General features: G+C 71.3%; 102 protein-coding genes and 1 pseudogene (2 of these 103 only partly in view). 33 read left to right on the plus strand and 70 right to left on the minus strand.

Features of this window, described 5'->3' with window-relative positions; translation table 11 throughout:
• The 5 genes from BX283_RS12755 to BX283_RS12775 all read right to left on the minus strand — a co-directional run.
• A protein-coding gene (locus tag BX283_RS12755; RefSeq protein WP_101387734.1) for an MFS transporter crosses the window boundary here: on the minus strand, positions 1-317 show its 5' end (the start). The gene continues 904 nt to the left of window position 1, outside the view; 317 of the gene's 1,221 nt are visible here — the first part of the coding sequence; it begins with the start codon at positions 315-317; its stop codon lies off the left edge, out of view.
• A gap of 72 nt (positions 318-389) precedes the next feature.
• A complete protein-coding gene (locus BX283_RS12760; RefSeq protein WP_101387735.1) occupies positions 390-1,844 on the minus strand; it encodes a penicillin-binding protein 2 in 1,455 nt (484 codons plus the stop codon).
• A 94-nt stretch (positions 1,845-1,938) separates the two neighbouring features.
• On the minus strand, positions 1,939-2,592 hold the full coding sequence (locus BX283_RS12765; RefSeq protein WP_101387736.1) for a response regulator transcription factor: 654 nt from the start codon (positions 2,590-2,592) through the stop codon (positions 1,939-1,941).
• Positions 2,589-3,821, minus strand: a complete 1,233-nt coding sequence (locus BX283_RS12770) for a sensor histidine kinase (protein ID WP_101387737.1) — start codon at positions 3,819-3,821, stop codon at positions 2,589-2,591. The genes BX283_RS12765 and BX283_RS12770 overlap by 4 nt, the downstream gene beginning before the upstream one ends.
• Positions 3,822-3,919: 98 nt before the next feature.
• A complete protein-coding gene (locus BX283_RS12775; protein WP_101387738.1) occupies positions 3,920-4,690 on the minus strand; it encodes an IclR family transcriptional regulator in 771 nt (256 codons plus the stop codon).
• 193 nt (positions 4,691-4,883) lie between these two features.
• On the opposite strand from BX283_RS12775, the gene BX283_RS12780 reads away from it, so the two are divergent.
• Positions 4,884-6,437, plus strand: a complete 1,554-nt coding sequence (locus BX283_RS12780; protein ID WP_101387739.1) for an aldehyde dehydrogenase (NADP(+)) — start codon at positions 4,884-4,886, stop codon at positions 6,435-6,437.
• A 313-nt stretch (positions 6,438-6,750) separates the two neighbouring features.
• Here the strand turns inward: BX283_RS12780 and BX283_RS12785 are convergent, their stop codons facing one another.
• A complete protein-coding gene (locus BX283_RS12785; protein ID WP_101387740.1) occupies positions 6,751-7,890 on the minus strand; it encodes a hypothetical protein in 1,140 nt (379 codons plus the stop codon).
• On the minus strand, positions 7,887-8,837 hold the full coding sequence (locus tag BX283_RS12790) for a 5-dehydro-4-deoxyglucarate dehydratase (RefSeq protein WP_257582680.1): 951 nt from the start codon (positions 8,835-8,837) through the stop codon (positions 7,887-7,889). Before BX283_RS12790 ends, BX283_RS12785 begins: the two co-directional genes overlap by 4 nt.
• 306 nt (positions 8,838-9,143) lie before the next feature.
• On the opposite strand from BX283_RS12790, the gene BX283_RS12795 reads away from it, so the two are divergent.
• The 4 genes from BX283_RS12795 to BX283_RS12810 all read left to right on the plus strand — a co-directional run bounded on the left by BX283_RS12795 (position 9,144) and on the right by BX283_RS12810 (position 15,388).
• Positions 9,144-9,968, plus strand: coding sequence for an NAD(P)-dependent oxidoreductase (locus BX283_RS12795; RefSeq protein WP_101387742.1), 825 nt, complete (start codon positions 9,144-9,146; stop codon positions 9,966-9,968).
• A gap of 90 nt (positions 9,969-10,058) precedes the next feature.
• Positions 10,059-11,249 carry a TerD family protein gene (locus tag BX283_RS12800; protein ID WP_101387743.1) on the plus strand — a complete coding sequence of 397 codons (1,191 nt, stop codon included), beginning with the start codon at positions 10,059-10,061 and terminating at the stop codon, positions 11,247-11,249.
• 206 nt (positions 11,250-11,455) lie between these two features.
• Positions 11,456-12,673: a beta-ketoacyl synthase gene (locus tag BX283_RS12805; protein ID WP_101387744.1), complete on the plus strand. Its 1,218-nt coding sequence runs from the start codon at positions 11,456-11,458 to the stop codon at positions 12,671-12,673.
• 447 nt (positions 12,674-13,120) lie between these two features.
• Positions 13,121-15,388 (plus strand): PQQ-binding-like beta-propeller repeat protein, encoded by a 2,268-nt coding sequence (locus BX283_RS12810; RefSeq protein ID WP_101387745.1) that lies wholly within the window; start codon positions 13,121-13,123, stop codon positions 15,386-15,388.
• A 105-nt stretch (positions 15,389-15,493) separates the two neighbouring features.
• On the opposite strand, the gene BX283_RS12815 is transcribed toward BX283_RS12810, so the two are convergent.
• Both BX283_RS12815 and BX283_RS12820 read right to left on the minus strand, forming a co-directional pair.
• Entirely contained in the window at positions 15,494-16,933 is a 1,440-nt protein-coding gene (locus BX283_RS12815; RefSeq protein ID WP_101387746.1) for an alkaline phosphatase PhoX, read from the minus strand.
• 410 nt (positions 16,934-17,343) lie between these two features.
• Positions 17,344-18,783: a hypothetical protein gene (locus BX283_RS12820; protein WP_101387747.1), complete on the minus strand. Its 1,440-nt coding sequence runs from the start codon at positions 18,781-18,783 to the stop codon at positions 17,344-17,346.
• A 340-nt stretch (positions 18,784-19,123) separates the two neighbouring features.
• Between BX283_RS12820 and BX283_RS12825 the strand changes: the two genes are divergently transcribed.
• Entirely contained in the window at positions 19,124-20,953 is a 1,830-nt protein-coding gene (locus BX283_RS12825) for an endonuclease/exonuclease/phosphatase family protein (RefSeq protein WP_101387748.1), read from the plus strand.
• A gap of 1 nt (position 20,954) precedes the next feature.
• Here the strand turns inward: BX283_RS12825 and BX283_RS12830 are convergent, their stop codons facing one another.
• From BX283_RS12830 to BX283_RS40585, 3 genes are all read right to left on the minus strand, one after another.
• Entirely contained in the window at positions 20,955-21,677 is a 723-nt protein-coding gene (locus tag BX283_RS12830) for an antibiotic biosynthesis monooxygenase (RefSeq protein WP_101392308.1), read from the minus strand.
• A 118-nt stretch (positions 21,678-21,795) separates the two neighbouring features.
• The gene (locus tag BX283_RS12835) at positions 21,796-22,458 is read right to left on the minus strand and encodes a hypothetical protein (protein WP_101387749.1); all 663 of its coding nucleotides are present in this window, start codon (positions 22,456-22,458) and stop codon (positions 21,796-21,798) included.
• Positions 22,455-22,628 (minus strand): hypothetical protein, encoded by a 174-nt coding sequence (locus tag BX283_RS40585; protein ID WP_180356954.1) that lies wholly within the window; start codon positions 22,626-22,628, stop codon positions 22,455-22,457. Before BX283_RS40585 ends, BX283_RS12835 begins: the two co-directional genes overlap by 4 nt.
• Positions 22,629-22,762: 134 nt before the next feature.
• Here BX283_RS40585 and dapA point away from each other — a divergent pair, with 134 nt between their 5' ends.
• Complete coding sequence (gene dapA, locus BX283_RS12840; RefSeq protein ID WP_101387750.1) at positions 22,763-23,638, plus strand: 4-hydroxy-tetrahydrodipicolinate synthase; 876 nt, start codon at positions 22,763-22,765, stop codon at positions 23,636-23,638.
• Between the two features lie 83 nt (positions 23,639-23,721).
• On the opposite strand, the gene dapD is transcribed toward dapA, so the two are convergent.
• The gene (gene dapD, locus BX283_RS12845) at positions 23,722-24,717 is read right to left on the minus strand and encodes a 2,3,4,5-tetrahydropyridine-2,6-dicarboxylate N-succinyltransferase (RefSeq protein ID WP_101387751.1); all 996 of its coding nucleotides are present in this window, start codon (positions 24,715-24,717) and stop codon (positions 23,722-23,724) included.
• A gap of 10 nt (positions 24,718-24,727) precedes the next feature.
• On the minus strand, positions 24,728-25,960 hold the full coding sequence (locus BX283_RS12850; RefSeq protein WP_101387752.1) for an MFS transporter: 1,233 nt from the start codon (positions 25,958-25,960) through the stop codon (positions 24,728-24,730).
• A 100-nt stretch (positions 25,961-26,060) separates the two neighbouring features.
• Here BX283_RS12850 and BX283_RS12855 point away from each other — a divergent pair, with 100 nt between their 5' ends.
• Positions 26,061-26,945, plus strand: coding sequence for a winged helix-turn-helix transcriptional regulator (locus BX283_RS12855; protein ID WP_101387753.1), 885 nt, complete (start codon positions 26,061-26,063; stop codon positions 26,943-26,945).
• A gap of 19 nt (positions 26,946-26,964) precedes the next feature.
• Here BX283_RS12855 and BX283_RS12860 read toward each other — a convergent pair whose 3' ends face one another.
• The 6 genes from BX283_RS12860 to BX283_RS40050 form a co-directional block, all read right to left on the minus strand.
• Positions 26,965-27,288, minus strand: coding sequence for a multidrug efflux SMR transporter (locus tag BX283_RS12860; protein WP_101387754.1), 324 nt, complete (start codon positions 27,286-27,288; stop codon positions 26,965-26,967).
• A 53-nt stretch (positions 27,289-27,341) separates the two neighbouring features.
• Positions 27,342-27,881 (minus strand): TetR/AcrR family transcriptional regulator, encoded by a 540-nt coding sequence (locus tag BX283_RS12865; RefSeq protein ID WP_101387755.1) that lies wholly within the window; start codon positions 27,879-27,881, stop codon positions 27,342-27,344.
• Positions 27,882-27,940: 59 nt separating this feature from the next.
• Complete coding sequence (locus tag BX283_RS12870; RefSeq protein WP_257582683.1) at positions 27,941-29,263, minus strand: hypothetical protein; 1,323 nt, start codon at positions 29,261-29,263, stop codon at positions 27,941-27,943.
• A 483-nt stretch (positions 29,264-29,746) separates the two neighbouring features.
• A complete protein-coding gene (locus tag BX283_RS40045) occupies positions 29,747-30,319 on the minus strand; it encodes a hypothetical protein (protein ID WP_143676421.1) in 573 nt (190 codons plus the stop codon).
• A gap of 151 nt (positions 30,320-30,470) precedes the next feature.
• Positions 30,471-31,391, minus strand: coding sequence for an HNH endonuclease (locus BX283_RS39800; protein ID WP_143676422.1), 921 nt, complete (start codon positions 31,389-31,391; stop codon positions 30,471-30,473).
• A 183-nt stretch (positions 31,392-31,574) separates the two neighbouring features.
• Complete coding sequence (locus tag BX283_RS40050) at positions 31,575-32,294, minus strand: hypothetical protein (protein ID WP_143676423.1); 720 nt, start codon at positions 32,292-32,294, stop codon at positions 31,575-31,577.
• 222 nt (positions 32,295-32,516) lie between these two features.
• On the opposite strand from BX283_RS40050, the gene BX283_RS12880 reads away from it, so the two are divergent.
• Both BX283_RS12880 and BX283_RS12885 read left to right on the plus strand, forming a co-directional pair.
• Positions 32,517-33,758, plus strand: a complete 1,242-nt coding sequence (locus BX283_RS12880) for a helix-turn-helix transcriptional regulator (protein ID WP_101387758.1) — start codon at positions 32,517-32,519, stop codon at positions 33,756-33,758.
• Positions 33,759-33,989: 231 nt separating this feature from the next.
• Complete coding sequence (locus tag BX283_RS12885) at positions 33,990-34,286, plus strand: hypothetical protein (RefSeq protein WP_257582685.1); 297 nt, start codon at positions 33,990-33,992, stop codon at positions 34,284-34,286.
• A 435-nt stretch (positions 34,287-34,721) separates the two neighbouring features.
• On the opposite strand, the gene BX283_RS12895 is transcribed toward BX283_RS12885, so the two are convergent.
• A complete protein-coding gene (locus BX283_RS12895; protein ID WP_101392309.1) occupies positions 34,722-35,051 on the minus strand; it encodes a VOC family protein in 330 nt (109 codons plus the stop codon).
• A gap of 54 nt (positions 35,052-35,105) precedes the next feature.
• Between BX283_RS12895 and BX283_RS12900 the strand changes: the two genes are divergently transcribed.
• On the plus strand, positions 35,106-37,430 hold the full coding sequence (locus tag BX283_RS12900; protein ID WP_143676424.1) for a tetratricopeptide repeat protein: 2,325 nt from the start codon (positions 35,106-35,108) through the stop codon (positions 37,428-37,430).
• A gap of 131 nt (positions 37,431-37,561) precedes the next feature.
• On the plus strand, positions 37,562-37,720 hold the full coding sequence (locus BX283_RS40590) for a hypothetical protein (RefSeq protein WP_180357143.1): 159 nt from the start codon (positions 37,562-37,564) through the stop codon (positions 37,718-37,720).
• Between the two features lie 50 nt (positions 37,721-37,770).
• On the opposite strand, the gene BX283_RS12905 is transcribed toward BX283_RS40590, so the two are convergent.
• From BX283_RS12905 to BX283_RS12940, 8 genes are all read right to left on the minus strand, one after another.
• The gene (locus tag BX283_RS12905; protein ID WP_101387762.1) at positions 37,771-38,109 is read right to left on the minus strand and encodes a metal-sulfur cluster assembly factor; all 339 of its coding nucleotides are present in this window, start codon (positions 38,107-38,109) and stop codon (positions 37,771-37,773) included.
• Positions 38,106-38,570 (minus strand): Fe-S cluster assembly sulfur transfer protein SufU, encoded by a 465-nt coding sequence (gene sufU, locus BX283_RS12910; protein ID WP_101387763.1) that lies wholly within the window; start codon positions 38,568-38,570, stop codon positions 38,106-38,108. Before sufU ends, BX283_RS12905 begins: the two co-directional genes overlap by 4 nt.
• 100 nt (positions 38,571-38,670) lie before the next feature.
• Complete coding sequence (locus tag BX283_RS12915) at positions 38,671-39,942, minus strand: cysteine desulfurase (RefSeq protein WP_101387764.1); 1,272 nt, start codon at positions 39,940-39,942, stop codon at positions 38,671-38,673.
• On the minus strand, positions 39,939-40,703 hold the full coding sequence (sufC, locus tag BX283_RS12920; protein ID WP_101387765.1) for a Fe-S cluster assembly ATPase SufC: 765 nt from the start codon (positions 40,701-40,703) through the stop codon (positions 39,939-39,941). The genes BX283_RS12915 and sufC overlap by 4 nt, the downstream gene beginning before the upstream one ends.
• A 6-nt stretch (positions 40,704-40,709) precedes the next feature.
• Positions 40,710-41,030, minus strand: coding sequence for a non-heme iron oxygenase ferredoxin subunit (locus BX283_RS12925; RefSeq protein WP_101387766.1), 321 nt, complete (start codon positions 41,028-41,030; stop codon positions 40,710-40,712).
• A complete protein-coding gene (sufD, locus tag BX283_RS12930; RefSeq protein ID WP_101387767.1) occupies positions 41,030-42,211 on the minus strand; it encodes a Fe-S cluster assembly protein SufD in 1,182 nt (393 codons plus the stop codon). The genes BX283_RS12925 and sufD overlap by 1 nt, the downstream gene beginning before the upstream one ends.
• A 66-nt stretch (positions 42,212-42,277) precedes the next feature.
• Positions 42,278-43,699, minus strand: coding sequence for a Fe-S cluster assembly protein SufB (gene sufB, locus BX283_RS12935; protein ID WP_101387768.1), 1,422 nt, complete (start codon positions 43,697-43,699; stop codon positions 42,278-42,280).
• Complete coding sequence (locus BX283_RS12940) at positions 43,696-44,445, minus strand: metalloregulator ArsR/SmtB family transcription factor (protein ID WP_101387769.1); 750 nt, start codon at positions 44,443-44,445, stop codon at positions 43,696-43,698. The genes sufB and BX283_RS12940 overlap by 4 nt, the downstream gene beginning before the upstream one ends.
• A 350-nt stretch (positions 44,446-44,795) precedes the next feature.
• Here BX283_RS12940 and BX283_RS12945 point away from each other — a divergent pair, with 350 nt between their 5' ends.
• The 3 genes from BX283_RS12945 (at position 44,796) to BX283_RS12955 (ending at position 47,570) form a co-directional block, all read left to right on the plus strand.
• Complete coding sequence (locus BX283_RS12945) at positions 44,796-45,722, plus strand: ABC transporter ATP-binding protein (protein WP_101387770.1); 927 nt, start codon at positions 44,796-44,798, stop codon at positions 45,720-45,722.
• Complete coding sequence (locus BX283_RS12950) at positions 45,719-46,492, plus strand: ABC transporter permease (protein ID WP_101387771.1); 774 nt, start codon at positions 45,719-45,721, stop codon at positions 46,490-46,492. Before BX283_RS12945 ends, BX283_RS12950 begins: the two co-directional genes overlap by 4 nt.
• Positions 46,493-46,574: 82 nt before the next feature.
• On the plus strand, positions 46,575-47,570 hold the full coding sequence (locus tag BX283_RS12955) for a heme A synthase (protein ID WP_101387772.1): 996 nt from the start codon (positions 46,575-46,577) through the stop codon (positions 47,568-47,570).
• Here the strand turns inward: BX283_RS12955 and BX283_RS12960 are convergent.
• From BX283_RS12960 to BX283_RS12970, 3 genes are all read right to left on the minus strand, one after another.
• On the minus strand, positions 47,544-48,647 hold the full coding sequence (locus tag BX283_RS12960; protein ID WP_101387773.1) for an amidohydrolase: 1,104 nt from the start codon (positions 48,645-48,647) through the stop codon (positions 47,544-47,546). The genes BX283_RS12955 and BX283_RS12960 overlap by 27 nt on opposite strands.
• Before the next feature lie 71 nt (positions 48,648-48,718).
• Positions 48,719-49,060, minus strand: a complete 342-nt coding sequence (locus tag BX283_RS12965; RefSeq protein ID WP_101387774.1) for a hypothetical protein — start codon at positions 49,058-49,060, stop codon at positions 48,719-48,721.
• Positions 49,061-49,150: 90 nt separating this feature from the next.
• Positions 49,151-50,104 carry a heme o synthase gene (locus BX283_RS12970; protein ID WP_101387775.1) on the minus strand — a complete coding sequence of 318 codons (954 nt, stop codon included), beginning with the start codon at positions 50,102-50,104 and terminating at the stop codon, positions 49,151-49,153.
• A gap of 330 nt (positions 50,105-50,434) precedes the next feature.
• Between BX283_RS12970 and tkt the strand changes: the two genes are divergently transcribed.
• The 5 genes from tkt to pgl are packed head-to-tail and all read left to right on the plus strand — an operon-like array spanning position 50,435 to position 57,021.
• The gene (tkt, locus tag BX283_RS12975) at positions 50,435-52,522 is read left to right on the plus strand and encodes a transketolase (RefSeq protein ID WP_101387776.1); all 2,088 of its coding nucleotides are present in this window, start codon (positions 50,435-50,437) and stop codon (positions 52,520-52,522) included.
• A 35-nt stretch (positions 52,523-52,557) separates the two neighbouring features.
• Positions 52,558-53,676 (plus strand): transaldolase, encoded by a 1,119-nt coding sequence (gene tal, locus BX283_RS12980; RefSeq protein WP_101387777.1) that lies wholly within the window; start codon positions 52,558-52,560, stop codon positions 53,674-53,676.
• Positions 53,677-53,681: 5 nt separating this feature from the next.
• Positions 53,682-55,205, plus strand: coding sequence for a glucose-6-phosphate dehydrogenase (gene zwf, locus BX283_RS12985; protein ID WP_101387778.1), 1,524 nt, complete (start codon positions 53,682-53,684; stop codon positions 55,203-55,205).
• On the plus strand, positions 55,202-56,242 hold the full coding sequence (opcA, locus tag BX283_RS12990) for a glucose-6-phosphate dehydrogenase assembly protein OpcA (protein ID WP_101387779.1): 1,041 nt from the start codon (positions 55,202-55,204) through the stop codon (positions 56,240-56,242). The genes zwf and opcA overlap by 4 nt, the downstream gene beginning before the upstream one ends.
• Positions 56,239-57,021 carry a 6-phosphogluconolactonase gene (gene pgl / locus BX283_RS12995; RefSeq protein ID WP_101387780.1) on the plus strand — a complete coding sequence of 261 codons (783 nt, stop codon included), beginning with the start codon at positions 56,239-56,241 and terminating at the stop codon, positions 57,019-57,021. The genes opcA and pgl overlap by 4 nt, the downstream gene beginning before the upstream one ends.
• Before the next feature lie 84 nt (positions 57,022-57,105).
• Here the strand turns inward: pgl and BX283_RS13000 are convergent, their stop codons facing one another.
• From BX283_RS13000 to BX283_RS13075, 16 genes and pseudogenes are all read right to left on the minus strand, one after another.
• A complete protein-coding gene (locus BX283_RS13000; RefSeq protein ID WP_101387781.1) occupies positions 57,106-57,951 on the minus strand; it encodes a poly-gamma-glutamate hydrolase family protein in 846 nt (281 codons plus the stop codon).
• A 60-nt stretch (positions 57,952-58,011) separates the two neighbouring features.
• Positions 58,012-59,571: a PH domain-containing protein gene (locus BX283_RS13005; protein WP_101387782.1), complete on the minus strand. Its 1,560-nt coding sequence runs from the start codon at positions 59,569-59,571 to the stop codon at positions 58,012-58,014.
• Entirely contained in the window at positions 59,568-60,065 is a 498-nt protein-coding gene (locus tag BX283_RS13010) for a PH domain-containing protein (RefSeq protein ID WP_101387783.1), read from the minus strand. Before BX283_RS13010 ends, BX283_RS13005 begins: the two co-directional genes overlap by 4 nt.
• A gap of 4 nt (positions 60,066-60,069) precedes the next feature.
• A complete protein-coding gene (pgi, locus tag BX283_RS13015; RefSeq protein ID WP_101387784.1) occupies positions 60,070-61,722 on the minus strand; it encodes a glucose-6-phosphate isomerase in 1,653 nt (550 codons plus the stop codon).
• Between the two features lie 209 nt (positions 61,723-61,931).
• On the minus strand, positions 61,932-62,267 hold the full coding sequence (locus tag BX283_RS13020; protein WP_003976875.1) for an RNA polymerase-binding protein RbpA: 336 nt from the start codon (positions 62,265-62,267) through the stop codon (positions 61,932-61,934).
• A 110-nt stretch (positions 62,268-62,377) separates the two neighbouring features.
• Positions 62,378-62,614, minus strand: coding sequence for a preprotein translocase subunit SecG (gene secG / locus BX283_RS13025; RefSeq protein ID WP_101387785.1), 237 nt, complete (start codon positions 62,612-62,614; stop codon positions 62,378-62,380).
• 109 nt (positions 62,615-62,723) lie between these two features.
• Positions 62,724-63,499, minus strand: a pseudogene (tpiA, locus tag BX283_RS13030) (triose-phosphate isomerase).
• Positions 63,500-63,504: 5 nt separating this feature from the next.
• The gene (pgk, locus tag BX283_RS13035) at positions 63,505-64,716 is read right to left on the minus strand and encodes a phosphoglycerate kinase (RefSeq protein ID WP_101387786.1); all 1,212 of its coding nucleotides are present in this window, start codon (positions 64,714-64,716) and stop codon (positions 63,505-63,507) included.
• Between the two features lie 117 nt (positions 64,717-64,833).
• Positions 64,834-65,841: a type I glyceraldehyde-3-phosphate dehydrogenase gene (gap, locus tag BX283_RS13040; RefSeq protein ID WP_101387787.1), complete on the minus strand. Its 1,008-nt coding sequence runs from the start codon at positions 65,839-65,841 to the stop codon at positions 64,834-64,836.
• 269 nt (positions 65,842-66,110) lie between these two features.
• Positions 66,111-69,059: a M14 family metallopeptidase gene (locus BX283_RS13045; protein ID WP_101387788.1), complete on the minus strand. Its 2,949-nt coding sequence runs from the start codon at positions 69,057-69,059 to the stop codon at positions 66,111-66,113.
• 202 nt (positions 69,060-69,261) lie between these two features.
• A complete protein-coding gene (whiA, locus tag BX283_RS13050; protein ID WP_101387789.1) occupies positions 69,262-70,251 on the minus strand; it encodes a DNA-binding protein WhiA in 990 nt (329 codons plus the stop codon).
• A complete protein-coding gene (gene yvcK / locus BX283_RS13055; protein ID WP_101387790.1) occupies positions 70,242-71,264 on the minus strand; it encodes a uridine diphosphate-N-acetylglucosamine-binding protein YvcK in 1,023 nt (340 codons plus the stop codon). The genes whiA and yvcK overlap by 10 nt, the downstream gene beginning before the upstream one ends.
• The gene (rapZ, locus tag BX283_RS13060) at positions 71,261-72,202 is read right to left on the minus strand and encodes an RNase adapter RapZ (protein ID WP_101387791.1); all 942 of its coding nucleotides are present in this window, start codon (positions 72,200-72,202) and stop codon (positions 71,261-71,263) included. The genes yvcK and rapZ overlap by 4 nt, the downstream gene beginning before the upstream one ends.
• On the minus strand, positions 72,199-74,247 hold the full coding sequence (gene uvrC, locus BX283_RS13065; protein WP_101392310.1) for an excinuclease ABC subunit UvrC: 2,049 nt from the start codon (positions 74,245-74,247) through the stop codon (positions 72,199-72,201). Before uvrC ends, rapZ begins: the two co-directional genes overlap by 4 nt.
• 178 nt (positions 74,248-74,425) lie before the next feature.
• On the minus strand, positions 74,426-75,238 hold the full coding sequence (locus BX283_RS13070; RefSeq protein ID WP_101392312.1) for a hypothetical protein: 813 nt from the start codon (positions 75,236-75,238) through the stop codon (positions 74,426-74,428).
• Between the two features lie 5 nt (positions 75,239-75,243).
• Positions 75,244-75,897, minus strand: a complete 654-nt coding sequence (locus BX283_RS13075; RefSeq protein WP_101392311.1) for a papain-like cysteine protease family protein — start codon at positions 75,895-75,897, stop codon at positions 75,244-75,246.
• 315 nt (positions 75,898-76,212) lie between these two features.
• On the opposite strand from BX283_RS13075, the gene BX283_RS13080 reads away from it, so the two are divergent.
• Positions 76,213-77,136, plus strand: coding sequence for a hypothetical protein (locus BX283_RS13080; protein WP_101387792.1), 924 nt, complete (start codon positions 76,213-76,215; stop codon positions 77,134-77,136).
• A 38-nt stretch (positions 77,137-77,174) separates the two neighbouring features.
• Here the strand turns inward: BX283_RS13080 and BX283_RS13085 are convergent, their stop codons facing one another.
• Positions 77,175-77,603 (minus strand): Rieske (2Fe-2S) protein, encoded by a 429-nt coding sequence (locus BX283_RS13085; RefSeq protein WP_101387793.1) that lies wholly within the window; start codon positions 77,601-77,603, stop codon positions 77,175-77,177.
• A 131-nt stretch (positions 77,604-77,734) separates the two neighbouring features.
• On the opposite strand from BX283_RS13085, the gene BX283_RS13090 reads away from it, so the two are divergent.
• A complete protein-coding gene (locus BX283_RS13090) occupies positions 77,735-78,643 on the plus strand; it encodes a carbohydrate kinase (RefSeq protein WP_101387794.1) in 909 nt (302 codons plus the stop codon).
• Between the two features lie 373 nt (positions 78,644-79,016).
• Here BX283_RS13090 and uvrA read toward each other — a convergent pair whose 3' ends face one another.
• Entirely contained in the window at positions 79,017-81,995 is a 2,979-nt protein-coding gene (gene uvrA, locus BX283_RS13095; RefSeq protein WP_101392313.1) for an excinuclease ABC subunit UvrA, read from the minus strand.
• 196 nt (positions 81,996-82,191) lie between these two features.
• Between uvrA and BX283_RS13100 the strand changes: the two genes are divergently transcribed.
• The 3 genes from BX283_RS13100 (at position 82,192) to BX283_RS13110 (ending at position 84,974) form a co-directional block, all read left to right on the plus strand.
• Positions 82,192-82,878, plus strand: a complete 687-nt coding sequence (locus BX283_RS13100) for a maleylpyruvate isomerase family mycothiol-dependent enzyme (RefSeq protein ID WP_101387795.1) — start codon at positions 82,192-82,194, stop codon at positions 82,876-82,878.
• Between the two features lie 21 nt (positions 82,879-82,899).
• The gene (locus BX283_RS13105; RefSeq protein ID WP_101387796.1) at positions 82,900-83,556 is read left to right on the plus strand and encodes an MBL fold metallo-hydrolase; all 657 of its coding nucleotides are present in this window, start codon (positions 82,900-82,902) and stop codon (positions 83,554-83,556) included.
• A 134-nt stretch (positions 83,557-83,690) separates the two neighbouring features.
• Positions 83,691-84,974 (plus strand): MFS transporter, encoded by a 1,284-nt coding sequence (locus tag BX283_RS13110; protein ID WP_101387797.1) that lies wholly within the window; start codon positions 83,691-83,693, stop codon positions 84,972-84,974.
• A 43-nt stretch (positions 84,975-85,017) separates the two neighbouring features.
• Here BX283_RS13110 and BX283_RS13115 read toward each other — a convergent pair whose 3' ends face one another.
• The 6 genes from BX283_RS13115 to BX283_RS13140 form a co-directional block, all read right to left on the minus strand.
• Positions 85,018-85,323: a hypothetical protein gene (locus BX283_RS13115; RefSeq protein WP_101387798.1), complete on the minus strand. Its 306-nt coding sequence runs from the start codon at positions 85,321-85,323 to the stop codon at positions 85,018-85,020.
• Between the two features lie 140 nt (positions 85,324-85,463).
• Positions 85,464-86,444, minus strand: a complete 981-nt coding sequence (locus BX283_RS13120; protein WP_101387799.1) for a TerC family protein — start codon at positions 86,442-86,444, stop codon at positions 85,464-85,466.
• 239 nt (positions 86,445-86,683) lie between these two features.
• Positions 86,684-88,603: a TerD family protein gene (locus tag BX283_RS13125; RefSeq protein WP_101387800.1), complete on the minus strand. Its 1,920-nt coding sequence runs from the start codon at positions 88,601-88,603 to the stop codon at positions 86,684-86,686.
• 143 nt (positions 88,604-88,746) lie between these two features.
• Entirely contained in the window at positions 88,747-89,325 is a 579-nt protein-coding gene (locus BX283_RS13130; RefSeq protein ID WP_101387801.1) for a TerD family protein, read from the minus strand.
• A 118-nt stretch (positions 89,326-89,443) separates the two neighbouring features.
• Positions 89,444-91,576 carry an excinuclease ABC subunit UvrB gene (gene uvrB / locus BX283_RS13135; RefSeq protein WP_101387802.1) on the minus strand — a complete coding sequence of 711 codons (2,133 nt, stop codon included), beginning with the start codon at positions 91,574-91,576 and terminating at the stop codon, positions 89,444-89,446.
• Between the two features lie 72 nt (positions 91,577-91,648).
• Positions 91,649-92,509 carry an MHYT domain-containing protein gene (locus BX283_RS13140; protein WP_101387803.1) on the minus strand — a complete coding sequence of 287 codons (861 nt, stop codon included), beginning with the start codon at positions 92,507-92,509 and terminating at the stop codon, positions 91,649-91,651.
• A gap of 276 nt (positions 92,510-92,785) precedes the next feature.
• Here BX283_RS13140 and BX283_RS13145 point away from each other — a divergent pair, with 276 nt between their 5' ends.
• Positions 92,786-93,367, plus strand: a complete 582-nt coding sequence (locus BX283_RS13145) for a methylated-DNA--[protein]-cysteine S-methyltransferase (protein ID WP_101392314.1) — start codon at positions 92,786-92,788, stop codon at positions 93,365-93,367.
• 65 nt (positions 93,368-93,432) lie between these two features.
• Here BX283_RS13145 and BX283_RS13150 read toward each other — a convergent pair whose 3' ends face one another.
• On the minus strand, positions 93,433-93,822 hold the full coding sequence (locus BX283_RS13150) for a cupin domain-containing protein (protein WP_101387804.1): 390 nt from the start codon (positions 93,820-93,822) through the stop codon (positions 93,433-93,435).
• A 196-nt stretch (positions 93,823-94,018) separates the two neighbouring features.
• Here BX283_RS13150 and BX283_RS13155 point away from each other — a divergent pair, with 196 nt between their 5' ends.
• Positions 94,019-94,924, plus strand: coding sequence for a pseudouridine-5'-phosphate glycosidase (locus BX283_RS13155; protein WP_101387805.1), 906 nt, complete (start codon positions 94,019-94,021; stop codon positions 94,922-94,924).
• A 92-nt stretch (positions 94,925-95,016) separates the two neighbouring features.
• A complete protein-coding gene (locus BX283_RS13160) occupies positions 95,017-95,910 on the plus strand; it encodes a carbohydrate kinase family protein (RefSeq protein WP_257584287.1) in 894 nt (297 codons plus the stop codon).
• A 7-nt stretch (positions 95,911-95,917) separates the two neighbouring features.
• Here BX283_RS13160 and BX283_RS13165 read toward each other — a convergent pair whose 3' ends face one another.
• Both BX283_RS13165 and BX283_RS13170 read right to left on the minus strand, forming a co-directional pair.
• On the minus strand, positions 95,918-96,559 hold the full coding sequence (locus BX283_RS13165; protein ID WP_101387807.1) for a uridine kinase: 642 nt from the start codon (positions 96,557-96,559) through the stop codon (positions 95,918-95,920).
• 160 nt (positions 96,560-96,719) lie between these two features.
• On the minus strand, positions 96,720-97,373 hold the full coding sequence (locus BX283_RS13170) for a helix-turn-helix domain-containing protein (protein WP_101387808.1): 654 nt from the start codon (positions 97,371-97,373) through the stop codon (positions 96,720-96,722).
• Between the two features lie 115 nt (positions 97,374-97,488).
• Between BX283_RS13170 and BX283_RS13175 the strand changes: the two genes are divergently transcribed.
• Together BX283_RS13175 and BX283_RS13180 are read left to right on the plus strand one after the other, a co-directional pair.
• Positions 97,489-98,700, plus strand: coding sequence for a pyridoxal phosphate-dependent aminotransferase (locus BX283_RS13175; RefSeq protein WP_101387809.1), 1,212 nt, complete (start codon positions 97,489-97,491; stop codon positions 98,698-98,700).
• 100 nt (positions 98,701-98,800) lie between these two features.
• Complete coding sequence (locus tag BX283_RS13180) at positions 98,801-99,454, plus strand: DUF2293 domain-containing protein (protein ID WP_101387810.1); 654 nt, start codon at positions 98,801-98,803, stop codon at positions 99,452-99,454.
• A 19-nt stretch (positions 99,455-99,473) separates the two neighbouring features.
• Here the strand turns inward: BX283_RS13180 and BX283_RS13185 are convergent, their stop codons facing one another.
• The 5 genes from BX283_RS13185 to BX283_RS13205 form a co-directional block, all read right to left on the minus strand.
• Entirely contained in the window at positions 99,474-100,697 is a 1,224-nt protein-coding gene (locus tag BX283_RS13185; RefSeq protein ID WP_101387811.1) for an SWIM zinc finger family protein, read from the minus strand.
• Positions 100,698-100,827: 130 nt separating this feature from the next.
• A complete protein-coding gene (locus BX283_RS13190) occupies positions 100,828-103,650 on the minus strand; it encodes a DEAD/DEAH box helicase (protein ID WP_101387812.1) in 2,823 nt (940 codons plus the stop codon).
• 101 nt (positions 103,651-103,751) lie between these two features.
• Entirely contained in the window at positions 103,752-105,263 is a 1,512-nt protein-coding gene (locus BX283_RS13195; protein ID WP_101387813.1) for a carboxylesterase/lipase family protein, read from the minus strand.
• Positions 105,264-105,270: 7 nt separating this feature from the next.
• Positions 105,271-106,320: an alpha/beta fold hydrolase gene (locus tag BX283_RS13200; protein WP_101387814.1), complete on the minus strand. Its 1,050-nt coding sequence runs from the start codon at positions 106,318-106,320 to the stop codon at positions 105,271-105,273.
• 49 nt (positions 106,321-106,369) lie between these two features.
• Positions 106,370-107,644 (minus strand): triacylglycerol lipase, encoded by a 1,275-nt coding sequence (locus tag BX283_RS13205; protein ID WP_101387815.1) that lies wholly within the window; start codon positions 107,642-107,644, stop codon positions 106,370-106,372.
• A gap of 310 nt (positions 107,645-107,954) precedes the next feature.
• Here BX283_RS13205 and BX283_RS13210 point away from each other — a divergent pair, with 310 nt between their 5' ends.
• Positions 107,955-108,374: a hypothetical protein gene (locus BX283_RS13210; RefSeq protein ID WP_306822801.1), complete on the plus strand. Its 420-nt coding sequence runs from the start codon at positions 107,955-107,957 to the stop codon at positions 108,372-108,374.
• Between the two features lie 31 nt (positions 108,375-108,405).
• Here the strand turns inward: BX283_RS13210 and BX283_RS13215 are convergent, their stop codons facing one another.
• The gene (locus tag BX283_RS13215) at positions 108,406-109,314 is read right to left on the minus strand and encodes an acyltransferase domain-containing protein (RefSeq protein WP_101392316.1); all 909 of its coding nucleotides are present in this window, start codon (positions 109,312-109,314) and stop codon (positions 108,406-108,408) included.
• A 137-nt stretch (positions 109,315-109,451) separates the two neighbouring features.
• Between BX283_RS13215 and BX283_RS41555 the strand changes: the two genes are divergently transcribed.
• Positions 109,452-109,712 (plus strand): DUF6343 family protein, encoded by a 261-nt coding sequence (locus BX283_RS41555; protein ID WP_257582713.1) that lies wholly within the window; start codon positions 109,452-109,454, stop codon positions 109,710-109,712.
• Here the strand turns inward: BX283_RS41555 and BX283_RS13225 are convergent.
• The 4 genes from BX283_RS13225 to BX283_RS13240 form a co-directional block, all read right to left on the minus strand.
• The gene (locus BX283_RS13225; RefSeq protein WP_101387817.1) at positions 109,709-110,080 is read right to left on the minus strand and encodes a tetratricopeptide repeat protein; all 372 of its coding nucleotides are present in this window, start codon (positions 110,078-110,080) and stop codon (positions 109,709-109,711) included. The two genes, BX283_RS41555 and BX283_RS13225, sit on opposite strands and share 4 nt — an antisense overlap.
• A gap of 93 nt (positions 110,081-110,173) precedes the next feature.
• Positions 110,174-110,560 carry a DUF3592 domain-containing protein gene (locus BX283_RS13230; protein WP_101387818.1) on the minus strand — a complete coding sequence of 129 codons (387 nt, stop codon included), beginning with the start codon at positions 110,558-110,560 and terminating at the stop codon, positions 110,174-110,176.
• Between the two features lie 67 nt (positions 110,561-110,627).
• Complete coding sequence (gene coaE, locus BX283_RS13235; protein WP_101387819.1) at positions 110,628-111,230, minus strand: dephospho-CoA kinase; 603 nt, start codon at positions 111,228-111,230, stop codon at positions 110,628-110,630.
• A 92-nt stretch (positions 111,231-111,322) separates the two neighbouring features.
• On the minus strand, positions 111,323-112,204 hold the full coding sequence (locus tag BX283_RS13240; RefSeq protein WP_373298536.1) for a PAC2 family protein: 882 nt from the start codon (positions 112,202-112,204) through the stop codon (positions 111,323-111,325).
• Positions 112,205-112,536: 332 nt separating this feature from the next.
• Here BX283_RS13240 and BX283_RS13245 point away from each other — a divergent pair, with 332 nt between their 5' ends.
• The gene (locus tag BX283_RS13245) at positions 112,537-113,502 is read left to right on the plus strand and encodes a right-handed parallel beta-helix repeat-containing protein (protein ID WP_101387821.1); all 966 of its coding nucleotides are present in this window, start codon (positions 112,537-112,539) and stop codon (positions 113,500-113,502) included.
• 92 nt (positions 113,503-113,594) lie between these two features.
• Here BX283_RS13245 and rpsA read toward each other — a convergent pair whose 3' ends face one another.
• Positions 113,595-114,774, minus strand: partial view of a 30S ribosomal protein S1 gene (gene rpsA, locus BX283_RS13250; protein ID WP_101387822.1) — the 3' portion only. 329 nt of this gene lie beyond the right edge of the window; 1,180 of the gene's 1,509 nt are visible here — the last part of the coding sequence; its start codon lies beyond the right edge, outside the window — the gene reads right to left on this strand; the stop codon is at positions 113,595-113,597.

Here is a 114,774-nt window from a genome sequence, read left to right on the forward strand (position 1 = left end):
TCCACCGCGAGCAGAGCCATCAGCAGGGCCGCCATCGCGAGGTTGATCCGGACGAGCAGCGGGCGGCGGCGCACCCGGTCCGCCACCGTTCCCAGGAGGGGCCCCACCAGCGTCGGTGCCCACATGGCGAAGACGGTGAGCGCCGCCAAGGTGTCCGAGCCGGTCAGCGACTTGGCCCAGATCCCGGCCGTCAGCCACATCGCCGACGACCCGAACCCGGACACCACCACCCCGGTCAGATACAGCCCCGCGTTGCGGTCCGTCAGTACCCGGATCAGGCCCGCGGCCCTCGGGGTCTTCTCGTCTGTGCTGGTCACGGGGGTAAATCTGGCCCGTGAGGCCGTCCTCGGGAATCGGGCGACCGCCTTATTCCCGGGCCCGCCGATGCCCTATCGGGAGCCCAGCGCCGCCCGCATCATCTTCTGCGCCACCGGCGCCGCCAGGCCGTTGCCGCTCACCTCCGAGCGCGCCGCGCCCGAGTCCTCGATGAGCACGGCCACCGCCACCTCCTTGCCGCTGGAGGAGTCCTTCGCGTACGACGTGAACCAGGCGTACGGCGTCTTGGAGTTGCCCACGCCGTGCTGGGCGGTGCCGGTCTTGCCGCCGACCTCGGCGCCGCTCACCTTGGCGTTGGAGCCGGTGCCGTCCTCGACGACCGTCACCATCGCGGCGCGCAGCTGGCGCGCGGTCTGAGCCGACATGATCCGCTTGCCGTCGCCGTCCTTGTAGGACTGGAGAGTTGTGCCGTCCGCGTCCGTGATCTGGGAGACCATATGGGGCGATGCCATGACTCCGTCGTTGGCAATAGCGGCGGACACCATGGCCATCTGGAGCGGCGTGGCCGTCACATCGAACTGGCCGATGCCGGTCAGCGCGGTCTGCGCCTTGTCCATGCCCTTCGGGTACACACTCGCCGAGGCCCGCACCGGCACGTCCTGCTTCGCGTCGTTGAAGCCGAACTTCTCCGCCATGGCCCGGACCTTGTCCTGGCCCAGCCGGTCCGCCAGCTTGGCGAAGACGTTGTTGCACGAGTACTGGAGCGCCGTGCGGAGGGTGGCGTTCTCGCACGGGGCGGACGGGTTCTCGTTGCTCAGCACGGTCCGGGTGCCGGGCAGGGTGTACGGGTTGGGGCTGTCGGTTTTCGTGTCCACCGACGGGTAGAGGCCGTTCTCCAGCGCCGCTGCCGCCACCACCAGCTTGAACGTCGAACCCGGCGGCAGCGGCTGCCGCAGCGCCCGGTTGACCAGCGGCTTGTCCGGGTCCTCGGAGAGCGCCTTCCAGGCGTCGCCGTCCGTCGAACCGGCGATCTTCGACGGGTCGTACGACGGCGTCGAGACCATGCCGAGGACGCGGCCGGTCTTCGGGTCGATGGCGACGGCCGCGCCCTTCTTGCTCCCGAGCGCCGCGTAGGCGGCCTTCTGCACCGCCGGGTCGATGGTGGTCAGCACGTTGCCGCCGCGGGCCCGCTCGCCGGTGAGCACCGAGAGCGGGTCCTTCATCCGGGTGTCGGTGCCGTCGAGCACCTTGCCGTAGATCCCCTCCAGCTGGGTCGCCCCGTACACCTGCGAGCTGAAGCCGGTCACCGCCGCGTACAGCTCACCGTTCTTGTACGTGCGTTTGTACGCGAGGTCACCGCTCGCCGTCCTCTGTGATCCGGTGACCGGGGAGCCGGCCACGATGATGTCCCCGAGCGGGTTCGCGTACTGCGCGATGGTGTTCCGCCGGTTCAGCTTGTCGTCCGCGAGGGCCTGGCCTTCGTAGAACTGCACATAGGTGGCCCGGCCCAGGAGGGCGAGCACCATGAGCAGACAGAAGACCGCGGCGCGCCTGATCGTCTTGTTCATCCCAGAGGGATGACGAGGCGGGTGGCGCGAATCGTTCCTTATGGCCGGTTTTCTCAGGAAGCTCTCATCTGTCGTCCCCTCCGGCGCTCAGGTCTCAGCGCGGGGTGATGAACCCCGACTCGTACGCCTTGATCACCGCCTGGGTGCGGTCGCGCGCGCCCGTCTTCGCGAGCACCGACGCCACGTGCGTCTTCGCCGTCGCGGGGCCGACGCCCATCCGGTCCGCGATCTCCGCGTTGGAGAGCCCGGTCGCCATCAGCCGCAGGACGTCCGCCTCGCGCTCGGTGAGCCGGGCCGCCCAGGGCGGGGGCGCGGGCCGGGCCGAGGAGTGCAGCGCGGCGAGCTCGCGCACCGCCGACGGGTAGAGCAGCGAGTCGCTGCGGGCCACCAGCCGCACGGCCTGCACCAGTTCCTCGGCCGCCGCCCGCTTCAGCAGGAACCCGGCGGCCCCGGCGCGCAGCGCGTCGTACACGTACGAGTCGTTCTCGAAGGTCGTCACCACCACGATCCGCGGCGGCGAGGGGAGTGTCGCCAGGATCTGCTCGGTGGCGCGGATGCCGTCGATCTCGGGCATCCGCACGTCCATCAGGACCACGTCGGGGCGCAGTTCGCGCACCACCGACACCGCCTGCGCGCCGGTCGCGGCCTCGCCCACGACCTCCAGGTCCGCCTCCGCCTCCAGGATGGCCCGCAGCGCGGTGCGCACCATCCGCTCGTCGTCCGCGAGCACCACCCGGATCGCGCTCATCGCGCACCACCGACCGGGAAGCGGGCGGTGAGCCGCCACCGGCCGTCCTCGGGGCCCGCGTGCGCGCGGCCGCCGAGCAGGGCGGCCCGTTCGGCGATCCCGAGCAGGCCCCGGCCGCCCCCCGGGCGTACCACCTGAGCCGTATCGGGCAGGGGGTTCTCCATCACGATCTCCACTTCCTCGCCGTCGACGGCGATCCGCAGGGCCACGGGCGCGGCGCCGCCGTGCCGCAGGGCGTTGCTCAGCCCCTCCTGCACGATCCGGTACGCCTCGCGCGAGACCAGTTCCGGCACGGCGGCGAGGTCGCCGTCCGCCGTGTACGACACCTTCAGGCCGGTACGCGACAGCAGCCCGTCGAGGCCGGTGAGCCCGGGACCCGCGGCCCCGGCCGCCTCGTCGTCGCCCTGGCGCAGCAGGCCGAGCACGGCGTCGAGTTCACCGACCGTGCGCCGGGTCGTCTCCTCGATCGCCGCCAGCGCCTCCCGTACGAAGGCGGGGTCGCGGTCGAACACCCGGCGGGCCGCGCCCGCCTGGAGCGTCACCGCGCTCAGCGCGTGGCCGACCGAGTCGTGCAGCTCGCGCGCCAGCCGGTTGCGCACGGCCAGCTCCGCCGCCCGCTGCTCGGCCGCCGCCAGCCGGTCCGCGGGCGTCGGTCCGAGCAGCCGGGGCGCCCAGCGGGCGAGCAGCGCCCCGCCGCCGGCCGCGCAGCAGACCAGCGCCAGCAGGCTCACGAAACCGGCCGGCGCGGCGAGCAGCACCGTCCAGCCGTCGAAGGCGGGTATCCCGAGGCGGGAGTCGCGCAGCGCCGCGAAGAACGGCAGCGCGATCAGCGCCACGGCGAACGGCGGCAGCGCGAGCGTCATACCGCTGATGACCCCGCCGAGGCCGATGTGGAGCGTGAACCACCCGGCGGTGCGCACCCGGGCCGCCCGGGATCCGGCCGGGCCGTCCGCGAGCGCGGCCGGGTCGACGCCGCACAGCGCCCGGGCCGCCGCCACCGACAGCGGGCGGGCGATCGGGAACAGCGCGGAGACGGCGGCGATCGGCAAGGCGCAGGCGAAGGCGGCGAGTTGGAGGGGGAGGCTGCCGTACACGTTCGCGCCGCCGGTGACCGCCCCGACGATCACCGCGCCGAGCAGGAAGTACGGCATCAACGCCGCGCCCCCCAGCACCAGATGGACCCAGCGCAGCCGGGCCGTCCGGCCGAGCAGCCGCGTCGCGATGATCATGCGGACAGCGTAGGGCAGGACGGCGGGCGGGAGTTCGGCGCGCCAGGGTGAGGACGACGACGGGCCGGGCGTGCGCGGCGGAGGCGGACGTCGTGCGCCTAGAGCCTGCGGGTGGCCAGGGTCAGCCGGTCGCGGGCGTCGAACAGGGCGTCCTTGACCATCTGCTCGTGCGCCGGGGTCAGCCGCGCGACCGGCACCGAGCAGCTGATCGCGTCGCGCGCGGGGGTCCGGTACGGGATCGCGACGCCGAAGCAGCGCAGCCCCAGCGTGTTCTCCTCACGGTCCACCGCGTACCCCTGCTCGCGGATCTGGTGCAGCTCCTCGATGAGCTTCTCGCGGTCGGTGATGGTGTGCTCGGTCAGCTGCTGGAGCGTCTCCGGCAGCAGCTTGCGCACCTGCTCGTCGCTGTGGGTGGCGAGCAGCGCCTTGCCCAGCGAGGTCGAGTGCGCGGGCAGCCGGCGGCCGACGCGGGTGAAGGGGCGCAGATAGTGCTGGGACTGGCGGGTGGCCAGGTAGACCACGTTGGTGCCGTCGAGGCGGGCGAGGTGGATGGTCTCCGTGGTGTCGTCGGAGAGCCGGTCCAGGGTGGGCCGGGCGGCCGCGACGACCTCGTCGCCGTCGATGTACGAGGTGCCGACCAGCAGGGCCCGCACCCCGATCCCGTACCGCGTGCCGGTGGCGTCGGTCTCCACCCAGCCGAGCTCCACCAGGGTGCGCAGCAGCATGTAGAGGCTGGACTTCGGGTAGCCGACCGCCTCCTGGACCGCCGCGAGGGAGTGCATTCCGGGGCGCCCCGCGAAGTACTCCAACAACTCCACCGTACGCACGGCGGACTTGACCTGGGCCCCACCTGTCTCGGCAGCCGACATTCGACCTCGCCCCTTCTTGTCTGCGCGTCTTGCCAACGCAGAACGCCCGTCAATAGAGTCCAGCATATTCACCAACAGGAACGCTGTTCAGAATACCGAACAAACCCTGGTGGCGGAGCAGGACGGGCAAGGATGACCAGCATGGTCCCGTACCCGGGCGACGGGCAGGACCGGAAGCCGGAAGGACATCGCGGTGAGCACAGCACCAGTCTGGAGTGTCGACCCCCGTACCGGGAAGCCGCGCGAGGAAGTCGCTTCGGAGGCGACGGAGCGCGAGGTCGACGAGGCGGTAAGGGCCGCCTGGGCGGCGCGCGGCGCGCTCGCCGACCGGGGGGTACGGGCCGCGCTGCTGCGGACCGCCGCCGAACTGCTCGACGGGGCCGCGGAGCACGTGGTGGAGGCCGCCGACGCCGAGACGGCCCTCGGGCCGGTCCGGCTCACCGGTGAACTCGCCCGGACCACCGCCCAGTTGCGGGCGTTCGCGGACGTGGTGGACGAGGGCGCGTTCCTGGACGTGCGCATCGACCACGCGGACCCGGACCGCACCCCGCCGTGGCCGGACCTGCGGCGGATGAAGGTGCCGCTGGGGGTGGTCGCGGTGTACTCGGCGTCCAACTTCCCGCTCGCCTTCTCCGTCCCCGGCGGGGACACGGCGAGCGCGCTGGCGGCCGGGTGCCCGGTCGTGGTCAAGGCGCACCCGGCCCACCCGGCCACCTCCGAGCTGTGCGCCTCGCTGCTGCGGCGGGCGGCGGTACGGGTCGGGCTGCCGCAGGACGTGGTGACGCTGGTCCACGGCTTCGACGCGGGCGTCGCGCTGGTGCGCCACCCGCTGGTCTCGGCGGCCGGCTTCACCGGTTCGGTACGGGGCGGGCGCGCCCTCTTCGACGCGGCGGCGGCCCGGCCGGTGCCGATCCCCTTCCACGGCGAGCTGGGGTCCCTCAACCCGGTCGTGGTCACGCGGGCGGCGGCCGAGGAGCGCGGCGAGGAGATCGGGGCGGGGCTAGGGGCGTCGATGACGCTGGGCGTCGGCCAGTTCTGCACCAAGCCGGGCTTCGCGCTGGTCCCGGCGGGCGCGGGTGGGGACGCGCTGGTGAAGGCGCTGACGGCGGTGGTGAGCGACTCGGAGGCGGGGGTGATGCTCGACCACCGGATGCGGGACGCGTTCGTGGCGGGGGTGGCCGAGCGGGCCGCGCTCGACGGGGTGGAGGCGCCGGTGACGCCCGGTTCCGGCGGGGAGCACACGGTGAGCGCGGGGTTCCTGACGGTGGAGGCTTCGGCGCTGGCCTCCTCGGGGCCGCACGATCTGCTGCTGGAGGAGTGCTTCGGGCCGGTGACGGTGGTGGCGCGGTATGAGCACCCGTCCGAGATCGGAGCGGTGCTCTCGCGGTTGCCGGGGAACCTGACGGCGACGCTTCAGCTTTCGGCGGGGGAGGCGGCGGGTTCCGACGGCGGGGCGGCGGGGCTGCTGCTCGCGGAGCTGACGGCGCTCGCGGGGCGCGTCCTGGTGGACGGGTGGCCTACGGGGGTGGCGGTGGCGCCGGCGCAGCACCACGGGGGCCCGTACCCGGCCACGACGTCCACGTCCACGTCGGTGGGGGCGACGGCGATCGAGCGGTGGCTGCGCCCGGTGACGTACCAGAACACGCCGGAGGCATTGCTTCCGGAGGAGTTGCGGGAGGGGGGTGCGGTGGCGGTACCCCGCCGGGTGGACGGCCGGTGGGAATTCCCCGCCCCGCCCCTTCCCTAAACCCTCCGGGGGTGGGTGGGGGCTGAGGCGGGCCGACAGCTTGCGGGGCCTGCGGCCCCTGCGCCCCGCTTCGCGTTCGTCCGCGGGCCGCCCCCAACTGGTCGCGCGGTTCCCCGCGCCCCTGAAAACACCCCTCCGGGGCGCCCCGGGGACTGCCGCGCAGCGGCATTCTCAGGGGCGCGGGGAACTGCGCGAGCAACCCAGCACGGTCCGCAGACGAACTCAGGAGGGTCTGGGGGCGAAGCCCCCAGCAGCCCGGCCCACCCCCGGCCGCCCGCTCAGGGCTTTCGGGAAGGGGCGGGGTGGGGGCGACTCACCGCACCAGAGCGCGGCGCACAGCCGCCCCGTCCTCCCCCGACGCCAACCCCGCGTGGTACAGCCGCAACTCCGTCGCCCCCGCGGCCTCGGCCAGAGCCGCGTCCTCCTTCAGCGACCCCGGCCTGCCGCCCATCCCCGCCACCACCGTCAGGTTCGCCGCGACCACGGACCCGGCGCCCGCGTGCGCCGCGAACGGCCGCAGCAGGTCCGGGCGCCCGGCCGGGCACGGGACGACCACCCCGTCCGCGAACCCGAACACCCCCGCCGGATCCACCCCGGCGTTCGCCCCGCACCGATGCACCCCGGGATCCGCGTGCAACAGCACCTGGAACCCCGGACCGGCCGCGGCCCGCACCGCGCCGACCACCTCCTCCTGAAGCGCGCGCGCCACCGCGGCCCGGTATCCGACCGTCGCCTCAAGCAGCGGAACCGCCGCCGGGGACGGCGCCCCGCGCCAGACCGGCTCCAGCGACTCCCGCACCGACCCCGCCAGCCGCTCCGCGTCCAGCCCCCACTCCGCGTACCCCCGTCGGCACCCGTCGCAGAAGCACAGCGACATCAGATACTGGGCCGTGTCGTCCAGCGCCACCCCCGCGATCTTGTCGTGGGCGTGCAGGTGCGCCAGGCCGTACCAGCCGCAGGACTCCAGCTCCGTCCCGCGCGCCCCGGGCCGTACCGCCGCCTCCGCCGCCAGGGCGACCAGGTACGCGCGGACCTCCGGCCGCGCTATGCACGGCGCCCAGGGATAGCGGTCGCCGTACGCGTTGACCACCGAGGTCCCCGGATGCTCCGCGCCCAGGCGGGAGTTGTGGGCGAGGACGACCCAGGAGTGGACGGCGAGGCCGACCGCCGCGAGCGCCTCGGCGGCCTCGCCGTACGCGTCCCCGGGCGCCCACGACCCGGCGGCGCAGGGCCGCAGCGCACGGCCGGACCAGCGCCGTTCGTCGACGGGGTACAGGACCGCCGCGTGCTCGGCCGTGACGATCCGGTGGCGCGGGTGGTGCGGGGTGAGGGCCCGCGTCGAGTGGTAGGCGGCGGCGAGCGTCACCTGCCCGACCCCGAGTGCGGCGATCCGCGCGGGCGCGTCCGGGTCGCCGATGACGTCCCAGGGGTAGAGGAACGCCGACGCCTTCACGCGCCCGCCCCGTCGGCCAGCAGCGCGCGCCCCCGCTCGATCAGCGCGGCCAGCTGCTTGACGTGGGCCGCGTCCGGCTCGCCCAGCGGCGGCCGCACCTCGCCGACCTCCAGGCCCGCCAGCCGTACGCCCGCCTTGACCAGCGAGACGGCGTATCCGCGGCCCTGGTTGCGCAGTTCGACGAGCGGCACGTAGAAGCCGTCCAGAAGGCGGTCTACGGTGGCCTCGTCGCCGGTGCCGAGCGCCCGGTGGAAGGCGAGCGCGATGTCGGGGGCGAAGCAGAAGACCGCCGACGAGTAGAGCGTGACGCCGATGCCCCGGTAGGCGAGGCCGGTGAGCTCGGCCGTGGGCAGGCCGTTGAAGTAGAGGAACGCGTGGCCGGGCACCTCCCGGCGGACCGTGCTGACGATCCGCTGCATCAGGTCGAGGTCCCCGACGCCGTCCTTGAGGCCGATGATGCCGTCGGTCCGGGCGAGTTCGACGACCGTCGCGGGGGTGAGGACCGCGTTGTCGCGCTGGTAGACGATGACGTCGAGGGAGGTGGCGGCGGCGAGGGCGGTGTAGTGGCGCAGCAGCCCCTCCTGGTCGGCGACGACGAGGTACGGCGGCAGGGCGAGCAGCCCGTCGGCGCCCGCGTCCTCGGCGATCCCCGCGTACCGGATCGCGAGGGCCGTCCCGTATCCCGCTCCGGCCACCACCGGCACCCGGCCCGCGGCCTCCTCGACGGCGGCGGCCACGCACGCGTGGAACTCCTCCGGGGTGAGCGCGTGGAACTCTCCCGTACCGCAGCAGGCGAACACCGCGCCCGCGCCCGCGTCGATGCCGCTCCGCACGTGCGCGCGGAAGGCATCGAGGTCGAGGCCGCCGTCCGGCCCGAACGGGGTGACCGGGAAGAAGAGGAGACCGTCCAGGCGGGCGGCGAGCGGGGATGGGTTCTCGGGCGTCACAGGCGCTCCCAGGGCAAGGTCGTCGTGCACAATTCTGATCGGTGTTTATATTTCTGAACGCCATCACGCTATGGCAGCGCCCTGACGACGGTCAAGACGCGCAACCCCGGCGCGCGGGTGTTTTGCCCGCGGGTGACATCGCCGCCGCCATGACGTCGGAAGGCGCTCCGCGCCACACTTGACGGGGCCGGAGGGCGCTCCTAGCGTTTCCACGGATATGAATTACGTCCAGGAGGGTGTTCCCTCTGGTCGATCGACACACCGCCCCCGTCCAACCGCCCGCCGCCCACGCACCGAGGAGACCCCATGCCCGCTCCCCGCACCGTCCTGCTCACCGGCGCCGCCGGCGGAGTCGGCACCCTGATGCGCGGGCTGCTCCCGGCGTACGGCTACGACCTGCGCCTTCTCGACACGCGGGCCATCCCCGGGGAGCCGGACGCCATCACCGCCGACCTCGGTGACCGGGGCGCGCTGCGGGAGGCGGTCCGGGGCGTCGACGCGGTCCTGCATCTGGCGGGCATCTCGCTGGAGTCCACGTTCGACAAGATCCTGCGGGCCAACGTGGAGGGCACGTACAACCTCTACGAGGCCGCGCGCGAGGAGGGCGTCGCGCGCGTGGTCTTCGCCTCCTCCAACCACGTGGTCGGCTTCACCCCGCGCCCGCCCGGCGAGCCGCCGCTGGAGCCGGACGCCCTGATCCCGGTCGACACGCCCCGCCGCCCCGACACGCTCTACGGCCTGTCCAAGTCGTTCGGCGAGGACCTGGCCCAGTTCTACTGGGACAAGTACGGCCTGGAGAGCGTCTCCGTACGGATCGGCTCCTGCTTCATGGAGCCCACCTCCGTACGGATGCTCTCGATGTGGATGAGCCCCGGCGACGGCGCCCGGCTCTTCCACGCGGCCCTCACCGCCGAGGGCGTCGGCCACACCGTGGTCTACGGGTCCTCCGCCAACACCCGGCTGTGGTGGGACCTCTCGTCGGCGCGGGCGCTCGGGTACGAGCCCCAGGACGACTCCGAGCAGTACGCCGAGAAGCTGATCGCCGAGCAGGGCGAGCTCGACCCCCACGACCCGGGCCAGTCCTTCCTCGGCGGCCACTTCACGACCGACCCGCCGGTGTGGCCGTACTGAACCCGGCAGGGGCACGGGCGTATCCGCGACGGTTCACGAATTGGCGGGACGTTCAAGGAACCGTAAAGCCGTGCCGCTCGTTCCCGGGACATGACCGCAATGACACCTGGCTCGAACCTTCCGCTCCCGACCGCCCGCGTGGCGGTGGACGTCGCCGCTCCGGTGCGGCTCGACGTGTCGGGCCTGTTGCTCACCGCCGACGGCAAGGTGCGCTCGGACGACGACTTCATCTTCTACAACCAGCCCTCGGGCCCCGGTGTCACCTACCGGTCCGGCGGCGGCACCGCCCCGGACGCGATCGTGGTGGACACCTCGGCGGTGCCGCCCGGCATCGAGAAGATCGTGGTCACCGCCAGCCCCGACGCCGCGGGCCAGACCTTCCAGGGCATCGAGCCCACCGCCACGCTGCGCAACGCCGACGACGGCAGCGTGATCGCCACCTTCACCCCGCCGCAGCTCGGCAGCGAGACCGCGCTGGTCGTCATGGAGGTCTATCTGCGCGGCGGCGCCTGGAAGGCCCGCGCGGTGGGCCAGGGGTACGCGAACGGGCTGGCGGGTATCGCCACCGACTTCGGCGTCACGGTCGAGGAGCCCCCGGCCGCCGCGCCCGCCCCCGCCGCACCGGCCCCGGCCGCCCCCGTGGCCGCACCGCCGATGCCCGCCGCTCCCCCGGCTCCGGCCGCTCCGGCGGCCGCGCCGAGCGGGAAGATCAACCTGGACAAGGGCCGCGTCAGCCTCCAGAAGAACCAGACGGTGTCGCTGGTCAAGGGCGGCCGCCCGCTGCTCTCCCAGGTCAAGATGGGTCTCGGCTGGGAGCCCGCGTTCCGCGGCAAGGACATCGACCTGGACGCCTCGGTGATCGCGTACGGGCCGCAGCGCAACCACCTGGACAGCTGCTACTTCGGCAAGCTCTCGATCCTGGGCGGCGCGGTCAAGCACTCCGGCGACAACCTCACGGGCGAGGGCGCGGGCGACGACGAGGTGATCGTCGTCGACCTGGGCCGTATCCCGGCGGAGGCGACGGGCCTGGTCTTCACGGTGAACTCGTTCTCCGGTCAGAAGTTCACCGAGGTCGCCAAGGCGTACTGCCGACTGATCGACGGCGCGACCGGCGAGGAGCTGGTCCGCTTCGACCTGACCACCGCCGAGCCGCAGACCGGGGTGATGATGGCCAAGCTGATCAAGCAGTTCTCCGGCGAGTGGGAGATGACGGCGCTGGGCAACTTCGTGAAGTCCCGGACGGTACGGGGGATGGTGAAGCCGTCGGCCGAGGCGCTCTGACCCGTACGGGAGAGGACCGGGACGGCCCGAGACGACCGGGGCCCGTGATCCGCCGCGCGCGGATGACGGGCCCCGCGCGTTTCCACGACGCGGCCCGAGACCGAGCGTAGGTTGTCGACAATTGTCGATACTCCACAACACCTCCCGGACAAATCGATCCGTTCGGCCGCTCCCCACACCCGCCCGCGACTGGCAGGGTCGAGGGCATGAACGATCATGAAGACGTAGTGGTGACCGGGCTCGGCGCGATCACCCCGCTCGGCGCCGACACCGCGTCCACCTGGTCCGGACTGCTCACCGGCAAGTCCGGCGTGTCCCTGCTCACCGAGGAGTGGGCGACGGACCTGCCGGTCCGGGTCGCGGCGGGTCTGCCGGTCGACCCGGTCTCGCTGCTCGACCGGGTGGAGGCGCGGCGCCTTGACCGATGTGAACAACTGGCGCTGATCAGCTCCCGCGAGGCCTGGCGGGACGCGGGCACCCCCGAGGTCGAGCCCGAGCGCCTTGCGGTGGTGATCGGCACCGGCACCGGCGGTGTGCTGACCACGCTGGGCCAGGACGACACGTACGAGAAGAGCGGGGCGCGCAGGCTCTCGCCGTACGCCGTGCCGATGCTGATGCCCAACGGCCCGGCGGCCTGGGTCTCCATGGACCTGGGCGCACGGGGCGGGGCGCGCACCCCGGTGAGCGCCTGCGCGTCCGGGGCCGAGGCCATCGCGATGGGGCTCGACCTGATCCGCGCGGGCCGGGCCGACGTGGTGGTCGCGGGCGGCACGGAGGCCTGTCTGCACCCGTTCACGCTCGCCGCGTTCGCGCAGATGAAGGCGCTGTCGCCGCAGGAGCACGACCCCGAGACGGTGTCCCGGCCGTTCGACGCGGACCGCAGCGGGTTCGTGATGGGCGAGGGCGCGGGCGTACTCGTCCTGGAGCGGGCCTCCTTCGCACGGGCGCGACAGGCGCGGGTGTACGGGGCGGTGGCGGGGGCGGCCGTGACCTCCAGCGCCGACCACATCACCGCGTCCGACGTGGCCGGGCAGGTCCGGGCGATCGAGACGGCGCTGCGGGACGCCGACCTGGGCCCCGCCGACATCGGCGTGGTGCACGCGCACGCCACGTCGACGCCGTCGGGCGACCTGGCCGAGGCGGACGCGGTGGAGCGGGCGATCGGCACGCACGCGGTGGTCACCGCGACGAAGTCGATGACCGGCCACATGCTGGGGGCGTCCGGGGCGGTGGGAGCGATGGCGGCCCTGCTCGCCCTCCACGAGGGCACGGTCCCTGCCACACGCAATCTGGAACGGCTGGATCCGGCGGTGCGACTCGATGTGGTGGCGGGGGCGAATCGTACGGGCTCGTGGGATGCCGCCCTGGCCAACTCCTTCGGTTTCGGGGGCCACAACGTGAGCCTGATCCTGAAGCGGTCCTGACTGGGCGCGGTCAGTTCCCCACCCCGCCCCTTCCCGGCTGTGACATGTGCGGCTCCGCCGCGTGGCCTCCGGCGGGCGGCCGGTTTCCTTCGTCTGCGGACCGTGGGCGGCTGGTCGCGCAGTTCCCCGCGCCCCTAACTGCCTAGGGGCGCGGGGCTGTGACATGTGCGGCCCCGCCGCGCGGGCGCGAGCAGCCCAGCACGGCCCGCAGACGAAGGGGCTTACCCACCCACCCCGTGCCCCCGGCTGGGTCTGGGGCGCAGCCCCGAAGCGGGGTGCAGGGGCCGCAGGCCCCGCAAAGGGGGTCCGGGGGCGTAGCCCCCCCCGGGAGAACCCACCTCAGCCCCCACCCACCCCCGGAGGGTTCAGGCGAAGGGGCGGGGTGGGGCGCAACCAGGAGTGGGGCCCCACGCGTCGCACATCCTGACGGACGTCAGAGGAGGTGCGGTGGGCGAGATAGGCGGATACCGCCTCGTCGCGCTGCTCGGCGACGGCGGCATGGGCCAAGTACACCTGGCCCGAGCCGCCTCCGGCAGACTCGTCGCGCTGAAGACCGTGCACCCGCACCTCGCCGCCGACCCCCGCTTCCGCGAACGCTTCCGCCGCGAGGTGGCGGCCGCCAGAGCGGTGGACGGCCCGTACACCGCAGGCGTGCTCGCGGCCGACCCGGACGCCGAACCCCCGTGGCTGGCCACGGCGTACGCCGCGGGCCCCGCCCTCTCCGAGGCCGTCTCCGCGCTCGGCCCCCTCGGCCCCCGCCAGCTCGCCGCGCTCGGCGCCCTGCTGGCGGAGGCGCTGGCCGCCGTGCACGCGGCGCACCTCGTCCACCGCGACCTCAAGCCCGCCAATGTGATCGTGACCCGGGACGGCCCGAAGGTCATCGACTTCGGGATCGCGAAGGGGACCACGGGGGCCACGGGGGCCACGGGGGCCACGGGGGCCACGGGTGTTACAGACGCGGATACGCAGACGCTCACCCACCCCGGCGAGATCCTCGGCTCCCCCGGCTTCATCGCCCCCGAACAGCTCGCCCGCCAGGGCGAACCCGGACCCCCCGCCGACGTCTTCGCGCTCGGCGGGCTGCTCGCGCTCTGCGCCACCGGCCGCAACCCGTTCGGCGCGGGCAGCGCCCCGCAGGTCCTGTACCGCACGCTCCACGAGGAGCCTGACCTCGACGGCGTACCGGGGGACGACTGGCGGGAGTTCCTCGGCCGGTGTCTGGCCCGCGAGCCCGCCGACCGGCCCGCCGTCGCCGAGGTGCTGGCGTGGTGCGCCGGGCGCAGCGCCCCCGAGCCCTGGTGGGAGCAGGAGCCGGTCACCGGTCTGATACGCCAGCACGAGGAGGCCACCGCAGAGTTGATCGAGGCGGCGCCCGCCCCGGTCGCCGCCGCGCCGCCCGCCGACCCCGCCCGCGCCTCCCGCCGCCGCTTCCTCCTCTGGTCCGCCTCCGGCGCCGTCTGCGCCGCCGGAATCCCGACGGCGGTCGCCCTCGGCAAGGACGGGAGCGAAAGCGCCGAGCGCCCCGCCCCCGCCGCCTACCCGCGCGGCCGCGCCCTGTGGACCCGCGAACTCGGCCCCACCCAGTACGGCGGCGCCCTGATCCGCCACGGCGACGCCCTCTACGTCCACGACTCCGCCTCCCTCACCCGCCTCGACCCCGCCACCGGCGCCGTCCGCTGGCAGCGGGAGGCCAAGGGCGTCAGCCAGGTCGTGCCGCACGGCGAGGACGTCGTCCACCTCGTACGCGCCGAGCTCTCCGGTGCCCCGGCCCTCGTCGCGCTCGACGCCGCCACCGGCGAGACCCGCTGGGAGACCCGGGACCCGCGGCTCGAAGGGCTGCGGCCGCGCACCTCGCTCCTGCCCGACGACGTCGAACGGGAAGGCTCCCGGGGCATGTTCGCGCTCGGCGACGCGGTGGCGTGCCTCGTCACGTACGAGCCGTACGACACCGCGTGGTCGCGGCGCACCGGGCACGGGCGGCCCTGGCGGGCGTACGGCTACGACCCGGCGACCGGCGAGGGGCTCTGGTACCACGAGGGGACGGCCGCCGGGGTGACGGCGGTGCGGTACGCGGGCGGGCGGTTCGCGGTCGCCGTGTCCGACCACGCCCAGTCGGACGGGCCCGAGCAGCTCAAGGCCCGCGCGCGGGACCCGCTCCACGTGCTGCGGGCCCGGGACGGCCGCCCGGAGACGACCGTCACGGGCGGCGCACCGCGGCCGGACGCCCATCCCGGGGCCACGGGCACGGGCTACTTCGCGCTCGGCGAGGCCGTCAGCGCCGTCGATCTGGCGGCCCGGACCACGCTGTGGTCCCGGGGCGTCACCGGCTCGGTCTCCGTGACACCGACGGCCACCGACGGCCTGGTGCACGCCGCTTCGCACACGGAGGTGAGCGCCCTGGACGCGGCCACCGGGCGGACCCGCTGGCTGCGCACGGACGTACGACGGCTGACCGACGCACCCCACGCCTCGCCGCCGCCCCTGCTCTCCGAGGGGCGGCTGTACGTCACCGGGCCGGAGCCGGGCAGCGGCCGGCTCGCGCTGGGCGGGCCGAAGTGGGGGCTGCACGCGCTGGACCCGGCGACGGGGAAGCTGAGGTGGGCCGTGCCGTTCGAGGGCCACGACGACCTGCTCGGGTGCGCCGGGGGCGGACTGGTGCACGTGCGCGCCGGCTCGGTCGTCACCACCTTCCGCGGCCCGGACGGCGCCGTATGACGGACCCGCTGCTCGCCTCGGCCGACGACCCGGTGCCGGAGACTCGGCGGGCTGGTACGCCCGTATCGGCAAGGCGTCGATACGGGCGTACGACAGACCCTCCGGCTAGCGGGGCTGGCGGCGCCAGGGGCCGGTGATGGCGAGCATGATGCCCGGCTCCTGGATGTTGGCGAACAGGGTCCGGCCGTCGGGCGAGAAGGTCACCCCGGTGAACTCGCTGTACTCGGGGGCCTGTTCGGTGCCCTGGTTGAGCTCGTTGCGGGCGATCGGATACGTACGCCCGGAGTCGGTCGCGCCGAACAGGTGCTGGATCCCCTCGCCGTCCTCGGCGATGACCAGACCCCCGTACGGCGAGACCGTGATGTTGTCCGGCCCGTCGAAGGCACCGTCCTGGCCGGGCGCGGAGTTGACGCCGAGCAGCACCTTCAGGGTGAGGGTGCGGCGGCGCGGGTCGTAGAACCACACCTGGCCGTCGTGCTGGACCGGGGACTCCGCGCGGGCGTACGAGGAGACGATGTACGCGCCGCCGTCGCCCCACCACATGCCCTCCAGCTTGCGGGCGCGGGTGACGTCCTGGCCGCTGAACTGCTTGCGCACGGAGGTGGTACGGGCGTCGCGGTCGGGCACGTCGACCCAGTCGACCCCGTACACCGTGCCGATCCTCGTGGCGCGGGAGAGGTCGTCGACGAACCGGCCGCCCGCGTCGAAGCACCGGGTGGCCTGGAGGACCCCGGCGTCGTCGGCCAGCGTGCGCAGCCGGCCGCGGCCGTGCTTGAAGCCGTGCGGCGGGGTCCAGCGGTAGAGCAGTCCGTTGGGGCCGGAGGCGTCCTCGGTCAGATAGAGGTGGCCGCGCCGGGGGTCGACGACGACGGCCTCGTGGGCGTACCGGCCGAGCGCCTTGAGGGGCTTGGGGTCGCGGTTGGCGCGCCGGTCGCAGGGGTCGACCTCGAAGACATAGCCGTGGTCCTTGGTCATCCCGTTGGACCCGGCCCTGTCCTCGGTCTCCTCGCAGGTCAGCCAGGTGCCCCAGGGGGTGGCGCCGCCCGCGCAGTTGGTGGAGGTACCGGCGATGCCGACCCACTCGGCGACCGGGCCGCCGTGCGGGTGCACCTCGACGACGGTGCAGCCGCCGGACGCGGCCGGGTCGTACACCAGGCCCTCGGTGAGCGGCACCGGGTGCGGCCAGTTCTTGCGCGGGCCCTTCAGCTCGTGGTTGTTGACCAGCAGCGTGACGCCGCGCGGCCCTTCGAATGCGGCGGTGCCGTCGTGGTTGGACGGGGTGGTCTCGCCGGACTCCAGCTCGGTGACGCCGCTGTGGGTGACGATCCGGTACGAGAAGCCCTTCGGCAGCGCGAGTATGCCCTTGGGGTCGGGCAGCAGCGGGCCGTAGCCCGGCTCGTGGTGCCCGTGCCCGGCGGCGCCGTACGCGTCCTCGGCGGCCAGCGCGCCCGGCGCCGTGGCCAGCGCCCCGACGGATCCGGTGAGGGCGACTCCGGCACCGGTGAGGGCGGAATTCCTGGCGAACTCCCTGCGGCTGAGCGACATCGCGGGTCTCCTGACGGGGGTTGCGGAGAGGGCGGGGGGCGGGGCCAGGGTCCCGGGGGCGGGCGAACACCGCAAGAACACGGGGTGTCCCCGCCGCCAACTCCCGCCCCGGGGGCCGTCGCTCACCTGCGAGCCGGTGGCGGACTGAGCGCGCAGTTCCCCGCGCCCCTGAAGGGGTTCGTCGTTGCCTGCGGGCCGGTGGTGGGCCGGTCGCGCAGTTCTCCGCGCCCCCAAGAGACCTGCCGTCGCTCGCCTGCGGACCGTGGGTGGCTGGTCGCGCAGTTCCCCGCGCCCCTAAAAGCCTGTGGCTGAGCTGGATTCTCCGGCTGCGGCGGACTACCCAGGGGCGCGGGGAACTGCGCGCTCAGCCCACCACCGGCCCGCAGACGAACCCCGGGCAGAGTATGGGGCTACGCCCGCGAGCGGGCCTTGAAGGCTGCCTTGCGGGCCTCCTTCGCCACCTTCTTGTCCGGGTGCAGCCGCCCCATCGCCTCCAGGACGTCCGCCGTCGCCGGGTGCTCCACCCGCCACGCCGCGTCGAAGAAGCCGCTGTGCTGGCCGACCAGCCCCTCCACCAGGCCCTGGAGCTCCTCCAGATCCCCGTCCACCGCCAGCTGCGCGGCGATCGTGTCCACGGCCAGCCAGAACACCATCGCCTCCGGCGGCGCGGGGACGTCCGCCGCGCCCCGCTCGGCGAGCCACACCCGGGCGAGGCCGCCCAGCTCCGCGTCGTCCAGGACCTCGCGCAGCGCGGGCTCCGCCTCGGGGCCGGTCAGGGCGAGCGCCTGCTGGCAGTGCAGACGGCGCAGCGGGCCGCGCTCGTCCGAGCCACGGGCGGCTGCCAGCAACTCCCGTACCGCCGAAGGGAGTTCATGACGGGCGAGCCACTGCTCGGTCTCCGCGCGGGCGGCCGCCTCCGGGTAGTACGCGATGCCGTCGAGCAGCACGTCCGCGCCCTTGTCCGCGAGGTCGCCGACGGCCGGCGCCTCCACGCCCGCCTCCAGCATCCGGGCCCGTACGCCGTAGAGGCCGAGCGGGGTGAGGCGGACCATGCCGTACCGGGCGACGTCCTCGTCGTCGACGGGCGGCGCGGGCTCCTCGCCCTCCTCGGCCATCAGGGCCTCGTCCACCGGCCGGTACTCGACGAGCCCGATCGGCTCAAGCAGCCGGAACTGGTCGTCGAGGCGCATCATCGCGTCCGACACCTGCTCCAGGATGTCGTCGGTGGGCTCCCCCATGTCGTCGGGGACGATCATCGACGCGGCGAGCGCGGGCAGCGGCACCGGGCCCTCGCCCGCGCCGCCCTCGGTGACGGTGAGCAGGTACAGGTTGCCGAGCACGCCCTCCAGGAAGTCCGCCTCCGCCTGCGGGTCCCAGTCGAGCCGGTCGAAGTCGAGCTCGCCGTCGTCGCCGATGAGGTCGGCGAAGTCGTCGAGCACGGGGGCGGTCGCGTCCGCGAAGACCGCGTCGAACGCGTCCAGCCAGGTGGTGAGGACGTCCTGCGGGGAGCCGGAGGTGAGCAGGGCGAGGTTCTCGCCCGCGACGGCCGTGCCCTCGCCGTCCTCGTCCTCCGCGTCGGTGACGTCGACGAGCCCGGCGTCCACGGCGATCCGCCACGCCTCGCTCGCGTCCGCCGCGCCGTCGTCGTCGGCGGTGAGGCCCAGCGCCTCGGCGGCCGCGGGCAGTTGCTCCTCGACGAGCTCGCCCCCGGCGCCGACCCGGGTCCCGGGCCCGGCCCAGCGGGCGAGCCGGGCCGCGCGGGCCAGCAGCGGGGCGGCGAGCGCCGCCCGCGCGAGTTCGGCCTCGGAGTGCAGCCGCACCGGCGGCAGGGTGGGGCGGTCTCCGGACATCTGTGGCGTACTCCTCGGCGCAGCGGTGGTTCGAGCGGGGTGATGCGAGAGGCACCCAGCGTAGACGTATTTCACCGGGTATCGGCGCCCTCCGGCCACAGCCGCGGCCGGGCCGCACGACGGGTTCCGGCCGGGGCGGCGACGGTTGCGTACGGGAAGCGCCGGGCGGCGGCCGGGCCCGTACGGCGGGCAGTTCATCCAGCCGTCGGATTCCGGCCACCCGGCGACCCTTGACAACCACCCGGGTCAGCCAAGAGATTGACGCGCGTAGAACTTGCTGCACACCTGAGCAGCACCGCACCCGCACGTGCACCGATCCCTCATCCTCCGGAGTTCCTTGATGCCCGTTCCGAGATCCGCCGCCGTCTCCGCCGTCGTCGCCGCCGCGCTGGGCGCCGGTCTGCTCGCCGCCGGCTCGTCGGCCGCCGCCGACCCGACCGTCGCCCGCATCCACGACATCCAGGGCACGACCCGCACCTCGCCGCTGGCCGGCAAGCAGGTCGCGGAGGTGCCGGGCGTCGTGACGGGCGTACGGACGTACGGCTCCTCGAAGGGCTTCTGGTTCCAGGACACCGCGCCCGACGACAACCCCGCCACCAGCGAGGGCGTCTTCGTCTTCACGGGCTCGGCCCCGACCGTGGCCGTGGGCGACTCGGTGAAGGTCTCCGGCACGGTGACCGAGTACGTCCCGGGCGGCCTCTCCTCCGGCAACCAGTCGCTGACCCAGATATCGAAGCCGACCGTGACGGTCGTCTCCTCGGGCAACGCCCTGCCCGCCCCGGTCGCGGTGACGGCCCGTACCGTTCCCGACCGCTACACCCCGGCGGGCGACCCGGCCGCGGGCAACAGCGTCAACGGCCTGACCCTCCAGCCGAAGAAGTACGCCCTGGACTACTACGAGTCCCTGGAGGGCATGAACGTCCGCATCGGCACCTCGCGGATCGTCGGCGCCACCGACCCGTACAGCGAGCTGTGGGTCACCGTGAAGCCGCGCGAGAACCGCACCAAGCGGGGCGGCACGCTCTACTCGTCGTACGACGACCAGAACACCGGCCGCCTCCAGATCCAGAGCCTGGTGCCCAGCGCCCAGCAGCCGTTCCCCAAGGCGAACGTCGGCGACACGCTGACCGGCGCCACCGAGGGGCCGCTGGACTTCAACCAGTTCGGCGGGTACACGATCACCGCCCGTACGCTCGGAACGGTCAAGGACAACGGCCTCAAGCGCGAGACCACCCGCAAGCAGCGCACCGGCGAGCTCGCGGTCGCCACGTACAACGTGGAGAACCTGGACCCGTCCGACCCGCAGGCGAAGTTCGACGCGCTGGCCGACGGTGTGGTCACGCACCTCGCCTCGCCCGACATCGTGGCTCTGGAGGAGATCCAGGACAACAACGGCGCCAAGAACGACGGCACGGTCGACGCGTCCGCCACCCTCAAGAAGTTCACGGACGCGATCGTCGCCAAGGGCGGCCCCGCCTACCAGTGGCGCTCGATCGACCCGGAGAACCTGAAGGACGGCGGCGAGCCCGGCGGCAACATCCGCCAGGTGTTCCTGTTCAACCCGGCGCGGGTCTCCTTCACCGACCGCCCCGGCGGCGACGCCAGGACCGCCGTCGGTGTCACCGGCACCAAGGGCCGCGCGGCGCTGACCCTCTCCCCCGGCCGGATCGACCCGGCGAACCCGGCATGGGCGGACAGCCGCAAGCCGCTCGCGGGCGAGTTCGTCTTCAAGGGGCAGACGGTCTTCGTCATCGCCAACCACTTCGCCTCCAAGGGCGGCGACGAGGGTCTGCTCTCGCAGCACCAGCCGGTGCCGCGCTCCTCGGAGGCCAAGCGGCTGCTCCAGGCGCAGGCCGTGAACGGCTTCGTGAAGCAGATCCTCGCGGTCGACAAGCACGCCCGGGTGCTCGCGCTCGGCGACATCAACGACTTCGACTTCTCGGGCACCACCAAGGCCCTGGAGGACGGCGGCGCGCTGCGCTCGGCGTTCCGCACGCTGCCGAAGAAGGAGCGTTACTCCTACGTGTACCAGGGCAACACCCAGGTGCTCGACCAGATCCTGACCAGCCCGGCGGTGCGCGGCTTCGACTACGACAGCGTGCACATCAACGCGGAGTTCTCCGACCAGAACAGCGACCACGACCCGCAGGTCATCCGCTTCCGCCCGTAGGTCAGGAGGCCGGGGTGACGGTCAGCGCCGGAAGGTAGCGCGTCACCCCGCCACCGCTCACGCCCGGGTGGTTGTGCACCCGGGCCCATTGCGGGGTCTTCGAGCCGACCCCGTTGCTGCCCGCCGCCAGCGCGTCGATGTGGGCCTGCTCGCTCTCCCACTCGGCGTAGTTGAGGACACGGGTGCCGTCGAGGCTCGTGTGGAAGTGGGCGGAGATGCCGCCGGGCGGCAGGTCCGGGTCGGTGTCCAGGGCCTCGAAGACGGCGTCCACCCAGGCGCGCTGGCGCTCCGGGCCGGGTCCTTCGAACTCGACGTCGACGATCACGATGCAGCCGGGCGTACGGGGGTCGCCCGGCTGCGGACCACCGCTGCGGTAGAGCTCGTACGAGTGCAGGCCCACGCGCTCGATACCGGGGACGGCCGCGTCGATCTCGGCGTTGCGGCCGTCCCGGAACCGCCGGAAGAAGTCCTGGTAGGCGGCCTCGCTCCGCCACTGCGAGTAGTGCAGGAGCGCGTCGCCGTCGGTGCCGGTGTACACGCTGTACGAGAGCAGGCCGACGTCCGGCCAGTCCCTGCTGCCCCACGCCTGGGCGATCGCCTCGACGGCGGCGCGCTGCCGCTCGGGGGTGCCCATGCGCCACACGCTGGACTTGACGACTCCGACGCCGGGGCGGCGCAGGTCGGGCAGGGCGTCGAAGTTCACGGCGGTGGGCGTGGCGGACATGGCGGTCTCCTGGTGATCGTCGCGGTGCTGTGCTGCGTGGACGATCACCATCCTGAAACGTCAAGGACACTTGAGGTCAAGGACGGACGGGAGCACTCCCGATCCCCCGTCCGCCGGGTCACCCTTCCTGGTCGCCGAGCCGCGCCAACTCGCTCTGGAACCAGTCGAGCCGGGCCTGGAGCAGCGCCGCCTCCGCGACCAGCTCCGGGAAGGTCCGGCCGGGCCCGGCGGCGCCCGCGTCGACGGCGGGCGCGGCGGACACCCTCAGCCCCGCCCCACCGCGCCGGGCGAAGTCGTCGAACCCCACGGTCGCGCGCGACCCCGCGCACACCGCGCAGACCGGCTCGACGACCCGCCACCCCGGCCGCCCCCAGCCCGCGTCGGCGAGGCCGGTCGCCCGCCGCCGGCAGCGGCACGGCCCGGCCGTGGCGGTGCGCACCCGCTGGCGGGCGTAGCGCATCCCGCGCTCGAAGCGGATGTAGCGCCCGAGGACCGCCACTTCGAGCAGCAGCGCCCCCCGGTGGTCGGCCGTGCAGGCCAGCGCCGCCGCCTCGGCGCGCTCGTGCAGACAGTGGAAGCCGCAGTCGCAGAGCCTGGACGGCGAGCGGTGGCGCCGCCCGTAGGCGCAGTGCGCGTCGTCCAGGACGCCGTAGGGCAGCGCGGCGCCCAGCGAGATGCCGAGGAACCCGGCCCGGGAGCCGTCCTGGGAGAGCGCCGCATGGGCGATCTTGTAGCCGGTGGGCGGCTCCGTCGGGCGTTCCTCGGGGAGCCGCAGCCTCATCGGGCCGCCGTCACCTCGACGGATACCTCGGCCGGGACCTCCTCGGGCACCGGCGGCGCCTCGTCCCGTACGACTTCCTCGGGCCGCTCCTCAGCGACACCAGTGGCGAGAGCCTTGCCGAGCTTCATGACGACCTCCGACGGTACGACGGTACGGACATGAACGGACACACCGGTCTCTCATGGTGACGTACGCCCGAGCGGCCGCCAAGAGCGCCTGCGGACCGAACAGTTCAGCACTGCTGTCGAGTCACCCGAAGCAAATCTAAGTAGACCTTCACCCTCACTCCGCACAGACTGCGTGAATGAGTACACCTCGCCCTTTCGGGCGCGCACTTTGCGCCATGATCACGCCCTTCACCGCCGACGACACGCTCGACCTCGACCACGCGCGGCGGCTGGCCGCGCACCTGGTGGCGGAGGGCTGCGACGGGCTGGTCCTGAGCGGGACCACCGGCGAGTCGCCCACCACGACCGACGCGGAGAAGGCGGCGCTGGTACGGGCGGTGCGCGAGGAGGTCGGGGAGGACATCCACGTCGTGGCCGGAGTCGGCACCGCCTCCACCCGGCACACCGTGGAGCTGGCCCGGCAGGCCGAAGAGGCGGGCGCGAACGGCCTGTTGGTGGTCTCGCCGTACTACAGCCGCCCGCCGCAGGACGCGGTGGAGGCACACTTCCGTACGGTGGCGGACGCCACGGGGCTGCCCGTGATGCTCTACGACATCCCCGGCCGCACGGGCATCCGGATCGGCACGGACACGCTGCTGCGGCTCGCGGAGCACGAGCGGATCGTGGCGGTCAAGGACTGCGCGTACGACCTGCTCGCCTCCACCAAGGTCATCGGCCGCACCTCGCTGGCGTACTACTCGGGCTGCGAGGAGACGAACCTGCCGCTGTACGCGGTGGGCGGCGCGGGCTACGTGAGCACGGTGGCGAACGTGGCCCCGGCCCGGATGCGGGCCCCACTGGACGCGTACGACAAGGGCGACGTGGCGGAGGCGACCCGCCTCAACCACCTCACGCTCCCGCTGTCGGAACTGATGATGGCGTCGGGCCTACCGGGCACGGTGACGGCGAAGGCGCTGCTGGGCACCCCGGTGAGGGAACCGCTACAGCCCGCCGACCAGGAAGCGACCGACGGGCTGCGCAGGGCATACGAGGAACTGCTGGCGCTGACGTAGGGGCGCAACCCCCTAGGGGCGCGGGGAACTGCGCGACCAGCCCACCACCGGCCCGCAGTCGACAACGCGCCCCTCACAGCCCCTCAGTTGTGCGCGTGCAGAATCTCGTTGAGCCCGCCCCACACGGCGTTGTTGGGCCGGGCCTCGACCGCACCCGTGACCGAGTTCCGGCGGAACAGAATGTTCGACGCACCGGACAGCTCACGCGCCTTCACGATCTGCCCGTCCGGCATCGTGACCCGCGTACCGGCCGTGACGTACAGCCCGGCCTCGACGACGCACTCATCGCCGAGGGCGATACCCACACCGGCCTCGGCGCCCACCAGGCACCGCTCACCGATGACGATCCGCACGTTGCCGCCACCCGACAGCGTGCCCATCGTGGACGCGCCGCCGCCGATGTCGGAGCCGTTGCCGACGACGACACCGGCGGAGATCCGGCCCTCGACCATCGACGTGCCCAGCGTCCCCGCGTTGAAGTTCACGAAGCCCTCGTGCATCACGGTGGTGCCCTCGGCCAGGTGCGCGCCGAGGCGCACCCGGTCGGCGTCGGCGATGCGGACGCCCTTGGGGGCCACGTAGTCCGTCATACGCGGGAACTTGTCGATGGACGTCACCTGGAGGTGCAGCCCGGCGGCGCGGGCGTTCAGGCGCACCGTCTCGATGTCGTCGACGGCGACCGGGCCGAGCGAGGTCCAGGCGACGTTGGCGAGCAGGCCGAAGAGGCCGTCCAGGTTCTGGCCGTGCGGCTTGACCAGGCGGTGCGAGAGCAGGTGCAGCCGCAGGTACGCGTCGTGGGCGTCCAGCGGCTTGTCGTCGAGCGAGGCGATGACCGTACGGACGGCGACGACCTCGACGCCCCGGCGCTCGTCGACGCCGAGCGCGTCGGCCGCGCCCTTGCCGACGAGGGCGAGGGCCTGGTCGGCGGTGAGCCGCTCGGTGCCGGCCGGGCCGGGCTCTTCGACGAGCTCGGGGGCGGGGAACCAGGTGTCGAGAACGGTGCCGTCGCCGGCGAGGGTGGCGAGGCCGGCGGCGACGGCGCCGGTGGAGCGAGAAGCAGTAGCAGTCGTGTCGGTCATAGCGGAAAACCTAACCGGCGGTGGCCCGCCGGGGCGAACCGGTCTCATGTGACGGGCGCGCGTCACCCCCGGTCAGCGGCGCCGGAAGGCCGCGCGCCCACAGCACCGCGAGCCCGGCGAGGCCCGCGAGGGCGGCGCACAGCGGCCACAGCAGACCGGGCGCGGCGGTGTAGAGGGCGCCGCCGAGCGGCGGGGCGAGCACCTGGCCGCTGATGGAGGCGCCCGCGTACAGGCTCTGGAAGCGGCCCTGGGCGTGGGCGGGCGCCTGGTCGGCGACGTACGCGGTGGCGGTGGTCTTGTAGAGGATCTCGCCGAGGGTGAGCGACACCATCAGGGCGAGGGTCCAGCCGAGTGCGGCGCCGGGGATCAGCAGCGCGTAGCCGAGGCCGACCAGGAGCAGCCCGCAGCCGACGACCGGCAGCGGGGCGCGGCCGCGCAGGGCGTGGACGGCGGGCAGTTCGAGGCAGAGGATCACCCCGCTGTTGAGGGCGATGAGCCAGCCGTAGACGTGCGCGTCCATGCCGTGGTCGCCGAGGAAGACCGGCAGGGTGGAGTACTGCTGGCGGTAGACGAGGTCGACGCAGACGATCGCGGCGAGCAGGACGAGCACGGCGGGCCGCACCCGCAGCTCCCGCCACAGGCCGGGCGCGCCCGGGTCGTACGAGGGCTTGGCGTGGGCGGCCGCGCGGGCGGGCAGCACACGGGCCGCGTACGCGGCGAAGAGCAGGGTGCCGACGCCGTCGGCGGCGAAGAGCCAGTCGTACGACCAGTGAGCGGCGACCAGGGCGCCGAGCGGCGGCCCGACGGTGAAGCCCGCGTTGGCGGCGAACCGCATCACGGCGAAGCCCTGGCGGCGGCTTCCCTCGGGGACGCCGACGGCGACGAGCGCGGAGTTGGCGGACCGCACGACTCCGGAGGCGTACTGGGCGATCGGCAGGGCGACGGCCAGCAGGGCGGTCGGCAGCAGCCCGAGGGTGGCCAGGAGGGTGCCGCTGACGATGGCGCCGGCGAGCAGGGCGCGCCGGTGGCCGTAGCGGTCGCCGAACGAGCCGCCGGTGAAGTTCCCGGCGACCAGGCCGATGCCGCCGATCCCGCTGATCACTCCGGCCTGGCCGACGCTCAGGCCGCGCGGGCCGGTCAGATACACGAAGAGATAGATGAACGTGAAGCTGACGACGGCGTTGAAGAACATGCCGAAGCACAACAGCCGGACGGTTCTCGGCACCGCGCGCAAGGTCTTCACGCCGTCGCCCCCCTTGGTCTCGCCGGTAGTGAGTTCCTTATGGGAACGGACTATGTCAGCATGAGGATCGCAGGTCAACGGCGTACGGAAGGATGGGACCATGCCCCAACGGACCCGTCTGCACGACGAGCACTGCGCGATCGCCCAGGCCCTGGACGTCGTCGGCGACTGGTGGACGCTCCTGATCGTGCGCGACGCCGCACGCGGAGTGCACCGCTTCGACGCGCTCCAGCGCGAGCTCGGCATGTCCCGCAAGGTGCTCGCCGAGCGGCTGAAACTGCTGGTCGAGACGGGGGTGCTGACCCGGGAGCCGTATCAGGACCGCCCGGTGCGGTACGAGTACCGGCTCACTCCGCGCGGCCGCGCCCTGCTGCCCGTACTGATCGCACTCCAGGACTGGGGCGACACCTGGGTGCTGGGGGAAGGCGAGACGACGGCCACGGCGACGGAGGGCTCAGGGGAGGCCGAGCGGGTGCGGGAGCTGGTCGGCACGAAGGTGCCGGAGCTCCACCTCACCGACCTGGACGGCGAGCCGCGGGACCCGGTGGCGCGGGAGAGCGCGTACACGGTGCTCTACTGCTTCCCCGGCGCGTACGCCCGCAAGGAGTCCTGTCCGCCCGGCTGGGCGGGGATCCCGGGGGCGCCGGGCTGCACGCTGGAATCGTGCACGTACCGCGACCGGCTCGCCGAGTTCACCGCGGCGGGCGCGACCGTGCACGGGGTGTCCACCCAACGCCCGGACGAGCAGCGGGCGTTCGCGGACAAGGAGCGGCTGCGCTTCCCGCTCCTGTCGGACGCGGACCTGACGCTGACGGCGGCGCTGCGGCTGCCGACGTTCCGCACGGCGGGGGTGAGCAGGATCAAGCGCCTGACGCTGGTGGTCGACCGGGACCGCACGGTGATCGAGGCGCTGTACCCGATCACCGACATCGAGGCGAGCGTACGGGCGGCGCTGGAGGCGGTGCGCCGGGCGGGCGGCGGCTGAGACCCCGCCCCGGCGGCGCTCAGTGCGCGGCGCCGCCGAGGTTGAGCAGCACCACGCCGCCGATGATCAGCGCGATCCCGGCGAACTTGGCGGCCGTCATCGTCTCGCCCAGGAAGAGCATCCCGATGGCGGCGACGACGGCCGTGCCCGCGCCGGACCAGATCGCGTACGCCGTACCGACGGACATCGACTTCAGGGTGAGCGAGAGCAGATAGAACGCGAGCAGATACCCGCAGGCGGTGACCAGCGAGGGCCACAGCCGCGTGAAGCCCTCGCTGTACTTCATCGCGGAGGTGGCGGCGATCTCCGACGCGATGGCGCAGGAGAGCAGGACGTACGGCATACGGACAAGCGTACACAGCGATGCGTACGGCCGTACATAACGATTCGGGGCGCCTACGGCCTCAGCAGCCGCCCCAGCAACTCCCGCGCGTATCCCTGGTCGTAGGCCCCGCCGGTCAGCAGCGCCTGGAGGCAGATCCCGTCCATCAGGGCGACCAGGCCCCGGGCGGTGACCGGGTCCGTGTGGCGGGCCAGGACCTCCGCCACGCCCTCGGTCCACTCGGCCGCGACGGGCCGCAGCGCGGGCCGCCGCAGCGCCGCCAGATAGAGCTCGTACTCCAGCTCCACCCGCGCCCGGTCCCCCGCGATCCACTCGCCCATCAGCCGCGCGAGCTCCGCGGCCACGTCCACGCCCGGCTCCGCCAGCGCCCCGCTGTCGCGGATCGCGGCGGCGAAGCCCTCGTTGGCCTGGCGCAGCGCGGCGACCATGAGCTCGTCGAGCGTCTTGAAGTGGTACGTGGTGGAGCCGAGCGGCACATCGGCCTCGGCGGCGACGCTGCGGTGGCTGAGCCCGGCGATACCGCGCTCGCCGACCACCCGGATCGCGGCGTCGATGATGCGGCGCCGCCGGTCGGGGTCGTACCGGCGGGCCATCAGTCGCACGCTCCCTGCTCGCAAGCCATGCCCCGACCGTACCGGGCCGGGTCCGGGGCTCAGCCGGTGACCGTGAACCAGGTGGCGCGGGACTTCTTCCACTCGGGGTGCGTGAGGTCCTTGGCGTCGGTCCCGTCGCCGTACAGGTCGGCCGACCCGTTGTCAGTGATCAGCTGGGCGCGGGCGCCCGGCACCGACAGGTCCGGCACGTCCACGACGGCCTCCCAGCCGCCCGGGTCGCCGGTGGGCAGGTCGCGCAGCCTGACCGGGGCGTGCGCGGCGACCCCGTCCCAGGAGTAGAGGGCGTACGGGTCGGAGTTGTCGTCGGCCGCCCACGACCCGGCGACGATCAGATACTGGTCGGCGGCGTTCCTGCGGATGTCGCGGATGCTGAGCCCGCCCAGGTCGAGCTCGATCGCCGCCCCGAAGACGGCCTTGTCCCCGCTGCCCACCACCTTGTCGATGTTGGTGACGGGCACGATGAGCGCCTTGCCGCCGTTGGCGGGCGGCACGAGCGGCGCCCGGAAGCCGAGGTACGCGGTGGTGGCCGACCCGGGCGCGAACTCCAGCCCCTCCACGTTGAACCCGTCGATCTGCTTGGGCGCCTGCCCGGCGGCGGTCGCGGCGGCGAAGCCGTACCGGTCGCCGTTGGCGCGGTCCCAGGCGACGAGATCGTCACGCAGCTTCTTGTACGAACGGCCAACGGTGAGCTGGGTGCTCGCGCCCGATCCGCTGACGGTGGTGGTGAAAACAGTATTGCGGTCGGCCTTGTACTCGCCGTCCTTGTTGTTGCCGAGCGAGCCGGTCCAGTAGATCGTGTCGCCGACGCGGGCGGCGCCCTCGATGTCGATCTCCTTGGAGACCCCGAGCTGGGAGCTGAAGTCCCAGGTCCGCACGGGCGCGCCGGACGTCGAACGGTCGTACAGGCGCAGGGTGTTGGACTCGTCATCGGCGACCACGGCATACCCGCCGCCCACGTCGACGGCGGCGGAGGCGTCGCTGGACCCGGTGAAGTAGCGGGTGTCGGCGGCGTCCCGCACCGCGGCCGAGGCGGCGTAGTGCAGCGTCTTGGTGACGCTCTTGCCGCCGAGCCCGGTGAGCTTGAGCGTGAGGTCGGTATAGCCCTGGCCGTGCGCGGCCACCGCCACCTGCCGGGTGGCCCCGGTCCCGGTGACGGTCACGTCCCCGGTTCCGGCGACGGAGGACTTGGTGCTGGCCGAGGCGGCGAGGGTGAGCGCGGCGGCATCGGCCCCGCTCTGCCCGACGGTCACGGTCACCACGGGGTCCCCGGTGGCCCCCACGGCCCCCGAGAGATATCCGGCCGAAAGCGAGAGGGTCGGGGTGCCATATCCGGCCGCGTGCGCGGGTGCGTTCAGGCCCATGGCGGCCAGCGTAAGAGCCCCGCTCACGGCCGCAAGGGCAACGCGCGTGTTCCGGGAAACGTCATACAGCACTGGGTGCCTCTCGTAGGCGTGATGTCGACGAGAAGGGTCCTGCGCGTGCGCCAATTTCGGCCGTACGGGGTACGTACGGGGGGCGAACAGATCCGTACGCGAGCCGGTTCAGTCGACCAGGGTCGCCTTGGGCCGCAGCACACAGAACTCATTGCCCTCGAGGTCTCCGAACGCACCGTTCTAGGAGTTCTGGAGTGGTGCCACCGTGGCCGCATCGTCCCTGGTCAGCGAGGGTCAGCATTCGACTCACTCACACGGGTCCGTGAAGACCGACCAGACCCGTGCACTCATTGCCCGGGGTGTTTCCCGGCCGGATTCCCCGGGATATCGGAAGTCAATGTGTCTCGCCTGCTATCGGGCATGGAAGGCCCGTTGACCACAGGTGCCCTGCATTCTACCCGCACAGGGCACCTATCTCTTTGTCCCGTCGTTGTCCAGCGCAATACGCGCACGTTCAAAGAAGTTATCCCTGGCTTCACTGAAGTCCACATAGTGCATGGCTCCCTCCCTCCATTGTTCAGCCAGACTTGGCATGCCCGGGTAGGCGGGCAGGGCCATTAGGGACAGGCTCACATAGACATCACTGGATTTTTCGTCGACTAGAGCTGCTGCGGTGCTCACGTCTTTGGGGCCAGCGAGCTGAACTCTCGTTGACACCTTAGACAGCTTTTCGGAAAGCGATTTGGCTTCACTGATTACCGTCGCCAGATCCATTCCTTGCGGAAGGATGCGCATCCGCTGTAGGTCACTGAGTTCCTCTGGTACCGGAGCTAAGAGGAGCTTGGTGAGATCTGCATGAGCCTGTGCTGCGTCTATGAATTCTTCGTAGATAACCTGCCGGGCGTCCCGTCGCTGCCGAAGGTGCTCAGACCGTGCCGCCAGCTTCGCCTGTTCTCGTGCTGTCCAGCCGGTAGCCAGCGCTGCACCAATGGTTGCAACCGACCCTGCCAACGCGCCCAGCACTGCCGCCAATCCCGCATCCATGGCGCAACTTTCGTGGTGCACCAGGCATGTGGTCAAGGGCACCTGCCCGGGGCGTGCTGCCGCAACCAGGCACCCTCAGCCGGCTGAATCCCCTACCTTTTCCGACCTGTGTCTTTGCTGCGCTGCAACTTCGCTGGCCTGTGTGCTGGTGCTAAGGAGTCAGCGTGTCCAGCGCGTACATCGGCTTGGTCGGCCAGGGCACGATCTTGCCATTCAAGTTGAACGGAACTTTGCCAGCCTCATCCCACAAGCCTGAAATCGACGCCGCCAACTGATCAAGAGTCTGGGTCCCCCACGGATCCGGGAGGAAAACGGTGTAGTGGCCGATTCTTACAACCACACTGCTCAACTCCTCCGGTTTTTCGACAATCATGATTTGCCTAAGGTCGGCATCATAACTCGGGTTGAATCCGATAATTGGCGGCAGAGTGGCGAGTGATCCGGGCTTGATCTGCTCCCGGATGGGATTCAGTGCAGGCTGGAGAATGTAGCTCCACCCCAGGGCAGAGAATGCGGCCAAGTAGGCAGAGCGTACCCACGAAACATCAGCATGCTTCGACGAAAAGCGCGCTTTGACCGTGAACTTGATTCCCGCCGTTTCCCCGCTTTCGGATGCGGCGCGCAGTTCGCTCTCATGAGCGTCAAGCATTGCCGGATGGTTTTGTTTGGGCACTCCTTCCAGGAACCAACCATTCCCCGTGCTCTGCGCCACCCCGTTTACGCGCGTATCTCCCGCTTCAAACACGGCACGCAAAGGACGCTTCGTGCCCTTACCTGCCAGCATGTTGTAGAACTCAGCACGCAACTGCGCGTGAGAATCGAAGTCTCGCCCCGCGTCATTATTGCAGCGCTTGCAGGTGAGCAGCATTCCTTTTCCGTCGAGTGCTTCCGGCGGCACGTGCTCGATAGTCAAGTTCTGAGCTGCGACCGCCTCAAGGGAGAAGGCGTACAAACAGCATGGGCAGGCGTAGTAGGGATCGTCACTGGGCAGCCGATCAGCGAGCCCAATCCGTTCCATTACTTGCCGGAGCAGCGGCGCTCCTTCATTGAACCAACGTTCTCTCTTGTTCACATGTCGAGTATGCCCGCACCCACCACCCAGCGCCCAGGTCTTTCGAGACTGACAGCGGGTGCACACCTACCCCTGGGGGATGCCCTCCCTCCCGCTCTCTAGCCACTCGGCAGGGAGGGAAAAAGCTAGCGCCGCAACTGCAAGCGTTTGCGCGAACCTGCGGAACTCACCAGAATTCTAGGTTCAGGTGTTATCGCGTCCGGCTTCATCTTCGCTCGCCTGGTCGCGCTGCTTCTCTTCTTCGTAGTAGCGAGAAGTGACGACACCAGATATCAGAGCCTGAACTATGATTTTATTGGCGTCCGTTAATGTACGTAGCCCGTTAACGAGCAGCATCGCCGAAGCGAGCAAGCCGACAGCGAAGAGAGGTGACCACTTGAACGCCAGAGTGATCCAGAGCAGGGCAGAGAATACCGCCACGTTGGCGCGGAACTCTCCTTCGGATTCAGTTCTGTCGTGCTCTAGGTAGAGGTCTAAGTGACTAACTATAAGGCGCATTCGGATCTCAGAGAATCCATCCTCGAATATCTTGCGCGTTAGGCTGTCCACGAGACCGGAAGGCTCGCCATGAGGTGCACGCTTTTCGAATGCGCTGCGGGCGAAGCGTCGTAAGTCGAAATAGTTCACCAGGGATAGATGGGGACTTTTATTGAGGATGGATAGCTGGTCGGTCGAAAGTTTTAGAATGTCACCTATGACATAGACGACGAACGCCAAGACGGCTGTTGTTATCGGCCTTCCGGCAAGCTCTGCTAGCGAATATAGGCGCCCGGGAAAGCCGTGCATTTCATTGTGGGTAGGAATGGAAGCACCACGCCAAATCCAGAACGTAAAGGTGAATAGCGCTCCAACAGCGAACGGCGTGCGTAAGTGGCGGAACCCCGGCAGAAGACTCGTAAGCATGTAGTGATGATGCGCGCGAGCGCCTCACTCTGGGAAGTTCGACCGTTGGTATCTCGCAATGACCACATGACCGTAGCCCCGCACCCGCTGCCTTCCTCGTGGCCGGTACGGGGCTCTTGCCCTATCTGACGATGTATCAGATGTCCTTCGCTGGCCTCTGGCTTGACCGATCAGCGTTGCTCCGGTAGGCGGCGGGCATACCCTTGACGTGAGGTGGTGCCGATGTCTACAGGGTTGGCAGACAACGTCAAGAAGTACCGGCGCACGGCCGGACTGAGCCAAGAAGGGTTGGCCGAAGCGGCTGACCTGTCGCTGAGCACGGTTCGCAAGGCGGAGCAAGGTGGGCACGTGAGCATGGACACCCTTGCCGCCCTTGCCCGCGCGCTGGGGGTCTCAACTTCCGACCTGTTCGCCACCGAGACGCCGAAGTCCGTCGTTGGTGCGGAGGATGAGGCGAACCGCCGCTATCTGGCAGAGTTGAGGCGTGCCCTCATGCCCCCTATCGGGCTCTCAGCGCCTCTGTCAGAGCCTGGTGAAGCCGGGGAGGTCTCCACCATCCGGCAGGGCGTACAGGACGGCCACGCGCTCTACCAGGCGGACCGGTACACGTCCGTAGCACGGAAGCTGCCCGGCTTGCTGCGGTCCTCTGAAGCCGCCGTAGCCACTCTTGAAGGCGAAGAGCAGCAACACGGCATGATTGCCCGCGCGCACGCCCTGATGCTCGCGGGTAAGTACCTCACTCAGGTACGCCAGTACGACATGGCTTACTTCGCACTCGCTGAGGCAATCCGGCTTGCCCGCGAGACTGGCCAAACTCAGTTGGCAGCAACGGGAGTTGTAGGACTGGGCTGGCTTTTGCTGCGGCAGGACCGGTTCGACGAGAGCGAGCAGCTTGCAGCGCAAACGGCAGCGGAGATCGAACCGCGCATGTCTTCTGCGACTCCCGCCCAGCTTGCCGTCTGGGGTGAGTTGTGGCTCAGGGTTGCCGCTGCTGCACGGCGGAACAACAGGCCGGATGTGGCAAAGCACGCCCGTCGAATGGCGGCGACCGCTGGGGGTGCTCTGGAGCGGGAACACACGGGCTTCCCTTCACACTGGAGCGCGTTTGGCCCCGTGACCGCTGAGGCGAAAGCCGTTGAGGACCTTGCCCTTGTGGGTGATGCGCGCGGTGTTCTGCGTCGAGCCGATGAAGGCCCCCTGAGCCCCAAGGCCGTGAAGAACTTCGGTCGGTTGAGTACGAACAACTGGGGCCGTCACCGACTGGACGTTGCCCGCGCTCACGTCTTGCTCGGGTCTCACCAGGACGCCATGGATGAGTTGGCCAACCTTCGTGAGACGGCCGATGTGTGGCTAACGCATCAGCCCATGGCGCGACGCGTGATGGGGGACATTCTAAAGACCCGTAAGCGGACGCTGACGGAAGAGATGCGCAGCATGGCAGCTCATCTTGGGCTTGCCGGGTAACTACTGCGGAGCATGGTAGTTCGGCGCGCTGGGTTGCTGAACTATCGCATTGCGCATGTGGATTGACGCTCTGTCTGCTCATACGGTCCCCCTTACTGACCAACGGCGAAGGGGGCCGAAGCAATGCAGAGAACGGAAGGTGACCGGCGGCGACGGGAACACCTTGCCGACGTGTCGACGGGACACACGCCCCGGTTACTCCCTTGGGTGACTGAGGACGGCAAGCGGTGCATGTTGAGCACCGGCGACGAAGGCGGCTTCTTGTCTCGGCTCGCTGACGACTTTGAGGCCGTGCATCTTGCCATGGGTGAGGACGTTCTCAAGCAAGCGCGCAAGGTGCTGGACGACCCCATGACCCCCAACGCTGAGGTGCGGTACACGGCCCTACGCCTTTCCGAGTGCCTGACTGACGCGCTGCGGATCGCCGAGAGTCGAGGGCTCCGCCTGTCTGCGCCGGACGCCAGCGAGGATGACGACGAAGACGGGGACGACGAAGACCCGGCACAGTCCGCTGAGGCGTCCGCATGACCCGCGCTGTCCTTCGGTTCGTGAAGCACAGCATCCGGCACGTGGAAGAAGGCGGGTGGATCTTCGAAGCCTTCTGCGCGACCACGTCGGAGTGTGAGGAGACATCCGGCCCCCAGGGCGAGCAGGAAGACGCTCAGGACTGGTGTCTTCGCCACACCGGCCGGACTGGTCATGACCTCTTCCGCCGTGTCGTCGCGGACCATGCCCGCGTAACGCGGGACGAATGACCCCGGCGCGCTGAGAGACGGCGAATCAAGGCTCAGCGTCTCGGCTGCCCCGTCTGTGCGTCCGTACCAGTTGTTTGCCTGCCTAGATCACGCCGACGTTGCTCGGAACGCTCTCGCGATGGACGTGCCGCCAATCACGTGACGCATCCGTTGGCGTGGGTTCGGGCGCTTCCGCATACCCGCTGACCTGGTGTAACGTCCAGAATCGCTAGTTAGACGCGTTCGGATCGGCGAGCACGACCCACGTCGCCTCGCTGCCCTGCCCGACGTCCACCCGCCGCGCCCCGAGCCCCACCAGCCGCTCGATCTCGGCGGCCTGGTCATCCGGGATGAGGTCGATGTGCAGCCGGTTCTTGCCCGCCTTGGGCTCGGGCACGGGCAGGAAACACATTCCGGGGAAGGCGGTCTCATGCGCCCCGATCACGATCTCCTCCTCGTCCTCGAAAAGCACTTTCCAGTCCAGGACCTGGCACCAGAACCGCGCGAGAGCGGGCAGATCATGAGCGTCCACGGCAAGGTGGTACAGAGTAACGGCCATACCCATCAGTATGTGCTCTGCGGTGATGTCAGTGCCGTCCGGCACCATCGCGTCATGGACCACTCGACATTCGACGCGGACGCCCGCGCGGAATTCGCCCGAGCCGTGCGGGCTGCCATGGAGGAAGCGAAACGCGAGGGCAAGACGAAGCCCACCCTGGAAAAGATCTCCAGAGCCACAGCGGCGAAGAACCGACCACCTGTGAGTACGAGCGCAATCAGTGCCTGGTGCAGTGGCGATCGGCTGCCTCGGACCTGGTCCGTCCTGGAATCCTTCCTCACTGCCCTGGAACAGGCGGCGTCGCTGCCCCGGGGAAAGTTCGACGACCCCCCACGCTGGCGAAGGCTCTACGAGCGAGCACGCGCCGCGCCGAGCGAACCTCCCCAGCCAGGAACCGTCGCAATCCGCGTCCGGGATGCGGACCCACTCGAACTCATGGTGCACCGGGCCCGAACGACCAAGGACGGGAACGCCGTCCCCGTCTACATTCCCCGCGACGTCGACCCCGACGTAAGAGCGGCTCTGTCACGCATGAGCGGCAGCGGCGGTGTTGTGCTCCTGGTCGGCGACTCCACTGCGGGGAAGACTCGATGCGCCTACGAAGCCATGAGAGCGACGCTGTCGGATCACCTACTGATCGCGCCACGCCACATCACTGACCTTCCCGAGGCGATCAGCAAGGCAGTCCGGGCGGCCAGGAGTGACGAGCGATGTGTGCTCTGGCTGAACGACATAGAGAAATACCTCGGCCCAGGAAGTTTTGACCTCAAGGACCTGCATACCCTGCGCACCACTCAGACCGTGGTGCTCGGAACAATCCGGTCGCGCATCCGGAAGGACCTGCCCGACGAAGAGCTGGTCAGGCTGGCCCAGGAGTTCGAAGTCGAGCGGCTCTGGTCCGCGGGCGAGGTCGACCGCGCTCGGAAGCAGTTCCGGTCCGACCGCGACGAGCGGCTGCGCCTCGCAATCAGCCAGGCCGCCGACTTCGGCATCGCCGAAACACTGGCGACGGGTCCTCAGCTATGGCGTGAGTTGCGCGGTGCGTCCGTGGTGAACGGCAACCCCCGTGGGGCTGCGCTGGTGTGGTGCGCGATCGACCTGGCCCTCGCCGGCCTGACAGAACCCCTTTCGGTCGGCCTCCTTGGCGAACTGCACGAGGACTACCTGCCGGGAAGCAACAAGCAACTGATCGGTCCCGAACCATTCGAGGCCGCCCTCTCCTGGGCTACCAGCCCGCGCGACGCCGTGACACGCCTCCTGATACCTGAAGGCGATGGGCTGCGTCCCTTCGACTATCTGCTCGACGCTCATCTGCAGGACCGAGGTCCCTCACCCAAGCTGATCCCCGAGAAGGTCTGGGCAACCGTCCTCGCATCGGGCACCGAAAGACACCAACGCTTCAGCATCGCCCTCGCGGCCCACGCCAATGACCGCATGGACATCGGCCGAAAGGCCCTGCTTCCGCTCGCAGAGGCACAGGACGCCGAGGCACAGCGCACGCTCGGTGTGCTCTGCGAGCACACCGACCGGCAGGAAGCGGCCCGATGGCTTCAACGCGCCATCGACTCGGGAGACGTCCTCTCCTTCCGTCTGATGGGCAATCTCCACTTCCGCAACCAGGACCGCGAGACCGCTTCCCAGTGGTACCGGAAGGCGGCCGAGGCGGGGGATGAGGTAGCGCAGTCGTACTACAACGAACCGACTCTGATCCGTCCGCCGAAGGCCCAGACGCCTCACCTCATTGAGCCGGATGTCGGGGCAGCCGCCGACGCGGACTGGGACGAGGCCGAGGACTACGGCCCCACTCCGCGTACCCTGCGCGTCCTGGAAGCCGCTTTCGTTATCTCGGCAGACATGGCGTACGACTCGTTGGAAGAGATCGGAGACCAGCGAGTCGACCTCACCCATAACTACGCTGCCGTCTTCAGTGATCTGCCCGTGCTCACCTGGGGCCAGAACGCGAAGTGGCGTCGTCAGATGGCCCGATGCTTCGACGACCTCGCCCAGGACATCCGGTCCGGTGAGTGGCCCCAGCCCACCTGCACGGGTGAAGAGATGGCGATGCATATCGCCCTCGAACGTGCTTCGGCCATGGTGGCGGACGAGCCAGAGCTGGTGGATATGTTCACCGAGGGGCTCCCAGAGGAGGCCGGCGACTATGACTGGGGCCTGTGTCTGGGTCTCTTCCTTGAAGACACGGATGTGCTGTTCCTGTACGAGCCCTGGGCGCAGGGCATCGAGGAGCCGGACAATCCCATCCATCGACATCTCGGCATCGCGAACCTCGAAGCAGACGACTGGTTCGATCCCTTCCGCGAAAACGAGACACGCGACCCGGAGCGCGGGTTCCGCCGTTGCACCGCGATCCCGCCGGGATAAACCGCCTGGCCTTTCTGACCTGCACCGATGAGCCGTCGGCGCACGGGGACGATGGTTCGCGCGGCGTCCGGCCGCTTTCGTAGTGCCACGCGATCGCAGCGACATCGACACTTCGAGGAAGGCTGGCGCACATGCCCTTCACACGCGAACTCCTCCTGCTGACCGGGATCCCGCTCACGGTGGCAGCGACTCTGCTCATCGGTCATCTCACGACGCTGCACGGCCTGCGAGGTGAGCACCGCCTCGCCGCGTTCCGCATCCTCGCCGAGGCGATGCGCCGGCGCCGTTGACGCGAAAGGGCCCCGGCACACAGCCGGGGCCCTACACACGCACAGCTCGCTCAGACGTTGAACCCGAGCGCCCGCAGCTGCTCGCGTCCATCATCCGTGATCTTGTCCGGCCCCCACGGCGGCATCCAGACCCAGTTGATCTTGAGCTCGTTGACGATGCCCTCCGTCGCGGACTTCGCCTGGTCCTCGATCACATCGGTCAGCGGGCAGGCCGCCGACGTCAGGGTCATGTCCAGCGTCGCGATGTTGGCGTCGTCGATGTGGATGCCGTAGATGAGGCCCAGGTTGACGACGTCGATGCCCAGCTCGGGGTCGACGACGTCGTACAGCGCCTCGCGGACTTCTTCCTCCGAGGCCGGCTTCAAGGTGGCCTCTGCGTTCTCGGTCATGCGCTCTTCCTCTCGGCTCCGGCGCCCAGCGCCTGGGCCGTCGCGTCCTTCCAGGCCATCCAGCTCAGCAGAGCACACTTGACGCGCGCGGGGTACTTGGAGACGCCGGCGAAAGCCACCGCGTCCTCCAGGACCTCCTCCATCGCGTCGTCCGGCTCCAGCTGGCCCTTGGACTGCATCAGCTCCAGGAAGGTCTCCTGGATCCGCTGCGCCTCGGCCAGGTCCTTGCCGACCAGCAGGTCGTTGAGGACCGAGGCGCTGGCCTGGCTGATGGAGCAGCCCTGGCCCTCGTACGAGACGTCCTCGATCCGCGAGCCCGCGTACTTCACCCGGAGGGTGATCTCGTCGCCGCACGTCGGGTTCACGTGGTGCACCTCGGCGTCACCGTCCCGCAAGCCCCGCCCGTGGGGGTGCTTGTAGTGGTCCAGGATGACGTCCTGGTACATCGAATCCAGCTTCACAACGCATTACCTCGCGTCCCTGTAATCGCTCGCCACGACGTGCTTTCCGGCCGGGGGTCCGGGGGGTGTCCCCCGGGAAGACACAGCACGTCGGTAACCCCTAGCCGAAGAAGTTTCGTACGTGCTCCAGGCCGTCCACCAGGGCGTCGACCTCGGCGGGCGTGGAGTACAGATAGAAAGACGCTCGCGTGGTCGCGGGAATTCCGTAGCGCAGGCAGACCGGGCGCGCGCAGTGGTGGCCGACCCGGACCGCGATGCCCTCCTCGTCGAGGACCTGGCCCACGTCGTGCGGGTGGATGTCGCCCAGCACGAAGGAGATCGCGGCGCCGCGGTCCTCGGCCGTGGTGGGGCCGATGATCCGCAGGTCGGGGACCTCCTGGAGGCGCTTCACCGCGTACTCGGTGATCGCGTGCTCATGCGCGGCGATCTTGTCCATGCCGATCGCCGAGAGGTAGTCCACGGCCGCGCCGAGGCCGACGGCCTGGGCGATCGGGGGCGTACCGGCCTCGAACTTGTGCGGCGCGGGCGCGTACGTCGACGAGTGCATCGAGACCGTCTCGATCATCTCGCCGCCGCCGAGGAAGGGGGGGAGGTCTTCCAGCAGCTCCTGGCGGCCCCAGAGGACGCCGATGCCGGTCGGGCCGCACATCTTGTGGCCGGTGAAGGCCACGAAGTCGGCCTGGAGGGCCTGGACGTCCAGCGGCATGTGCGGCGCGGCCTGCGAGGCGTCGATGCACAGCAGTGCGCCGACCTCCTGGGCGCGGCGGACGATCGCCTCGACCGGGTTGACCGTGCCCAGCAGGTTCGAGACCAGCGTGAAGGAGACGATCTTCGTCTTCTCGGTGATGATCTCGTCGATGTTGGAGAGGTCAAGGCGGCCGTCGTCGGTGAGGCCGAACCACTTCAGCTTCGCGCCGGTCCGCTGCGAGAGCAGCTGCCACGGCACGATGTTGGAGTGGTGCTCCATCTCCGTGATGACTATCTCGGTCTCATGGTCCACGCGGTAGGGCTCGTCGGCCCAGCCCAGCATGTTGGCGACCAGGTTGAGCGACTCCGAGGCGTTCTTGGTGAAGATCACCTCGTCGCGGCTCGGCGCGTTGATGAACGCGGCGACCTTGTCGCGCGCGCCCTCGTACAGCGCCGTGGCCTCCTCGGCCACCGTGTACACACCACGGTGGACGTTGGCGTTGTGCCGCTCGTAGTACTCGTTGAGGGCGTCGAGCACCTGGCGCGGCTTCTGCGAAGTCGCCGCGCTGTCGAGGTACACGATCTTCTTCCCATCGTGGACCACACGGTCCAGGAGGGGGAAGTCCTTGCGGATCGCCTCGTCAAGAAGATGAGACCCGGTGAGGAGGCCCGGCAGCTGTGTCACTCGGATGCGCCACCCTTCGTGTAAGCCTCGTAGCCCTCGTTCTCCAGCTTGTCGGCGAGCTCGGCGCCGCCGGACTCGGCGATGCGGCCGTTCGCGAACACGTGCACGAAGTCGGGCTTGATGTAGCGCAGGATGCGCGTGTAGTGCGTGATCAGCAGGGTGCCGACCTCGCCGCTCTCGCGGACGCGGTTGACGCCCTCGGAGACGACGCGCAGCGCGTCGACGTCCAGGCCCGAGTCGGTCTCGTCGAGGATCGCGATCTTCGGCTTGAGGAGCTCCAGCTGAAGGATCTCGTGGCGCTTCTTCTCACCGCCGGAGAAGCCCTCGTTGACGTTGCGCTCGGCGAAGGCCGGGTCCATCTGGAGCTGCTCCATGGCGGACTTGACCTCCTTCACCCAGGTGCGCAGCTTGGGCGCCTCGCCGCGCACGGCGGTGGCGGAGGTGCGCAGGAAGTTGGAGACCGAGACGCCAGGGACCTCGACCGGGTACTGCATGGCCAGGAAGACGCCGGCGCGGGCGCGCTCGTCGACGGACATCTCCAGGACGTCCTCGCCGTCCAGCGTGACCGTACCGCCGGTGATCGTGTACTTGGGGTGACCCGCGAGCGAGTACGCGAGGGTGGACTTGCCGGAGCCGTTGGGACCCATGATGGCGTGGGTCTCGCCCTGCTTCACGGTCAGGTCGACGCCCTTGAGGATCTCCCGGGGGCCGTTCTCGGCTTCCACGGTGACGTGCAGGTCGCGGATTTCAAGCGTTGCCATGGGGACTTAGTTCTCCTGGGATACGGAGACGAGAACATCGTCCCCTTCGATCTTTACGGGGTAAACGGGCACGGGGCGCGTCGCGGGCAGGCCCGACGGCTTGCCGGTGCGCAGGTCGAACGTGGAGCCGTGCAGCCAGCACTCGATCTGGCAGTCCTCGACCTCGCCCTCCGACAGCGAGACGTTCGCGTGCGAGCAGATGTCGTGGATCGCGAACACCTCGCCCTCGGTACGGACGAGCGAGACCGGCGTGCCGTCGAGTTCCACCCGCTTCGGGGTGTCCTCCTCCAGCTCGCTCAGCGCGCAGACGCGGACGAAGGCGGACATCAGACGGCCGCCTCCAGCTCCGCCTCGATCTTGGCGAGCAGGCGCTCCTCCACGTCCGCGACACCGACCTGCTGGACCAGCTCGGCGAAGAAGCCGCGGACCACCAGACGGCGGGCCTCGGCCGCGGGGATGCCGCGCGCCATCAGGTAGAACAGCTGCTCGTCGTCGAAGCGGCCGGTGGCGGAGGCGTGACCGGCGCCGGCGATCTCGCCGGTCTCGATCTCCAGGTTCGGCACGGAGTCGACGCGGGCGCCGTCGGTGAGGACCAGGTTGCGGTTCATCTCGTAGGTGTCGGTGCCCTCGGCCTTGGCCTGGATGAGCACGTCACCGATCCACACGGCGTGCGCGTCGTCGCCCTGGAGGGCGCCCTTGTACACGGCGTTGGACTTGCAGTGCGGCGTGTTGTGGTCGACGAAGAGCCGGTGCTCCTGGTGCTGGCCCTTGTCGGTGAAGTACAGGCCGAACAGCTCGGCCTCGCCGCCGGTGCCCGCGTAGGAGACCCGCGGGTGCAGACGGACCAGGTCGCCGCCGAAGGTGACGACGACGGACTTGAAGGAGGCGTCGCGGCCGATCAGCGTGTTGTGCTGGGCGACGTGGACGGCCTTGTCGTCCCAGTCCTGCACGGAGACGACGGTCAGCTTGGCGCCGTCGCCGAGGACGAAGTCCACGTTGGCGGCGAGCACCGCGTCACCGGTGTGGTCGATGACCACGACGGCCTCGGCGAACGCGCCGAGCTCGACGACCTGGTGCGCGAAGACGGTGCCGCCCTCGCCGTGCACGGCGATACGGATCGGCTCGGTGAGGACCGCCTCCTTGGGGACGGTCACGACCGAGGCCTTCTCGAACGACGAGTAGGCCTGGGCGGCGATCCGGTCCACCGGCGTGCCCGCCCGGCCGAGCCGCGCGTCGTCGCGGCCCACGGTCTCGACGACGACGCCCTCGGGGGCGGTCACCTCGACGCGCAGTCCGTCGCCGGTCGCCACGGCGGTGCCGTCGTGCAGCCCGCGCAGCCGCGCCAGCGGCGTGAACCGCCACTCCTCCTCACGGCCGTGCGGGACCGGGAAGTCCTGCACGTCGAAGGACGGGGGGGCGCTCATGCGCGTGGCGACGGTCGACTCGGCGGCCACCGCGATCGAGCCGGCGGTGGTGGAGCCCGCCGGGATGTTCTGAGCCTCAGCCATGGCTGTCGTAGTGCTCTCTTCCTAGATCAGTCTGCGTTCGCTGCTGCGGGGGACGGTCGGGCCGTACTAGCCGACCGAACCCTCCATCTGCAGCTCGATCAGCCGGTTGAGCTCCAGGGCGTACTCCATGGGCAGCTCCTTGGCGATCGGCTCGACGAAGCCGCGCACGATCATCGCCATCGCCTCGAACTCCGTCAGACCGCGGCTCATCAGGTAGAAGAGCTGGTCCTCGGAGACCTTGGAGACGGTCGCCTCGTGGCCCATGGACACGTCGTCCTCGCGGACGTCCACGTACGGGTAGGTGTCGGAGCGGGAGATGGTGTCGACGAGCAGCGCGTCGCACAGCACGTTCGACTTCGATCCGGCCGCGCCCTCGCCGATCTCGACCAGACCGCGGTACGAGGTGCGGCCGCCGCCTCGCGCCACCGACTTGGAGACGATGTTGGAGGACGTGTTCGGCGCCATGTGGACCATCTTGGAGCCGGCGTCCTGGTGCTGGCCCTCGCCCGCGAAGGCGATGGACAGGGTCTCGCCCTTGGCGTGCTCGCCCATCAGGTAGACGGCCGGGTACTTCATGGTGACCTTGGAACCGATGTTGCCGTCGATCCACTCCATGGTCGCGCCCTCGTACGCCACGGCGCGCTTGGTGACCAGGTTGTAGACGTTGTTCGACCAGTTCTGGATCGTCGTGTAGCGGCAGCGGCCGCCCTTCTTGACGATGATCTCGACGACGGCGCTGTGCAGCGAGTCCGAGGAGTAGATCGGGGCGGTGCAGCCCTCGACGTAGTGGACGTACGCGTCCTCGTCGACGATGATCAGCGTCCGCTCGAACTGGCCCATGTTCTCCGTGTTGATACGGAAGTAGGCCTGGAGCGGGATGTCGACGTGGACGCCCTTGGGCACGTAGATGAACGAGCCGCCGGACCACACGGCCGTGTTCAGCGACGCGAACTTGTTGTCGCCGACCGGGATGACCGTGCCGAAGTACTCCTGGAAGAGCTCCGGGTGCTCCTTGAGCGCGGTGTCCGTGTCGAGGAAGATCACGCCCTGCTGCTCCAGGTCCTCGCGGATCTGGTGGTAGACGACCTCGGACTCGTACTGGGCCGCGACACCGGCGACGAGGCGCTGCTTCTCCGCCTCGGGGATGCCGAGCTTGTCGTACGTGTTCTTGATGTCCTCGGGCAGGTCCTCCCAGGAAGCGGCCTGCTTCTCGGTGGAGCGCACGAAGTACTTGATGTTGTCGAAGTCGATGCCCGAGAGGTCCGAGCCCCACTTCGGCATGGGCTTCTTGTCGAAGAGGCGCAGGCCCTTGAGGCGCAGCTTCAGCATCCACTCGGGCTCGTTCTTCTTGCCCGAGATGTCGCGGACGACGTCCTCGGAGAGCCCGCGCTTGGCAACGGCACCCGCCGCGTCGGAGTCGGCCCAGCCGTACTCGTAGTTGCCCAGGCCCTCGAGTTCGGGGTGGGCAGTCTCCGTGGGGAGAGTCATGCGGGGTTCCTCCCGGCCGTGCTTGTGGATGCTGATTCGGTGGTGGTCTGTGGTGCGCTGTGCGGGATGAACGTCGTGCACACCCCGTCGCCGTGGGCGATGGTGGCCAGACGCTGCACATGGGTTCCCAGCAGGCGGGAGAAGAACTCCGTCTCCGCCTCGCACAGCTGCGGGAACTGCTCGGCCGCGTGGGCGACCGGGCAGTGGTGCTGGCAGAGCTGCTCGCCCCGTCCGGGGAGGGGCGCGCTGCGCGCCGTAGCAGCGTACCCGTCGGCGGTCAAGGCCTTGGCCAGGGCCTCGGTGCGCTCCTCGGGCGGCGCCGCCTCGACAGCCTCGCGGTAGCTCTCGGACTGGGCCTCGATCCGCGCCCGGGCGAAGGCGACGACGGCTTCCTCGCCGGCCGCGCCGCCGCCCGCGGACTTCTCGATCCAGCGGAGCGCGTCCACGGCCAGCTTGTCGTACGACTGGTCGAAGGCGTCCCGCCCGCAGTCCGTGAGGGCGAAGACCTTGGCGGGCCTGCCGCGGGTCCGTGCCCCGTACACCCGCTGTTCCCGGGCGGTGACGATGTCGTCCGCCGCCAGGGCATCGAGGTGGCGGCGGACGGCAGCCTGGGTGAGGCCGAGGCGCTTCGCGAGGTCCGCGACGGTCGAGGGCCCGTGGTCCAGGATGGAGCGCGCGACCCGGTTGCGGGTGGACCGCTCACCGGTCGCGAGTTCCTCCTGCGGAGCCTCGCCAACGTTTTTCACAACACCATTGTTGCGTAATTCCTCAGAGCCTGACAAGCCACCTCTTGATCATTGAACGGTGCGGTGCATCACTTAGGCATACCTAAGCTGACCTGCGGAAACGATCTCTGATCGATCAAATGGGGGACCCCGCAAAAGGACCCTGCCGACCCGCTTGACCTCGGGGTATGGCACACGGCGACCCTTTTCGCACACCTCTGCGGGCGCTCCCCCGGACGGGTCCACGCAGACCCCCGGCAGAGCCCCCCGACGGCCGAAAAAGAGTGGTCGCGCATTCGCGCGTCCGTGCCCCCGCACGACCCCCGCCCCACGGTCCGGCGCCCCGCGCGCGCTGCCTAGACTGGCTCGTCATGAAGAGCGAGTCCGTCGTCCAGGTCATGGGCCTGGTCAAACGGTACGGATCGAAGACCGCCGTGGACGGCCTCGACCTGCGGGTCGCCGCCGGGACCGTCACCGCCGTCCTCGGCCCCAACGGTGCCGGCAAGACCACCACCATCGAGATCTGCGAGGGCTACCGCAGGCCGGACGCCGGCACGGTCCGCGTCCTGGGTCTCGACCCGGTCACCGAGGCCGAGCGGCTGCGCCCGCGCATCGGCGTGATGCTCCAGTCCGGCGGCGTCTACTCCGGCGCCCGCGCCGAGGAGATGCTCCGCCACATGGCGAAGCTGCACGCCCACCCCCTCGACGTGCCCGCGCTGATCGAGCGGCTCGGCCTGGAGAGCTGCGGCCGCACCACCTACCGCCGGCTCTCCGGCGGCCAGCAGCAGCGCCTGGCGCTCGCCATGGCCGTGGTCGGCCGCCCCGAGCTGGTCTTCCTGGACGAGCCGACCGCGGGCCTTGACCCGCAGGCCCGCCGCGCCACCTGGGACCTCGTACGGGAACTGCGCGCCGACGGTGTCTCCGTCGTCCTGACCACGCACTTCATGGACGAGGCCGAGGAGCTCGCGGACGACGTGGCGATCGTCGACGCGGGCAAGGTCGTCGCCCAGGGCTCCCCCGAGACGCTCTGCCGGGGCGGCGCCGAGAACACCCTCCGCTTCACCGGCCGCCCCGGCCTCGACCTCGCCTCCCTGCTCAAGGCGCTGCCCGACGGCACGGCCGCGGCCGAGCTCACCTCGGGCGCGTACCGCATCAGCGGGACCGTCGACCCGCAGCTGCTCGCCACCGTCACCTCCTGGTGCGCCCAGCACGGCGTGATGCCCGACGGCATCGCGGTCGAACGCCACACCCTCGAAGATGTCTTTCTGGAGCTGACCGGCAGGGAGCTGCGCCGATGAGCGCCGGTACTGGTACGTACACGCCGAACCCGGGGGCCGCGCCCGTCGGCCGGATGATCGGCGCGCAGGCCGCCCTGGAGACCCGGATGCTGCTGCGCAACGGCGAGCAGCTGCTGCTCACCGTGGTCATCCCGGCGCTGCTGCTCGTGCTGTTCAGCGGGGTCGACATCATCGACACCGGCGACGGCAAGTCCGTCGACTTCCTCACCCCCGGCGTCCTCGCGCTCGCCGTGATGTCCACCGCCTTCACCGGCCAGGCCATCGCCACCGGCTTCGACCGCCGCTACGGAGTGCTCAAGCGGCTCGGGGCGTCCCCACTGCCGCGCTGGGCGCTGATGACCGCGAAGACCCTGTCGGTGCTGGTCACCGAGGTGCTCCAGGTCGTCCTGCTGACCGTGATCGCCTTCGCGCTGGGCTGGTCGCCGCACGGCAACCCGTTCGCGGTGCTCCTGCTGCTGGTCCTGGGCACGGCCGCGTTCTCCGGGCTCGGGCTGCTGATGGCGGGCACGCTCAAGGCCGAGGCGACGCTCGCCGCCGCCAATCTGGTCTTCCTGCTGCTGCTCGTGGGCGGCGGGGTCATCGTGCCGATGGACAAGTTCCCGGACGGCGTGCAGACGGCGCTCGGGCTGCTGCCCATCTCGGCCCTGTCGGACGGGCTGCGGGACGTCCTCCAGCATGGGGCCGCCATGCCCTGGGGCGACCTGGGGATCCTGGCGGTCTGGACGGTCCTGGGCCTGGGCGCGGCGGCGAAGTTCTTCCGCTGGGAGTGAGAAGTTCCGCCGCGGGGAGCAAGAGGCCGTATCGGCCACCCCTCGTGAAAACGTGCACAAAGGTCCCCCTACGATAGGGGCCATGCCGAACGTGACCCGAGCCGATGTGGCTCAGGCGGTGCGCAACCCGCTCGCCTTCATCGCCGAGCGGTGGACTCCGTCCCCGCGGACCGTCCAGCGCGCGGCCCTGATCGCCGTCGTCATGGCCGTCGTCATCGTGGTGACCGGCGGCGCGGTCCGGCTCACCGGGTCCGGGCTCGGCTGCCCGACCTGGCCCAAGTGCACCGACCAGAGCCTGACGCCGACCGGCGAGATGAACTTCCACAGCGCGGTCGAGTTCGGCAACCGCATGCTCACGTACGTGCTGTGCGCGGCCGTCGGCTGGGCGATCATCGCGGCCCGGGCCGCGAGCCCGTGGCGGCGCAGCGTCACCCGGCTCGGCTGGGTCCAGTTCTGGGTGGTCATGGGCAACGCGGTCCTGGGCGGCATCGTCGTCCTGGTCGGCCTCAACCCGTACACCGTGGCGGCGCACTTCCTGCTCTCCACCGCGCTCCTCACCGTCGCGATGACGACCTGGCAGCGCACCCGCGAGGGCGACGGCGAGCCGCGCCCGCTGGTGGGCAAGGCCGTGGTCCAGCTGACCTGGCTGCTGGTCGTCGCGGCGGGCCTGCTGGTCGCGGTCGGCACGGTCGTCACCGGCGCCGGGCGGCACGCGGGCGACTCCAGCGACGTGGAGCGCATCCCGCTGAACTGGACGATGATCAGCCAGCTCCACGCCGACCTGGCCTGGGTCGTGGTGGCCCTCACCGTCGCGCTCTGGTTCGTCCTGAAGGCCGTGGACGCCCCGATCGGCCCGCGCAACCGGGCCCGGGACCTGTTCCTGGTGCTGATGGGCCAGGGGGTCGTCGGCTACGTCCAGTACTTCACGAAGACGCCCGAGGCCCTCGTCGCGCTGCACATGTTCGGCTCGTGCCTGGTGTGGATCGCCGTGGTGCGCGTACTGCTGTCGCTGCGCGAGCGGCCCGAGGTCGCCGCGTCCGTCCCGGCCCAGTCAGACCCGGCGCTCACCCGCGCCTGACAGTCCGTACACCCGCCGGGCGTTGCCCGCCCCGATCATCGCGGCGACCCGCTCGGCGTCCGTACGGGCCCACGCCCCGTCGGCCACCCAGGCGCCCAGGACCCGGCTCAGCGCGTGGCCGAACTGCCGGGCGCCGACCACATGCAGCTCGGGCAGCCCGCGCGCGCCGCTGGAGTAGAGCAGCTTCCCGAACGGCGCCAGCTCCAGGAGCTCCGCCAGGACGTCGGCGGCCCGCGCCCCCGTACGCACCAGGGCGGGCCCCACGTCCGCGTACACATGCGGGAAGACGCTCGCCAGATGGGCGGCCTGGCGGTGGTACGGATAGCCGTGCAGCAGCACCAGGTCCGTGCCCAGGCCGTTGGTCGCGGCGGCGAACCCCGCGAGGCCGGTCGCGTCGTCCATGCCGAGCCGCAGCTGGAGCGGGCGCCCCGAGGCGACCGCGCTCCACAGCAGGTGCCGCAGCAGCACCGGGTCCTCCAGCGGGTCCTGGATGCGGCGCCGGGTGAGCCAGCGGCCCGCCGCGCCGCGCACCTCGCCGGGCCCGGGCGGGGCCGGGTCCAGGCTCTGGCGCACGGCGCTCACGGAGATGAAGGCGACGGCCGATGCGGCCGCGGTGTGCACGGCCTCGGCGAGGTTGGCGAGGAACGCGTCGACGGTGCCCGAGGTGTCGGCGACCTGCTCGGCGAGGAGTTCCAGCCGCACGATCTCGTGGGCGTCGGCGGCCCCGGCGGCGGCCAGCTCGCCCGGCCCGGTCAGATCGCCCGGCAGGCCGGTGTCCACCAGATAGGTGGAGACGCCCGAGCCGCGCAGCAGCCGTCGGACGGTCTCCAGAACGCCCAGCTCGCGCCGGCGGGCGAGATAGCGGGCGGGGGCGCAGTGCGCCTCCAGGCCCAGCAGCGGCGGACACCAGCGGCGGACGGCGAAGCCGGTCTGGGTGTCGAAGAACGTGGTGCCGGGGGCGGGCGGGGCGCCGGTCCTGCCGAGCTGCGTCTCGAAGGTGCCGAGCCCCAGCTCGGTGCGGAGCACTCCATGGCAGTACTGGTCCACCAGCTCCGGCTGCGGCACGGCGTCGATCATCCGGGGCTCCCTGGGTGGTGTGCTTCCACCTCACTAACGGGTGAGCCCCGGATGAGTGTTGCTGTTGCCGTTCAGCCGTTCTTAGGACCGCCGAGCTGGATCCCGGCCATCCGGGTCCACTCGTACCGGCCGGTCTTCACCTTGGCCGCGAACTCGCCGTCGAAGTCCTCGTGGACGGTGATCCCGGCCTTCTCGACCGCGGCCAGCGCGACCGCGTGGCTGGGCGCCACCAGGTCGCCCCAGCCGCCGTCGTCGCCGACGAGCACGATCCGCGCGCCGCGCTGGCCGATGTACGCCACCTGGCCCTCGGCGCCGCCGTGCTCCTTGGCGAAGTGGCCGATCTGCTTGGCGAGGCGAGCCGCCCGCCGCTCGGCCTTGGCGGCCTGCTTCTCGTCAACCTGGGTTTCTGCCATGTCCAGGATGCTACTCGCGAGTAGATCCAGATGCGACGGGAGGGCCCAGTGGCTTGTACCACTGGGCCCTCCCGTCGGAAGAGCGGGTGACTACCGCAGGAACGGATCCACCGCGACCGCCACGAACAGCAGCGAGACGTACGTGATCGACCAGTGGAACAGGCGCATCTCCTTGAGCTTGGCGCCCGTCACCTCCGCCTTCGCCCGGTTCTGCAGCCCGTGCGCCTCCCACAGCCAGAAGCCGCCGGCCAGCAGCGCCACCAGCGTGTAGAACCAGCCGGTGTAGCCCAGCGGGGTCAGCAGCAGCGAGACGGCGACCATCAGCCAGCTGTAGAGCACGATCTGCTTGGCGACCACCTTGTTGGAGGCGACGACCGGCAGCATCGGCACGCCCACGCGCGCGTAGTCCTCGCGGACCTTCATGGACAGCGGCCAGTAGTGCGGCGGCGTCCAGAAGAACATGACGAGGAAGAGGATGATCGGCGCCCACGACATGGAGTTGGTGACGGACGACCAGCCGATGAGCACCGGGAGGCAGCCGGCGATGCCGCCCCACACGATGTTCTGCGAGGTGCGGCGCTTCAGGATCATCGTGTAGACGACCACGTAGAAGAGGAGCGCTCCGAGTGACAGCCAGGCCGACAGCCAGTTGACGGCGAAGCCGAACAGCAGCGTGGAGACGATCGCGAGGGTGATGCCGAAGGCGAGGCACTCGCGCGGCGACACCATCCCGGTGACCAGCGGCCGCTGCGAGGTGCGGTCCATCAGCGCGTCGATGTCGCGGTCGATGTACATGTTCAGCGCGTTGGCGCCGCCCGCCGACAGGAAGCCGCCGACGGTGGTGGTCAGCACCAGCCAGAGCGACGGGACGCCCTGCTCGGCCAGGAACATCACCGGAATGGTGGTGATCAGCAGCAGTTCGATGATCCGCGGCTTGGTCAGCGCCACGAACGCCTTGACGCGGGCCCCGAACGGCCGATGGGCCCCCGGGCTGGGAGTCAAGACGACCCCTGCGGGTCGGGACTCGACGGCCGTCACGCACACCCCTGACAGAGAATTCCCAGCAAGTCCCGGGGCAATCGGTCGGATGGGCCCGGACGTTCCGGGCATGAGCACCCGGTGAAGACTTGCGCGTACCACGCCACTGTAGACGTTGCCCATACGCCGCCCTTCGCGGGGGTGGGCTCGTGTTGGGGGCGGGTCGCGAAGACTACGCCGTGAGGCGGAAGTGCCCGGTCTTGGGCACTCTGGAGGTGTGTGTCCCAACCGGTGGGCAGTCGAAAAAATGAGCGTTCCGGCGGGGGTAGGCTCGACAGCGCCCGGTGCGCCCACAGTCACCGGGAACGAACATGTGGAGAGGAGCCCTGACTCAGGGTGAGCACCAAGCCGACCACCACAGACCTTGAGTGGACCGAACTGGACCAGCGGGCCGTAGACACCGGCCGCGTCCTGGCCGCGGATGCTGTACAGAAGGTCGGCAACGGCCATCCTGGTACGGCGATGAGCCTGTCCCCGGCCGCGTACACCCTCTTCCAGAAGGTGATGCGCCACGACCCGGCGGACGCCGACTGGACCGGGCGCGACCGCTTCGTCCTGTCCGCGGGCCACTCGTCCCTCACGCTCTACATCCAGCTCTACCTGGCCGGGTACGGCCTGGAGCTGGACGACCTGAAGGCCTTCCGGACCTGGGGCTCCAAGACCCCGGGCCACCCGGAGTACGGCCACACCACCGGCGTGGAGACCACCACCGGCCCGCTGGGCCAGGGTGTCGCCAACGCCGTGGGCATGGCGATGGCCGCCCGCTACGAGCGCGGCCTGTTCGACCCGGAGGCGGCCCCCGGCACCTCCCCGTTCGACCACTTCGTCTTCGCGATCGCGGGCGACGGCTGCCTCCAGGAGGGCATCTCCGCCGAGGCGTCCTCGATGGCCGGTCACCAGAAGCTGGGCAACCTGGTCCTGCTCTGGGACGACAACCACATCTCGATCGAGGGCGACACCGAGACCGCGGTCTCCGAGGACACCCTCAAGCGGTACGAGGCGTACGGCTGGCACGTCCAGCGCGTGGCGCCGAAGGAGAACGGCGACCTGGACCCGCAGGCGCTGTTCGAGGCGATCGAGGCCGCCAAGGCCGAGACCGAGCGCCCCTCCTTCATCGCGATGCGCTCGATCATCGCCTGGCCCGCCCCGCACGCGCAGAACACCGAGGCCGCGCACGGCTCGGCGCTCGGCGACGACGAGGTGGCGGCCACCAAGCGCGTCCTGGGCTTCGACCCGGAGCAGACCTTCGAGGTCGCCGACGAGGTCCTCGCGCACACCCGCGCCGCCCTGGACCGCGGCCGTGAGGCCCGGGGCGAGTGGGAGAAGTCGTTCGCCGCGTGGCGCACCGCCAACCCGCAGCGCGCCGCCGAGTTCGACCGCGTCAACGCGGGCGAGCTGCCCGAGGGCTGGGAGGAGAAGCTCCCGGTCTTCGAGTCCGGCAAGGGCGTCGCCACCCGCGCCGCCTCCGGCAAGGTCCTGCAGGCGCTGGGCGCGGTCATCCCCGAGCTGTGGGGCGGCTCGGCCGACCTCGCGGGCTCGAACAACACGACGATCGACAAGAACTCGTCGTTCCTGCCCGAGGGCAACCCGCTGCCGGAGGCCGACCCGTACGGCCGCACGATCCACTACGGCATCCGCGAGCACTCGATGGCCGCCGAGATGAACGGCATCGCGCTGCACGGCAACACCCGTATCTACGGCGGCACCTTCCTGGTGTTCTCCGACTACATGCGCAACGCGGTGCGCCTGTCGGCCCTGATGCACCTGCCGGTGACGTACGTGTGGACGCACGACTCCATCGGTCTGGGCGAGGACGGCCCGACCCACCAGCCGGTCGAGCACCTGGCCTCGCTGCGCGCGATCCCGGGCCTCAACGTCGTCCGCCCGGCGGACGCCAACGAGACCGCGATCGCCTGGCGCGAGATCCTCAAGCGCTACACCAAGGTGTTCGGCAAGGGCGCCCCGCACGGCCTGGTGCTGACCCGTCAGGGCGTGCCGACGTACGAGCCCAACGAGGGCGCGGCCAAGGGCGGTTACGTGCTGTTCGAGGCGGAGGGTGGCGATGCCCAGGTCGTCCTCATCGGCACCGGCTCCGAGGTCCAGCTCGCCGTCGAGGCGCGCGAGGCGCTCCAGGCGGAGGGCGTCCCGACCCGGGTCGTCTCGATGCCGTCCGTCGAGTGGTTCGAGGAGCAGGACCAGGCGTACAAGGACAGCGTCCTGCCGCCTTCGGTCAAGGCGCGGGTCGCGGTCGAGGCCGGCATCGGCCTGACCTGGCACCGGTACGTAGGCGACGCGGGCCGCATCGTGTCCCTGGAGCACTTCGGTGCCTCCGCCGACGGCAAGGTGCTCTTCCGCGAGTTCGGCTTCACCGCCGAGAACGTGGCCGCCGCCGCCCGGGAATCCCTCGCCGCCGCCGCGCGCTGACGCCGGTATACGAACTAGTAGGAGATGCATTTCTCATGACAGACGCACTCAAGCGCCTCTCCGACGAAGGCGTCGCGATCTGGCTCGACGACCTGTCGCGCAAGCGGATCACCTCGGGCAACCTCGCCGAGCTGATCGACCAGCAGCACGTCGTGGGCGTCACGACCAACCCGTCGATCTTCCAGAAGGCGATCTCCTCGGGTGACGGCTACGAGCAGCAGCTCGCCGACCTCGCCGCCCGCAAGGTCACCGTCGAAGAGGCCATCCGCATGATCACGACGGCTGACGTGAGGGACGCCGCCGACATCCTGCGCCCGGTCTTCGACGCGACCGAGGGCCAGGACGGCCGGGTCTCCATCGAGGTCGACCCGCGCCTGGCGCACAACACCAAGGCCACCGTCGCCGAGGCCAAGCAGCTCGCGTGGCTGGTGGACCGGCCGAACACGCTCATCAAGATCCCGGCGACCAAGGCGGGCCTGCCCGCGATCACCGAGGTCATCGGCAAGGGCATCAGCGTCAACGTCACGCTGATCTTCTCCCTTGAGCGCTACCGCGAGGTCATGGACGCCTACCTGGCCGGCCTGGAGAAGGCCAAGGAGCGCGGCCTGGACCTGGCGAAGATCCACTCCGTGGCGTCCTTCTTCGTGTCCCGCGTGGACACCGAGATCGACAAGCGGATCGACGCGCTGGGCACCGACGAGGCCAAGGCCGCCCGCGGCAAGGCCGGTCTGGCCAACGCCCGTCTGGCCTACGAGGCGTACGAGGAGGTCTTCTCCTCGGACCGCTGGGCCGCCCTCGACAAGGCGCACGCCAACAAGCAGCGCCCGCTGTGGGCCTCGACCGGCGTGAAGGACAAGGCGTACAAGGACACCCTGTACGTCGACGACCTGGTCGCCCCCAACACGGTCAACACCATGCCGGAGGCCACCCTGGAGGCGGCCGCCGACCACGGCCGGATCACCGGCGACACCGTGTCGGGCACCTACGAGCAGGCCCGCGCCGAGCTCGACGCCGTCGAGAAGCTGGGGATCTCGTACGACGAGGTCGTGCAGCTCCTGGAGGACGAGGGCGTCGAGAAGTTCGAGGCGTCCTGGAACGACCTGCTCAAGTCGACCGAGGCGGAGCTCAAGCGCCTGGCACCTTCGGAGGGCTAAGAACCTTGTCAAGCAGCAATCCGCTGCGTGACGCCGCAGACCGACGGCTCCCGCGTATCGCGGGGCCGTCGGGCCTGGTGATCTTTGGCGTCACGGGCGATTTGTCCCGTAAAAAGCTGATGCCCGCTGTCTATGACCTCGCCAACCGCGGTCTGCTTCCGCCGGGCTTCTCCCTGATCGGTTTCGCCCGCCGCGAGTGGCAGGACGAGGACTTCGCGCAGGAGGTGCACGACGCCGTCAAGGCGCACGCCCGGACCCCCTTCCGCGAGGAGGTCTGGCAGCAGCTCATCCAGGGCATGCGCTTCGTCCAGGGCGACTTCGACGACGACAACGCCTTCGAGCAGCTGAAGTCGACGATCGCCGAGCTCGACAAGGCGCAGGGCACCGGCGGCAACTTCGCGTTCTATCTGTCGGTGCCGCCGAAGTTCTTCCCGCAGGTCGTCCAGCAGCTCAAGAAGCACGGGCTGGCCGACCAGAAGGACGGCTCCTGGCGCCGCGCGGTCATCGAGAAGCCCTTCGGCCACGACCTGGTCTCCGCCCAGGAGCTCAACAAGGTCGTCCACGAGGTCTTCCCGCCGGACGAGGTCTTCCGGATCGACCACTACCTCGGCAAGGAGACCGTCCAGAACATCCTGGCGCTCCGCTTCGCCAACACCATGTTCGAGCCGCTCTGGAACCGGTCGTACGTCGACCACGTCCAGATCACCATGGCCGAGGACATCGGCATCGGCGGCCGGGCCGGTTACTACGACGGCATCGGCGCCGCCCGTGACGTGATCCAGAACCACCTCCTCCAGCTGCTCGCGCTGACCGCGATGGAGGAGCCCGCCTCCTTCGACGCGGACGCGCTGGCGGCGGAGAAGACCAAGGTCCTGGGCGCGGTGCGGCTGCCGAAGGACCTGGGCGCCAACGCGGTGCGCGGTCAGTACGCGGCGGGCTGGCAGGGCGGCGAGAAGGCCGTCGGCTACCTCCAGGAAGACGGCATCGACCCCAAGTCGAAGACCGACACCTACGCCGCCGTGAAGCTGGAGATCGACAACCGCCGCTGGGCGGGCGTCCCGTTCTACCTGCGCACCGGCAAGCGCCTGGGCCGCCGGGTCACCGAGATCGCGGTGGTCTTCCAGCGCGCCCCGCACTCCCCCTTCGACCACACGGCGACGGAGGAGCTGGGGCAGAACGCCCTGGTCATCCGGGTCCAGCCGGACGAGGGCGTGACCGTCCGGTTCGGCTCCAAGGTGCCGGGCACCTCCATGGAGGTCCGGGACGTGTCGATGGACTTCGCCTACGGCGAGTCCTTCACCGAGTCCAGCCCCGAGGCGTACGAGCGGCTCATCCTGGACGTCCTGCTCGGCGACTCCAACCTCTTCCCCCGCTTGGAGGAGGTCGAGCTGTCCTGGAAGATCCTCGACCCGATCGAGCGGTACTGGGACGCCCACGGCAAGCCCGCGCAGTACGCGTCGGGCACCTGGGGCCCGGTCGAGGCGGACGAAATGCTCGCACGAGACGGACGGAGCTGGCGCCGGCCATGAAGATCGACCTTACGGACACCACGGCCAGCAAGATCAACAAGGCGCTCGTCCAGGGCCGCCGCGCCGTCGGCACCCCTGCCGTCGGCATGGTCCTGACCCTGGTCATCGTCACCGACGAGGAGAACGCGTACGACGCGCTCCGCGCCGCGAGCGACGCCTCGCGCGAGCACCCCTCGCGCACCCTCGTGGTCATCAAGCGGGTCTCGCGCTCGCCGCGCGACCGCACCCAGTCGCGCCTGGACGCCGAGGTGCGGGTCGGCGCGGACGCGGGCACCGGTGAGACGGTGGTCCTGCGGCTGTACGGCGAGGTGGTCAACCACGCCCAGTCGGTGGTGCTGCCGCTGCTGCTGCCGGACGCGCCGGTCGTCGTCTGGTGGCCGGTGAACTCGCCGATCGACCCGGCCAACGACCCGCTGGGCGCCCTCGCCCAGCGCCGGGTCACCGACACCTACGCCGCCGAGCAGCCCATAGAGGAGCTGACCGGCCGCGCCGAGACCTACACCCCGGGCGACACCGACCTGTCGTGGACCCGCATCACGCCGTGGCGTTCGATGCTGGCCGCGGCGCTCGACCAGGTGTCGTGCAAGGTGACCTCGGTCGAAGTGGAGGGCGAGGAGTTCAACCCGAGCTGCGAGCTGCTCGCCATGTGGCTCGCGGACCGGCTGGACGTACCGGTGAAGCGCTCGCAGTCCTCCGGCCCGGGCCTCACCGCCGTACGGATGGAGACGGACTGCGGACCGATCATCCTGGACCGCGCCGACGGCTCGCTGGCCACGCTCTCGATCCAGGGCCAGCCGGACCGCGCGGTGGCGCTCAAGCGGCGCGAGACGGCCGAGCTGATCGCCGAGGAGCTGCGGCGCCTCGACCCGGACGACACCTACGCCTCCGCGCTGCGGTACGGCGTGGACCGGCTGGGCGAGCCGTCGGGCGGGAAGGCCGCGGCCCCGGCCGAGGCCGCCGCCGCTCCGGCGGCGGAATCCTCGGACGCCAAGCCCGCCGCGAAGAAGGCTCCGGCCAAGAAGGCGGCGGCGAAGTGAGCACCCCTCAGCTCGTCGTCCACCGCGACAAGGAGCTGATGGCGCAGGCCGCGGCGGCCCGGCTGATCACGAAGATCGTGGACGCCCAGGCCGCCCGCGGCTCGGCGTCCGTGGTCCTCACCGGCGGCCGCAACGGCAACGGGCTGCTCGCGGCCCTCGCCTCCTCCCCGGCCCGGGACGCGATCGACTGGTCGCGGCTCGACCTGTGGTGGGGTGACGAGCGGTTCCTGCCCGAGGGCGACCCGGAGCGCAACGTCACCCAGGCCCGGGCGGCGCTGCTCGACGCGGTGCCGGTCGACCCGAAGCGGGTGCACGCGATGCCCGCCTCGGACGGGCCGTACGGCTCGGACGTGGATGCGGCGGCCGCCGCGTACGCCGAGGAGCTGGCCGCCGCGTCCGGCCCGGAGGACCACGGCGACGTGCCGACGTTCGACGTGCTGATGCTGGGGGTCGGCCCCGACACCCATGTGGCGTCGCTCTTCCCGGAGCTGCCCGCGGTGCGCGAGACCGAGCGGACGGTGGTCGGGGTGCACGGCGCGCCCAAGCCGCCGCCGGTCCGGGTCTCGATGACGCTGCCGGCGATCCGGGCGGCCCGCGAGGTGTGGCTGCTCGCGGCGGGCGAGGACAAGGCGCAGGCCGCGGCCATCGCCCTGTCCGGCGCGGGCGAGGTGCAGGCTCCGGCCGCGGGTGCGTACGGCCGTGGCCGCACCCTGTGGCTGCTCGACTCGGCGGCCGCGTCCCGGCTGCCGCGCGCGCTGTATCCGCCGGCATCGCCCTGACGCCGGCGCTGCTCACGCGGACGGGCCCGGTCCACCTCCTGGTGGACCGGGCCCACTGTCTTCCTCACCCGCTCACGGCGAGCGTCAGAGGATGATCTGCTCGCCGCCGGAGGCCTCCAGGCGGGCGATGGCGCTGCGGACCGCCGCCACGAACTTGTCGTAGACCGGGGTGGTGCTGGTCGCGCGGCCCGCGATGGTGTTCACGCCGAACATGGACTTGCGCAGCTCGGTCGTGATCTCCAGCTGGGCGCCCTTGCCGAGCAGCGTCCCGTTGCAGATGTTGGCCGGGTCGACGCCCGCCAGGTCCGGCTCGGTCGAGCCGTCGATGACCTGGAACCCGGCGGTCCCCAGCGCGTCGCGCAGATACGTCTTGAAGGTCGTGTTGAGACCGCCGACCACGACGGCCTCGGGGCGCGTGGTGGGCGCACCGGCCTGGGTGGCGGTGCAGCCGTGCAGGCTCACCACGTTGAGGTTGGCGGCGGCGATGGAGCGGGCCACCTTGTCGTCGCAGTTCTTCGAGGTGACGTGCAGCTCGCTGTTGTTGCTGCTGCGGATCGCCTCGAACATCCAGTAGTCGTACGCCGGGCCGCCCTTGGCCGCGAGCGTGGCCGGGTCGTATCCGGCTATGCCGAGGCAGAGCTCGGAGGTGCCGCCCTCGATGCCGCCGCCATGCAGCGCGAGGATCGCGGTACGGCCGTACGCCACGGCGCTCTGCTGGTCGCTGTCGACCTGCTCGTGGCGCTTGTAGCGTCTGGCGAAGTCGGTGCCCTCCTTGCCCGCGAGCTTGGTGTAGAGGTCGGTGTTGGAGTCGTACAGGTCGTTGGCGCCCGTGGCGTGCGCGGCGGTCGCACCGAGCCCGCCCATCAGCGGACCTGCGACGGTGGCGGTGGCCAGGGCGGTGAGAACCGTACGACGGCTGGTGTTGGTCATGGACGCAATGATCTATACGTCGTACGGAGGTCCGGGCGCCGGGGTCGGATTCCGGCCGGATCAGCGCTCTTCGGCCGTCTCGCCGGGCCCCGACTCCCGTACCAGGAACGGCTCCAGGAGCCCCGGGACCGCCTGTGCCGCGAACGCCAGGCCCTCCGCCTCGTCGGCGTCGCGCACCGAGTACGCACCGGCTCCGGCGGCCGTCGTGGCGGTCAGGGTGAGCAGTCCGGCGCGGCGCTGGAAGACGGACTGCTTCACCGTCCAGCCGATGACGCCGCCGCGCTGGAGGACCACCGTGGCCCGGCGGACCGTGCCCGAACGGGCCACCAGATAGGGGCCGTTGATGCCGTGCCCCAGGTTCCTGTACGCGTCCAGGGCTAGCGCGACCGCGAGCGGCACCCCCGCCGCCGCGCACCCGGCAGCCACGTACAGCAGGACCGGCGTCAGCAGCGCCCCCAGCAGCGCCAGGACCGCCACCGGGACGAGCGCCGCCAGCAGGGCCCGGCGCAGCCTCCTGGCGCGGGCCGCGGGCGGATGCGCGGTCAGGGCGGTGCCGGTCGGCGCGGCCGGCTCGCGCAGCACCTGCGCGGCCACCTCGGCCGCGACCGCCCGGGGCGCGGGCGGCAGCAGGGTCCTGTGGTCGGCGTGTTCGCCGTCCTCGCCGGTGGCCAGGCCCGTGGCGATCGCGTCGAGCCGGGCCGCGCCGCAGAGCCGCACGCCCAGCGGCTCGACCAGTTCGACACCGCGCAGCCTGCGCTCCTCGATGGAGATCGAGCGGGAGGTGAACAGGCCCCGGCGCACCCGCAGGGTGCCGCCCGGCTCCCGCTCCAGCCGGTAGTTCCACCACATCTCGACCCACAGGCCGAGCGCGCCGCCCACGCCCACGACCAGGGCCAGGGCGGTGACGGTGAGGAGGATCCAGCCGAGCGGGGTGTCGTGGAAGCGGTCGCCCGCCCAGTGCACCACCTTGCCCTGGACGCCGAACCAGTCGCTGATCTGCATCAGTCCGCCGAACGCGGCCCCGGCGAGCGCCGGCGCCACGAACGACACCGGCGCGTACCGGATCCAGCCCGGGTCGAGGACCGCCAGTTCGCCGGTGCGGTGGGCGCCTTGGGGCCCGGTCTCCTCTCGGGCGAGCAGCACCCGGCGCAGCCGCTCGCCCTCGGCCCGGGAGACCGGGTCCAGTTCGAGCGTGGACTCGCCGCCGCTGTGCTCGCCGGTGCCGATCCTGACCTTGACCAGGCCGAGGATCCGCAGCAGCGGGTCGGCGGTGAGGTCGACGCTGCGGATCCGCTCGCGGGCCAGCGAGCGGCGCTTCACCAGGAGGAGCCCGGTGTGCAGTTCGGCCCGCTCGGGGCCGATCCGGTACCGGGTGCGGCGCCAGCCCACGTATCCGGCGAGGGCGCCGCCGCCGAGCGGGAGCGCCAGCCAGCCGAAGAGCACCGCGAACGCCCAGCCGCCCGACACCTTGCCCAGCATGGCGAGCGCCGTGGGCAGCCCGGCGCCGACGGCGAGCCCGGCCCCCAGCGCCGTGGAGACGAGCACCCGGCGCCGGTCGAGCCGCAGCCAGTCGTCGGCGGGAGCACCGGCCGCGGGGGCTCCCGCGCGGTCGCCGCTCATGTGGCGTCCCCCGGGGTCGCCCCCGTGATCCTCGTCAGCCGTTCGGCGAGTTCCGCCGCCGCCTCGTGGTGCAGGCCCTCGATCCTCAGGGCGCCCTTGGCGGAGGCGGTGGTGACGGTGACCGTGGCCAGCGCGAACGACCGCTCCAGCGGGCCGCGCACCGTGTCCACGGTCTGGATCCGGGACATCGGGGCGATCCGCGACTCCTGCCAGAAGTAGCCCGTCCGTACGTACACCGCGTCGTCCGTGACCTCCCAGCGGTGCACCCGGTACCACCACAGGGGCAGCAGCGCGGCGCAGAGCGCGCCCGGCACGGCGAGCCCGGCCGCGGCCGCGAGCAGCCACGGCCGGGCGGGGGCGATGAGCACGCCGAGGACGGCCAGGACCAGCACCGGCGGCGCGGTCACCGCCAGCCACCGCGCCCGCCACCAGCGGACGGCCGCCGGGTCCAGCTCGTTCTTCGGTGGTCTCAGCACCGCCCCCTCCCCCGCCATGGCCTCAGCGGCCCCGCAGCGTCCGGTACTTGGCGACCAGCGCCTTGCTCGACTCGTCCAGGCCCGGCACCTCGGCGCCCTCGGTCAGCGCGGGCTCGACGCGCTTGGCGAGGACCTTGCCCAGCTCCACGCCCCACTGGTCGAAGGAGTCGATGTTCCAGATCGCGCCCTGGACGAACACCTTGTGCTCGTACAGCGCGATGAGCTGGCCGAGGACGGAGGGGGTGAGCTCCTTCGCCAGGATGGTGGTCGTGGGGTGGTTGCCGCGGAACGTCTTGTGCGGCACCAGCTCCTCGGCCACGCCCTCCGCCCGTACCTCCTCGGGCGTCTTGCCGAAGGCCAGCGCCTGCGTCTGGGCGAAGAAGTTGGCCATCAGCAGGTCGTGCTGGGCGACCAGGCCGGGCCGGAGGTCGGCGACCGGCTCGGCGAAGCCGATGAAGTCGGCCGGGATGACCTTGGTGCCCTGGTGGATCAACTGGTAGTAGGCGTGCTGCCCGTTGGTGCCCGGGGTGCCCCAGACGACCGGGCCGGTCTGCCACTCGACCGGGTTGCCGTCGCGGTCCACGGACTTGCCGTTGGACTCCATGTCGAGCTGCTGGAGGTAGGCGGTGAACTTCGACAGGTAGTGCGAGTACGGCAGCACGGCGTGCGACTGGGCGTCGAAGAACGCCCCGTACCAGACGCCCAGCAGCCCGAGCAGGAGCGGCGCGTTGGCCTCGGCGGGGGCGGTGCGGAAGTGCTCGTCGACCAGGTGGAAGCCGTCCAGCAGCTCGCGGAAGCGGTCCGGGCCGATGGCGATCATCAGCGAGAGGCCGATCGCCGAGTCGAACGAGTAGCGCCCGCCGACCCAGTCCCAGAACTCGAACATGTTGGCCGTGTCGATGCCGAAGTCGGCGACCTTCTCCGCGTTGGTGGAGAGCGCCACGAAGTGCTTGGCGACCGCGGCCTGATCCGCCCTCAGCTCGGTGAGGAGCCAGTCGCGCGCGGAGGTGGCGTTGGTGAGGGTCTCGATGGTGGTGAAGGTCTTGGACGCGATGATGAACAGCGTCTCGGCCGCGTCCAGGTCGCGGAGCGCCTCGTGGAGGTCGGCGCCGTCCACGTTGGAGACGAAACGGACCGTCAGACCCCGGTCGGTGTAGGAGCGCAGCGCCTCGTACGCCATCGCCGGACCGAGGTCGGATCCGCCGATGCCGATGTTGACGACGTTCTTGATGCGCCTGCCGGTGTGCCCGGTCCACTCGCCGGAGCGGACGCGCTCGGAGAAGGCGGCCATCTTGTCGAGCACCGCGTGCACGCCCGGCACCACGTTCTCGCCGTCGACCTCGACGACCGCCTCGCGCGGGGCGCGCAGCGCGGTGTGCAGCACGGCGCGGTCCTCGGTCGTGTTGATCTTCTCGCCGCGGAACATGGCGTCGCGCAGCCCCGCCACGTCGGCGGCCGCGGCCAGCTCGCGCAGCAGCCCCAGGGTCTCGTCGGTGACGAGGTGCTTCGAGTAGTCGAGGTGCAGATCGCCGACCGTCAGGGTGTATCCGGCGCCGCGGCCGGGGTCGGCGGCGAACAGCTCGCGCAGATGGGTGTCGCCCAACTGCTCGCGGTGCTTGCCCAGTGCGGTCCACTCGGGCATCTGGTTGAGCCTGGTACGGCCTTCTGCGTTCATCTCTGACATCAGCCCACTTCCTCGTACTCGCGTACGTACCTGCCCCGCTGCCCCTCCAACTTAGTTGATCAGGACGTAAGGGCAGGAATCAGAGCGGCCACGGCGCCCGGGAACAATCCGGACGCCACGAGGGCGGGCGTGTCGAGCGCCCGGGGTGATGCCGAAGGGCCCGGCAGACGAACCGAGTTCGTCTGCCGGGCCCTTCGCTGTCAGATCTCGCCGCGGAGCTTGGCGAGCGCCTCCGCGAGGATCGCCTCGCCGTCCGCGTCGCTGCGCCGCTCCCGCACATACGCGAGGTGGGTCTTGTACGGCTCCGTGCGCGGCGGGTCCGGCGGGTTGTCCCGGTCCTGACCGGCCGGGAAGCCGCAGCGCGGGCAGTCCCACGTCTCCGGAACCTGTGCGTCACTGGCGAAGCTCGGCTGCGTCTCGTGCCCGTTCGAGCACCAGAAGGAGATGCGCAGGCGCGGCGCGGACTCGCCACGCTCGGCCTCACCCATCGGCCCCGCTCCGACCCGGCTTCCCCGGATCGCGTTGCCACTTGCCACGGTCGTAACTCCCTGCGTGATGGTGCTCGAAGATGCCCCAGTCTACGTAAGGCCCAACGCGCGTCCAGTGATTGTAGTTACACCCCACCCCTGAACGCGGAGACGACAGATCAGTTGTCCAGCTTCATCAGCAGACCAAGTACGACAATGCACGCGAACCAGCCCAGACCGACCACGACGGTGATGCGGTCGAGGTTGCGCTCGGCGACCGAGGAACCGCCGACGGACGACTGCATTCCGCCACCGAACATGTCGGAGAGGCCGCCGCCCTTTCCCTTGTGCATCAGCACCAGCAGCATCAGCAGCAGGCTGAAGACGATCAGGGCAATCGAGAACCCGACAATCACGGCTGGACCAACTTCCTAGGACTGATATGGCGACGGGGGCCGGGGGACGTATTCCATAATCCCGAGCCCGACCCCCGCAAGGGTACGACGGATCCGCGCTACCGCATACTCACTGGTCGCGGAAGCGGACGATCTTGACGAACTCGTCGGCGTCCAGCGCCGCGCCGCCCACCAGGGCGCCGTCGACATCCGGCTGAGCCATGATCGCGGCCACGTTGGAGGCCTTGACCGAGCCGCCGTACTGGATGCGGACCTTGTCGGCCAGCTCCTGCGAGTAGAGCTCCGCGAGGCGGCCGCGGATGGCTCCGCACACCTCCTGCGCGTCCTCGGGGTGGCGACCTCGCCGGTGCCGATGGCCCACACCGGCTCGTACGCGATCACGATGGACTCGGCCTGCTCGGCCGGGACGTCCTTGAGGCCGCCGTCCAGCTGGTTCAGCGTGTAGGAGACCTGGTCGCCCGCCTTGCGGATGTCCAGGCCCTCGCCGACGCAGAGGATCGGGGTCAGGCCGTGCTTGAACGCGGCCTTCACCTTGGCGTTGCAGAGCTCGTCGCTCTCGGCGTGGTACTGACGGCGCTCGGAGTGGCCCACGGCCACGTACGTGCACTTCAGCTTGGCGAGCATCGGGCCCGAGATCTCGCCGGTGTAGGCACCGGAGTCCTGCGCCGAGATGTCCTGGGCGCCGTACTTGATCTTGAGCTTGTCGCCGTCGACCAGGGTCTGCACCGAGCGCAGGTCCACGAAGGGCGGCAGGACCGCGACCTCGACTGCGTCGTAGTCCTTGTCGGCCAGGGCGAAGGCGAGCTTCTGGACGTGCGCGATGGCCTCAAGGTGGTTGAGGTTCATCTTCCAGTTGCCGGCCATCAGCGGGGTACGCGTGGTCACGGTGTTCAGTCCTCCAGTGCGGCAAGGCCGGGAAGCGTCTTGCCCTCAAGGTATTCGAGGCTCGCGCCGCCGCCGGTCGAGATGTGACCGAAGGCGTTCTCGTCGAAGCCGAGCGTGCGCACGGCGGCGGCGGAGTCGCCGCCGCCGACGACGGTGAAGCCGTCGCAGTTCAGGAGCGCCCGGGCGATCGCCCGGGTGCCGCCCGCGTAGTCGGGGTGCTCGAAGACGCCGACCGGGCCGTTCCAGAACACCGTCTCGGCATCCGCGATCTTCGACTCGTACAGCTCACGCGTCCGGGGGCCGATGTCCAGGCCCTCCTTGTCGGCGGGGATCTTGTCCGCGTCGACGGTGACGAAGTCGGCCGGGGCCTTGGTCTTCAGGTCCGGGAAGTCGCCCGAGGCCAGGATGTCGACCGGCAGGACCAGCTCGACACCGCTCTTCTCGGCGCGCTCCATGTACTCCGTGACGACCGGGATCTGGTCCTCCTGGAGCAGCGAGATGCCCACCTCGTAGCCCTTGGCCTTGAGGAAGGTGTACGCCATGCCGCCGCCGATGAGGATGCGGTCGGCCTTGCCGAGCAGCTGGTCGATCACGGCGAGCTTGTCGGAGACCTTGGCGCCGCCGAGCACCACCACGTACGGGCGCTTGACGTCGGCGGTCAGCTTCTTCAGGACGCCGACCTCGGTGGCGATGAGGAAGCCGGCCGCGTGCGGGAGGCGCGCGGGCAGGTCGAAGACCGAGGCGTGCTTGCGGTGCACCGCGCCGAAGCCGTCACCCACGTAGACGTCGGCGAGCTCGGCGAGCGCGTCCGCGAAGGCGCCGCGCTCGGCGTCGTCCTTGCTCGTCTCACCGGCGTTGAAGCGCAGGTTCTCCAGCACGGCGACCTGGCCGTCGGCCAGCGCGGCGACGGTCTCCTTGGCGGAGGCGCCCACGGTGTCGGTGGCGAAGGCGACGTCCGCGCCCAGCAGTTCACCGAGCCGCGCGGCCGCCGGGGCCAGCGAGAAGGCCGGGTCCGGGGCGCCCTTGGGGCGGCCCAGGTGCGAGGCGACGACCACGCGCGCGCCGGCCTCGGCGAGCTTGGCGATCGTCGGCTGGACGGCGCGGATACGGCCGTCGTCGGTGATGGTGGTGCCGTCGAGCGGCACGTTGAGGTCGGCGCGGACGAATACCCGCTTGCCGGAGACGCCCTCGGCGAGAAGTTCGTCGATCGTCTTCATGTGTTTCTGCGACTCCTTGGAGAAGGACGAGGCAAGCGACAGGGCTCGTGCGGCGCATCGTTGCGCTGCCCGAGCCCTGTGCTCACATCGAGATGCCTGCCCTGAGACTTATCAGACTTAGAGCTGGCCGCCGACGAAGACGGTGAGGTCGACGAGGCGGTTCGAGTAGCCCCACTCATTGTCGTACCAGCCGAGGATCTTCACCGACTTGCCCTCCTGGACCATGGTCAGGGAGGAGTCGAAGGTGCAGGAGGCCGGCTCGCCGACGATGTCGGAGGACACGATCGGGTCCTCCGTGTACTCCAGGATGCCCTGCAGCTCGCCCTCGGCGGCCTTCTTGAACGCGGCGTTGACCTCGTCCTTGGTCACCTCGCGCTCCAGCTCCACGACCAGGTCGGTGGCCGAGCCCGTCGGGACCGGGACGCGCATCGCGATGCCGTCGAGCTTGCCCTTGAGCTTGGGGAGCACCAGCGCGGTGGCCTTGGCGGCACCGGTGGTGGTGGGGATGATGTTCTCGGCGGCGGCGCGGGCGCGGCGCAGGTCCGAGTGCGGGAAGTCCAGGATGCGCTGGTCGTTCGTGTACGCGTGGACCGTCGTCATCAGGCCCTTGACGATGCCGAAGTTCTCGTCGAGAACCTTGGCCATCGGCGCCACGCAGTTGGTGGTGCAGGAGGCGTTGGAGATGACGTGGTGGTTGGCCGCGTCGTACTTGTCCTGGTTGACGCCCATCACGATGGTGATGTCCTCGTCCTTGGCCGGAGCCGAGATGAGGACCTTCTTGGCGCCACCCGCGATGTGCTTCTCGGCGTCGGCCTTCTTGGTGAAGATGCCGGTCGACTCGATGACGATGTCGACGCCCAGCTGACCCCAGGGGATGTCGGCCGGGTTGCGCTCGGAGAGCACCTTGATGGTGTGGCCGTCCACCGTGATGGTGTCGGCGGTGTGCGTCACCTCGGCCTTGAGACGGCCCAGAATGGTGTCGTACTTCAGCAGGTGAGCAGTGGTCGCGGTGTCACCCAGGTCGTTGACAGCCACGATCTCGATGTCAGCACCCTGCTCCAGCAGCGCGCGGAAGTAGTTGCGCCCGATGCGGCCAAAGCCGTTGATGCCTACGCGGATCGTCACGAACCGATCTCCTCGTTAGGTACGCCGGTTTTCGACGCCGGCGAGTTGTATGGGATGTCCCCGACCGCTTATGACCCTACCTCTCCCGGAGCCGTGGAGTGACATCGAGCGCACCCCCGTCAGCGGCCCGAACGGCCCGGACATGGCCGACGGCCCATACCTACCAACGGGTAAGGGCCGCCGGGGGGACTTTCGTCCCGACTACGGAGCGTGAGGGAGAGGCCTGAGGGCGCCCCCGGTGCCAGGACCGCGGACGCCCTCCTTCCGGGTCAGTCCCGCAGTGCGCGGAGCGCCTTGCCGATCACGTTCTTGCGGTCGGCGGCCGACGGCACGTGCTCCAGGCCGAAGCCGAGCAGCACGGTGTCGTGGGTGGTGACGGCCGCCTGGGAGTGGAAGAGCGCCTGGGAGCGGGCCCAGTCGCCGGCGTTGCCGGGGCTGCCGGCCGGCGGTCCCGGCACGGTCCACGGGCCGAGCGCCGTCTCGAATCCCTCGGCGCCCTGTTCGGCGCCGCCGATCACCAGCTTGGTGTCGTCGACGAAGGCGCCCACCCCGCCGCTGCCGGGGTCCGACACATAGGAGACGGAGAGCTCGACCTGCTTGCCCGCGTAGGCGGCGAGGTCGACCGAAACCGGCTGCCAGCCGTTGGAGGAGCCGGTGAACCGGTTCCACGCGCCCGAGGTGCCGGTCGCCGTGCAGGCGCCGGAGCCCACGGTCAGGTAGTGCGCCAGGAACGGGTGGCCCTGGACGTAGTAGCCCTGCTCGCACTGGGTGGGCACCGCCTGGCTGGTGCCGCCGTTGGTGTCCGGCAGGGTCGTCCAGTCGTCCTGCCCGACCGTGTGCGCCTCGACGATCACGTTGTCGAAGCCGGGCTCGGTGTCATAGCTGAGCTGGAAGCGCAGGCTCGGCTGCTGGGCCGCCGTGGTGCCGCTCAGGTCGACGGTCCGGGACAGCCGCATATAGGCGCTGTCCTGGTGCTTGGCCGCCGCGAACCAGTCGCCCGCGGCGGGCTCGAACGGGGTGCGGATCCCGGGGTAGCTGCCCGCGGCCGCGCTCTTGAACTGCGGGAACTGGTCGGGCTTGAGCGTGTCCGAGGTGATCGTGTACGCCCCGGCCAGGTCCAGCGGGTTGTCGCTCGCGTTGCCGAGGGCCGCCTTGGCGCCCGCCAGGGCCCCGGTGCCCTCGAAGGCGGGCGGGGACTTCAGGCCGACGCGGTTGTAGGCGCCGAGGTAGTACTGGGCGAAGTCGTCGGAGTCGGCGCCGCCGAGGTCGACGGTGCCGCCCGCCTTCTCACCGGCGTTGACGAGCCTGCCGCCCTCGTTGAGGTAGTCGCGCACGGCCAGCGTGACCGCCGCGGTGGGCCGCTCGGCACCGGTGTACCAGACCACGGTCCCGAAGTGGCTCAGCACGCCGAGCGCGCTGGGCGTGCCCTGGGTGGCCACGTCCCAGACCGCGGACCTGCGGCCGTTGTCGGCGAGCGCCTTGGTGTACGCGGCGGCGTACTGGGCGGGCGCGGTGCCGCCCTCCTCCGCGATCACCAGGGTGTCGCCCCTGGGCCGGTCGGCCACGGTGTAGGTGAACGGCGTGCTGGAGGTGGACTTGCCGCCCCGGGTGCGCCCGGTGAACCAGACCTCCACCTTGGAGCCGACCTCCGCGCCCTCGACGGTGGCCCGGTACTGGTCGAAGTGGATGTTGTCGTCGCCGCCGTAGACGTCGCCGCCCTGCCACGCCTCCAGGTCCTCGGTGTGCGTACGGCCGCCGTCGATGCGGTAGTTGAGCGTCTTGTCGCGCACCGACTTGCGTACGGTGACGGCGACTTCCTGGTCCTCGCCGCGGGCGTACGAGGTGGTGAAGGCGTCCGGGGTGAAGTCGGGGGCCTCGATGCCGACCGGGGAGACCGGCTGGTCGGGCCGGCGCGCGGAGTCGGCGACGGCCAGCGCGAACGGGATGTTCTTGGCGAACTCCTGCTGGATCAGCTTCTCGTCGTCCGGGAAGTTGAAGACCGACTGGCAGTCACCGGGCTTCCACTGGTCGTTGGGGTCGATCCGGGACGCGGTCTGGCAGGTCGACATCTCCGGGGTGAACATATGGATCCCGTTGACGTTCCCCGCGTGGCCGTCGGCCTCGCCGTTGGTGGTGTACAGCTCGGAGGAGAGCTGGGAGTGGTAGCCGGGGATCGCGGGCTTGGCGGGCGTGCCGGCCAGCGACTTGTAGAGGACGTCGTCCGGGGTCGGGGTGGCGACCTGCCAGCCCACGCCGTACAGCAGCAGCTCGGCCGCGGAGTGGTAGTTGATCGCGTAGGAGAAGCCGATCCGCTTCTCGAAGGCGTCCAGCGCGCGGGTCTCCGGCTCGGAGGCCGGGGACGGGCCGCGGTAGGTCTCGTCGGCGGGGTCCGGGGACGAACCCTCGTTGTCGTAGCCCCACTTGTAGGGGAAGTTGCGGTTGGGGTCGACGCCGTCGCCGGGCGCGGTCTTCCCGTCGCCGTTGTTGTCGCGCAGGTTCTTGCGCCACAGCCGCTGCTGGGTGCCGGTGAAGGTGTAGTCGTACCCGTCGGGGTTGGCGGAGAGCACGAACCACAGCTCGGTGGAGTCCACGATCTTGGTGATCCGCGGGTCCTTGCCGTAGTTGTCGAGGTAGTGGTGCATCAGCCGCCGGGTCATCTCCGGGGTGATCCACTCACGGGCGTGCTGGTTCGACAGGTACAGCACGGAGGGCTTGGAGCCGTCGCGGGTCTTCGCCGCGCCCTTGGTGAGCTTGAGGGCGAGGATGTCCTGGCCCTTGACCGTCTTGCCGATCGACTCGACCTTGGTGAGGTCGGGGTGCGCGAGCTGGGTGTCGACGATCTCCTTCTGCAGGCCGCCTGCCCCGCTGTAGGGGCGGAAGACACCGTCTCCCTGGGCCTTGAGGCGCTTCTCGGTCGCCGTCGAGAGGGTGTGCCGGGTGAGGTCGACGCCCTGCTTCTTCAGCGTGCCGGCCTGCCGCTCGGTGAGGTAGAGCTCGACCTTGGCGCTTCCCTTGGCGGGTACCTGCGCGGTCAGTTCCTGGCCGTCCGCCCCCTGCTGGAGCAGCAGTGGCAGCTGCGCCTTGGTGACGTCGGCGTACCAGACGGAGAGTCCTTCGCCTCCGCCGCCGCCCGGACTGGCGTGAGCGGCCGGTACCGCCGCCAGACCGGCCGTGAGCAGTGAAGCCGCGGCGAGGATTGCTCTCGCTCTGCGTCTCATTGGCCCCCCTTGCTGTTGTGTGCCACGAAAGTGGACAGACGCCAGGCTCATGACACTTCATGATCATGTCAATACCGTGGAAGGGTGGTGAAACCGGAACCGGCGCCCACCAAGTGGGCGCCGGTCACGGCGAGTTCAACACTAGGGCCCGACAGCGGTACGAGAGGGGCACCGACGCGAAGCGGAGGGAGCACTCCCCCGATCAGCCGACCAGGCCGTCCGCCATCTCCTCGGTCAGATTGGACTCGGTGCCGGGGATGCCCAGGTCCTGCGCCCGCTTGTCCGCCATCGCGAGCAGCCGGCGGATCCGGCCCGCGACCGCGTCCTTGGTCAGCGGCGGGTCGGCGAGCGCGCCCAGCTCCTCCAGGGAGGCCTGCTTGTGCTCCATGCGCAGCCGCCCGGCGGCCGCCAGGTGCTCCGGCACCTCCTCGCCCAGGATCTCCAGGGCGCGCTGCACCCGGGCCCCGGCGGCGACGGCGGCCCGGGCCGAGCGGCGCAGGTTGGCGTCGTCGAAGTTGGCCAGGCGGTTCGCGGTGGCCCGGACCTCGCGGCGCATCCGCCGCTCCTCCCAGGCGAGCACCGACTCGTGCGCGCCGAGCCGGGTCAGCAGGGCGCCGATCGCGTCGCCGTCGCGCACGACCACGCGGTCCACGCCGCGCACCTCGCGGGCCTTCGCGGCGATCTGGAGCCTGCGGGCCGCGCCGACCAGCGCGAGCGCCGCCTCCGGGCCCGGGCAGGTCACCTCCAAGGAGGAGGAGCGGCCCGGCTCGGTGAGCGAGCCGTGGGCGAGGAAGGCCCCGCGCCAGGCCGCCTCGGCGTCACAGGTGGCCCCCGAGACCACCTGGGGCGGAAGGCCCCGGATGGGGCGGCCGCGGCCGTCCACGAGCCCGGTCTGGCGCGCCAGCTGGTCGCCGCCCGCCACCACCCGTACGACGAAGCGCGAGCCGCGGCGCAGCCCGCCCGGGGCCATCACGATCAGCTCGGAGCTGTGGCCGAAGATCTCCAGGATGTCCCGCTTGAGCCGGCGTGCCGCCATCGCGGTGTCCAGCTCCGCCTCGATCACGATGCGGCCGCTGACCAGGTGGAGTCCGCCCGCGAACCGCAGGATCGACGAGACCTCCGCCTTTCTGCAGCAGGTCCGGGTGACGGGGAGCCGGGAGATCTCATCCTTCACCGCTGCCGTCATCGCCATGGGCCGATCCTTCCATGCATCCGAAAAATACGGTCGTACGCGGCGGCCAACAGCTCCCGGTCGTGCTTCGGGGACCCGTCGGGCGCGGCGACCGCCGCCAGCTCGACCACGGCGCCGAGCTGCTTGGCGGCGTCGGCGAGGGACTCGCGGTCGGGCACGGCGGCCTCGTCGGCCAGCACCACGTCCAGGGCGAGTTTAGGGGCGTGTCGTCCCAAAACCTCCAAATGACGCTGCGGAGAGAAGCCATCGGTTTCGCCGGGCTGGGGCGCCAGGTTCAGCGAGAGCACCTTGCGGGCCTTGGTCACCGTCAGCGCGTCGAGCAGCTCGGGCACCAGCAGGTGCGGGATGACCGAGGAGAACCAGGAGCCCGGGCCGAGCACCACCCAGTCGGCGTCCAGGACGGCCTCCACCGCCTCCGGGACGGCCGGCGGGTCGTGCGGGACCAGGTTGACGGACTGCACCTCACCGGGGGTGAGCGCCACCGTGGCCTGGCCGCGGACTGTGTCCACGTCCGTGGGGCGGGCCGGGTCGTGGCCCCGGACCAGCGCCTCCAGCTCCAGCGGGACGGCGGACATCGGCAGCACCCTGCCGTGCGCCCCGAGGAGCTTGCCGACCAGGTCGAGCGCCTGGACGTGGTCGCCCAGCTGCTCCCACAGGGCCACGATCAGCAGATTGCCGACCGCGTGCTCGTGCAGCTCGCCCTGGGACTGGAAGCGGTGCTGGATGACCCGGGCCCAGGTCTGGCCCCAGTCGTCGTCGCCGCAGAGCGCCGCCAGCGCCTTGCGCAGGTCGCCCGGCGGCAGCACGCCCAGCTCCTCCCGGAGCCGGCCGCTGGAACCGCCGTCGTCGGCCACGGTGACGACGGCGGTCAGGTCGCCGGTGATCCGGCGCAGCGCCGCGAGCGACGCGGAGAGGCCCATGCCGCCGCCGAGGGCGACGACCTTGGGCTGGGCGCCACGCTTGCGGCCGGTGCGCAGCACCGGTCCGCTCGTGCGCCGTCGGTACACCTTCACTCGCGCCCCATGTCCCGGTGTACGACGACGGTCTCGATCCCCTCGGAGGCGAGACGGGCGGCCAGCTTCTCGGACATCGCCACCGAGCGGTGCTTGCCGCCGGTGCAGCCCACCGCGATCGTCACGTACCGCTTGCCCTCGCGGCGGTAGCCGGTCGCGATCAGCTGGAGCAGCTCGCTGTACTGGTTGAGGAACTCCTTGGCGCCGGGCTGGTTGAAGACGTAACCGGACACCTCCTCGTTCAGACCCGTGAACGGGCGCAGCTCCGGCACCCAGTGCGGGTTCGGCAGGAAGCGGCAGTCGACCACCAGGTCGGCGTCGACCGGCAGGCCGTACTTGTAGCCGAACGACATCACCGTGGCGCGCAGCTCCGGCTCCTCGTCCCCGGCGAACTGGGCGTCCATCTTGGCGCGCAGCTCGTGGACGTTGAGGCTGGAGGTGTCGATCACCAGGTCGGCGTCGCCGCGCAGCTCGCGCAGCAGGTCGCGCTCGGCCGCGATGCCGTCGACGATCCGGCCGTCGCCCTGGAGCGGGTGCGGGCGGCGCACCGACTCGAAGCGGCGCACCAGGGCGTCGTCGGACGACTCCAGGAAGACGATCCGCCGGGTGACCTGCTTGGAGTCCAGGTCGGCCAGCGACTCGCGGAGGTTGTCGAAGAAACGGCGGCCGCGCACGTCGACGACGACGGCGATGCGGGCCACATTGCCCTGGGACCGGGCGCCGAGCTCCACCATGGTGGGGATCAGCGCGGGCGGCAGGTTGTCGACGACGAACCAGCCGAGGTCCTCCAGGCACTTGGCGGCGGTGCTGCGCCCGGCGCCGGACATCCCGGAGATGATCACCAGCTCGGGGATGGCCGGTTCTGCGGCGTCGTTCGTCGTGCCCGTACTCACGTGTGCGGCTCCAGCTTCTGCTTCTGTTCGGTCGTGCTCAGTCATTTCGTGGATCCCCCGTCGTCCTCTTCAATGATCTCTCCTGTCGCCGTGTTCACGGCGGGTGCGGCCGGAGCTGCCTGTGCCAGGGCCGCTGCCACGGTCTCGGCCGTCTTGCGGCCTATCCCGGGAACTTCACAGATCTGCTCGATTGTCGCCGACCGGAGCCGCTTCACCGAGCCGAAATGCTTGACGAGCGCCTGTTTGCGGGACTCGCCCAGACCCGGCACCGCGTCCAGGGGGCTCGCCTTGAACCGCTTCGTCCGCTTGGCCCGCTGGTAGGTGATGGCGAACCGGTGAGCCTCGTCACGCACGCGCTGGAGCAGATACAGCCCCTCGCTGGAGCGGGGCAGGACGACCGGGTCGTCGTCGTCCGGCAGCCAGACCTCCTCCAGCCGCTTGGCCAGGCCGCACACGGCCACATCGTCTATCCCCAGCTCGTCCAGGGCCCGCTTGGCCGCCGCCACCTGCGGCTGCCCACCGTCGACCACCACGAGCTGCGGCGGGTAGGCGAACCGCTTGGGCCGCCCGTCCTCGGTGCGGGGCCCGGCCTCCACGGGAGCCTCGCCAGGGGCCGGGACCTCGCCGGAGGGGGCCGGGCCCGCCTCGGCGCCCCCGTCCTCCTCGCCGTCCGCCCACTCCCCCAGCCGCGCGCTCTCGGCCAGGTACCGCTTGAAGCGGCGGGTGATCACCTCGTGCATGGACCGGACGTCGTCCTGGCCCTCGAAGCCCTTGATCTGGAAGCGCCGGTACTCGCTCTTCCTGGCCAGGCCGTCCTCGAAGACGACCATGGACGCCACCACGTCGTCGCCCTGGAGGTGCGAGATGTCGAAGCACTCGATCCGCAGCGGGGCGCTGTCCAGGTCCAGGGCCTGGGCGATCTCCTCCAGGGCCCGGGAGCGGGTGGTCAGGTCCGAGGCGCGCTTGGTCTTGTGCAGCGCGAGCGCCTGCTGCGCGTTGCGCGCGACCGTCGCCATCAGGTCCTTCTTGTCGCCGCGCTGCGGGATCCGCAGGGACACCTGCGACCCGCGCCGCCCGGCCAGCCAGGCGCCCACCGACTCCGCATCCTCGGGCAGCGCCGGGACCAGCACCTCCTTCGGTACGGAGTCGCCGGTCTCCTCCCCGTACAGCTGCTGGAGGGCGTGCTCGACCAGGCCCGCCGTGTCGACGGCCTCGACCTTGTCGGTGACCCAGCCGCGCTGGCCGCGCACCCGCCCGCCGCGCACATGGAAGATCTGGACGGCCGCCTCCAGCTCGTCCTCGGCGACCGCGATCAGGTCCGCGTCGGTGGCGTCGGTGAACACCACCGCGTTCTTCTCCAGGGCGCGGCGCAGCGCCCCGATGTCGTCGCGCAGCCGCGCCGCCCGCTCGTACTCCATCTCCTCGGCCGCAGCCCCCATCTGCTTCTCCAGACGGCGGATGTACGTGCCGGTGCGCCCGGCCATGAAGTCGCAGAAGTCCTCGGCCAGTTCGCGGTGCTCCTCGGGCGTGACCCGGCCGACGCAGGGGGCCGCGCACTTGCCGATGTAGCCGAGCAGACAGGGGCGGCCGATCTGGGCGGAGCGCTTGAACACCCCGGCGGAGCACGTCCGTACGGGAAAGACGCGGAGCATCAGGTCGACGGTCTCGCGGATCGCCCACGCGTGTCCGTACGGACCGAAGTAGCGCACGCCCTTCTTCTTGGCGCCGCGCATCACCTGGACCCTCGGGAACTCCTCGTTGAGGGTGACCGCCAGGTACGGATAGCTCTTGTCGTCGCGGTACTTGACGTTGAAGCGGGGGTCGAACTCCTTGATCCACGAATATTCGAGCTGGAGGGCCTCGACCTCGGTGGAGACGACCGTCCACTCCACGGACGCGGCCGTGGTGACCATCGTGGCCGTGCGCGGGTGCAGGCCGGTGAGCGGCTGGAAGTAGTTCGCGAGCCGCTGGCGCAGGGACTTGGCCTTGCCGACGTAGATCACCCGGCGGTGCTCGTCCCGGAACTTGTAGACCCCCGGCGAGTCGGGGATCTGTCCCGGCTTGGGGCGGTAGGTGGAGGGGTCTGCCATGTCCACCACCCTACTGGCGGGGACCGACAACGCGGTTTCACGGGGGCACGGGCCTGTTCCCCTGTGCACCCGAAGCCGAGAACCCGCCGAGGGGGTCCGGAGGGCCTTCAAGGGGCGCGGGGAACTGCGCGACCAGCCACGCACGATCCGCAGCTGATCGCACAGTCCTCAGAAGGGCCTACGCCCGGTTACCCCCGCGCCGACGGCGCAGCGCCACGGTGCCCAGTCCGAGCGCCGCGAGGGCCCCCGCACCGGCGGTCACCGAGGTGGCCGTGAGAGCGCTGTCCCCGCCGTCGGCGGGTGCGGCTGCCGCCGCCTGGGCCCGAGCCTCCTCCGGCGTCTGGCCGTAGCCTCCGGCCTTGCCGGACTTCGCGTACGCGGAGCCGGGCAGCTTGTCGCCGTAGGCCCGCTGGACGCGCTTCTGATAGGCGCCCAGGGTCGTGCCCTTGGCGCCGACCGCCCGCACCGCGTCCTCGTCCAGGGGGAGCACGGTCGCGCCCTTCTGGACGTACCAGGCGTTGATCTGCGGCTCCTGGAAGACCGTGCCGCCCGGCAGCCTGCTCGCGCCCGCCGCGGCGTAGCGGGCCTCGTCGTCACCGGTGGCTATGTTCACCACCTTCCAGGTGGTGCCCTGCGGCACGGTCCACAGGGAGGCCTTCTGGCCGTCCGAGGAGACGGCCGTGGAAGCGAGGTACTCCAGCTTCGCCACCGAGACACCCGCCCGCCCGGCGACGAACTCCGGGGAGAGCGTGTAGACGGGCACCGCATCGCCCTGGATGCGCGGGGCGGCGGCGGTCAGGGACACCTTGCCGTCCCGGGCGAAGAACCGGGAGAGCGTGTCGAGGGTCGCGGGGGCCGCGGCCGCCTGACGGGCGGCCGCCTTGGAGCCGGCCGTCGCGGTGGGGTGCTCGCCGGCCGCCGCGTACGAGGCGCACAGGCCGGTGAGCAGCGCCGCGACGGCGGCGGAGGAGGACAGACGTCGCAGGGTCATCGTCGTCACGCCCCGATCCGGTAGAGCGAGTGGGTCCAGGAGAACGAGTCGTTGTCGACGTACCAGTCGTGCGAGGCCCAGTTGTAGCGGTTGCTGGAGGGCCACGGGTCGCCCCAGTAGACCCAGCTGCCGGCGGTGTCGTACCCGTAGACCACATGCATGTGACCGCCGCCGCTGGACCACTGGATACGGCTCTCCATCGGCCGGTTGGCGTTGATCTCGGTCTGTACGGTCGAGTAGCGCAGCCAGCCGCTGACGTACGAACCGGAGCTGATCCCGGCCCAGTCGAGCGCGTTCTGCACATTGCCCAGGTCCGCCTGCCAGTTGGGGCAGTCGTAGCCCTGCTGGCGCCCGAAGGCGGCGTTGCAGAACTGGTTCTGGCTGTAGCTGCGCCCGAACCAGGTGGCGATGGTGTTTCCGCTGGCGGCCCAGCACCAGTTGTTCTTCTGCTGGGCCTGCATGGTGATGTTGAGCCGCTTCGACGTGGCTGCCGTGGCGGACGGCGAGTCGGCGGCGGTACGGGTGTCGGTGGCGGCGGTCGTGGTGGCGGCGGTCGTGCCGTGCTCGTGCGGGGATGCGACGGCGCTCGCCGTGGGGGCGGCGAGCAGGGCCGTCACCACGAGGGCGAGGGCCGAAAGCCGTCTCTTGCGGTTGTGCATCGCGTTCCTCCCGAAGCGGGGGGTGTGGGGATCGGAGGAGCGCGTCCGGACGCTTTCGGTGAGCATCGAACGTTGTCGTGGGCTGGTCAACGCGCTTCAATGCGAGGTGAGACGCGGGTGTGAACGGAGTGGCCGCCATGTGAACGGGGCCTCCGGGCCCACCAGGCCGCCCGGGTCCCGCGGCGACCCGTGACCACCCCCCGCCGTGAACGTTCACTGTGCGGCCCGAAGTCCCCGGACCAGCGGCGCAGTTGAACCAGGCCGTCCGCACGGCCACCCCCCACCGAGATCCGAGCAGTCCCGAGGGAGTCCCCCATGCTCCACACCGATGCCGATCTGGCACAGGTGCTGCACACCGGTCCGTTCCATCTGGCGCTGCGCGCCGCGCTCGCCGTCCGCGGACTTCCGCTCCAACGCGTCCAGCACCATCTCGCCGGGCGCGGCGTCAAGGTCGGTGTGACCAGCCTCAGTTACTGGCAGCAGGGCGCCCGGCGGCCGCAGCGCGCCGAGTCGCTGCGGGCCGTGCGCGCCCTGGAGGAGGTACTCGGGCTGCCGGACCGCTCGCTGCTGCGGCTGCTCGACGACGGCGACGCGCGCGAGGCGGAACGCCCGGCGGGCCGCTCCTACCGCTCGCTGGTGGAGGCCTCCGGGGTCGTCGAGCGGCTGATCACGGGCCTGGAGTCACCGGTGGACGGCGGGCTGCACACCGTCGGCCACCAGGAGCGGGTGCGCGTCGGGGCGCACCGCGAGCTGCTCGGCCGCGACTCCCAGCAGGTGGTGCGGGCCCATCGGGACGGCGTCGACCGCTATCTCGCCATCCACCACGGCGACCCGGGCTGCGACCCGTCCCGGGTCCGGGTGCGCGCCGCCGAGAACTGCCGCACCGGGCGGGTGCGCTGGGACGCCGAGACCGGCGTGCTGGTGGCCGAGCTGCTCTTCGACGCCCGGCTGCGGGCCGGTGAGACGTACCTCTTCGGCTACGGCTTCGAGGACGGCACGGCGGGCCCGAGCAGCGAGTACGTACGCGGCTTCAGTTTCGCGGGCGGGCAGTACGTGCTCCAGGTCCGCTTCGACGAGCAGGCCCTGCCGGTGCGGTGCCGCCGCTTCGCCCGGACGTCGGCCGGCGCGGCCCGCTCGGCCCGGGGCGATCTGACGCTGAGCGGGCGGCACCGCACGGTGCACCTGGTCGAGCAGGGGGTGCGGCCGGGGATCCTGGGGATCGACTGGGACTGGGCGTGAACGTGTCCGCCTACGTACTACGTACGTAGGCGGTGGTCCTACGCGTCCGGACCGGCGACGAGCTTGCCGTCCTTGACCCGCACCGGGACGGAGGGCAGCGGGACCGTCGCCGGGCCCTGGACCGGCTTGCCGGTCATCACGTCGAAGCGGCTGCCGTGGCAGGGGCAGTTCCCGTGCCCGTCGTCGATCTTGTCCAGGACGCAGCCGGCGTGGGTGCACTGGGCGCTGAACGCCTTGTACTCGCCCTTGGCCGGGCAGGACACCATCAGCCGCTGCTCGCGGTAGAGCTTGGCCCCGCCGACCGGGATCTCCTCGGGAGCGCCCAGGGCGACCGGCGCGGTCGGGGTCGGGGCCTCGGCGTGGCCGAGCTTGGAGTCGGTGGAGCAGGCGGCCACTCCCAGCCCGGCGGCCCCGGCGAGGGCCGCGCCTTTCAGCACGGTACGACGGGCGGCGGGCTGGCCGGACATGGGGTCTCCACAGGTCATGGGGGTTGGTGACGTATCCGACGATACCGGCGGGAGCCGTGGGACCCGGGGGTGGGTGGTGGCGGGGGCCGGGGCTGGACGGGACGGGTCCGGATGGGTGTACGTTCGGCCGCGTGATCGTCGTCGCCGGAGAAGCCCTCATCGACCTCGTCCCGGAGCGCCCCGGCGACCGGCTGGGCCCGCTGTCGCCCCGGCTCGGAGGCGGCCCGTACAACACGGCGGTGGCCCTCGGGCGGCTGGGCGCCGAGGCCGCGTTCTGCTCGCGCGTGTCGACGGACGGCTTCGGCGAGGCCCTGCTCGACGGGCTGCGCGCCGCCGGTGTCGACACCTCCCTGGTCCAGCGCGGCCCCGAGCCGACGACGCTGGCGGTGGCGACGGTGGGGCCGGACGGGGCGGCCGGATACGGCTTCTACGCCTCCGGTACGGCCGACCGCCTCTTCGAGCTCCCGCCCGCGCTCCCCTCCGGCGTACGGGCGCTGGCGCTCGGCACCTGCTCGCTGGTCCTGGAGCCGGGGGCGTCGGCGTACGAGGCGCTGCTGCGGCGGGAGTCCGGGCGGGGCGTGTTCACCCTGCTCGACCCGAACATCCGCCCCGGCCTCGTCCCGGACGCGGACGCCTACCGGGCCCGCTTCCGCTCCTGGCTGCCGTACGTGTCCCTGCTGAAGCTGTCCGAGGAGGACGCGGCGTGGCTGGGCGGCGGGGTGGAGTCGTGGCTGGCGGCGGGGCCGGAGGCGGTGGTGCTGACGCGGGGCGCGGCGGGGATGACGGTGTGGACCCGGTCCGGTCCGCGTGAGGTCTCCGTGCCCGGGGAGCGCGTCGAGGTGGTCGACACGATCGGGGCGGGGGACACGGTGAACGCGGCGCTGCTGCATGTGGTGGCGGGGCGGGGGCGGCTGTCCGCGGCGCAGTGGCGTACGGCGCTGTCCTATGCGGCGCACGCGGCGGCGCTGACGTGCGGGAAGCGGGGGGCGGAGCCGCCGTATGCCGCGGCTCTGGGCTCCCCCACCCCGCCCCTTCCCTGAACCCTCCGGGGGTGGGTGGGGGGTTGAGGCTCGTTTCCCGGGGGCTGCGCCCCCGGACCCCGCTTCGTCCGTCTGCGGACCGTATGTGGCTGGTCGCGCAGTTCCCCGCGCCCCTGAAGTGCTCGGCTTCGCCCTCGCAATCGCCCGCCGCCCGCACCCTCTAGGGGCGCGGGGCTGTGACATGTGCGGCTCCGCCGCGTGGGCGCGAGCACCAGGGACGCCCCGGAGGGGCGTATTCAGGGGCGCGGGGAACTGCGCGAGCAACCCACCACCACCCGCAGACGAACACCGGGCCAAAGAAGGGGCGCGGGGAACTGCGCGACCAGCCCACCACCACCCGCAGACGAACTCCGGGCCAAAGAAGAGGCGTGGCTCAGGCCTTTCGGGTCCGGGACGCCGTCTTCTTGGCCGGGGCCGAAGACGGCGCCGTCTTCTTCGCCGCCGCCTTCTTCGCCGGCGCCCGCTTCGTCGCCCGCCGCACCGGCGCAGCCGGCTCCGCGTCGCTGATCCGGTCCGCGCCCAGGATGTCCCGCAGGAACTTGCCCGTGTGGCTCGCGGCCACCGACGCGACCTGCTCCGGCGTGCCCTCGGCGATCACCAGACCGCCGCCGCTGCCGCCCTCGGGGCCCATGTCCACGACCCAGTCCGCCGTCTTGATGACATCGAGGTTGTGCTCGATGACGATCACCGAGTTCCCCTTGTCGACGAGGCCCGACAAGACCTTGATCAGCTTCGAGATGTCCTCGAAGTGGAGCCCGGTCGTCGGCTCGTCCAGGACGTACACCGTCCGCCCCGTCGACCGCTTCTGCAGCTCGGACGCCAGCTTCACTCGCTGCGCCTCACCACCGGAGAGCGTCGGCGCGGACTGGCCGAGCCGGACGTAACCGAGCCCCACCTCGTTCAGCGTCCGCAGATGACGGGCGATCGTCGGCACCGCCTCGAAGAACTCCAGCGCCTCCTCGATCGGCATGTCGAGGACCTCGGCGATGGACTTGCCCTTGTAGTGGACCTCCAGCGTCTCCCGGTTGTAGCGCGCCCCGTGGCAGACCTCGCACGGCACGTACACGTCCGGCAGGAAGTTCATCTCGATCTTGATCGTGCCGTCGCCCGAGCAGTTCTCGCAGCGGCCGCCCTTGACGTTGAAGGAGAACCGGCCCGGGAGGTAGCCCCGCACCTTCGCCTCCATCGTCTCGGCGAACAGCTTGCGCACGTTGTCGAAGACGCCCGTGTACGTCGCCGGGTTGGACCTCGGCGTACGGCCGATCGGCGACTGGTCGACGTGGACGACCTTGTCGACCAGGTCGTCGCCCTCCACGCGCGTGTGCCGCCCGGGCACCGCCCGCGCGCCGTTCAGCTCGCGCGCCAGGTGCGTGTAGAGGATGTCGTTGACCAGGGTCGACTTGCCGGAGCCGGAGACACCGGTGACCGCGGTCAGCACGCCCAGCGGGAACGAGACGTCGATGTCCCGGAGGTTGTTCTCCTTGGCGCCGTGCACCGTGAGCTTGCGCGAGGGGTCGGCGGGGCGCCGTACGTCCGGCAGCGGGATGGACTTCTTGCCCGCCAGGTACTGACCCGTCATCGACTCCTTGTTGGCGAGGAGCTGCTTCAACGGGCCGCTGTGGACGACCTTGCCGCCGTGCTCACCGGCGCCGGGGCCGATGTCGACGACCCAGTCGGCCACCTTGATGGTGTCCTCGTCGTGCTCGACGACGATCAGCGTGTTGCCCATGTCGCGCAGGCGCACCAGCGTCTCGATCAGACGGTGGTTGTCCCGCTGGTGCAGACCGATCGACGGCTCGTCCAGCACATAGAGCACGCCGACCAGGCCCGAGCCGATCTGGGTGGCGAGGCGGATGCGCTGGGCCTCGCCGCCGGACAGCGTCCCGGCGGCGCGGTTGAGCGAGAGGTAGTCGAGGCCGACGTCGACGAGGAAGCGCAGCCGCTCGTTGACCTCCTTCAGGACCCGCTCGGCGATCTTCTTGTCGCGCGCGTTGAGCTTGAGCTCGCCCAGGAAGTCGGCGCAGTCGCTGATCGACATCGCGGAGACCTCGGCGATGGAGCGGTCCATCACGGTGACCGCGAGGACCAGCGGCTTCAGGCGCGAGCCCTCACAGGTGGGGCAGTTGACCTCGCGCATATAGCCCTCGAAGCGCTCGCGCGCCCCGTCGGACTCCGCCTCCGAGTGGCGCCGCTTGACGAACGGCACCGCGCCCTCGAAGGAGGTCGTGTACGCGCGCTCCCGTCCGTACCGGTTCCGGTAGCGCACCTCGATCTGCGTCTTGTGGCCGTACAGCAGCGCCTTCTTGGCGCGCTGCGGCAGCCCCGCCCAGGGGATGTCCGTACGGAAGCCGAGCTCGTCGGCGAGCGCGCCGACCAGACGGGCGAAGTAGTCCTTGGTGTGGCCGAGCGACCACGGCGAGACCGCGCCCTCGTCGAGGGACTTCTCCTCGTCCGGGATGATCAGCTCGGGGTCGACCTCCATGCGCGTGCCGATGCCCGTGCAGTCGGGGCAGGCGCCGAAGGGCGAGTTGAAGGAGAAGGAGCGCGGCTCCAGTTCCTCGAAGGACAGGTCGTCGTACGGGCAGTACAGGTGCTCCGAGTACATCTTCTCGCGCTCGGGGTCGTCGGCCGCGAGGTCGACGAAGTCGAGCACCACCATGCCGCCGGACAGGCCGAGCGCGGTCTCCACCGAGTCGGTGAGGCGGCGCTTGGCGGAGTCCTTCACGGTGAGGCGGTCGATGACCACCTCGATCGTGTGCTTCTCCTGCTTCTTCAGCTTGGGCGGCTCGGAGAGCTGGATCGTCTCGCCGTCCACGCGCGCGCGGCTGTAGCCCTTGGTCTGGAGGTCGGCGAAGAGGTCGACGAACTCGCCCTTGCGCTCGCGCACCAGCGGCGACAGCACCTGGAAGCGGCTGCCCTCGGGCAGCTCGAGGACCTTGTCGACGATGGCCTGCGGCGACTGGCGGGTGATCGGCCGGCGGCACTCGGGGCAGTGCGGCTTGCCGATGCGCGCGAAGAGCAGACGCAGGTAGTCGTAGACCTCGGTGATGGTGCCGACCGTCGAGCGCGGGTTGCGCGAGGTCGACTTCTGGTCGATGGAGACCGCGGGCGACAGACCTTCGATGAAGTCGACGTCCGGCTTGTCCATCTGGCCGAGGAACTGGCGGGCGTACGAGGAGAGCGACTCGACGTAGCGGCGCTGCCCCTCGGCGAAGATCGTGTCGAACGCGAGGGACGACTTGCCCGACCCCGAGAGCCCGGTGAAGACGATGAGGGAGTCGCGCGGGAGGTCGAGCGAGACGTTCTTGAGATTGTGCTCGCGCGCGCCACGGACGATGAGACGGTCGGCCACGCCGGTCCGCACCTTTCTTGAAGAGAAGCAGGGGGGCGGAGCCCCCGTCTCAGACTATGGGGGGTCGCCAGGGCGATGGTTCGTTTTACAGCCAAGGATGCCTGATGCCACTGACGAGCCTATAGCACGCGCATTCGATTTACGGACTCACCCAAGCGGCTTCACCCGAATGAGTGGCGGGACTATCGTCGGCCGCATGATTGATCATGCGCAGGATCTGGCATCTGTACGGGAAGCCACCGACCGGCTGCTCAGCGCAGCCGCCGAAATGGACAACGCGGCGGTCGCCGAGCCGTCACGGCTGCCGGGCTGGAGCCGCGGGCACGTGCTCGCCCACGTGGCCCGCAACGCGGACGCGCTCGTCAACGTGCTCGCCGGCCGCCCCATGTACGAGAGCGCCGAGGCCCGGGACGCCGACATCGCGCGCGACGCCGCGCGCCCGCTCGACGCCCACCTCGCCGACCTGCGCGAGAGCGCGGCCCGCTTCCAGGAGGAGGGCGCCCGGCCCGCCGACTGGGCCCGTACGGTCGAGCTCCGCAACGGCGTCCTCGACCAGGCCGCCCGCATCCCCTTCCGGCGGCTGATCGAGGTCGAGCTGCACCACGTCGACCTGGGCGTCGGCTACGAGCTGGAGGACCTGCCGGACGACTTCGTCCGGCGCGAGATCCAGTTCCTGGCCGACCGCTTCTCGGGGAACGCCTCGGTCCCGCCGGTCATCCTCACCGGCAACAACGGCCACACCCTGCGCACCGGCGGCACCGAGGGCACCCCGGTGACCGTCAGCGGCCCCGCGTGGGACCTGCTGGGCTGGCTCGCGGGCCGCAGGGACGGCGCCGCCCTGGAGGCCTCGGGCGGCCCGCTGCCCGCCCTGCCGCCGCTGTAGGCCCGGCGTTACGCTGAGCCCATGACGTACAGCGGAGCGGTGAAGGTCGGCGGTCCGGCGGATGTCCACGAGCTCGGGGATCTGATGATCTCCAAGGTCGCGGTCGGCCCGATGGACAACAACGCGTATCTGCTGCGCTGCCGGGCCACCGGCGAGCAGCTCCTGATCGACGCGGCGGCCGAGCCCTCGACCCTCCTGACGCTGATCGGTGACGACGGCATCAAGTCCGTCGTCACCACCCACCGCCACGGCGACCACTGGCAGGCGCTGGCCGAGGTCGTCGCCGCCACCGGCGCGACGACCTACGCGGGCCGCTACGACGCCGAGGGCATCCCCGTGCCGACCGACGTCCCCGTCGAAGACGGGGACACGATCACCGTCGGCCGGGTCGAGCTGACCGCCCGCCGTCTGGTCGGCCACACGCCGGGCTCGATCGCGCTGGTCTACGACGACCCGCACGGCCACCCGCACCTGTTCACCGGCGACTGCCTGTTCCCGGGCGGCATCGGCAACACCCACAAGGACCCGCAGGCCTTCGCCAGTCTCATCCACGACGTGGAGACCAAGCTCTTCGCGGTGCTGCCGGACGAGACCTGGGTGTACCCGGGTCACGGCAACGACACCTCGCTCGGCGAGGAGCGCCCCAAGCTGCCGGAGTGGCACGCGCGCGGCTGGTAGCCCGATCGGGGGCAAGGCGCTCGTCCACGGCGCGGGCGCGCTTCCGCACGCCCCCGTAACCGCCCGTACGCAGGGGTAGTTGGCGCCACATGCACCTCTCCCCCACCTCTCCCCCCACACACGCACCACCGTCGATGACACGGCTCGCCGCCGCCTCGCTCGCCGGGACGGCGGTCGAGTTCTACGACTTCTTCGTGTACGGGACGGCCGCCGCGCTCGTCCTGGGCCCGCTCTTCTTCCCGACGTTCTCCCCACTGGCCGGCAGCCTGGCCGCGTTCGGCACCTTCGGGATCGGGTTCGTCGCCCGTCCGCTCGGTTCTGTCGTCTTCGGTCATATCGGTGACCGGTACGGACGACGCCCGGTGCTGTTCCTCTCGCTGTTCCTGACCGGCTTCGCCACGGTCGCCGTCGGCTGTGTGCCCTCGTACGCGACGATCGGAGCCGCCGCCCCCGTCCTGCTGCTGGTGCTGCGCTTCCTCCAGGGGCTCGGCCTCGGCGGCGAGTGGGGCGGGGCCGTGCTGCTCACCGTGGAGCACGCGCCCGCGCGGCGCCGCGTCCTGTGGTCGTCCTTTCCGCAGATGGGCCCGTCCCTGGGGTTCCTGCTGGCCAACGGGGTGATGCTGGCGCTCTCGGCGGGGCTGACCGACGCCGAGTTCCGGTCGTGGGGGTGGCGGATCCCGTTCTGGGGGGCGGGGCTGCTGGCGGCGGGCGGGCTGCTGCTGCGCTCCTCCCTCGCCGAGAGCCCGCAGTTCCAGGAGATCGGCGAACGCGCCAGGCTGCCGCTGGCGGAGGTGGTCCGCGACCACTGGCGGCTGGTGCTGCTGACGGCGGGCGCGCTGTCGGTCGGGTACGCCGTCTTCTACGCGGTGACCACCTGGGCCCTCGCGTACGCCACCGAGCGCCTCGGCGTGAGCCGTACGGTCATGCTCGTCTGCATCATGGCCGCCGTCGCCATCAAGGGCGCGCTGACCCCGGTCTCGGCCCTGCTCGCGGACCGGTACGGGCGGCGGCCGCTCTGCCTGGCGGGCTGCACGGCCTGCGCGCTGTGGATGTTCCCGCTGGTCGCGCTGCTCCAGACCGGCGAGCCGCTGCTGATGTTCGCCGGGGTCCTGGGCGCGCTGCTCGCGTTCATCACCATGTTCGCGGTGATCGCGGCCTATCTGCCGGAGCTCTACGAGCCCCGGGTGCGCTGCACGGGCGCGGCTGTCGGCTACAACCTGGGCGGGGTGCTGGGCGGCGCGCTGACACCGATCGTGGCGACCGCGCTCGCCCGGGGCGAGGGGCCGCCGTGGGGCGTGGCGGCCTATCTGACCGGGATCGCCCTGCTGAGCCTCGGCTGTTTCGCGCTCCTGCCGGAGACCCGGCCGGTGCTCGAACCGGCGGAGGCGGGTCCGGAAGCGGAGGCGGCACCCGCCTAGCCGCCCCTGGGGGCCTGGTCGGGCTCCCAGGGGCGCCGGGGGGCTACAGGTCCTCCGACTCCTCCACGTCGCAGTCCGTGAAGGCGGGCGGGCGCGTGGAGAGCGCCGCGAGCTGCTTGGCGAGCTCGGTCGTCTCCGGCGCATCGCTGTTGGCCATCGCCTCCTCGTACGAGTCGAACTCGACCACGGCCAGATAGCGGTTCGGATTGGCCCGGTCGCGCAGCAGGGTGCGGTGCACGGGGCCGAGCTTGCGGCCCTGTGCCCGGGCGCTCTCCTCGTACTGGCGGATGAGCTCGCGCATCTCGTCCGCACGCTCGGTCTCGAAGTCGATGATCTGCGCGAACTTCATGGGGGCCTCCTGGTCCGCGGTGCCCCCGCCGACCGGGAGCTCTCCCCGTCCAAGCAAGCACCGGCCGACGGGCACGGCAACTCCGCGCCCGGCCGGCCGGTGCCGCGCGCCGGTGCGGATGCACCGCGCGCCCCCGGGGGTCAGACCCCGACGCTCTTCTTCTCGGCCTCCTCGGCCGCCGTCTGCTTCTTGGCGGCCATCAGGCTGGTGATCGTGGTGATCACCAGCACGCCGCAGATGACGGCGAGCGAGACGGGGATGGAGATCTCGGGGACGTTCACCCCGTTCTCGTGCAGGGCGTGCAGCACCAGCTTCACGCCGATGAAGCCGAGGATCACCGAGAGGCCGTAGCTGAGGTGGACGAGCTTCTTGAGCAGTCCGCCGATGAGGAAGTACAGCTGGCGCAGACCCATCAGCGCGAAGGCGTTGGCGGTGAAGACGATGTACGGGTCCTGGGTCAGGCCGAAGATCGCGGGGATGGAGTCCATCGCGAACAGCACGTCGGTCATGCCGATGGCGAGCATCACGACGAGCAGCGGCGTCATGACCTTCTTGCCGTGCTCCTGGATGAAGAGCTTGGTGCCGTGGTAGCGGTCGGCGACGCCGAACCGCTTCTCGATGGACTTGAGCAGGCGGTTCTCCTCGAACTCCTCGTCCTCCTCGTCGGAGCGCGCCTCCTGGATGAGCTTCCAGGCGGTGTAGATCAGGAACGCGCCGAAGAGGTAGAAGACCCAGGCGAAGTTGGCGATGACCGCGGCGCCGGCCGCGATGAAGATCGCCCGCAGCACCAGGGCTATCAGCACGCCGAAGAGCAGTACGCGCTGCTGGAGGTGGGTCGGCACCGAGAACTTCGCCATGATCAGGATGAAGACGAAGAGGTTGTCGACGGAGAGCGACTTCTCGGTGATGAAGCCCGCGAAGAACTCGCCGGACGCCTGGCTGTCGCCGAAGACCAGCAGGCCGACGCCGAAGAGCGCGGCGAGCACGATCCAGACGACCGTCCAGATTCCGGCTTCCTTGACCGACACGTCATGGGGTTTGCGCCCGATGAAGAAGTCGACCGCGATCAGGGCGCACAGACCGAGAATGGTCAGCACCCACAGGGTCATGGAAACGTCCACAGTGCCTCCGGCTTCGTACCGCTACAGATCAGCGTCGTCGCTGCCGGAGGTCTCCTCCACCCGGGCGTGTCGCCACGCCCGGCCCGGCGCCCCGGAACCGGTCATATCGGTCCGTACTGACGGGAACGCCGCGTTGGGAGTACTCCCCTCCGCACCAAGAACCCTACCCCAATCACCAAGAGAAGGTAAAGGGAAGGGTAAAGAAGAACCAAGGGCCGGAGGGGTGCGGGGAAGGAGCGTCAGCGCGGCCAGGCGCGTCGCGCGTCCGCGACCTGGCCCAGCACCTGCCCCAGGATCGCGCTGCCGGGCGGGACCAGCGGCGGCTCGTACGTCCAGGCGTGCCCCACCCACGGATCGGCCAGGTGGTCGTCCGGGACCGGCGTGAGCCGCAGCAGCGAGCGCCACAGCGGCTGCAGCACCGGCCCGTACGCGCTGGCGTCCTCGCGGTCCGCGACCATCAGCAGATGGACGCCGACCGACGGGCCCTCGTCCGCGAGATAGCGCAGCTGGTTGACCGCGCGGTCGTCGAACCCGTGCGGGAAGTCGTTGACGATCAGGAGCTGCTCGGCGGTGTCCATACCGGGCGGCAGCGCGTCCGCCCCGGCGCCGCCCCGCGCCGCCATCTGGAGCAGGTCTACGCGCTCGGTGAGCCGGGCGAGCACGGCCGCCACTCCCTGGGCACCGGCCGCGGGCGGCTCACCGAGCACCCCCGCGTGCGTCAGCGGCGCGAACGCCCCCGCCGCCGCGCCCGCCGGGTCCACGACGTGCACGGCGAACTCGTGCGCCGGGTACACCGCGAGCAGCCGGGCCGCCAGCGCCACCGCGGTCTCCACGGCGAGCCGCTTGACCTGCTCGGCGTCCATGAAGGCGGCGGCCTCGGAGCCCGAGCGCCCGGAGTCGATCCACAGGCCGCGCTCCAGCGGCAGCCGCACCAGCATCGGAATCCGCAGCTCCGGCCGCTCCGGCAGCCGCAGGTCCCCGACGCGCAGGGCCATCGGGATCTCCATCGGCACCCGGTAGCCGTGCCAGACGGGGTTGTCCCAGCGGGCGTAGGCGGGCGGCAGGGCGGGCTCGACGACCTCGGACTCGGCGGTCAGCTGCGCCAGGTCCCGGTCGAAGGCCTCGCGCGCGCGGTCGACCAGCTGCTCGCGGCGGGCCGAGGCCTCCTCGCGGGCCCGGTCACCGGTGGAGCCGATGCGGCTGCGCGGATCCGCGAGGGCCCGGTCGAGCTCCTGCTCCATCCGCGAGTCGGCGAAGTCGACGGCGCTGCGGTACGAGGCGGTGGTGCGGGCCAGATCCTCGAACATGCCCCACACCTGGTTGTAGAGGCGCTCCTCCATGGACCAGCCGGTGGCGTCGCCCGCCACGGGGACCGGCGGCTCGCCCGGGGCGGCGGGCGGTGCGGTGGGGGGCGGCGGCGGGGGCGCGGTGGTCTGGCGGCGCGGGTGCGCGTAGTCGATGGGTCCGCTGTCGGTCAGGGGCTGCTGGGCGGCCTCGGGCGCGGGCGCGGCGCCCGCCGGACCGCCGTCGCTTCCGCCGGCGCCGGGCGCTCCCGTCCGTACCCGCGCCTCGTCGGAGGCACGGGGCGGGGGCGCCGCGACCGAGCGGGAGGCGCCCAGGGCGACCGCGTCCAGGATGACGGCGGCGAGCTCACGGGCCTGCGGCAGGCCCTGGTCGACCAGCATGTCGGCGAGGCCGCCCGCGTAGCCCTGGCCGATCGCGCGGACCTTCCAGACGCCGCCGCGCAGATAGAGCTCCAGGGCGACGACCGCCGACTCCGCGTCCAGACCGGTGATCGTGTAGCTGGCAACCTCGGTGCCGTCGAGGCCGGTGACGGCCACGAAGGGCGCGGCGACGGCGGCGAACCGGCTCGGGCCCGCCCCGGGCGGCAGCGCGAGCAGCACGCTCACCCGGTGCACGCCCTGGGGCAGCGCCTCCAGGTCCACGGCGAGGCGGTGGTCGGCGGCGGCCTGCCGGGAGACCTCCAGGCCCGGCAGCGTGGGCGTGCCGGGGTGGGCCACCCACTCCGTCCCGCGCACCGTGCCGCTCTCGTCGCCCAGGGTGGCGCCGGCGACGATCGGTGTCCCGGCCGACACCCGGATCTCCAGTCGGGTCCGGGGCAGGGGGTGGTTCTGTCCCCGAACCAGCTCGGCCGTCATCGCTCTGTCCCCTCGTCGAGTTGCCGGTGGTGCACGGTGGTGCGGGGCAGCTCCCGGCGGCCTTGCCTCCGGGAGCTGCGGTTGCGGCCGTGGTGGCCGGTGGTGCCTGCGTACGGCCGCGTCCACGAGTGCGGCCGGATCTTCTACAGGTGCGGCAGGATCGCCGGCATCAGGTCCTGGAAGGTGCGGCCGTTGGACGGGTTGCCGATGGCGGTCATCTGCCAGCCCGCGCCCGCGCGGTGCACCTTCGCCATGATCTGCGCCGTGTACTGACCGCCGCCGTCCAGCGTGTAGCGCGCCAGCTCCTGGCCGTTGGTCTCGTCGACGATGCGGCAGAACGCGTTCTGCACTTCCTGGAACGTCTGGCCGGTGAACGAGTTCACCGTGAAGACGATCTGGTCGATGTGGACCGGGACGCGCTGGAGGTCGACGAGGATCGACTCGTCGTCGCCGCCCTGGCCCGCGCCGCCCACCAGGTTGTCGCCGGTGTGCCGCACCGAGCCGTCGTCGCTGACGAGGTGGCGGAAGAACACCACGTCCACCGGCTGCTTGTCGGCGAAGAGCACCGCCGAGGCGTCCAGGTCGATCTCCCGGGTGCGCGAGCCGAACAGGCCGCGGCGCGGCGCCGCCTGCCAGCCGAGCCCCATCCGCACCGCGGTCAGGGTGCCGCCACCCTGCTTCTCCAGGCTGATGGCCTGGCCCTTGGTCAGATTGACCGTCACGCGCTGTCCCCTCTCCGCATTTCTTACGTTCTCGGCCCGACCCTACGCAGTGGCGCGATGTGCGCCACCGCTCGGGGCGGATTTGTGTCGGTCTTGCAACACAGCGGGTGGCGGGCCGTCAGGCCTGTCCCGCCTCCCGCATCTGCCGCAACTCCTTCTTCAGCTCGCCGACTTCGTCACGCAACCTGGCGGCGATCTCGAACTGCAGCTCGGCGGCGGCGGCCCGCATCCGGTCCGTCATCTCCTCGATCTGCTCGGCGAGTTCGGCCGCCGGGCGGTCGGTGAGGACCTCGCCGCCCTTGCCCGCCTTCGCCTTCGACTTCGCCGCCTTGGCGCCGAGCGCGGGGACCGGCGCCTTGGCGCCCTTGCCGTCCTTCCCCTTGCGGTAGCCGGAGCCGAGCAGCTGCTCGGTGTCGACCTCCTCGCGCGCGATGGTCGCGACGATGTCGTTGATCTTCTTCCGCAGCGGCTGCGGGTCGATCCCGTGCTCCTTGTTGTACGCGACCTGCTTCTCCCGGCGGCGGTTGGTCTCCTCGATGGCCTTCTCCATCGCCGGGGTGATCTTGTCGGCGTACATATGGACCTGGCCCGAGACGTTGCGCGCCGCGCGGCCGATGGTCTGGATCAGCGAGGTGCCCGAGCGCAGGAAGCCCTCCTTGTCGGCGTCGAGGATCGCGACCAGCGACACCTCGGGCAGGTCCAGGCCCTCGCGGAGCAGGTTGATGCCGACCAGCACGTCGTACTCGCCCGCCCGCAGCTCGCGCAGCAGCTCGACCCGGCGCAGGGTGTCGACGTCGCTGTGCAGATAGCGCACCTGGATGCCCATCTCCAGGAAGTAGTCCGTCAGGTCCTCGGCCATCTTCTTGGTGAGGGTGGTGACCAGGACGCGCTCGTCCTTCTCGGTGCGCTTGCGGATCTCGTGCACCAGGTCGTCGATCTGCCCCTCGGTGGGCTTGACCACGACCTCGGGGTCGACCAGGCCGGTGGGGCGGATGATCTGCTCGACGAAGCCGTCGCCGCGCGACAGCTCGTACTTGCCGGGCGTCGCCGAGAGGTAGACGGTCTGGCCGATGCGGCCCAGGAACTCCTCCCACTTCAGCGGCCGGTTGTCCATCGCGGAGGGCAGCCGGAAGCCGTGGTCGACCAGGGTGCGCTTGCGGGAGGCGTCGCCCTCGTACATCGCGCCGATCTGGGGGACGGTCACATGCGACTCGTCGAGGACGAGCAGGAAGTCGTCCGGGAAGTAGTCGAGCAGCGTGTTGGGGGCGGTGCCGGGCTCGCGGCCGTCGAAGTGCATCGAGTAGTTCTCGACGCCCGAGCAGCTGCCGATCTGGCGCAGCATCTCGATGTCGTACGTGGTGCGCATCCGCAGCCGCTGGGCCTCCAGCAGCTTGCCCTGCCTGTCCAGCTCGGCCAGGCGCTGTTCCAGCTCCTGCTCGATGCCGGTGATCGCCTTCTCCATGCGCTCCGGTCCGGCCACGTAGTGGCTGGCGGGGAAGACGTAGAGCTCCTGGTCCTCGCTGATGACCTCGCCGGTGAGCGGGTGGAGCGTGGACAGCGCCTCGATCTCGTCGCCGAACATCTCGATCCGGACGGCCAGCTCCTCGTAGACCGGGAAGATCTCGATGGTGTCGCCGCGCACCCGGAACGTGCCGCGTGCGAAGGCCACGTCGTTGCGCGTGTACTGGATGTCGACGAAGCGGCGGAGCAGCTGGTCGCGGTCGATCTCCTCGCCGACCTTCAGCGGCACCATCCGGTCCACGTACTCCTGCGGCGTGCCCAGGCCGTAGATGCACGAGACGGAGGCCACCACGATCACGTCGCGGCGGGTCAGCAGCGAGTTCGTCGCCGAGTGGCGCAGCCGCTCGACCTCCTCGTTGATCGAGGAGTCCTTCTCGATGTACGTGTCCGACTGCGGGACGTACGCCTCGGGCTGGTAGTAGTCGTAGTACGACACGAAGTACTCGACGGCGTTGTTGGGCAGGAGCTCGCGGAACTCGTTCGCCAGCTGGGCCGCCAGCGTCTTGTTCGGCGCCATGACCAGCGTGGGGCGCTGGAGCTTCTCGATCATCCAGGCAGTCGTCGCCGACTTTCCGGTGCCGGTCGCGCCCAGCAGGACGACATCCTTCTCACCTGCGCGGATGCGCCGCTCCAGCTCGGCGATGGCCGCCGGCTGGTCGCCGCTGGGCTGGTAGGGGCTGACGACCTCGAAAGGCGCCACCGTACGTTCGATCTTGGAAACGGGCCGCATGGAACCACCGTACGACCCCCCACTGACAGTCGGGCGCGATCGGCCCGGGAGCGGGGCCCGGCCGGCCCCGGGTCACCAGTCGTGCGGCGACGAGGAGCCCTCGCCGGGCCGGTGCGGGGCGGCCCATTCGGTCCGGTCCGGGAACGACGGCAGGTGGCGGGGGACGGGCGCCGGGCGGGGCGGCCGCTTCTCCCACTCGGGCTTGCCCATCACCACGAGCGGGTCGAACATCACGACGACGCCCGCGAGCACCAGGAAGGCGACCGGGCCGATGAGCATCGGCGCGAGCACGGTGGCCGAGGAGTCCCCGGCGGCGGTGCCCGCGCCGTCGTGCAGATGGACGCTGAGCGCGGCCATCCCCGTGTAGTGCATGCCGGTCACGGCGACGCCCATGACGACGCTGGCGCCGAGGCTGGCGAGGAAGCCGTCGACCGAGACGGCCGCCCAGAGGGCGGCGGTGGCGGCGACGACCGCGATCACCACCGAGAGGCTGACGGTGAGGGTGTTGTACGCGAACTCTCCGCGCAGTCGAATTCCGGCCATCCCGAGGTAGTGCATCGAGGCCACGCCGAGCCCGGTGATGGTCCCGCCGGTGACCAGCGCCAGGGGTGTGGCGCCCCGGTAGCCGACGATGAAGATGCCGATCCCGACCATCACGATGGCCAGGCCCAGGCTGGCGAACGTGATCGCCCTGTCGTAGCTCAGCACCTCCTGGCGGACCGTGAAGCCCATCATCGCGATGAAGTGCATGGTCCATATGCCGGAGCCGATGGAGGTGGCGCCGAGCGCCAGCCAGAGCGCCCTGAAGGGCCGGTCGGCCCGCAGCGATCTGGCGGTGCAGCGCAGCCCGAGCGCACCGCCCAGACAGGCCATGAGGAACGCCACGACTGGCGTGACGAGGCCGTAGGTGAAGCCGTCGACCGTCCCGTGCATATGCATGCGCCCTTCACCCCGTACCGACTACCGACTGAAGAGGCCGACTGCTGTCGCGGAGGCCCTGGTTCGGGGCGACATTAAGGCTCGCCGAGCGACAGGCAAACATTTTCACGCCAATTTGTCGACACCCGGACCCGGGAACTCCGTTCCCGGCGGTCGTGGGAGCGCGGCCGGACCCGTCCGATGGGCGGCGGCCGGCCCCCGGTGACCGGACGGAACCGCGCCCTGAGCCGCCCGGCGGGCGTTGTCAGTGGCGGGTCGTACGGTGGCGGCATGAACAGCGACGAGCAGTTCGAGCGGGCCCCGCGGGGGCCGGAGCGGGTGGTGTGGGCGGTCGTCGGCAGCGACATCGGCCCGCTGCTCCTCGCCGCGACCGACCAGGGGCTGGTGAACGTGGTCTTCCACGCCCGGGAGGCGGTCCGGGACAAGGCGCTGCGCGGCCTGGCGGCCCGTCTCGGGGCCGAGCCGGTCCCGGCCCGCCCCCAGGACGGCACGGGCCCGCTGGCCGAGCCCATACGCCAGCTGGAGGCGTACTTCGCGGGGGACCTGCGCGCGTTCGAGCTGCCGCTGGACTGGTCGCTCTCCTCCGGGTTCAACCGCCAGGTGCTCCGCGAGCTGGAGGCGACCGTTCCGTACGGGACGGTGGTGGGGTACGGCGACCTCGCCGACCGGGTCGGCCAGCCCCGGGCGGCGCAGGCGGTGGGCGCCGCGATGGGGTCCAACCCGCTGCCCGTCGTGGTGCCCTGCCACCGGGTGGTGGAGAGCGACGGCGGGCTCGGCGGGTTCGGCGGCGGCCTGGAGACCAAGCGGCGGCTGCTCGCCCTGGAAGGGGTGCTGCCGCAGCCGCTGTTCTGAGGGCTCCGGTGCGCTCCTCGGGCGTCCGGGCCGGGCCGGGCCGCCGTGAGGTGCTGGGCGGGCCGCTAGAGGCTGATGTGGTACGCCTTGCGCAGCGTCTCGTGCACGGTCCACGTCGTCCGGTCGCCCTCGCGCAGCACGCACGCGTCGCCGGGGCCGAGCTCCAGGGTCTCGCCGCCCGCCACCTCGACGGTCGCGCGCCCGCTGACCACCACGAAGAGCTCGTCGGCCTCGGTGTCGGTCACCACGCCGGGAGTGATCTGCCAGATGCCGCGCACCTGCTTGCCGTCGGGCGACTCCCAGAGCACCTTGCCGGTGACCTCGGGGGTGCCCGAGACGATCTGGGCGGGGTCCAGGGGCTCCGGCTCCAGCTCCGCGTCCGGGATGTGGACGACGAACGAGGCCGGGGCGGCCGCGTCGACGGAAGGGGTCTCGATGTGATCATTGGTCGTCATGGCGCGCCAATCTAGCCAAGTCCTCCGACGCCCTCGACGCCGCCTCTGGCCGGAACCGCCCACCGGGAGCAGACTCCCCGCGAGTGGGTCGCGGGGGCGGGCCCCGTAGGCCTCGCGGCCGCCGCCTCCGCGCGCCTCGCACAGGTGATCGCCGAAGTGACGTTTACGCGGTGCGCGGGCGCGCCAGGGATGGGGCATGTCCTACGACGACGTACTCAAGGTGTCCGAAGAGGTCCGCGAGGCCCTGGCCGAGGGGCGTCCGGTGGTCGCCCTGGAGTCCACGATCATCGCCCACGGACTGCCGCGCCCGCGCAATCTGCGGGTGGCGACGGAGCTGGAGGAGCTGGTACGGGCCGGGGGCGCCGTGCCCGCCACGGTCGCCGTCCTGGACGGGCGGCCCCATGTCGGCCTGGACAAGGACCAGTTGGAGCGGATCGCGGGCGGCGGGCTGCGCAAGCTCGGCCACCGCGACCTGCCGATGGCGCTGGCCGCGGGCGCGAGCGGGGCCACCACCGTCTCGGCGACCGCGTACCTGGCCCACTGGGCGGACATCCGCGTCTTCGCCACCGGCGGGCTCGGCGGCGTCCACCGCGGCTGGACCGAGACCCAGGACGAGTCGGCGGACCTGGCGCTCCTCTCCCGGACGCCGGTCGCGGTGGTGTGCGCGGGGGTGAAGTCGATCCTCGACGTACCGGCGACGCTGCAGCGGCTGGAGACACTGGGCATCGGGGTGGTCGGCTACGGGACGGACCGCTTCCCCGGCTTCTATCTGGCCGACTCCGGCGAGCCGGTCGACTGGACGGTGCACACTCCCGAGGAGGCCGCCGAGGTGCTGCGCTCCCATGACGCGATCGGCCCCGACTCGGCGCTGATCGTGGCCAATCCGGTGCCGGAGGCCGAACAGCTCGATCCCGAGCTGCACGACCGGGTGCTGGCCGAGGCCCTGGCCGCCTGCCGGGAGCAGGGCGTCACGGGCCAGGCCGTCACCCCGTTCCTGCTCGACCATCTGGTGCGGCACACCGGCGGGGCGTCCCTGGAGGCGAACGTGGCGGCGGTGCGCGGCAACGTACGCCTCGCGGCGGCGATCGCGGCGGCGCTGTGACGGACGCGCCCGCCGGGGCGGAGGCGGGCCAGGCCCGCGAGGCGGCGGACCGGACCGCCAGGGCGTCCAGCGGCACCGCGCCCCGCGGGCTCCTGGTCGTCGGGGACGTGGTGACCGACGTCGTCGCCCGGCACCGGGGACCGCTGGCGCCCGCCACGGACACTGCGGCCGAGATCCGCACGGTCCCGGGCGGGTCAGGCGCCAACGCGGCCTGCTGGGCGGCCCGTTCGGGCTGCGCGGACGTGCGCGTCCTGGGCCGGGTCGGCAGCGACGCACTGGCCTGGCACGAGCGCCGACTGCGGCGCGCGGGCGTACGGCCGCTGCTGATCGCCGACCCGGCGGCGCCCACCGCCACCGTCGTCTCGCTGGTCGACACCGCGACCGCCGAGCGCACCTTCCTCACCGACAGCGGCGCCGTACTGCGGATATCCCCCGCCGACTGGAACCCCGCGTTCCTGGACGGCGTCGGCCGACTGCACCTCTCCGGCTATCTGTTCTTCGCCGACGCCAGCCGTGAACTGGCCCTCACCGCCTGCCGTTCGGCACTGGACGCGGGGGTTCCGGTGAGCCTGGACCCCGCGTCGGCGGGGTTCCTGGCCGAGCTGGGCGTCGAGCGGTTCCTGGCGGCAGCCGAGGGTGTGGAGGTGCTGCTGCCCAACGCCGACGAGGCGCGGCTGCTCACGGGATGCGCCGAACCGTCGGACGCGGCGGCGGAGTTGAGTCGCAGGTTCCCGCTGGTCGCGGTCACGCTCGGGGCGGCCGGGGCGCTGGTGGCGGTGGCCGGTGAGGTCGTCGCCCGGGTGGCGGCCCCGCCGCCGGACGCGGCGCCGGTCGACTCGACGGGCGCGGGCGACGCCTTCACCGGTGGCTTCCTCGCCGCCCTCCTCGCGGGCGCGGACCCGGCCGGGGCGGCGACGGCGGGCTGCCGGGCGGGCGCAGAGGCGGTGACGGTGGTGGGCGGACGGCCGCCACCCCTACTCGGCTGACCCTTTGTCAGTCGGACTTGCCGTTCCACGCCGGATGCCCGGGGTCGTCGGCACGCACGACCACGTCGGCGGCCTCGGCGGGCCGCACCTCCTCCTCGTACCGTTCGAACGCGGCGAGCGTCCACCGGGCGCCCTCCTCCGTACGCCGCCGCAGCGCGCCCGGCGAGAGGCGGACGTGAACGGTGAGGTCGAAGGGGAACCAGCGCCCCAGCAGCAAGGGCCCGTGCACCAGCAGCACTCCTCCCTTCGGGAGGAGTCGGTACCCGCTCCGGGTCGCCCGGTCAGTGACCGGGTCCCAGAGGTCGGGCAGCACCCGGCCGCTGCCCCCGGGCTCCAGCGGATCGAACACCTCCCGCCACAGCGCGGCGGTGTCGAACCAGCCGTCGAAGTACGTGTCCGGGTCCTCGCGGCCGTACTCGTAGCGCAGCGAGGCGGGCCGCAGGAAGCCCTCCGTGGACAGGACGAGCACCGACCGCCCTCGTATGCGCAGCGCCTCAGCGAGCGACTGCGCCAGCTCACCGGGACGGGCCGCGGGCGCCCCGTCGAGGCCGACGCGCAGCCAGGGGCCGTCGGCCTCGGCCTGCGCGGCCACGGCACGCTCCGCCAGGGCTTCGGTCAGCCGTTCCCATGTGATCGCTTCGAGTCGCACGCCTCCATGATGCGGGCTGCTCCGACGGGCGCGGCGGCGACCCTGAGGGGTGTGCGGAGGTTGCGTCCGCGGATTCCGCAGCGATTCCGCACAGCCCTTGCTGATGGCTTATGGGCCTCCTTATGGGCCTTCCTGTACGAGCCCTCCTTGCGGAGGACGGTTACTCGCCGCGCAGGGCCGCCGCGACGGGCCCGTCGCCCGTCACCTCGATCCGCCCGTCCTTGACGCCCTCCTCGACTGTCAGCGCGCCTTCCGCTAGCGCACGGCAGGTGTCGGCGTCCAGGACGAGCCGGGCGTCGGCGTCCGGCGCGGGCCCGTCCCCGTACACCGCGCCGCCGCCCTCCGCGGACCCGTCGGTCCGGACGTGGAACTCGCCCTCGTCCAGGCGTACGTCGAGAACCGCCGGGACGTACGGAAGGCGGTGCAGCAGCGGGATCAGCGGGATCGCGAACCAGTGCGCGCGCACGGCGTCGGTGGGCCGCCGCTCGGCGAGCTCCGGCGCACCCCAGGCGGCGAGGGCGGTCAGCACGGGCAGCAACTCGCGTCCGCGCGCGGTCAGTTCGTACACCGTCGCGGCCGCGGGCGGAGGCAGCTTGCGGCGGGTCGCCAGCTCCTCGCGCTCCATGTCCTTGAGCCGGGAGGCGAGCACATCCGTGGAGACACCCGGCAGATCCGCGTGCAGATCTGTATAACGACGCGGTCCGGCGAGGAGTTCCCGGACGATCAGCAGCGTCCACCGGTCCCCGACGGCATCGAGGGCGCGGGCAGCGGCGCAGTACTGGTCGTAGCTTCGACGGCGTGGCTGACGTGGCATACGACGCAGTCTAGACAACATGTTGGACTTTCCAAGCTCCAACTTGGTAAAACCAAGTGACGCAGTACAGGCGAGTCACGCCAGAGGGATCTGGGCACCGCGGGAGGGCCACGGCATGGAGTTCCGGCAGTCGAGCAAGCTGAGCGAGGTCTGTTACGAGATCCGCGGCCCGGTGATCGAGCACGCCAACGCGCTGGAGGAGGCGGGCCACAGCGTCCTGCGCCTCAACACCGGCAACCCGGCGCTCTTCGGCTTCGAGGCGCCGGAGGAGATCCTCCAGGACATGATCCGGATGCTTCCGCAGGCCCACGGCTACACGGACTCGCGCGGCATCCTGTCGGCCCGCCGCGCCGTCGCCCAGCGCTACCAGGCGATGGGCCTGCCGGACGTCTCCGTCGACGACGTCTTCCTCGGCAACGGCGTCTCCGAGCTGGTCTCCATGGCCGTACAGGCACTGCTCGAAGACGGCGACGAAGTCCTCATCCCCGCACCGGACTTCCCCCTGTGGACCGCCGTCACCACGCTCGCGGGCGGCAAGGCCGTCCACTACATCTGCGACGAGCAGGCCGACTGGTACCCCGACCTCGATGACATGGCATCGAAGATCACCGACCGCACCAAGGCCGTCGTCATCATCAACCCCAACAACCCCACGGGCGCGGTGTATCCGAAGGAGGTCATCGAGGGCATCCTCGACCTGGCCCGCCGCCACCAGCTGATGGTGTTCGCGGACGAGATCTACGACCAGATCGTCTACGACGACGCCGTCGCCCACACCGCCGCCGCCCTCGCCCCCGACCTGGTCGTCCTCACGTTCAGCGGGCTGTCGAAGACGTACCGGGTGGCGGGGTTCCGCTCCGGCTGGCTGGTCGTCAGCGGCCCCCAGCAGCACGCCAAGAACTACTTGGAGGGGCTCACCATGCTCGCCTCCATGCGGCTGTGCCCCAACGCGCCCGCCCAGTACGCCATCCAGGCCGCGCTCGGCGGCCGCCAGTCCATCAAGGAGCTGACCGCACCTGGCGGACGGCTGCACGAGCAGCGCAACCGGGCCTGGGAGAAGCTGAACGAGATCCCGGGCGTGTCCTGTGTGAAGCCGAAGGGCGCCCTGTACGCGTTCCCCCGGATCGACCCCAAGGTTCACCCGATCGAAGACGACGAGAAGTTCGTCCTTGACCTGCTGCTGCGGGAGAAGATCCAGGTGGTCCAGGGCACGGGCTTCAACTGGCCGCGCCCGGACCACTTCCGCATCCTGACGCTCCCGCACGCGGACGACCTGGACGCGGCGATCAGCCGGATCGGGCGGTTCTTGAGCGGGTACCGGCAGTAGGGCGGGTACGGCAGCTGCCGGTGGCTCTCGCGCCCGGTTTACCCGAACGCGCGTCGAGGGATCGGGAAGATGGGGGGGGAACGGGAGAGGGAGGCGCCCCATTCTCGTCATCGAACCCAGACGACATCACCGCTGCGCCGAGTGCGACCGGGGTCCCCTCCCCCGGATCGTCCTGGATTCCGGCGCCCCGCGCTGCCTGGACTGCGGGGACCTCGGCCACCTCGTGTTCCTGCCGCGCGGTGACACCGCCCTGACGCGCCGGGCCCGGGAGGAGAGCACGCTCTCGGCCGTCGTGATCCGCTTCAACCGCCGTCGGCGCCGGTACGAACGCCAGGGCGTGCTCGTCGAGGAGGCGGCGCTCGCCGTCGCCGAGCAGCGCTGTCTGGCCGACGCGGAGGCCCGCGCGCGCCGCCGCGCCCGCGACGCGCTCCGACGGGCCGCCGAGGACGTCCGCTTCACCGCGGCCCTGGAGGCCGAGATCCTGCGTCTGTTCCCGGGCTGCCCGCCCGAACGGGCCCATCACGTCGCGGTCCACGCCTCGGTCCGCGGCAGCGGCCGCGTGGGCCGCAGCGCGGCGGGCCGCGCCCTGGACGAGACCGCGGTAACGGCCGCGCTCCGCGCATCCGTGCGTCACCTGGACACGCCCTACGACGAGCTCCTGATGGCCCGGGTACCACGCAACCGGGCCCGGGCGCGGGTGGCCGCGGCGGTGGAGGCGGTGCTGGCGGCTTGGGCGGCCGGTCGGCAACCGTGACACCGGCGCGCCGCCGGCCTCACCGTATGACCGCCTCCACCGGGTCCTGCGCCGGTATCCCCCGAGGCCACCAGTCCTCCCGCCCCGGGTCGGACTCGTACGCGTACCAGAGGCCGTCGCGGCCGTAGCGGAGTTGGGTGGTGGGGGTGGAGAGGTGGTTGCGCCAGGGGCGGAAGTTGGGGTGGCCGGCGGCTGTCAGGGCCGGGCGGGCTCGGTCGAACGGGCCCGCCGGGGGGTCCCAGGGTTCCTCCAGGACGGAGAGCGCCGCCAGGCCGCCCTGGCGCCAGGCGGCCACCGCGCGGGCCAGCTCGGTGGGGGTGCGGCCGGTGGCACGGGACAGGCCGGCGTACAGCGCCCTGGTCGTGGAGGTCACGCCGGAGCCCGGGTGGGCCGCCGCCAGACGGACCGCGTCCTGCCACGGCGACAAGGACGCGATCGGGTCCTCGCCGGTGGTCAGCAGGGCGTGCGCCCGGGCCGCCGCCTCGGTGGCCAGCAGATCGAGCGCGAGTGCGTCGGGGGCGCCCTGGAGGGTGGGGAAAGCAGGCGGATGGCCCGCGCGCGGCGGTGGCGGGAACGGGGGCGGCAGCTCGGGCCGCGCGGCGGCCCGGACGGCCTCGCGGGCGGCGACCGTGGGGAGTTCGGGCGCGGGCGTCTCCCTCTCCACCGCCATCCGGGCGGTGTTGCGGCGGGTGAGCGCGGCGAGCGTCTCCTGCTCGCCGCGGCCGCGCATCAGCAGGAGGACGAACGGGTCCTCGTCGAGGAGCCGGGCCGTCTGGTAGCAGAGCGCCGCCGCGTGCTTGCACGGGTAGCCGTCGTCGGGGCAGGAGCAGTCCGGGACCAGGTCGCCGGGAGCGGGGAGCAGGTCGACCTGGTCGGCGAGGGTGTGCGGCAGGTCCTTGTCGAGCAGCGCCGCGATGTGGGCGGGGTCCTGGGCCGCCGTGTCCAGGAAGTCCTCCCACGCCTGGTCGGGCAGGGTGCGCAGACGCAGTTCCGTACGGTACGGGCGGGGGCGGGAGCCGTGGACGTACGCGGTGATCCGGCCGGGCGTAACGGTGATCGCGTCGACGTGGCCCGCCTGCGCGTACTTCCGGCCGCGGGTCAGTCGGGCCGGGTCCAGGGCCAGGTCCTCCAGCGCCTCCACCCAGGCCTCGCCCCACCACGTGCCGGTCCGCTCCGAACGGGCGCCCAGGGCCGGGAAGGTGCGGCGGCGGTCGTCGTACCGGGTGGTGGGGAGCGGACTCATACGGGCCTCCTCTCGGGGGCGGGACGGGGAAGGTGTCCTGGCGGGGGCGCGGGGTGCCCTGTCGAGAGCATGGGGTGTCCTGTCAGGGGCGCGGGGTGCCCTATCAGGAGCGCGTGCGGCGGGCGGGCGTTCATGATCCCCTCCTCAGGGAGATGAGGTCCGCCAGCTCGCGGTCCGTGAGCTCGGTCAGGGCGCTCTCGCCGGAACCCAGGACCGCGTCGGCCAGGGCGCGTTTCGCCGCGAGCATCTCCGCGATGCGGTCCTCCACGGTGCCCTCGGCGATCAGGCGGTGTACCTGCACCGGCTGGGTCTGGCCGATGCGGTAGGCGCGGTCGGTGGCCTGCTCCTCCACGGCCGGGTTCCACCAGCGGTCGTAGTGGACGACGTGGCCCGCCCGGGTGAGGTTGAGACCGGTGCCGGCCGCCTTCAGGGAGAGGATGAAGACGGGGACCTCGCCGGACTGGAACGCGTCCACCAGACGGTCCCGCTCCGCCACCGGCGTTCCGCCGTGCAGGAGTTGGGAGGGGACTCCGCGCGCGGTGAGGTGCGCGGAGAGCAGCCGGGCCATCGCCACGTACTGGGTGAAGACGAGGACCGAGCCGTCCTCCGCGAGGATCGTGTCCAGCAGTTCGTCGAGGAGGGTCAGCTTGCCGGAGCGGGCGTGCAGCCGGGGCGCCGTCTCCTTCAGGTACTGCGCCGGATGATTGCAGATCTGCTTCAGGGCCGTCAGGAGCTTCATGATCAGGGCGCGGCGGGTGATGCCCTCGGCCGCCTCGACCCCGGCCATGGCCTCCCGGACGACCGCCTCGTAGAGCGAGGCCTGTTCGCGGGTGAGCGGGACCGGGTGGTCGGTCTCCGTCTTGGGCGGCAGCTCGGGCACGATGCCCGGGTCGGACTTCTTCCTCCGGAGGAGGAAGGGGCGGACCAGCCGGGCCAGGCGCTCGGCCGCCTGCGCGTCCTCGCCGTTCTCCACGGCCCGGGCGTGGCGGGCGCGGAACGACTTGAGCGGGCCGAGCAGCCCGGGCGTCGTCCAGTCGAGCAGCGCCCACAGCTCGGAGAGGTTGTTCTCGACCGGGGTGCCGGTGAGGGCGACGCGCGCGGGGGCGGGGACGGTGCGCAGGGCCTTGGCCGTCGCCGAGAGCGGGTTCTTGACGTGCTGCGCCTCGTCCGCGACGACCATCCCCCAAGTGTGCGCGGCCAGTTGGGGGGCGCTGCCGCGCATCGTGCCGTACGTGGTGAGGACGAAGCCGCCCGCCACGTCCGCCAGGCTGCGGTCGCTGCCGTGGAAGCGCCGCACGGGAACGCCGGGCGCGAACCGGGCGATCTCGCGCTGCCAGTTGCCGAGCAGCGAGGCCGGGCAGACCACCAGCGTCGGCTCGGGACGCGCGCGGCGCAGATGGAGGGCGATCACGGTGATCGTCTTGCCCAGACCCATGTCGTCCGCGAGGCAGCCCCCGAGGCCGAGCGAGGTCATCAGGTCCAGCCAGGCGAGGCCGCGCAGCTGATAGTCGCGCAGGGTGGCGTCCAGGCCCGGGGGCTGGGCGGTGGCCCGCGGGCCCTCGGTGAGGCGGTCGCGCAGGACGGCCAGCGCGCCGGCCGGGACCGCCTCGACCGTCTCGCCGTCGACCTCCGCGGTGCCGGTGAGCGCGACGGAGAGCGCGTCCACGGGGTCGAGCAGCCCCAGGTCCCGCTTCCTCGCCTTCCGTACGAGCTCGGGGTCGGCCACCACCCACTGGTCGCGCAGCCGCACGATCGGGCGGTGGGACTCGGCCAGGGTGTCCATCTCCGACTGGCTGAGCGGTTCGCCGCCGAGCGCCAGCTCCCAGTTGAAGGCGAGCAGTTCACCGGCGTCGAAGAACGCCGTGCCGTCGGTCGCCGAGCCCGGCGCGGGCCGTACGACGGCGGTGGCGCTCAGGGTGCGGGCCAGCTCGCGCGGCCAGTGCACGGCGACCCCCGCCGCGTCCAGGCGGGTCGCGGCCGAGCCGAGCAGGTCGTACAGCTCGCTCTCGGTGAGGGGCAGCACGTCCGGCACCGACCGTTCGAGCAGCAGGCCCAGGGGTGGCCAGACCCGGGCGGCCCGGCGCAGCGCGAGCAGGGCGTCGATCCGCGCGCGCGGGCCGAACGCGTCGGACCGCTCGCCCTCCCACAGGCCCACCGCGTCGACGACCAGGGTGGGGTCGGCGAGGCTGTGGACCTGGACGACGGCGGAACCCGCGCGCCGCGCGTCCTCGTCGTGGTCGCTGTCGAACATCCCGTAACCGGACAGGTCCAGGCGCAGGGACACCCGTACGCCCGCGTCCATGCCCGCCGCCGCCTCCGCCGCCCACACGCGCGCGCCGGGCAGGTGCTGGGGCTCGGCCGCCGCGAACGCCGGGCCGACCGCGTGGGCGGCGGCCGGGGTGCGCGGCAGGCTGTCCGCGACCGCGTCCAGGAAGGCCCGCACCAGCGCCTCCGGGTCGGGCAGCCGCAGCGGGCCGCGGCCCGGCGCCGGGACTCCGTACGCCTCGTACGGCATCGCGGCGGCGATGGCGCGGAGCTGGGCGATGTCGTCGGCGTCCAGCGGGCCCGCCCGCCAGGCGTCGTGATCGGTCCCGGTCAGGCCGGGCAGCAGCCTGCCGCGCGCGACCAGGTGCAGGGCGTGCAGCGCGGCGGCGCCCCAGCAGGCGGCCGCGGGGTGCGCGGCGGGGTGGTTCCGGGCCCGGACGAGCAGGGGCAGGGCCTCGGTGACGGGCAGCAGACGGGCCGCGACGGTGCGCCGCCCGGCGCCGCCGCCGTGGCGCCGCACCACGGTCAGCTCGGCGACCTCGCCCGCGGCGGCCTGGGGCGGCGGGCCGCCCGCCGGGTCCCAGAAGGCGACCTTCCCCTCGCGGGGCAGGCCCGCGGGCAGGAACACCGCGGCGGCGGACACGCCGGGCAGCGGTACGGGCGCCGCCTTCAGCTCGGTCCGCGTCATGTCAGGTCACCTCCCCTCGTCCGTAGGGCCGTGGATCGGCACGCGATCCGCGACTGCCCTACGACCTTACGGGCGGGGTCTGACAATCGGGGCCCGCGGCCTCAGCGCACCCCCTCCCACAAGGCACGTTCCGCCGCCCGCGGGTCCCGGACCAGCTCGGTCGGAGCGTGTGGGGAGGCGCCGAAGACCATCGTGGTACGGGTCTCCCGGTCGTAGGCGTCCCAGCCCGGGTCGCCGGTCGCCGCGAAGGCCACCCATGCGCCGTGCATCGCGTCCGCGAGGTCCTGCGGCGGGTGGTCGCCGAGCATCGGGGCGTACACGGGGTCGCGGAGGTTGTCGAAGACGAAGCCGAGCTCCGAGCCGTGGCAGGCGCCGAGGAGACCGCCGTACTGCGGCGAGCGCCAGGCGAACTCGTACACGCGCGTGCCGGGCACGGCCTCGGCGACGCGGAGGGCGGGGATCCGGTAGAACCAGTCGGTCGCCACGGCGTCGAAGAGCTCGCCGGGGCCCGCGCCGGGACGGCTCTCGGCGTAGACGGGCAGCGCCTTGTCGGGGTCGAGCCCGTACGCCTCGGTCGTCGCGCGCAGCTTCCGCTCGCTCAGGAGGTGCAGCCGTTCGGTGGGGACCAGGAAGAGGCGGTACTCCTCGCGGTTGCTGCCGACGAGCAGGTCCACCCCGCAGTCGGCGGAGGGCAGCGGCAGCGCGTCCAGGACCGGCTCGAAGGGCATCATGTTGAGCATCGCCTCGCCCCACAGCGCCGGGTCCGGGCGGGCGCCCATCTCGGCCCGCAGCCGGGCCTGGGCGGGCAGCAGGTCCCCGAAGGGGACCCGGGCGAACGCCTCGGTCAGCGCCGTCCCCGTCGCCTCGATGCCCAGCGCGGCCGCGAGGTGCGCCGTGATCAGCTCGGCCGTCGCGGGCCGCAGGAAGTGGTGGGCGGCGCCGCTCTGCAGGACCGCCCGGCGGAACAGCCCACGCGCGCGTGGCTGCGCGAGCAGGACGCCGATGCTCATCCCGCCCGCCGACTCACCGAACACGGTCACCCGGTCCGGGTCGCCGCCGAAGCCCTCGATGTTGTCGCGGACCCACTCCAGGGCGGCGATCTGGTCGAGCAGCCCGCGGTTGTCCGGCCTGCCCGGCAGCCGCAGGAAACCGTCCGTGCCGAGGCGGTAGTTGACGTTCACGCAGACGACGCCGTCGCGCGCGAAGGCGGTGCCGTCGTACGCCGGTCCCACCCCCGAGCCGTTGGAGAAGGCCCCGCCGTGCAGCCAGACCATCACCGGCAGGCCGCCGCCCGGCCCGGGGTGCGGGGTCCACACGCTGAGGTTGAGGCAGTCCTCGCCCTGCCCGCCGTCGGCGTCCGGGATGAGGGCGTCCATGGGCGGGGCGTACGGGGCCCGGGGCGCCGACGGGCCGTGCGCGAAGGCGTCCCGTACGCCCTCCCAGGAGGCCGCCGGGGCCGGTTCGAAAAACCGCAGCGGCCCGAACGGCGGTGCCGCGTACGGAATGCCGAGGAAGGACGTCACCGCGTCGCTCCCGGTCCGGCCGCGCACCGCGCCCTGCCGGGTCGTGCACACGTGCGTGGCGGGCGGTTCCACCGGATTGATCGGTTCCATCTGTGCCTCAGACTCCTTCGGCCAGCGTCTCCAGCAGGGCCGCGCCGAACTCCGCCGGGCGTTCGACGTGCACCGCGTGCCCTGATCCGGGCACTGTCACCTCTCGTACCCTGCCGCCCACGCGCGCGTAAAGGGCGAGAACGTGCCGTGTCTGGGCGACCATGGGCTGGGCCGGGGTGCCGTCCCAGCCGGGCACCGCGCCGATCGCGCCCAGGTGGGCGAGGTCGAAGAGCGAGGTGTCGGAGACGATCACGTCGTCCTCGCCGCGCACCCAGGTCACCGGCGGTTTCGCGGGGAGTGCGGCGAGAGCGGTGTGCAGGTCGTCGAGGCGGAAGTGGGTCGGGGCCAGGCAGTTGAGCACTCCGCGCGTGCCCGGGGCGGTGCCGGGCCAGGCCTCGCAGGGCTTGCTGTCGCCGGGGTAGTGGTCGTCGCCGAGCCGGGTGGCGAGCATCGCCTCGACGTACTCGTCCTCCCTTGCGAGCCGCCGTGGTGGTTTGACGTAGCAGAGGGAGAGCACGTTGCGGGGCGAGAGCGGGGACTCCTCGCCCCGGTCGCCCTCGGCAAGCAGCCGTACGAAGTCGGGGTTGGCGGTGCCGCCGCCCGAGCCCGCGCCGTCCGGCGAGTTGAGCCGCCCGTCCACGCCCTGGGTGCCGCCGAAGCCGTACGGGGACACCGGGTTGACCATTGTCAGCGAGCGCACCATGGCAGGCCGGTCCCTCATGTGTTGCAGCACCACACCGCCTCCCATGGACCAGCCGACGAAGTGTGCGCGCTCCATATGCAGCGCTTCGAGGAGCGCCATCAAGTCGTCGGCGTAGTCGCGCAGTCCACGGGTCGCGTCGACCGGCAGCGGATCGGTGCCGCCGAAGCCTCGCAGGTCGACGGCGACCGGCCGGTAGCGCTCGGGCAGGGCGAGCATGGCGTCCTGCCAGAAGGCGGAGGAGGAGACGTTTCCATGTACGAAGACGACCGGTTCGCCCGCGTCCCTGGAGGCGTCCTCCAGGATGTGCTGGGTGAGCCGGGCGGTCGGTACCCGGCGGGCGGTGAGAGTGGGCATACGGGCCGTCCTTCGGCTTCGGGAGCTCGGGCTCTCAAGGGGCGGTGGGTCAGGCCAGCCAGGCGGCGACCTGGGCCTCAGAGGCGCTGTTCCAGCCGAGTTCGAGGTGGTTGGCCCCGGTCACCGTGGCCTTGCCGCCGACCGTGGCGACGCCGGTCGTGTCGAGCGCGCTGGAGACGAAGACGACCCCGTCGCTCGGGCCCCGGTTCTCGTTGAAGATGCCTATGACGTCCGGCGAGCCGCCCGCGAGCAGGTACGTAGTGACGGAGGCGGGGATTCCGGCGCGCTGCAGCGGGGCGACCAGCGAGCCCGCCTCGATGGCCGGCTGGATGCCGTCACCGGCCGTGTAGAAGCCCTGGCCTCCGTAATACGTCGTGTACCAGTCCTGCGCCGACTGGTCGACGCCGTACACGCCGTCCCAGCGGGCCAGCATCTGCCGCTGGCCCGGGTAGTCGTCGTAGCCGCCGGACGGCGTCATGGAGAACTCGGGGTGCGCCGTGTACGTCCCGTAGCAGGTCATCCGGGAGTGCGGGGAGGGTGCGTTGATCTTGCCGCCGCACTCCGGCCAGATCGAGAAGTCATGGGCCCAGCCGTGGGCGTACGGGTAGTCGAAGCCGCCGTTGGGGCCGCCGAGCGTGATCAGCTTCCGTACGTCACCGGCGTAGCCGCGACCCCAGGAGGGCTTGAGGGACGAGACGTACGCGCGCGTGGAGAGCTCCCCCTTGCTCCAGCCGACCAGGTCCACCTGGGCGACGCCCAGCTTGGCCTTGATGAGGGCGACGGCGTCGCCGACGGCCTGCGCCTGCATCAGGTTGTCGCCCTGCTTGTGGGCGAAGCCGACGGCGAAGACGCGGTGGCCGCGGGCCGCCAGGTACTGCATCAGGCCGGTCGAGGGGCACGACAGCGCGCCGCAGCCGTAGCCGCCGGACTCGCCGGGGTTGGCCCAGGCCCGGTCGGCGGTGTCGTTGGCGCCGTGCACCAGGAGGACGGGGGTGGCCTTGGCGCCGGTGTTCCAGCCGGGGGCAGAGTAGAGCAGGAAGCGGTCGGAGGTGGGGCGGGCGACGCCGCCGAAATAGGTGACGCGGACGCCGTCCTGGTTGCCGCGGCCGTCCGGCGGATAGCCCTCGGAGGCGGCCGCCTGGAAGCCCGGCGTGGTGTCGCGGTAGCGCTCGACCTTCTCCCAGCCGTTGGTGACGGTGCCGGAGCCGTAGGAGGCCTCCTGGGTGAGGTACGGGGGTGGGGCGGCGGTGCTGCCCTCCGGGGCGCTGCTGCCGGCTGTGGCGGTGCCTCCCGCCGTCAGGAGCGCGCCGAGCGCCGCTGTCACGGCGAGCGCCGCCCTCCATCCCCCACGGTGTCCGCTACGCACGTCCGGGCCCCCTCTGCCTAGGCTGATCTGGCTGCGACCACGACGCTAGGCAGCCGGTACATGGGTCGGGGATATGCGCGCGCCACATAACCAGGCCGATGGATATGGGGCCGAGCGTGTGCGAGCCACCGACCGGAGGCCCGTCGAGGCGGCGTAGCCCGGCCGGCCGCGCACGGGATGCCCGGGTGGCGTGCACCGGGCAGGGTGGCGGTACTGACCGCCGTACCACCGCCGCACACCGTACAGACCGTACAGACGAGGACCGCTCATGTCCGTGCCTGTGTCCCAGCTCGCGCCGCGCCCGTCCGAGCCGTCCCCGTCCCCGTCGGGGCGCTCCACATGGGCGCGGTCGGCGTCCGTAAGGAGGCGGCTCGGCTTCGCCGCCGGGGCGTCGCTGCTCGCGCTCGCCACCGCGGCCTGCTCCGGCCTCGGCCGTACGGCGGTCGGCACCTTCTCGTACTCGACCGCGGCGGAGCGGATCGTCAAGATCAGCAGCCCGCCGATCAAGGGCTGCCACCGGATGGCGCCGACGGGCGCCACGGCCGTCCTCAACAACACGCTGGCGGACGTCCGCGTGTACCGGACGCTGGACTGCCGCGGCAAGGAGATGGCGTACATCCCGAGCCGTCTCGGGGACAACATCGCACCGAACACCCGGCCCTGGCGCAGCTACGCGTTCGTGCACTGACGCCGGGCGGGGCGCGTACCGGGCGTACGGATCACAGCTCGAACCACCCGTGCCCGCGGTACCAGTGCTCGCCCGCGAGCAGATGGCCGGCGACGGCGCGCTCCACGGCGGTCCGCTGGAGCAGCGCCTCCACGGGCAGGTCCGGATCCCCGAAGACGAAGAAGACAGGGAGCCGATCGTCCGCTTCCGTCTCCCGATACGGGGTGCGGAACCGGCGCTGGAAGCGGACGATGTTGGACTCCTCGGGCAGGTACTTCTCCAGCTGCGGATCGAGCAGCCATGAGTGGCAGACCGCGACCCGGTACGTCTCCTCGGGGTAGTGGAGCGCGAAGAAGTCCTTGGCCAGCGCGAGCGAGGCGTCGCACGCCTGCGGGGTCAACGGCCCCCGGAAGTCCGGTATGTGGATGCTGAGGCAGGCGTCGCCGGGCCCGAGCGGCAGCCCGGCGGCCCGCACCGCCTCACCGGTCCGCTTCCCAAGCCTGTCCCGCTGGAACTGCAACCGCCCCACCTGGTAGAGCTCCCCGCGAAAGTGCCGCCACAGCCAGCGCGGGTCCAGCAGACCGGCGTTCCCGTACCGCCTGCGGTGAATGGCCAGGTGGCGCCCTAAGTCGGCGAGGGTGCGGCGGGCGATGTCGGCGGGCACGGCGCGTTCGTCGTGGTACGCGCGCGTATGCGGCAGTGCGGCGAGCAGGACGAGGACGGGAAAGAGTCGCCGGACGGCCGCCGCTCCCCCCAACCCCTCGGAAACCGCGGGCATTTCAGGCTGAAACCCGACCTCGCCGATGTCCCGCACGAGCGCCCGAACGGACTCTTCCAGCAGCCCGCCCGCTTCCGGATCGCCCTCCAACCTCCGGGCGATCCGCACGAGTTCATTGATGTCCTCGTGCGGTACGGCGAGGTCGAGCAGCACCTCGGCCAACTCGTCCCCCACCGGCAACAGCGCGTCCTCGTCCACCATGCGCGTCACCCTATGCGGCACCCGGTCACGGGATCCGGGGTTGCCGTGCGGCGAAGCCCCATCGAACAGCCCGATCCAGCCACCCAGTGGGTAAAATTCCTCTGGAAGAGGCGATGGCGATGCGCACTGGGAGTGAACCCACGACCGCGCGCAGTCCCCTGCGGATGCGGTTCTGGCTGAGCGTATGGGGCCTGATCTGGGCCCTAGCAGGCACGGCGGGCTTCGCCTTGGAGGACCGCCCCGGGTGGATGGGGGCGTGCGCGGCACTCGCCCTGGTGATCGCGATCGACCTCACCATGATCATCCACCACATCCATCAGGGGCCCCACTACCAGCCGGGCCCTGACGTTCCCCCCTATGAGCCGCCTCGGCGGCGTTAGGCGTCGTCCACGTCGAACCGCGCCGCCTCCACATACTCCGGCTTCGGGTCCAGGGCCGCCGCCAGGCGGAAGTGGCGGACCGCCTGGTCGGGGCGGGCCGTGCGTTCGTAGGTGCGGGCCAGGGCGAAGTGGGCGAAGGCGTTGTCCGGTTCGCGTTCCAGGACCAGCTGGAATTCCAGTTCCGCCGCGCGGAGTTGGGCCGCGGCGAAGAACGCGCGGGCGCGCAGGAGGCGGGCGGCGGTGTTCTCGGGGTGGGCCGCGACGACCGAGTCGAGGAGCTTCACCGCGCCGCGAGGGTCACGGGCAGCCAGCAGCTGCTCCGCCGCGCGGAAGTCGATGACGTGCGTTTCCGGGGTGCTCTCGGCCACGGTCGAGTCCTTTCCCTCGCTGCGCGATGACAACGCACTGCCCAGTTCCCGTATTCCGTATTCATTCCGCCCGTCACGGAGTGCGAGGCGCGCTCACAGCGCGGCCATCGCCAGGACCAGACCCACGGCCAGTACGGCGGCTCCTGCCGCTACAAACGTACGGTCCAGGCCCGTTCGTTCCCGACCCAGCAGAATGACCTCGCGCGGGTCGGCCGGGTCGTAGGAGAGGTGCACGCGCGCGCCCGGGGTCAGTGGCTCGCGCCGCGTGGGCGGTACGGGGGACGGCAGCTCTAGGACCCGGCCGTCGGCCGTCTCGTACTGGAGGAGCGGGCGCCCGGAGCCGGGCGGGGCGGGCTTGACCAGCGCCCAGGTAGCGGCGCCGGCCGCCGCGATGCGCCGGGTCTCCCGCAGCCCGTACGCACCGGCCAGCAGTGCCACCAGCCCGCCGAAGACCGTGAAACCCGCCAGTACGAAGAGCACATCGGGATCGTAATCCCGGGGGGTGAGGTGGTGCGGGGATTTGAGACTTCCTGCCGGCAGACTCGGCCTAGCGTGCGGCCGCCCGCTCCAGGAGCTCGCCCCACACCTTCCTGACCTGCGGTTCCAGCGCCTCCAGCGGCCCGTCGTTGTCGATGACCAGGTCCGCCACAGCCAGCCGCTGCTCGCGCGTCGCCTGGGCCGCCATCCGCGCCTCGGCCTCCGGCTTCGCCATGCCGCGCAGCCGCGTCAGCCGGTCCAGCTGCGTGGCGGGGGCGGCGTCGACGACCACCACCAGGTCGTACAGCGGGGCCAGACCGTTCTCGGTCAGCAGCGGGACGTCGTGGATCACCACTGAGTCGGGGCCCGCGGCTGCCTCCAGCTCCGCCGAGCGCGCGCCGACCAGCGGGTGGACGATGCCGTTCAGGACAGCGAGCTTCGCGGGGTCGGCGAAGACGATCGCACCCAGGGCAGGGCGGTCCAGGGTGCCGTCCGCCGTGAGGATCCCGGCGCCGAACGCCTCGACCACCGCCGCCAGCCCCGGGGTTCCGGGCTCGACCACCTCGCGGGCGATCTTGTCGGCGTCGATCAGCACCGCCCCGTACGAGACGAGCATGCGCGACACTTCGCTCTTGCCGGCGCCGATTCCGCCGGTCAGGCCCACCTTCAGCATGAGCGGCAGCCTAAAGGATGCCGCTCATGCCGTACGCTCCCAGGCCCTTCGGGCCGTTGCGCCGGACCACCACCGGAGCCGGCGCCCGGCCGTCAGACGTCTCCCTCGCGCTCCGCGAGGAACCGCTCGAACTCGCGGCCCAGTTCGTCCGCCGACGGCAGGTCCGCCGGTTCGGCGACCAGGTTGCCCCGGGTCTCGGCGCCCGCGATCGCGTCGTACTGGTGCTCAAGTCCCTGCACGAGCGTGACGAGTTCCTCGTCGCCCTCGCCGATCTGGCGCTCGATCTCCGTCTGGGTGCGCTGTGCCTCGGTCCGCAGACCGTGGGCGATGCTCGGCAGCACCAGGCCCGTGGCCGCCGTGATGGCCTCCAGGGCGGTCAGCGCGGCGTCCGGGTAGGCCGACCGCGCCACGTAGTGCGGGACGTGCGTGGCCACGCCGAGGACGTCATGTCCGGCCTCCATCAGCCGGTACTCGATCAACGACTCGGCGCTGCCGGGCACTTGCGCCTCGTCGAAGGGCGAGCGGTGACCCGGCATCAGGTCCGTGCGGTTGCCGTGCGGCGTGATGCCGACGGGGCGGGTGTGCGGAACGCCCATCGGAATGCCGTGGAAGTTGACCGAAAGGCGTACACCGAGGCGCTCGACGATCTGCCGTACGGCGACGGCGAAACGCTCCCACTCCACGTCCGGCTCCGGGCCGGACATCAGCAGAAACGGCGCGCCCGTGGCGTCCTGCACCAGGCGCACCTCGATCGCGGGGGTCTCGAAGTCCGTCCAGCGGTCCCGCTTGAAGGTCAGCAGCGGCCGGCGGGCGCGGTAGTCGACAAGTCTGTCGTGGTCGAAGCGCGCCACCACCTGGTGGGGCAGGCTGTCCAGCAGCTTCCCGACGATCTGCTCGCCGGTCTCACCCGCATCGATGTATCCGTCGAAGTGGTACAGCATGACCAGGCCGGCCGACTCCTGCGCGAGCGCCATGTCGACGACTGCGAGGCCCTTCGGCTCCCATTCGTACAAACCCTGCGGATCAAGCACGATTACCGCTCCTCCTCGTGTTCGTAGGGAAGAACGCCCCGTCGGACAACGGCATTCCCGCGCGCGTGCGTTTCACATGCTGTTCTCACAACGGCCGGAACGGGGCTCTGCCCGGCCCGGTCCGCCATTTCCGGCCACTGGTCCGGACCTTGACATGCCCACACACCCTCCCTACCGTCACCTGACGACGCAGAGTTCAGAAACGCGTCCAGTGTTCAGGTAAGAGAACTTCCCGCGTACGAGAACGGTTCCCCCACCTCGCCCGGAGGACCCCCATGCGTAACCGCCCGCTGCTCGCCTTCCTGCTCACCGGCGCCCTCGCCACCGGTGGGCTCGGTCTCGCCGCCGCATCGGCCGACGCGTCCGCCGCCGTCGTCGACGTGTCCACGGCCGCCCAGCTGAAGTCCGCGCTCACCGCCGCCCGCCCCGGCGACACCATCCGGCTCGCGGACGGCACGTACACCGGCAACTTCAAGACGACCGTCCCAGGCACCTCGTCCGCGCGGATCACCCTCACGGGCTCGCCGAAGGCCGTACTCAGGGCGGGCGGCGGCTACGGCCTGTACCTCAACGGGGCTTCGTACTGGACGGTCCAGGGCCTCACCGTCACCGGCGGCCAGAAGGGGATCATGATGGACGCGGCGAGCGGTGTCGTCATCGACTCCGTGACCGTGCACGGCCTCGCCATGGAGGGCGTCCACTTCCGCAGGTCCAGCAGGAACGGCGTCATCAGGAACTCGCGCATCTACGACACCGGCCGGGACGGCTCGGGCATGGGCGAGGGCGTGTACGTCGGCACGGCCGGCGACCTCTCCGACCAGAGCGACCAGGTGCAGATCCTGGACAACACCATCGGCCCCGGGGTCGGCGGCGAGAACGTCGACATAAAAGAAGGCACCACCGGGGCCCGGATCGCCGGCAACCACTTCGACGGCAGCGGGCTGACCAATGCCAACTACGACGACTCCTGGGTCGACGTGAAGGGCAACAAGGTCGTGGTCGAGGGCAACACCGGCGTCCACACCCTCAACAACGGCTACGAGACGCACACCCAGCAGCCCGGCTGGGGCTGCGGCACCGTTTTCCGCTCCAACACGTCGGATCTGAGCGACTCCCCCGGCTCGCTGCGGCTCGCCGTCAACGTGACCAACTACAGCGCGAGCGGCTGCCCGGCCACCGTCTACAGCAGCAACACCGTCACCGGCGGAAGGGGGCTGACCAACATCCCGGTCACCCCGTGACGGCCATCCCTACCCGGAGAACGATGTAAGGCCCGCCCCCCAATGGGGAGCGGGCCTTACATTTCGGCTATCTACCGACCGGGGTCAGAGCGTCAGCTCTGGCCGCCCGCCAGCTTCTCGCGCAGGGCAGCCAGGGCCTCGTCCGACGCCAGGGCGCCGGAGTTGTCGTCCGACTCCGAGGAGTACGAACCACCCGAGATGCCGGCACCGGCGTTGCCACCGGCGGCCGGGGCAGCAGCGCCCTCGGCAGCGGCGGCCTCGTCGGCCTCGCGGGACTTGATGACCTGGGCCTGGTGCTGCTCGAAGCGCTGCTGCGCCTCGGCGTACTGGCCCTCCCACGCCTCGCGCTGGGTCTCGTAGCCCTCGAGCCAGTCGTTGGTCTCGGGGTCGAAGCCCTCGGGGTAGATGTAGTTGCCCTGGTCGTCGTAGGACGCGGCCATGCCGTACAGGGTCGGGTCGAACTCGACCGACGCCGGGTCGGCACCGAAGGACTCGTTGGCCTGCTTCAGGGACAGCGAGATCCGGCGACGCTCAAGGTCGATGTCGATGACCTTGACGAAGATCTCGTCGTTGACCTGGACGACCTGCTCCGGGATCTCCACGTGGCGCTCGGCCAGCTCGGAGATGTGGACCAGGCCCTCGATGCCCTCGTCGACGCGCACGAACGCACCGAACGGAACGAGCTTCGTGACCTTACCCGGGACGACCTGACCGATCTGGTGCGTACGGGCGAACTGCTGCCACGGGTCCTCCTGCGTCGCCTTCAGCGACAGGGAGACACGCTCGCGGTCCATGTCGACGTCGAGGACCTCGACGGTGACTTCCTGGCCGACCTCGACAACCTCGGACGGGTGGTCGATGTGCTTCCAGGAGAGCTCGGAGACGTGGACGAGACCGTCGACGCCACCCAGGTCCACGAAGGCACCGAAGTTGACGATCGAGGAAACGACGCCGGAGCGGACCTGACCCTTCTGGAGGGTGGTGAGGAACGTCTGACGGACCTCGGACTGGGTCTGCTCCAGCCAGGCACGGCGGGACAGGACCACGTTGTTGCGGTTCTTGTCCAGCTCGATGATCTTGGCCTCGAGCTCCTTGCCCACGTAGGGCTGGAGGTCGCGGACGCGGCGCATCTCGACGAGGGAAGCCGGCAGGAAGCCACGGAGGCCGATGTCGAGGATGAGACCACCCTTGACGACCTCGATGACGGTACCGGTGACGATGCCGTCCTCTTCCTTGATCTTCTCGATGGTGCCCCAGGCACGCTCGTACTGA

This window comes from Streptomyces sp. TLI_146 (assembly GCF_002846415.1).
In the GTDB taxonomy this organism is placed as follows: Bacteria; Actinomycetota; Actinomycetes; order Streptomycetales; family Streptomycetaceae; genus Streptomyces.

Bases quoted from the DNA above. Each gene is read 5' to 3' on its own strand.
- BX283_RS40045 (WP_143676421.1), bottom strand. From the start codon at position 30,319: ATGGATGCGGGATTGGCGGCAGTGCTGGGCGCGTTGGCAGGGTCGGTT.
- BX283_RS12830 (WP_101392308.1), bottom strand. From the start codon at position 21,677: ATGTCCGCCACGCCCACCGCCGTGAACTTCGACGCCCTGCCCGACCTG.
- BX283_RS13105 (WP_101387796.1), top strand. From the start codon at position 82,900: ATGACGTACAGCGGAGCGGTGAAGGTCGGCGGTCCGGCGGATGTCCAC.
- sufC (WP_101387765.1), bottom strand. From the start codon at position 40,703: ATGGCAACGCTTGAAATCCGCGACCTGCACGTCACCGTGGAAGCCGAG.
- BX283_RS12765 (WP_101387736.1), bottom strand. From the start codon at position 2,592: ATGAGCGCGATCCGGGTGGTGCTCGCGGACGACGAGCGGATGGTGCGC.
- BX283_RS13185 (WP_101387811.1), bottom strand. From the start codon at position 100,697: ATGAGTCCGCTCCCCACCACCCGGTACGACGACCGCCGCCGCACCTTC.
- rapZ (WP_101387791.1), bottom strand. From the start codon at position 72,202: ATGACTGAGCACGACCGAACAGAAGCAGAAGCTGGAGCCGCACACGTG.
- BX283_RS13005 (WP_101387782.1), bottom strand. From the start codon at position 59,571: ATGAGCGGCGACCGCGCGGGAGCCCCCGCGGCCGGTGCTCCCGCCGAC.
- BX283_RS12815 (WP_101387746.1), bottom strand. From the start codon at position 16,933: ATGTCGCTCAGCCGCAGGGAGTTCGCCAGGAATTCCGCCCTCACCGGT.
- BX283_RS12955 (WP_101387772.1), top strand. From the start codon at position 46,575: ATGCCGAACGTGACCCGAGCCGATGTGGCTCAGGCGGTGCGCAACCCG.
- BX283_RS13145 (WP_101392314.1), top strand. From the start codon at position 92,786: ATGAACAGCGACGAGCAGTTCGAGCGGGCCCCGCGGGGGCCGGAGCGG.
- BX283_RS13175 (WP_101387809.1), top strand. From the start codon at position 97,489: ATGGAGTTCCGGCAGTCGAGCAAGCTGAGCGAGGTCTGTTACGAGATC.
- coaE (WP_101387819.1), bottom strand. From the start codon at position 111,230: ATGCTGAAGGTGGGCCTGACCGGCGGAATCGGCGCCGGCAAGAGCGAA.
- BX283_RS12825 (WP_101387748.1), top strand. From the start codon at position 19,124: ATGCCCGTTCCGAGATCCGCCGCCGTCTCCGCCGTCGTCGCCGCCGCG.
- BX283_RS12805 (WP_101387744.1), top strand. From the start codon at position 11,456: ATGAACGATCATGAAGACGTAGTGGTGACCGGGCTCGGCGCGATCACC.
- BX283_RS13000 (WP_101387781.1), bottom strand. From the start codon at position 57,951: ATGACCAACACCAGCCGTCGTACGGTTCTCACCGCCCTGGCCACCGCC.
- BX283_RS13155 (WP_101387805.1), top strand. From the start codon at position 94,019: ATGTCCTACGACGACGTACTCAAGGTGTCCGAAGAGGTCCGCGAGGCC.
- BX283_RS12775 (WP_101387738.1), bottom strand. From the start codon at position 4,690: ATGTCGGCTGCCGAGACAGGTGGGGCCCAGGTCAAGTCCGCCGTGCGT.
- BX283_RS13190 (WP_101387812.1), bottom strand. From the start codon at position 103,650: ATGACGCGGACCGAGCTGAAGGCGGCGCCCGTACCGCTGCCCGGCGTG.
- BX283_RS13170 (WP_101387808.1), bottom strand. From the start codon at position 97,373: ATGCCACGTCAGCCACGCCGTCGAAGCTACGACCAGTACTGCGCCGCT.
- BX283_RS12865 (WP_101387755.1), bottom strand. From the start codon at position 27,881: ATGGCCCGCCGGTACGACCCCGACCGGCGGCGCCGCATCATCGACGCC.
- BX283_RS12895 (WP_101392309.1), bottom strand. From the start codon at position 35,051: ATGGCCGTTACTCTGTACCACCTTGCCGTGGACGCTCATGATCTGCCC.
- BX283_RS12960 (WP_101387773.1), bottom strand. From the start codon at position 48,647: ATGATCGACGCCGTGCCGCAGCCGGAGCTGGTGGACCAGTACTGCCAT.
- BX283_RS13100 (WP_101387795.1), top strand. From the start codon at position 82,192: ATGATTGATCATGCGCAGGATCTGGCATCTGTACGGGAAGCCACCGAC.
- BX283_RS13080 (WP_101387792.1), top strand. From the start codon at position 76,213: ATGCTCCACACCGATGCCGATCTGGCACAGGTGCTGCACACCGGTCCG.
- BX283_RS13075 (WP_101392311.1), bottom strand. From the start codon at position 75,897: ATGCACAACCGCAAGAGACGGCTTTCGGCCCTCGCCCTCGTGGTGACG.
- BX283_RS41555 (WP_257582713.1), top strand. From the start codon at position 109,452: ATGCGCACTGGGAGTGAACCCACGACCGCGCGCAGTCCCCTGCGGATG.
- BX283_RS13240 (WP_373298536.1), bottom strand. From the start codon at position 112,204: ATGGCGCTCGCGCAGGAGTCGGCCGGCCTGGTCATGCTGTACCACTTC.
- BX283_RS13110 (WP_101387797.1), top strand. From the start codon at position 83,691: ATGACACGGCTCGCCGCCGCCTCGCTCGCCGGGACGGCGGTCGAGTTC.
- BX283_RS12820 (WP_101387747.1), bottom strand. From the start codon at position 18,783: ATGTCCGGAGACCGCCCCACCCTGCCGCCGGTGCGGCTGCACTCCGAG.
- BX283_RS12835 (WP_101387749.1), bottom strand. From the start codon at position 22,458: ATGAGGCTGCGGCTCCCCGAGGAACGCCCGACGGAGCCGCCCACCGGC.
- BX283_RS40590 (WP_180357143.1), top strand. From the start codon at position 37,562: ATGCCCTTCACACGCGAACTCCTCCTGCTGACCGGGATCCCGCTCACG.
- BX283_RS12860 (WP_101387754.1), bottom strand. From the start codon at position 27,288: ATGCCGTACGTCCTGCTCTCCTGCGCCATCGCGTCGGAGATCGCCGCC.
- dapA (WP_101387750.1), top strand. From the start codon at position 22,763: ATGAGTACACCTCGCCCTTTCGGGCGCGCACTTTGCGCCATGATCACG.
- BX283_RS13245 (WP_101387821.1), top strand. From the start codon at position 112,537: ATGCGTAACCGCCCGCTGCTCGCCTTCCTGCTCACCGGCGCCCTCGCC.
- sufD (WP_101387767.1), bottom strand. From the start codon at position 42,211: ATGGCTGAGGCTCAGAACATCCCGGCGGGCTCCACCACCGCCGGCTCG.
- dapD (WP_101387751.1), bottom strand. From the start codon at position 24,717: ATGACCGACACGACTGCTACTGCTTCTCGCTCCACCGGCGCCGTCGCC.
- BX283_RS12950 (WP_101387771.1), top strand. From the start codon at position 45,719: ATGAGCGCCGGTACTGGTACGTACACGCCGAACCCGGGGGCCGCGCCC.
- BX283_RS13085 (WP_101387793.1), bottom strand. From the start codon at position 77,603: ATGTCCGGCCAGCCCGCCGCCCGTCGTACCGTGCTGAAAGGCGCGGCC.
- BX283_RS13010 (WP_101387783.1), bottom strand. From the start codon at position 60,065: ATGGCGGGGGAGGGGGCGGTGCTGAGACCACCGAAGAACGAGCTGGAC.
- opcA (WP_101387779.1), top strand. From the start codon at position 55,202: ATGAAGATCGACCTTACGGACACCACGGCCAGCAAGATCAACAAGGCG.
- BX283_RS13045 (WP_101387788.1), bottom strand. From the start codon at position 69,059: ATGAGACGCAGAGCGAGAGCAATCCTCGCCGCGGCTTCACTGCTCACG.
- BX283_RS12905 (WP_101387762.1), bottom strand. From the start codon at position 38,109: ATGACCGAGAACGCAGAGGCCACCTTGAAGCCGGCCTCGGAGGAAGAA.
- BX283_RS13125 (WP_101387800.1), bottom strand. From the start codon at position 88,603: ATGACGGCCGAGCTGGTTCGGGGACAGAACCACCCCCTGCCCCGGACC.
- sufB (WP_101387768.1), bottom strand. From the start codon at position 43,699: ATGACTCTCCCCACGGAGACTGCCCACCCCGAACTCGAGGGCCTGGGC.
- whiA (WP_101387789.1), bottom strand. From the start codon at position 70,251: ATGGCGATGACGGCAGCGGTGAAGGATGAGATCTCCCGGCTCCCCGTC.
- BX283_RS40050 (WP_143676423.1), bottom strand. From the start codon at position 32,294: ATGCTTACGAGTCTTCTGCCGGGGTTCCGCCACTTACGCACGCCGTTC.
- BX283_RS13070 (WP_101392312.1), bottom strand. From the start codon at position 75,238: ATGACCCTGCGACGTCTGTCCTCCTCCGCCGCCGTCGCGGCGCTGCTC.
- BX283_RS12885 (WP_257582685.1), top strand. From the start codon at position 33,990: ATGTTGAGCACCGGCGACGAAGGCGGCTTCTTGTCTCGGCTCGCTGAC.
- BX283_RS12855 (WP_101387753.1), top strand. From the start codon at position 26,061: ATGCCCCAACGGACCCGTCTGCACGACGAGCACTGCGCGATCGCCCAG.
- tal (WP_101387777.1), top strand. From the start codon at position 52,558: ATGACAGACGCACTCAAGCGCCTCTCCGACGAAGGCGTCGCGATCTGG.
- pgi (WP_101387784.1), bottom strand. From the start codon at position 61,722: ATGAACGCAGAAGGCCGTACCAGGCTCAACCAGATGCCCGAGTGGACC.
- BX283_RS12800 (WP_101387743.1), top strand. From the start codon at position 10,059: ATGACCGCAATGACACCTGGCTCGAACCTTCCGCTCCCGACCGCCCGC.
- BX283_RS12770 (WP_101387737.1), bottom strand. From the start codon at position 3,821: ATGATCATCGCGACGCGGCTGCTCGGCCGGACGGCCCGGCTGCGCTGG.
- BX283_RS12760 (WP_101387735.1), bottom strand. From the start codon at position 1,844: ATGAACAAGACGATCAGGCGCGCCGCGGTCTTCTGTCTGCTCATGGTG.
- BX283_RS13115 (WP_101387798.1), bottom strand. From the start codon at position 85,323: ATGAAGTTCGCGCAGATCATCGACTTCGAGACCGAGCGTGCGGACGAG.
- BX283_RS12925 (WP_101387766.1), bottom strand. From the start codon at position 41,030: ATGTCCGCCTTCGTCCGCGTCTGCGCGCTGAGCGAGCTGGAGGAGGAC.
- BX283_RS13140 (WP_101387803.1), bottom strand. From the start codon at position 92,509: ATGCACGGGACGGTCGACGGCTTCACCTACGGCCTCGTCACGCCAGTC.
- BX283_RS13150 (WP_101387804.1), bottom strand. From the start codon at position 93,822: ATGACGACCAATGATCACATCGAGACCCCTTCCGTCGACGCGGCCGCC.
- BX283_RS12880 (WP_101387758.1), top strand. From the start codon at position 32,517: ATGTCTACAGGGTTGGCAGACAACGTCAAGAAGTACCGGCGCACGGCC.
- BX283_RS12945 (WP_101387770.1), top strand. From the start codon at position 44,796: ATGAAGAGCGAGTCCGTCGTCCAGGTCATGGGCCTGGTCAAACGGTAC.
- BX283_RS13210 (WP_306822801.1), top strand. From the start codon at position 107,955: ATGTCCGTGCCTGTGTCCCAGCTCGCGCCGCGCCCGTCCGAGCCGTCC.
- BX283_RS12870 (WP_257582683.1), bottom strand. From the start codon at position 29,263: ATGGGCCTGAACGCACCCGCGCACGCGGCCGGATATGGCACCCCGACC.
- BX283_RS12965 (WP_101387774.1), bottom strand. From the start codon at position 49,060: ATGGCAGAAACCCAGGTTGACGAGAAGCAGGCCGCCAAGGCCGAGCGG.
- BX283_RS13195 (WP_101387813.1), bottom strand. From the start codon at position 105,263: ATGGAACCGATCAATCCGGTGGAACCGCCCGCCACGCACGTGTGCACG.
- BX283_RS13200 (WP_101387814.1), bottom strand. From the start codon at position 106,320: ATGCCCACTCTCACCGCCCGCCGGGTACCGACCGCCCGGCTCACCCAG.
- BX283_RS12900 (WP_143676424.1), top strand. From the start codon at position 35,106: ATGGACCACTCGACATTCGACGCGGACGCCCGCGCGGAATTCGCCCGA.
- uvrB (WP_101387802.1), bottom strand. From the start codon at position 91,576: ATGCGGCCCGTTTCCAAGATCGAACGTACGGTGGCGCCTTTCGAGGTC.
- BX283_RS12795 (WP_101387742.1), top strand. From the start codon at position 9,144: ATGCCCGCTCCCCGCACCGTCCTGCTCACCGGCGCCGCCGGCGGAGTC.
- uvrC (WP_101392310.1), bottom strand. From the start codon at position 74,247: ATGGCAGACCCCTCCACCTACCGCCCCAAGCCGGGACAGATCCCCGAC.
- pgk (WP_101387786.1), bottom strand. From the start codon at position 64,716: ATGAAGACGATCGACGAACTTCTCGCCGAGGGCGTCTCCGGCAAGCGG.